Below are 113838 nucleotides of genomic sequence, written 5' to 3'. Positions count from 1 at the left end.
GCCGTCGACGACCCTCGTCGGCAGGATCTGCTGGTCGTTGCCGGACGGGCCGCGTACGACCTCGCCGCCGTTGAGCCGGAACGCGCTGCCGTGCCACGGGCAGACCACGCACGCGTGACCGTCGATCTCCCGCACCTCGCCCTCGCCGAGCGGCCCGCTCTGGTGCGGGCAGCGCTCCAGCATGACGGTCACGTCGTCGCCGTGTCGGTAGAGGATCACCGAGACGTCGTCGACCTCCCGGGTGACCATGCTGCGCTGCGGCAGTGCCGCCAGGTCCGCGACCGGGTGCCAGCCGTCGCTCATCCGGTGCAGTTCGGAAACGCTCTGGTTGACCTGGGCGCCCTGCTTGTACGCCAGGTGCCCGCCGACGTACGCCCCCATGCCGGCGGCGGAGAGCCCGAGGAAGCCGAGCGTGCGGCCGAGGGTGTGCCGACCGGTCATCCGGGCGGCCACCGAGCCGGCGTAGAACGCCAGGCCGACACTGTTGGAGGCGGCGTGCACCAGGCCGACCCGCCGCTGGTCGCGCGCCAGTGCCGCCCAGTCGTTCAGGCCGGCCACCGCCGCCGGCAGGGCGCTGACGGTGCCCACCACGCACAGGGTGGTGGCCGCCCGTCGCTGCCCCGGCATCAGGTCCAGCACCGCCGTGCTGATCCAGGCGCCGACCGGAAGCTGCACCATCGCCGGGTGCAGCGGGTGGCCCAGCCAGACGCCGTGCAGCAGGTCGCGGACCCGCCGTGGACGGAGGGTGGACAGGACGGCGCGCTGCAACCGGTCGCCGAACCGGTCCAGGCCGGACGCCTGCTCGATCTTCGTCAAGAGTGCTCGCACGCGTACCGACTTCCCGGCAGCGGCCAGCCCAAACCGGTCGGCGGTGACGAAAGGACGGCGGTACGCGACGAGGCCCCAGCCGCAGCGAAAACGGGACACCTCGGGGCGTGCCACCCGCACCGGCACCCCTGGCGCCCCGGGCACCGCCGGGGGCATGCTGTCCCGATGGGCGTACGCGTCGAACGTGCCGCGGCGGTGACCACGGTGATCCTGGACCGCCCGGCGGCCCGCAACGCGGTCGACGGGCCGACGGCCCGGGCGCTGGCCGACGCCTTCCGTGCCTTCGAGGCCGACCCGGACGCGGCGGTGGCCGTGCTCTGGGGGGCCGGCGGCACGTTCTGCGCCGGGGCGGACCTGAAGGCCATCGGCACCCCGAGCGGCAACCGGGTCGAGGCGCAGGGCGACGGCCCGATGGGTCCGACCCGGATGACGCTCAGCAAGCCGGTGATCGCCGCGATCTCCGGTCACGCGGTGGCCGGTGGGCTGGAGCTGGCGCTCTGGTGCGACCTGCGGGTCGCCGAGTCCGACGCGGTGCTCGGGGTGTTCTGCCGCCGCTGGGGGGTGCCGCTGATCGACGGGGGGACGGTCCGGTTGCCCCGGCTGATCGGCGAGAGCCGGGCGCTGGACCTGATCCTCACCGGGCGGGCGGTGCCGGCCGAGGAGGCGTACGGCATGGGCCTGGTCAACCGGCTGGTCGCGCCGGGTGGATCCCGGGCGGCGGCCGAGCGGCTGGCGGCCGAGATCGCCCGGCACCCGCAGGCCTGCCTGCGCAACGACCGGGCGGCGGTGCTCGCGGGCGCCGGGCTGCCGGAGCCGGCGGCGTTGGAGGCGGAGTTGGCGTACGGGATGGCATCGCTGGCCGTCGACGCGTTGGCCGGGGCGGCCCGGTTCGCCGCCGGCGAAGGCCGGCACGGCAGCGACCTGCCGGCTCCCGGGTGACGGCTTCCCGCTGTCGTCCCACCGTGCGGCGGCACCGTCAGGACAGGTCGCGCAACGCGTCCTCGATCGTCCGGTGGAAGGTCGGGTACGCGTAGATCATGTGCCGGAGTTGGGCGAGCGGCACCGCCGCGTGCACCGCCACCACCAGCCCGGAGAGCACCTCGCCACCGGCCGGCCCGACGGAGGTGGCACCGATCAGCACCCCCTGGTCGGCGTCCGCGACGAGCTTGACGAAGCCCTCGTTGCCGCTCTTGTGGATCCAGCCCCGCGCCGACGACGGCAGCGCGGCGAGGCCGACCTGCACGTTGACGCCCCGCTCGCGAGCCTGCCGCTCGGTGAGGCCGACCGCGCCCACCTCGGGGTCGGTGAAGGTCACCCGGGGCAGCGCCCGGTAGTCGGCGCGGGGCACGGAGCCGGCGGAGCCGCTCGACCCGGTCGTGCCGAGTGCGCTGACCGCGCCGGCCGCCCCGCCCAGCACGCTCGCGGTGCCGCTGGGGTCGGCCCCGCCGTCGGCGCGCCGGGCGTGGTCGAGCACGTCGGCGACGACGATTCCCGCCTGGTACATCGCGACGTGGGTGAACGCGCCCTCGCCGGTGACGTCGCCGACCGCCCAGATCCCCGCGGTGACGTGCAACCGGTCGTTGACGGGCAGGTAGCGTCGGCCGGCGTCCACCCCGACGGTGTCCAGACCAAGTTCGTCCAGGTGGGCCCGGCGACCGGTGACCACCAGCAGCCGCTCGGCGGTGAGCGTCGTCCCGCCCGTCGCGTGCAGGGTGAAGCCTTGCCCGTCGTGGCTCACCCGTTCCGCCCGCACCCCGGTGTGGATCTCCACGCCGTCGGCGCGCAGCGCGGCGGCGGCCACCTCGGACGCCTCCGGCTCCTCGACGGCGAGCACCCGGTCCAGGGCCTCGACCACGGTGACCCGGACGCCGAACCGGGCGAACACCTGCGCCAGCTCCAGCCCGATCGCCCCGCCACCCAGCACCAGCAGCGACTCGGGCAGTTCCTCGACCTCGATCGCCTGCCGATTGGTCCAGTACGGGGTGTCGGCCAGCCCGTCGATCGGCGGCACGGACGGCTTGGTGCCGGTGCCGAGCACGATCCCGTGCCGGGCCTGGAAGACCCGCTCGCCGACCCGGACCCGGCCGGGGCCGTCGAGCCGGGCGCTGCCCCGGACGAACCGCCCGCCCTTGCCGGTGAACCGTTCGACCGCGACGGTGTCGTCCCAGGTGTCGGTGGCCTCGTCGCGGATCCGCTTCGCTACCGGCGCCCAGTCGGGCCGGACCTGGGCGCTGCCGGCGAGTCCGTCGACCCGGCGGGCCTCGGCGATCGCGTTGGCCGCCCGGATCATCATCTTGCTCGGGATGCACCCCCAGTACGGGCACTCGCCGCCGACGAGGTCGCGTTCCACGCCGACGACGCTCAGCCCCGCCTCGGCGAGCCGCCCGGCCACCTCCTCGCCGCCGACCCCGAGCCCGACCACGACCACGTCCACCAGTTCCGCCTCCGCCATTCCGCCAGCATCGCGTACCACCCGACGGCCGGCCAGCCGGTCGGCCCGAAAATCCGCTGCCCACCCGGCGCGCCCGTCTCCTACGGTGGCCGGATGCGCGCACGCTTCTCCGCCGTCCACGACTGCTTCGCCGAGTTGCTCGCCGCCGGTCGGGAGACCGGGGCCGGGCTGGCGATCTGGTACGACGGCGAGCCGGTCGTCGATGTCTTCGGCGGCGAACGGTCACCGGGGCGGCCGTGGCGGCCGGACACGCTGGTGAACGTCTACTCCGTCGCCAAGCCGGTCGCCGCGCTCTGCCTGCTGGCGCTTGTCGACCGGGGCCGGCTCGACCTCGACGATCCGGTCGCCGGGTACTGGGCGGGCTTCCGTGCCCCGGCCACCGTCCGCCACGTGTTGGCGCACACGGCGGGGCTGCCGGCCTTCCCGGTGCCCCGGCCGGCCGCCGCCGTCGCCGACTGGGACCTGCTCTGCGCCGATCTCGCCGCCGCGGAGCCGGAGTGGCCGCCGGGGTCCGTCGCGGGCGAGCACGCCTGGACGTACGGGCATCTGGTGGGCGAGCTGGTGCGGCGGGTCGACGGGCGGTCGGTGGGCCGGTTCCTGGCCGAGGAGATCGCCGGGCCGTGGCGGCTGGACCTCGGCTTCGGCCTCGGCGAGGCGGATCAGCGGCGCTGCGCCGAGCTGCGGTACGGCGATGCGGGGTGGCCGGAGCGGGTGGCCGGTGAGCCGGGTTCGCTCTGGGCGCGGGCGCTGGACAACCCGCCCGGCGGCCTGGACGTGGCGGTGGTCAACGGCCCGCTCTGGCGGGGCGCCGAGGTGCCGGCCGTCAACCTGCACTCGACCGCGGGCGCCCTGGCCCGCCTCTACACTGGCCTGCTCGCCGGCGGCGTCCTCGACGGCGTACGGCTGTTCAGCCGGGATCTGGTGGCCGAGGCGACCCGGGTCCAGTACGACGGCGACGACCTGCTGCTGGGTCGGCGGACCCGGTGGACGCTCGGCATGCAGTCGGAGGAGGACGGCAGTTGGGGCATGGGCGGGATCGGCGGCAGCGCCGCCTGGGCCGATCCCGTACGCGGCTACACCTTCGCCTACGCCACCTCGCACCTGGCCGAGCACGACCGGGTCGACGCCCTGGTGGACGCCCTGCACTCCTGCCTCTGATCCGTCACGAGCGGCCGGGGGCGGTCGGGCGGGACCGGTCGTGGACCGTCGGGCCGGACTGGTCGTGGACGGGGCCGGACCGGTCGGCGGTCGTCGGGCGGGCCTGGTCGGGCACGGCCACCGGGCCGGGCAGCAGGGCGGGCCCGGGGATCACCACGGGCGTGCCAGCCGGGGTCAGCAGGGCACGGGCGGCCACCGCCAGCCGGCGGCGCTGCGGCACCAGCGCCCGGGCGACGAAGACGTCGTAGTCGCGCGCGGCCACCTCGTCGAGGATGCCGCCGTAGAGCGCGTACGCGGTGCGCATGCACGCCTGCGAGGCGGGCGTGAGCAGGGTGATCCCGGCGGCGGCGGCGGCGTAGTGCGCCTGGGCGCGGGCCACCTCGTACGCGACGAGTTCCCGGATGGCGGCGGTGCCGCGTCCGGCCGCCCGGGCGGCCAGCAGGTCCGCGCGGGTGACGCCGAAGCGCGCCAGGTCCTCGTCGGGCAGGTAGGTGCGCCCCCGGCCGAGGTCCTCGGCCACGTCCCGGATGAAGTTGGTGAGCTGGAAGGCGAAGCCGAGCTGGCGGGCCGGCTCCCGGGCCGCCGCCGGGTCCGAGCTGCCCAGGATCGGCAGCATCATGGTGCCGATCACCGCCGCCGAGCCCTCCATGTAGTCGAGCAGGTGGTCGTAGGTCCGGTACGAGGTGACTGTCAGGTCCATCGCCATGCTCTTGAGAAACGACGCGAAGTCGTCCCGGTCGAGATCGAAGACGGCGATGGTGTGCAGTACGGCGGGGAGCAGCGGGTCGTGCACCGGTTCGCCGTGCAGTCCGGCGACGAAGCGGCCGGCCCAGTCGTCGAGTCGGACGGCACGCTCGGCCGGTGGCAGTTCCTCGGTGCGGTCGACGATCTCGTCGGCGTAGCGCGTGAATCCGTACAGGGCGTGCACATGTCGCCGTTTCCAGGCGGGTAGGAGCCGGGTGGCGAGATAGTAGGTGCGGCCGTGCCGTTTGTGCAGCTCACGGCAGCGGTCATAGGCAGCGGTGAGATCGGTGTCCACCGGCCCTCCTCAACAATCGACGCACAAATCGACGCAACTCGTAGAGCCTAGGGTACGCTCGGGCGCATGGCCAACGACGCAGTTGCGGGTAATTCGCTCCGCGTGGCCCCCGCCGGCCGGGCCGCCCACGGGGACGACCCGGTCCGCGCGGTCCTGGCCGCGTACACGAAGGACCTGGTCACGGCGGTGGAGGAAACCCTCGCCGCCTTCCTGGCCGACGAGGTCGACGCACTTGCCGAGATCGACTCGGCGATGGGCGGATTCGCCGCGACGGCGCGCGACTGCGTGCTGGCCGGCGGCAAGCGCGTCCGGCCCACGTTCGCCTACTGGGGCTGGCGCGGCGCGGCCGGCGGCGCGGAGCCGCTGCCGGCGGTGCTGCCGGCGTTCGCCGCCCTGGAGCTGCTGCACACCTTCGCCCTCGTGCACGACGACGTGATGGACGCCTCCGCCACCCGGCGGGGCCGGCCGACCGCGCACGTGTCGCTGGCCGCCCGGCACGCCGCCGCCGGCCACCGGGGCGACCCGCATCGGTTCGGCGAGACGGTCGCGGTGCTGATCGGCGACCTCTGCATGGTCTGGGCCGACCGGCTCCTCGCGCGGGCCACGGTCCCCCCGGCCCGCCTGCTGCACGTGCGCCGCTGCTACGACCAGATGCGCGTCGAGACGATCGCCGGGCAGTACCTCGACGTGCTCGGCGAGAGCGACGCGGCCAACTGGTCCGTCGACCGGGCGCTGCGCGTCGCCCGCTACAAGACCGCGAGCTACACCGTGCAGCGACCGCTGCTCTTCGGCGCCCGCCTCGCCGGCGTCGGTGGCGACGCACCGCTGACCACCGCCTACACGCGCTACGGGCTCGCCGTCGGGGAGGCGTTCCAGCTCTGCGACGACCTGCTCGACGTCTACGGCGACCCGGCGACCACCGGCAAGCCGACCGGCGACGACCTGCGCACCGGCAAGCCGACCGTGCTGCTCACGCTGGCCCGGCAGCTCGCCACGCCGAGCCAGCGGCGGGCGCTGGGGCAGCTCGGCGTCGGCGCGGGGGACGCGCAGGTCGCCCGCCTCGCCGAGCTGGTCGCCGACACCGGGGCCGTCGACCGGGTCGAGCGCATGATCTCCGACCGGGTCGCCGAGGCGCTGGACGCGCTCGACACCGTGTCGATCGACGAGACCACGCGCACAGCGCTGACCGGTCTCGCCACCGCCGCCACCAACCGGCGGGCATGATGGGCAACTTCGCAACGAGGAGGTGGTCGCGTGCGCACCGTTGACGGGCGTACGGACCGGGTGGTCGTCGTCGGCGCCGGTCTGGGCGGGCTGGCCTGCGCGCTGCACCTGGCGGGCAGCGGTCGGCAGGTGACCGTGCTGGAACGCGAGCCGGTGCCGGGTGGCCGGGCCGGTCGGCTCAGCGTGGACGGCTACGAGTTCGACACCGGGCCCACCGTGCTCACCATGCCCGACCTGATCGCCGAGGCCCTCGCCGCGGTGGGCGAGGAGCTGGACGACTGGCTCGACCTCACCCCGCTCGACCCGGCATACCGGGCGTACTACCCGGACGGGTCGACGATGGACGTGATCACCGACACCACCCGGATGGCGGCCGAGATCGCCCGGGTCTGCGGCCCCCGCGAGGCAGACGGCTACCTGCGTTTCGTCGACTACGCGCGCAAGCTCTGGCAGTGGGAACGCGCCGACTTCATCGAGCGCAACCTCGACGCGCCCACCGACCTGCTCACCGGCAACCTGCTGAAGCTGCTGGCGGGCGGCGCCTTCCGCCGGCTCCAGACGAAGATCAACCAGTTCTTCCGGGACCCCCGCACCCAGCGGATCTTCTCGTTCCAGGCGATGTACGCCGGCCTCGCGCCGCACGACGCGCTGGCCATCTACGCGGTCATCGCGTACCTCGACTCGGTGGCCGGGGTCTACTTCCCGCGCGGCGGCATCCACGCGGTCTCCCGGGGCATGGCCGGCGCCGCCGAGAAGCACGGCGTCGAGATCCGGTACGACACCACGGTGACCCGGGTGGAGACCGCGAACGGCCGGGCCACCGGCGTGCTGACCGCCGACGGCGAGCTGATCCCGGCCGACGTGGTCGTGCTCAACCCCGACCTGCCGGTGGCCTACCGCGACCTGCTGCCGCCCGCCCGCGCGCGCCGGCTCACCTACTCCCCGTCCTGCGTGGTCCTGCACGTCGGGTCGACGCAGGAATATGGCAAGATCGCCCACCACAACATCCACTTCGGACGGTCCTGGAAGGGCACCTTCGATGAGGTCATCCGGCGGGGCGAGCTGATGAGCGACCCGTCCCTGCTGGTCACCAACCCGAGCCGGACCGACCCGTCGGTGGCGCCCGCCGGGCGGCACACCTACTACGTGCTCGCCCCCGTGCCCAACCTCGAACGGGCGCCGTTCGACTGGCGGGGCGACCTCACCGGCCGCTACACCGACCAGCTCGTCGCGACCCTCGAGGAGCGCGGCTACGTCGGCTTCGGTGCCGGCGTCGAGGTGCTGCGGGCCGTGACCCCGGCCGAGTGGGCGGAGCAGGGCATAGCCGCCGGCACCCCGTTCGCCGCCGCCCACAACCTCTTCCAGACCGGCCCGTTCCGCCCGTCCAACCTGCACCGGACGCTGTCGAACGTCGTCTTCGTCGGCTCCGGCACCCAACCCGGCGTCGGCGTGCCGATGGTGCTCATCTCCGGCAAGCTCGCCGCCGGCCGCATCACCGGGGGAGCCTGATGGCCCGCCCTCTCGGACCTGGGAGACACCTGCCGTGACCATCCGCGAGCACCATCTCGTCGAGCTCGTCGACGACACCGGTCGGCCGCGGGGCGAGACCACCGTCTCCGTCGCCCACCAGCCCCCGGGCCAGCTCCACCGCGCCTTCTCGGTGCTGCTCGTCGACCCCGACGGCCGGGTGCTGCTGCAACGGCGGGCCCCGGTGAAGACCCGCTTCCCGCTGCGCTGGGCCAACGCGTGCTGCGGCCACCCGCTTCCCGGCGAATCCCTGGACGACGCCGCCAACCGCCGGCTGCGCGAGGAGCTCGGCGCCGACCCGGTCGAGCTGACCGAGGTCGGGGTGTACGTCTACTACGCCGAGGACCCGGCCACCGGCCGGGTGGAGTTCGAGTACGACCACGTCCTGCGGGGCGAGTTCCGGCCCGGCACCCCGCTGCGACCCGACCCGGACGAGGTGGCCGAGCTGCGCTGGGTAGACCCCGCCGCGCTGGCCGCCGACCTGGACGCCGACCCGCGCGCGTACGCGCCGTGGCTGGGCGGGGTGGTGGACCGGCTGCTGCGCGCCGCCGGGCCCACCGCCGGCCAGCCGGGGCCCGCCGGCACCTCGTCCGGCCCGCCGGCGAACGACGCGTCGGAGCGGTCGGGTGGCCGATGAGGCGCTGAGCGCGGGAGCCGTCGCCCGGCGGCTCGGCGTCGCCGTCACCACCCTGCGCACCTGGCACCAACGCTACGGGCTCGGCCCCAGCGAGCACGTCCCCGGGCAGCACCGGCGCTACACGCCGGCCGACCTCGCGCGGCTGGAGATCATGCGACGGCTCACCGCCCAGGGCGTCACCCCGGCCGAGGCGGCCCGCTGGGCCCGCCGGGCACCGGACGCCCCGACCGCCGACGCCGGCGTACGCCCGCGGGTGCGGGCCGTCGGTGGTCGCGACGGCGGTGGGACCACCATCCCCGTCGGTCGGGCCGGACCCGCGGCCCGGGGCCTGGCCCGCGCCGCCGCCCGGCTGGACGCGCGGGCGATCGGGGAGACGATCGCCCACGCCGTCCAGGCGGGCGGCGTGATCGCCACCTGGGACGGGCTGCTGCGCCCGGTGCTCCTCGGCATCGGGGAACGGCACGCCGCCACCGGTGGCCTGGTCGAGGTCGAGCACCTGATGTCCCGCTGCGTGTCGGAGGCCTTCGCGGTGGCCTCCCGGGCCGGCGCGTCCGCCGGACCGGCGCGCATCCTGCTCTCCTGCGCCGACGAGGAGCAGCACACGCTGCCCCTGGAGGCGCTCGCCGCGGCGCTCGCCGAGGCGGGCGTCGGCTACCGGATGCTCGGGGCCCGGGTGCCGCTGCCGGCCCTGCTGGAGGCCGTCAGCCGGACCGGGCCGGCCGCCGTGGTGATCTGGTCACACACCCGGGTCACCGCCGACCCCGCCCAGCTCAACGCCCTGCTCGCCGCGCCCCGCCGGCCGCTGCTGGTGCTCGCCGCCGGGCCGGGGTGGCTGGCCGACTCGCTGCCCGCCGGGGTGGTGCGGCCGGTCGACCTCACGGAGGCGGTCTCGCTGGCGCTCGCCGTACGCGACTCGCTGGACCAGGCCACGGCGGACTGACCCGGCCGACGGGCGACCGGAGGCCGTGGTCGGCCGCACCCGACCGGCGGCGAACGGGCCCGTGGTCGGCCGCACCCGACCGGCGGCGAACGGGCCCGTGGTCGGCCGCACCCGACCGGCGGCGCCCCGGGGGCGGGGGCGTCGGGAGGGAACGGCTCCACTAGCGTCGGGTGTCCGTCGAACCCGACCCCCTCCGGGAGCGAACGATGCGCCCACGCGCCGTACTGGCCTGTGCCCTGCCGCTGCTGCTCCTCCTCGGCGGCTGCGGCGACGGCACCCCGGCCGACGGGCGGGCCGCCGGTCCCAGTCCCGTCGCCTCGGCACCGCTGCCGCCCGAGCCGACGCCGTCGGTCGGCCCACGACCGACTCCACCCGCCCTGGTCCGCCCGCTGCCGGCCAGGCTGCCGGCGGGGCTGCGGCGCAAGACCGGCGTACGGACGGTGGCGTTGACCTTCGACGACGGGCCGCACCCGACCTGGACGCCGCAGATCCTCGACCGCCTGCGGGCGGCCAAGGTCACCGCCACGTTCTGCGTGCTCGGCACCAAGGCCCGGCGGCACCCCGACCTGATCCGGCGGATCGTGCGGGAGGGGCACCAGCTCTGCAACCACAGCTGGCGTCACGACCTGGACCTCGCCCGGCGGCCGGTCGCCGAGATCCGGCGGGACCTCGACCGCACCAACGAGGCGATCCGGGAGGCGGTGCCGGGCGCGAAGGTGCCGTTCTACCGGCAGCCGGGCGGCCGGTGGACGCGCGAGGTGGTGACGGTCGCCCGGCAGCTCGGCATGCGGTCGCTGCACTGGGAGGTCGACCCGCGGGACTGGAGCAAGCCGACCGCCGCGACGATCACCAAACGGGTACGCGCCGCCGCCCGGCCCGGTTCGGTCGTGCTGCTGCACGACGGGGGCGGCGACCGGGCGGCCACGCTGGCCGCCAGCCCGCACCTGATCGCTGACCTGAAGCGCCGCTACGGCGTCGCCCCACCCCGATAACGGCCCTGACCTGCGGTTTCGTGGGTCCGAGCGGCCATCGGTCACACCGGTTTGGTCGTGGGGCCGATCATCACGTAAGCTATCCAAGCCTCCGGCGGGGCCGGATGGGAGCAAGTCCGCTTGAAGTTGCGAGTGTGCAATGATGGCGGGGCCGCCCTCATCGTCTAGCGGCCCAGGACGCCGCCCTTTCAAGGCGGTAGCACGGGTTCGAATCCCGTTGGGGGCACGGTCCGGCTTCGGCCGGAGGCAACAAAGCTAGGTCCTGTGGAGCAGTTGGAGTGCTCGCCGCCCTGTCAAGGCGGAGGTCGCGGGTTCAAGTCCCGTCAGGACCGCCAGCGCAGAATGCCGCGCCTCGCGCGGCATTCTGCGTATCGGGGCATGTGACCCTCCCGGCGGAGCACCCGTCGTGCGGGTAGCATGAGCCGAGCAACACGGCCAGGTAGCTCAGTTGGTACGAGCGTCCGACTGAAAATCGGAAGGTCGGCGGTTCGACCCCGCCCCTGGCCACATAGCCTTTCGCCGGGCTACTGAAGCGCCGATCAGCGGAAACGCCGGTCGGCGCTTCTGCATGCAGGAGCTGCCTCATCTAACACGGTGTGGCCGTGGCTGATCCTGGCCGGCGATTGCGGGAGCCGCCGGCATTGTGTTCGGCCCTTTCGGCTTACGCGCAGACACACCGCTCTTCTGCCGCGCGCTGGCAACCCTGGGAGTTCTCGGCGGGTCACTATGCGTCGCATTGCAAGTCGTCGAACTCGCCCCCTCCATCCTTGACTGATGCGCTACGCCCCAACCTGCTGCCACCCCGCCTGCCGGAGGGCAGCCACAGTGCGCTTTAGCGGTGATCTTCCGGCAGGTGGAACGACTCGTCGCGGGCCATCGCGTAGCCGCAGGTCCCTCAAGGGCCCTGGAGATCTCCAGGCTGAGAGGCGCAGGGCGTCCCGATGGGCGGTGCCCGAGCCCTGTGGTCGCCAGGCCGGCGCGCCCGTCCCCTGAATCGGGAGCGGGCGCGCGAGCCACCGGTCAGCAGCAGACTGCGGCAGTCCCCTCGGTGGCCGGCTGCTGCGTGGTCGCCGGGGTGCAGCAGCCGCTCTCGGTGACCTTCTGAAGCTGGTCGGAGTCGCCCTTGACGGTGTAGACCTCCCAGGGCTCGTTGCCGGGGCCGCGCACCCAGACCTTGTCCTGGAGGGCGTAGCAGCACTCGGTGCTGTTCTCCTCCAGGGTGATCAGGCCGGCGTCGGCGAGCCGGCTGGTGGCGGCGTTGACCTCGTCGGTGCTGGACACCTCGACGCCGAGGTGGTCCATGACGGTGGGCTGGCCGGCCTCGCCCTCCAGGAGCACGAGCTTCAGCGGCGGGTTCTCGACGGCGAAGTTGGCGTAGCCGGGGCGGCGCTTGGCCGGCTCGACGCCGAACAGCTTGGCGTAGAAGGCGACGGAGCCTTCGAGGTCGGAGACACGCAGGGCGAGCTGGACACGGGACATGCTTCCCCTCCTGGCGGGTTCAGCGAATGTGGTGGTGGGGACGGTGCGAGCAACGACCCCGCCTTACCTAGACGGATATCTAAGTAGCGACTCCACTCTTGCACCCTGTTTCGTTATCCGTCAACCTAGAGAAATGTCGAAACAAGCGCTGCCGGTGGTGGACCTCGACGCGGTCGCCTGCTGCTCCCCGATCGCGGCCCGCCCGATGGAGGCCGGTCAGGCGGCGGTGGTCGCGCCGATGTTCAAGGCCCTGGGCGAACCGGTCCGGCTGCGGCTGATGTCGATGATCGCCTCGGTGCCGGAGATCTGCGTCTGCGACCTGACCCCGGCGTTCGACCTCTCCGGGCCGACCATCTCCCACCACCTCAAGGTCCTGCGCGAGGCCGGTCTGGTCGACTCCGAGCGGCGCGGGACGTGGGTCTGGTACCGGGTCCGCCCGGAGGCGTTCCGGCAACTCGGCGAGCTGCTGCACATCGGCGGCTGAGTCCGGTTCACCTGGCGGTGGGGCAGCTGGCGGTGGTCGGGCCGGCTCGGGCCGAAGGGGTCAGCGCCGCTCCTGCCGATACTGGGTCACCCCACCCTGGATCGCCTCCCAGACGCTGCGCCCGGCCCGCTTCAGCGTCTCGCCCGCCTGCTCGGCGAGCTGGCTCGCGCTCGGCGTCCCCTCGGTGCCATCGTCCCGCCCCTCCGGGCCGCCGTCGGCCGGCGCGTCCGACGGCTGGCGTTGCCCGCCCTCCGACGCGGCAGCGCCACGATCCCCGCCGCCCGCACCGGGCCCACCGCTGCCCCCGGGCCCGCCGACCCGCTCGCCACCCGGCCGCTGCGCGCCCTGTTCCCGACGCCCCGGCCGCTGACCGCCCTCCACGTCACCGCCCGGCCGCTGACCGCCCGCTGCCTCACCGCCGGACCGCTGACCGCCCTCCGCTCCACCGCCCGGCCGCTGACCGCCGGATTCCGGGGTGCCCCGGCCGGGCTCCCGTTCCGTGGCGCCCGCGTCCGGCTCCCGGCGGGACGCCTCGTGCTCGGCCCGGTCGCGCCCCGCCGGCCCGGCGCCCGCCTGTTCGCGGGCGCGCTGCGCCCGGCCCTGTTCGCCACCGCCGCCCGACCCGCTGGCGAGGCCACCGCCCCCGTGGGCCCGCCCGGCCCCGGCCTGGGCCTCCCCGCCCCGCCCGGCCTGGGCCTCCGAGGCGCGCCCGACCCCGGGGCTCCGGCCCGGTCCGGGACCCGCCGGCTCCCGCCGGGGCTGGTCCGCGACCGCGCCGATCGCGCCAACCTGCTGGCCGAGGTCGTCGGTCGCGCCGCCGCTGCGCTCCACCGCGTCCGCGCGCTGCCCCACCGGGCCGCCGACCCACTGCGCCGCGCCGGTGGGCGGCCCGACCGGGCCGGCCACCTGCTGCGCCACCCGGTTCACGTCGTCGAGCCAGGCCGGCGCCGTACGCGACAGCGCATGGATGACCTGCGGGTTGCGGTCGATGGTGCTCAACGCCCGGTCGAGGATCTCCACCACCTTCTCCAGCCGCACCTTGAGCAGCGCCTCGGCGCGCACGCCGGCGAGGTCCAGGTCGACGCCCTCCAGGTGCACCCGGACCCCGGCATCGAGCTGGACGAGGTTGGCCACCCGGGCCCGCAGGGAGACGTCGGCGTCCAGCCCGTTCACGGCGAGCCGGATCGAATCGACCGACACCTGCGGAATGTCGAGCAGGACGTCCGGTTCGGCCTCCCCACCCCGGTGGGCAGCCGCAGCTTCCCTGTCCCGACGGGCGGGCTCCGCCTCCCCGTCGCGCCGGTTCGATCGACCGCCCGCCCGGTCCGGGTCCTGTTGCCGCGCGTTCTCGCTCATGATCCCCGCTCCGCATCCTCCGGCCGGCCGGCCGGGACCGTCCGGCGCGGGTACCCGCTATCCCCCGAATCATCCCGGCGCGGTGCGGCGCGTCGGCTCCGGCCGGGACGCCGCCGAGGACGCGCGGGAGGAGGTTTCCGCAGCGCGCGACGGAAGCTGCGCAGCCGGGCACCAGCCGGTATGGTCCGGACCCATGGGACAGGGGATGACCGACTCGGCCGGCTTCCGGCAGGAGTCCGAACAATTCTCGTTGCGCAGCGTCCTCCTCGTCCCCGCCTCCGCGCAGCGGGCGTTCGACGTGTTCACCGGCGCCCTGGCGCAGTGGTGGGTGGTGGAATACACCTGGTCCGGGCCGGAGCAGCTCGTCGACCTGGGGATGGAGCCACACGCCGGCGGCATGCTCTATGAGATCGGCCCGCACGGTTTCCGCTGTGACTGGGGGCGGGTGCTGACCTGGGAGCCCCCCGAGCGGCTGGTCTTCACCTGGCAGATCGGGGCGGACCGGGCACCGGTGCCGGATCCCGCGCAGGCGAGCGAGGTGGAGGTGCTCTTCCAGGCGGACGGGCCGGAACGCACCAGGGTGGCGGTCGAGCACCGGCACTTCGACCGGCACGGCGAAGCCGCGGAGGGCTACCGCCAGGCGCTGACAGCCGGCTGGCAGGAACTGCTCACCCGCTACGCCGCCAGGGTCTCCGACCGCGACGCCGGCTGACCGGCCCTCAACGGTCGATGCCGGGGCGTACGCCCGTCGTGGTGGTGACACCCCGACCGCCGAGGTCGGCGCGGTGGCCCGCCTCGGCACCCGAGCCGAACCCCCCGCCGGCCAGCCGACGCGGCGCGGCGGTACGCAACCGCGGGTACACCTCCGTGACGCGGTGCCGGACCCGGTCCGACCGGTCGGCCAGGACCAGCGCCACCGACGGGGCGCCCGCCTCGGCGACCGCCCCGGCCTCCGCCGCCCGCAGTCGCCCCCCGACCACCTGGGCGAAGCCGGCCAGCCAGGAGCGCCGGAAGGCGGCGACGTGCGCCCCGACCGGCACCCCGGCGCCGGCCAGCCCGTGCGCCGCCTGCACCAGCAGCGACGTGAAGAGCAACTCCACCCGTTCCAGGTCGCTGGCGAAGCCGAAGAGGTGCATGGCGAAGCCGGCGCCCGCCCGGCGGCGGACGCAGCGACAGCGCAGCGGATCGGCGACGGCGGCCAGCAGGCCGGCCTTGTCCCGGGCGTACGGGGCGACGACCTCGACCACCCGGTCGCCCACCGGGTCGGTTGCCGGGTCCCGGGCGGCCAGCAGCGCCCGGTCCACGCCGTAACGGGCGATCAACTCGGTCGCCTTGGCGGTGAAGGCGGCCGACTCGGCGGGGGTGCAGGCCGGGTCCTCGGCCTGGGCCAGCAGCTTGCGCACCTTGCTGAGCATGGCGTCGGACATGCCCGTCAGCCTGTCACGCCACGATGACCTCACGTCCACCCGCGCCCGGCGGGCGTAGGGGCGGTCAGCCGGCCCGGCTGCGCAGCGTCGCCACCGTCGAACCGGCGAGGGTGAGCAGGCACTCCGGCAGCAGCCCGTCGGCCGCCGCCGCCCCGAACAGTGCCTCGCCGGTGTCGACGTCGGCGTTGGCGTACGCGCTGACGAAACGGGCCACCCAGCGGGTGTCGTAGCCCGCCTCGTCGATGCCGGGGAAATCCAGGGCGCACGTGCCCGGGGGAGCCGGATCACCGACCATCGTCGCGGCGAGACACCAGGCCACGCCGTACGCTCCGGCCAGTCCCGACCGGTCGACGACCGTGTCGAAGGCCCCCGTCACCGCGTCGCCGTCCCCGGCCAGCGCCGAGCGGAGCACGGCGGTCGCGTCGTCGAACGTCTGCTGCGATGAGTCCGTCACGCAGAGCACGGTACGGGGGAGCGTCAAGCCGTCGACCCGGTGATGCCGTTTCGTGGTCAGCGCGGACGGGCTGCGGAATCGAGCGGCCACCGTGGTCCCGCCGCCCAGCCCGGCACGCTAATGTGCGCAGCGGACCTTCGCCGGAGGAAGGACGACCATGCTCAGATCACGCGCGTCGCGGGCGGCCACCCTGGCTGCCTGCGCGACGTTCCTGCTCGCCACGAGCGCCTGCGGGAACGACGAGCCCGAGGAGGCGGCCACCCGACAGGTGCACCTCTACGGTACCGACGGCACCATGCTGAACTCGTACCCCGCCGAGCTGAAGGACCGTGCCGGCCTGGTCGACGGGATGAAGGGCACCACGCCCCTCACCCCCCTGCCGGAGACGTTCAAGAACCGGCTCCGCTCCGTCGACCCGGAGCTGGCCGACTTCCTCTACGCCGCCGAGGCGTACGACGCGGTGGCCATCAGCGCGATCGCCGCCCAGCTCGCGGGCACCACGGACCCGGCCGCCATCGCGGCCCAGATCGTCGGGGTCACCAACGGCGGGCAGCGCTGCGAGACCGCGGCGAAGTGCCTGAGCCTGGCCCGGGCCGGCCAGGACGTGGAATACCGCAGCGTCTCGCTGACCAGAGCGGGTTTCACCGACACCGGCGAGCCCTCCACCGCCAGCTACGCGACCTTGCACTTCGACGGGCAGCAGCTCAACGACGGCAAGACGGAGTTCGTCGGGGCGGGGGACGAGTCGACGGCGAGCACGAAGGCCCCGCCGAAGGCGAGGAAGCAGGGCGACGCCGGCAGCAGCGACGCCCCCCTGGTCATCGGCGGCCTGCTGCCGCAGACCGGCGACCTGGCCCTCGCGTACCCGCCGATCTCCGCCGGCACCAAGCTGGCGCTCAGGGAGGTCAACGCGGCGGGCGGGGTGCTCGGCAAGCCGGTGGTCTGGATCGACGGTGACGACGGCACCAACCCGGCGATCGCCAAGGCCACGGTGGCCCGGCACGTCGCGCGCAAGGTCCACGTCATCATCGGCGCGGGCGCCTCCGGTATCTCCCGCGAGGTGCTGCCCGACGTGGTGGCGGCCGGAAAGGTGCTGTTCGCCCCGTCGAACACCGACGCCAGCCTGACCGAACTGGACGACAACGGCCTCTATTTCCGCACCGCCCCGCCGGACAGCCTCCAGGGCCGCGCGCTGGCCGACGTGATCCTCCGGGACGGGTCGCAGAAGATCGCCATCGTGGCCCGCGAGGACTCCTACGGCAAAGGCCTGCAGGGCGCCGTCCGGGCCGAGCTGGAACGCGCCGGCATCAGCGGCGACCGGCTCAAGCTGCTGACCTACGCCCCGCCGGCCGACGCCAAGGCCGACCCGGTGGACTTCACCGCCGGCGCGAAGGAGATCAAGGAGTTCGGTGCGGAGGCCGTGCTGATCATCGGCTTCGCCGAGTCCGCGCAGGTCATCCGTGCCCTCGCCGACGCCGGGGTGCAGACCCGACGCTGACCCACCTCCCGCCGACACGCGGCCGCACCGGTGACCGGTGCGGCCGTCGTCGTCCGGCGGCTCAGCGGGAGCTTCGCCGCTGGAGGAACTCCGTCATCCGCCGGTGCTTCTCCTCGTCCTCGAAGAGCACCGCCTGGCTGACCAGGTCGAGCTGCGGATGCGCGGCGGCCGGCGCGTCGACCGCCAGCTTGGTCAGCCGCAGCGCCAACGCCGACCCCTTCGCCATCTCGTCGAGCAGGCCGTTCGCGGTGGGCAGCAACTCGACGGGTTCGGCCACCACCCGGTTGACCAGGCCGATCCGCAGCGCCTCCTCGGCATCCACCCGGCGGCCCGTGAAGAGCAGTTCCTTGGCCCGGGCCTCCCCGATCAGCGCCGGCAGCCGGTGGGTCGCGCCGGCCCCGGCCAGGATCCCCAGCCGCACCTCCGGCTGGCCGAACACCGCCCGCGCCGTGCAGACCCGCAGATCGCAGGCGTACGCCAGCTCCGCGCCCCCACCCAGGGCGGGGCCGTCCACCGCAGCCACGGTCGGCATCGGCAGGGCCCGGATCCGGGCGAAGGCCGCCGAGTTGATGGCTGCGAGCGCGTCCAGCCGGCCCCGCTCGCGCAACTGGCCGATGTCGGCCCCACCGGCGAAGATGCCCTCGGTGCCGCCGGTGAGCAGCAGCAGCCGGGGCCGCGCCTCCAGCTCGGCGCAGACCTGGTGCAGCTCGGCGATCAGGTCGGCGTCGATGGCGTTGCGTTTCTCCGGCCGGTCCAGCGTCACCACGAGCCGGTCCGGGTGCTCCTCGACCCGCAGCCCGCTCATGAGCGGACGCCGCCTTCCCAGCGGTAGAAGCCCTGACCGGACTTCTTGCCCAGGTGGCCGGCGCCCACCATCTCCACCAGCAGCGGCGGCGGCGCGAACCGGTCACCGTAGGCGGCCTGGAGGGTGCGCGCGATGTCCAGCCGCACGTCCAGCCCCACGAGGTCGGTCAGTTCCAGCGGGCCGACCGGGTGCCGGTAGCCGAGCACCATCGCCTTGTCGATGTCGGCGGGGCTGGCCACCCCGTCCGCGACCATCCGGATCGCCTCCAACCCGAGGGTGACCCCGAGCCGGGAGGTGGCGAAGCCCGGCAGGTCGCGTACGACGACGGGGTCCTTGCCCAGCCGGCCGGCGAGCGCGACGGCCTCGGCGGTGGTCTCCTCGGCGGTGGCCGGGCCGACCACGACCTCCAGCAGGGCCATCGCCCAGACCGGGTTGAAGAAGTGCAGCCCGACGAAGCGTTCGGGCCGCGCCAGCCCTTCGGCCAGCGCCGCGATCGGGATGCTGGAGGTGTTGCTGCCCAGCAGCGCCGGCCGCAACGCCTCGGCCTCGCGCAGCACCGCCCGCTTCAGCTCCGGCCGCTCCGGTACGGCCTCCACCACCACGGCCGGTTCCCCGGCGACCTCGGCGAGCCCCGCCCGCAGCGCCACCCGCTGCCGGTTCGTGTCGGCCTGGTGGGCGCTGAGCTTGCCGCGCGTCACCGCCCGGTCCCACAGCTCGCCGAGCCGGTCCAGGGCCGCCGCGCCGCGGTCCCGGTCCACTTCGACCAGTTCGACGGCGTATCCGGCCCCGGCTGCCACGTACGCGATGCCGAGACCCATCGTGCCGGCCCCGACGACGACAAAGCGGTCGCTCATGACGCCTCCCAGTCTCCGGTGGCGGTACGGTGCTGGTCCGTGTCCCGCCGCCCGTTCCACTCGCTCATGGGGCCGACCCTATGCAGGGCCGTTCCCCCCGGTAGGCGTGGGGGCACGGCGGATCGGGTACCACGGGCACAACCGAGGGAAGGACGGGCCAGATGAGCCAGGCACCGGAGACCGCGCACACCACGGCAGCGGCGGAGACCGTGGAGACCCGTGGCGACGAGCGGGTCGACCTGCTGCGCGCCGACACGAACAACGACGGCCGCACCGACGTCTGGGTGGCCGACACCGACGGAGACGGCAAGCCCGACCTGTTCCAGTTCGACACCAACGGGGACGGCAAGGTGGACATCACCATGGTCGACCTCGACGAGGACGGCACCCCGGACGAGGTGGTCGACGGCGACGGCGGCCTGCCGCCCGAGCAGCTTCCCCCGACCGTCCAGGTCTGAGGGCCCCGGCCCGGGTCACCGCACCGGCGGGAACCCGGGCCGGCGCTTTCGCCGCCGCCCGCCGCGCCCCGGCGGGCCAGCGGCGTCGCACCCGCGTCGCGTCAGGCGGCCAGGCGCAGGGTGGCGAGATAGTACGGCGCGTCGGCGTCGTCCACGTCGGTCAGTCGCCAGCCGCTGCCCCGGACCAGTTCGGCGAGTTCGTCCGGGGAGCAGACCAGGTAGTCGAACCACTCGGTGCCCAGCTCGCGGTAGCGCAGTCGGAGCCGGAGCTGCCCGCCCAACCGTCCCCGGCGTCGGTTGCGCTCGTGGTAACCCGTGTGCACCGGGTCCCGGGTGCCGTACGGGTCGGTGCCCTGGGCGATGATCTGGGCCCCCGGCCGGGCCAGCGCGGCGAGCGCGGCCAGCAGGGCCGGTGCCCTCTCCCGCCCCTCCAGCAGGCCGACGTTGTTGCCGAGCAGCAGGAACGTGTCGTAGCGGTGGCCGTCGGCGACGTGCGCGTCGACAGTGGCGTGCACCAGGTCGCGTACGCCCCGGCGGCGGCACACGGCCAGCGCCCCGGCCGAGGTGTCCAGCCCGGTGACGGGCACGTCCCGTTCCTGGAGCAGCAGCGCGATCCGGCCGGCGCCGACCCCGACGTCCAGGGTGGCGCCCCGGACCCGGTCCACGGCCCGGTGGTCGTACGGCTGCCACTGCGCCGGCGGGTCCAGGTAGTGCGCGGCGGGTGCGCCGTTGATGAGCCCGTCGTCGCGTTCGATGATCTCGATGACGGGTCGCGGCAGCCGTCCGCCCGCCAGCGGCCGGGGGCCGACGCCGGTGGCCACGGCGTACGCGTCGCGCAGCATCTCCCCGAACACGTCGCCGATCTGTGGCTGTGCCGTCATCGCTTCACGCTATCCGTCCGGTCGGTCGTCCGCGCCGCCCGTATCCTTGCGGGGTGACCACCCTGGACCGCCTTGGCGCGGAGAAGTACGTCCTGCTGACGACGTTCCGCAAGGACGGGCGGGCGGTGCCCACCCCGGTCTGGACGGTGCGCGACGGTGACGCGCTGGCGGTCTGGTCGGCGGCGGACGCCGGCAAGGTGAAGCGGATCCGGCGCAGCGGCGAGGTCACCGTGGCGCCCTGCGACGTGCGGGGCCGGCCGCACGGCGAGGCGGTCCCCGCCCACGCGACCCTCTGCGATCCGGCCGAGACCCGGCGGGTACGCGATCTGATCAAGCGGAAGTACCGGCTGTTCGGGCGGCTCAGCCTGCTCGCCAGCCGCCTGCGTCGCGGCGAGGGCGGCACGATCGGCATCCGGGTCGTCCTGACGGACGGGCGGCCGACCGACGCCTGACCCGCGCGCACGGGTCCGGACATGACGGAGGGCGGCGGAACAGGTCCGCCGCCCTCCGTCCACTTCTTCCGACCGCCGGTGGTCAGTCCCCCTGACGCTGCTGGGGAATCTGCCCTTGCAGCAGAGCCCTGACCTCCGACTCGCGGTATCGACGGTGGCCACCCAGGGTGCGGATGGCGCTGAGCTTGCCCGCCTTGGCCCACCGGGTCACCGTCTTCGGGTCGACACGGAACATCGACGCCACCTCGGCCGGCGTGAGTAGCGGCTCTGGTTCGTGCGTTCGCGATGCCATCGGTCACTCCTCCACGTTTATAGACATCGGCCGGGGTCCCGCCGGTCGACGCGTCTCCCATGGTCCGGCTAGTCCCCGATGTCCGACATGGGCCGAACGGCCGGAGGTCCCTAGACGGACGGATGAACCATGCCCGATTTATGCGACTTTTACACGGCAGAAAGTACCTTATTCGGACTCATGATCACGGTTCGTGATGCGCCAACTACGAGCACGCTTCGAGTTGGGAGCGCTTCCTGGGCCGTTTTGGCCTCAGTTGCACCGTTCCAGTAGCTGCACGGCGCGCCAGCGCGCGACCAGCCGGTCGTACGCCGCCGAGGCCTCCTCCGCCTCGCCCTCGGAGAGGCCGGCGAGCCCTTTCGCCACCAACCCGGGCGAGTCGTCGGCGGCCAGCGTCTCGTCCGAGAGCAGGTCCACCAGGCCGCCGTAGTCCAGCTCCACCATCGACCGCGGGTGGAACTCCTCCAGCCAGCGGGCGGCCTCCTCGACGGCCTCGGTGATCGGCGCGTCGCCGATCGACTTGCGCAGCACCGCCAGGGCCAGGGCGCAGCGGCGCCGCGCCTTGGAGATCTCCGTGCGGTAGCGCAGAGCCCGCCGCTGCGGATGCGTCACGTGGTGGCGCTCCTCCGCGTCGAAGAGCACGAACCAGCGCAGCGGCACGCCCCACGTGGCGATCTGCTCGTGCACCCGCGGCACCCCGTGCTCCAGCACCCGGGCCCCGCTGCGCCAGTCCTCGACCACGGCCTTCGCCTGCCCGGCCAGCACCGGCGGGACGAAGGCGTCGGCAAGCACCGGCGGCACCCCGTCGCGCGCGCTCAGCGCCGCCTCGGCCACCCGGATGCGCAGGTTCCACGGGCACACCAGCAGGCTCTCGTCGGTCTCCAGGACGTACGCCTCGTCCGGCAGGTCGGGCAGCCTGGTCCAGCCGGCGCCGAGCGCCTCCAGCACCGACGTCCGTTGCCGGCCCGGCCCCTCCACCGGTGCCACCGCACGCCCCTGCTCGACGTAGCGCCGCCAGTACGACTGGCGGTCCCGGTCGAAGGCGGTCAGCGGCTCGTACACGCGCAGGTATGAAGCGAAGAGCGACGGCACGGCGCGATCCTCCCACGAATTGGAACTCGACCGTCGTCGGCGGCGCGATCGCGTGCGCCGTGAGCGGCCGGGCGGCGTCGGGGCCGATACTAGGCTCAGCGGCACCGGCACCATCCCGCCGGCGTCCACAGGTCGGCGCCCCACAAGGGCGCACCCCACAACAGGAGCGAGTCATGGGCGTATTCGCCACCAACGACGACGCTGGGTCCAGCGGTCACGAACAGGTCGTGTTCTGCCAGGACAAGCAGTCCGGCCTCAAGGCGATCATCGGCATCTACTCCACGGCGCTCGGCCCCGCGCTGGGTGGGACCCGGTTCTACCCGTACGCCACGGAGGAGGACGCCCTCGCCGACGTGCTGGACCTCTCCCGGGGCATGGCCTACAAGAACGCCCTGGCCGGGCTGGACCTGGGCGGCGGCAAGGCGGTCATCTGGGGTGACCCCGAGCGGATCAAGAGCGAGGCGCTGCTGCGCGCGTACGGCCGCTTCGTGGAGTCCCTCGCCGGGCGCTACTACACCGCCTGCGACGTCGGCACCTACGTCGCCGACATGGACGTGATCGCCCGCGAGACCTCGTACGTCACCGGCCGCAGCGTCGAGCACGGCGGCGCGGGCGACTCCTCGGTCCTCACCGCCTGGGGCGTGTTCCAGGGCATGCGGGCCGCGGCCGAGCACGTCTGGGGCGCACCGACCCTCGCCGGCCGGCGGGTCGGCGTGGCCGGCCTGGGCAAGGTGGGCAAGCACCTCGTCGGGCACCTGATCGACGACGGCGCCGAGGTGGTGGCGACCGACGTCAACCCGAAGACCCTGGACTGGGCGCGCACCGCGCACCCGCAGGTCGCGCTCGTCGACGACGCCACCGCGCTGGTGGCCGCCGACATCGACGTGTACGCGCCGTGCGCGCTGGGCGGCGCGCTCAACGACGACACGGTGCCGGCGCTGCGCGCGAAGGTGGTCGTGGGCGCGGCCAACAACCAGCTCGCGCACGGCGGCATCGAGAAGCTCCTCGCCGACCGGGGCGTCCTCTACGCCCCGGACTACGTGGTCAACGCCGGCGGCGTGATCCAGGTGGCGGACGAGATCCAGGGCTTCAACTTCGAGCGGGCCAAGCTGCGGGCGACCCGGATCTACGACACCACCCGGGAGATCCTGCGGCTGGCGGACGCCGAGGGCGTGCCGCCGGCGGTGGCGGCGGACCGGCTGGCGGAGCGGCGGATGGCCGACGTCGGGCGGCTGCGCACCATCCATCTGCGCTGAGCGCGACGCCGGGGCGGGGTGGAGGTTGGGCCCCCGACCCCGGCGCACGGCGCATCCCGTTAGGCTCGTTTCGCACGGCTTCGCCCGGTGTCACGGCCGGTCCCGCCACCACCCCTTACCGGGTACAATCGGTGACGGTCGGGTCACCGCGACGCGCGGCGCCGGTCGGCGGTAACCCGAGGTGCCGAACGCTGGCATCCCCATGTACCGTAAGAGCCACGAGAGATGCCTGACGTCATCGGGGCCCGCCTTCGGGCTGCCCCGCATTCTGTGCGAGGGGGTCGAGCCATGGGGCGCGGCCGTGCTAAGGCCAAGCAGACGAAGGTGGCCCGGGAGTTGAAGTACCACTCCCCGAACACCGACCTCACCGCCTTGCAGCGCGAACTGGCGAGTGCTGGTAAGTCTGAGCACAACTTCGACGACGACTACAAAGAGTATGTCGACGACGACGATGAGGATCATGCGGACGAAGACCCGGATCCCTGGGTACGTCCGACCCGCTGACCTCCGATAGCAAGCACGAGCACGCGGTCACGGCCCGCGTGCTCACGCATGTGCCCATCGAAGCAGCGCCTGGAACGCGATCAGGGACCTGCACCCGCCGGTGAATCCGCCGGCCGGCCCGGCAGGCCCCTGATCGCGTTCTTTCTCAGCGGGGCCGGTTGTTCCAGTTGTAGAACGTCGGGATGTTCTCGAAGTGGTTCCAGGCGCAGACCGCGTTGGCGCCGTCGCCGCCCGCCACCTCCGCCCGTAGCCGGCGCGCGGCCTCGGCCTCGCGCAGGAGTGTGGTGAGTCCCGGTGCGGCTTGCCGCACCCGATCGGCGACCTCGTCAGGGGCGCCCGCGCTCCGGTCGGGCCGCCGGTCACTGGTGGTCTCGGGCATGCTCCAACACTCCCTCCAGTAAGTGGATCTTGCTGTTGCGGCAGTGCGCGGTCTGCGTACCGTCGAAACGCCCCAGCTCGAAGTAGCGGTTGGCCGCGTGGCCGCCGCCGCAGAACCCGAAATAGGGGCAGGACGAACGGCACGCCTCGACACCGGCGAGGAACTCGCCGACCCAGGGCGTCCGACCCGCGTTGGCCAGGATCTCGGCCAGCGGGGCGGCCAGCACGTTGCCGCTGCTGAAATCGCCGTACCGGGCATCGGTGAAACCGGCCAGCTCGGGCGAGAGCACCGTCACCGAGCCGTCATGGGCGACGGTCGGGATCGGGTCAAGCCGCCGCGGGAGCAGGTCGTCGGCGCTGCCGTCCAGCACCGCGGCGGCGTACCGCAGCGACCACTCGACCTCGCGCAGGTGGATCCGCGGCTGCCGGCGCCAGGCCGCCACCAACTCCGCCCAGAAGGCGGTCACCAGGCGGGCGTCGTGGGAGTTGTCGCGGAGGTTGACCCCCTCGGTCTCCTCGATGTTGACACCGAGCACGTCGCAGCCGAGGTCGAGGAAGTAGTCGTACAACTCGGCGGCCAGGCCCGGTCCGGGCCGCGCCACCACCGCCAGCGCCGAGAACGGCAGGCCGTGCCGGCGCAGCGCCGCCACCCCGCGCACGATCCGGTCGTACGCCGGCCCGCCGCCCCGGGTGACCCGGTCGCCGTTGCGCTCCCGCGGGCCGTCGACGCTCACGCTCACCCGCACCCCGTGCTCGACGAAGAACGCGCACCAGGCGTCGTCGATCAACGTCGCGTTCGTCTGGACGTGGTGCTCCACGCCCGGCCCGAAGGGCGCGAGCAGCGCGGCCAGGTGCTCCCGGCCGGCCGCCAGCGGCTCGCCGCCGTGCCACACCACCGAGAAACGCCCCGCCGCCGCCCACGGGTTGACCGACTCGGCCACCGCCTCGGCCACCGGCACCGGCATCCGCCGGTCCAGCGCCCGCGACGGCAGGTAGCAGTAGGCGCAATCCAGGTTGCACAGGGTGGTGGGCTGCATGACCACGTACGAGGGGACGGCGGCCAGGCCGCGCATCCCACTGAACGAGCGTCCCCGAGCAGCCATTGCCCTCCTCACCTGAAGGGCTGCCGGGGAACCCGGGCGGGTCGCCCCGACAGCTTTGAGGGTGCCCTCAGGCTAGGCGGCGACGGCCACTCGGGTGAAGCCCTGATCAGGTGCCCGTACGATCACCGGGGGTACGATCAGCCCCGGGTGTGCTGGCCGACCATCTGCACGTGCCCGGAGCCCTCGATGATCTCGCCGGCCTGCCAGGCCTCGACGCCCCGGCCCGTCAGGGTGGCCAGTGCCCGGTCCGCGTCCTCGGCGGAGACGATCGCGAACATGCCGACGCCCATGTTGAAGGTCGCCTCCATCTCCGGGTCCTCGATCCGCCCCTTGGACTGGATCAGGTCGAAGATCGGCTGCGGCTTCCAGGTGGACCGGTTGACCACCGCGTCGACGTGCTCGGGAAGCACCCGGACCAGGTTGCCGGGGATGCCGCCGCCGGTCACGTGGGCGATGGAGCGCACCTCGGCCTCGGCGATCAGCTTCAGGCAGTCCTGCGCGTAGATCTTCGTCGGGGTGAGCAGTTCCTCGCCGAGGGTGCGCTGCCGGCCGAAGTCGTCGATCACCACGTCGAGCCGCATCCGGCCGGCGCCCAGCAACACGTGCCGCACCAGGGAGTAGCCGTTGGAGTGCAGGCCGGAGGAGCGCATCGCGATGACGACGTCGCCCACCTCGACCCGGTCCGGGCTGAGGATGTCGCTCTCCTCCACCACGCCGACGCCGGTGGCGGAGATGTCGTACTCGTCCGGGCGCAGCACGCCCGGGTGCTCGGCGGTCTCGCCGCCCAGCAGGGCGCAGCCGGCGTACCGGCAGCCGTCGGCGATCCCCGCGCCGATCTCGGCGACCCGGTCCGGCACGACCTCGCCGGTGGCGATGTAGTCGAGCAGGAAGAGCGGCTCCGCGCCGCAGGCCACCAGGTCGTCGACGACCATCGCGACCAGGTCGATGCCGACCGTGTCGTGGATGTCCATCTGCTGCGCGATCACCAGCTTGGTGCCGACGCCATCGGTGGAGGACGCCAGGATCGGGCTCTTGTATTTCTTCGTGTCCAGCCGGAACAGGCCGGCGAAGCCACCCAGGTCACCCATCACCTCGGGACGCCGGGTCTGCTTCACCTTCGACTTCAACAGCTCGACCGCGCGGTCACCCGCCTCGATCGAGACCCCGGCGTCCGCGTACGAGACCGAGCGTTTGCGCGCTTGACGGCCGGCGCCGGCCGTCCAGGGCTGGCGGTCACCGCCGGCGCCGGTCGGGCTGCTTCCTGCGCCGCTGCGCTCGGACACGTGCGTCACGGTTCTCCCCTTTGGTTCTGGCGCCGCGCCGGCGGTGACCGGCCCGTGCCGGGTGGTGCTACGGGCGGTGTGTGGTCACGCCGCCCGGAGTGGCGACGAGCGGGGCGGTGTGCTCCGGGGTGTCGGACGCCTCCGCGGCGACCCGTCGGCCCACCCCTTCGAGCACGTGCTTGCCGATCAGGTTGCCGGCGGGGAGCTCGATCGGGTATTCCCCGTCGAAGCACGCGCGGCACAGCCGGGTCTTCGGCTGCTCGGTGGCGGCGATCAGCCCCGGCAGCGACACGTAGCCGAGCGTGTCCGCACCGATGGAGCGCCGGATGCCGTCGTTGTCCAGCCCGTTGGCCAGCAGCTCGGCCCGGGTGGCGAAGTCGATGCCGTAGAAGCACGGCCAGCTGACCGGCGGCGAGGAGATGCGTACGTGCACCTCCAGCGCGCCGGCCTCGCGCAGCATCCGCACGATCGCCCGCTGGGTGTTGCCGCGCACGATCGAGTCGTCGACCACGACCAGCCGCTTGCCCCGCACGTTGGCCCGCAGCGGGTTGAGCTTGAGCCGGATGCCGAGCTGACGCAGGGTCTGCGACGGCTGGATGAAGGTGCGCCCGACGTACGTGTTCTTCATCAGGCCGGCGCCGTAGGTGATCCCGGACTGCTCGGCGTAGCCGATCGCGGCCGGGGTGCCCGACTCCGGCACCGGGATGACCAGGTCGGCCTCGACCGGGTGCTCCTTGGCGAGCTGGCGACCGATCTGCACCCGGGCGGAGTGCACGTTGCGGCCGGCGATGGTGGCGTCCGGCCGGGCGATGTAGACGTACTCGAAGAGGCAGCCCTTGGGCTCCGGCGCGGCGAACCGGCTCGAACGCAGCCCGTCCTCGTCGATCGCGATCAGCTCGCCGGGCTCGACCTCGCGGACCACGCTCGCGCCCACGATGTCCAGCGCGGCCGTCTCGCTGGCCACCACCCAGCCGCGCTCCAGCCGGCCCAGCACCAGCGGGCGTACGCCGTGCGGGTCGCGGGCCGCGTAGAGGGTCGACTCGTCCATGAACACGAAGCTGAACGCGCCGCGTAGCTGCGGCAGCACCTCCAGCGCCGCCGCCTCGACCGACAGGTCCGGGCGGCTGGCCAGCAGCATGGTCACCAGCGAGGTGTCGTTGGTCGAGCCGTCGGCGGTCAGCCCCCGCTGGGCGACGTCGCGCTGGAGCTCGGCGGTGTTGACCAGGTTGCCGTTGTGCGCCAGCGCGATCGTGGTGCCCGCCGTGGTGGACCGGATGGTCGGCTGGGCGTTCTCCCAGGTCGAGCCGCCGGTGGTGGAGTAACGGGCGTGCCCGATCGCCAGGTGCCCGCGCAGGCTCGCCAGGGTCGGCTCGTCGAAGACCTGGGAGACCAGGCCGAGATCCTTGTAGACCACCACGCCGGAGCCGTCGCTGACCGCGATGCCCGCGGCCTCCTGACCCCGGTGCTGCAGGGCGTAGAGCCCGAAGTAGGTGAGATTGGCGACCTCTTCCCCGGGCGCCCAGACGCCGAAGACGCCGCACGCGTCCTGGGGGCCGGGTCGTTGGGGGTCAAGGTCGTGGCTCAGCCGGCCGTCGCCTCGGGGCACCTGCGCTCCCTCATGCTGGTCTGGACCGGCCTTGCGGAATCACGCGGGGGCGGATCCGCACTCCCTCGGCCGGGACCACTGTCGTCGCCTGACAGTGTACGCGAATCGGTGTCGATACAGATAGTCACGATCTGGCTCCGCCGCGTCACTGATCTATCCGCATCACCGCAGCTAGAGCGGCAGGTACGTCGAGAGATCCGCTCGGATTCCGCTTACCCGTACGCGACCCTGGGTGATCGCGTCGGCCCAGCCGAGCCGTCCGGTGGCCACCGCCAGCCACGTCGCGGGCTCCATCTCCACGACGTTCGGCGGGGTGCCGCGGGTGTGTCGGGGACCCGGAACGCACTGAACTGCACCGTAAGGTGGGACGCGCACCTCCACCGATCGGCCGGGGGCGCGCTCCGCGAGGACAGCCAACAGGGCACGGACCGCCTCCCGGAGGACCGGCCGTTCGGGCGTACGCCCCTCGTCGAGCGCCGACAACGCCGCCGTAACCGCGGCGGACTTAATGTGCGGAGAGGACACGACGGGACGATACGGCTTCAGCACGCCGCGCCCGACGCTGGCCCTGGGTCGCGCTGATCCGGTCAGACAAGGCATAGTTGCCGACGGCGTATTCGTACCGTGATGATCCCCCCGGCCCGGCGCCCCGCCGGACAGAGGAAAGTCAGTCCCGGAAGGCGGTGGACGTGTCAACACACCGATGTGCCTGGAAGCAGCGGGCCGGTGTGGTCGTGGCGCTGGCTCTCGGCGCTCTGCTCGCCGCCCCCGCCACACCAGCCATGGCCGCGGACGTCAGCGTGTCGCCCGGCTCGGTCAACGTCAGCGCCGGCAGCGACGCCGTCGTGACCGCGCAGGTGACCCCCGGCGAGGACGACGAGAAGGTCCAGATCAGCCTCGCCGGCCTGCCGGGCGGCGTGACCTGCGGTGGCTGCGGAGAGATCCCCGGCGGCCGGCCGCAACTCCGACTGCTGCGCCTCAGGGCCAACGACAACGCCGGCGACGCGAACGTCACCGTGACGGTCGCGGTCGAGGGCGACAAGTCCGGGGCCGGGAAGACCGCCTCCTTCCAGCTCCGGGTCAAGGGCAAGGCGCAGCCGACCGAGCCCGCCCAGGTGCAGACCGTCAAGTCCGTCTCGGGCAAGGTGGTCGCCCAGGCGAACGGCAAGGCCGTGCCGAACGCCGTGGTCATGCTCCAGGACGGCGCCGGCAAGAAGATCGACACGATCAGCGACGACGGCGGCAACTTCCGTTTCAACGGCAGCAGCGAGAAGCCGATCGCGCCCGGGCGGCTCGCCGTGGGCGCCAGCGTCGGCACTGTCTACGCCACCAAGACCTTCGACGCGTCCGCCGGGCAGAGCATCAATGGCCAGCGCATCGCCCTGGCGGTCAAGGTCGAGACGACCCCGAGCCCCACCCCCTCGGTCAGCGAGGAGGCGCTCCCCACCGACGAGCCTGCCGAGGAGACGCCCGAGGCGACCGACGAGGCGACGCCGGCCGCGGCGACCAACGCCAGCAACGAGGACTCCGGCGGAATGCCGTGGCTGATCATCCTGCTGGGTGGGCTGCTCGTCGCCGCCGGTGTCGGCACCATGGTGCTGGTCCTGATGCGGCGCAAGGACGGCGGCGACGAGGCCGACGACGCCGCGGCGGGCGGCGCGACCCCGGCGGCGCGCGGAGCGTTCCGGGGCGCGGACGACCAGACCCGGGTGGTGAACCGGGTCGGCGTCACCCCGGACCCGACGATGGTCGGCGGCACCTCGCTCAGCGACGCCCCGACGATGATGCACCGGCCCGTGGTCGACGACGTGCCGCCGGACCCGTACGGCGCTCCCCCGCAGCCCTACGGCGCGGCGGGCCAGCAGGGCTGGGGCGGCGCGGGCTACGGCGACGAGCCGGCCGGCGCGGGTGGCTACGGCGCCGGCTACGGCAACGCGCCCGCCTCCGGCGGCGGCTACGGCAGCGGCGATGCCGGCTACGGCAACGCCCCGGCCTCCGGCAGCGGTTACGGCGCCAACGCCCCGGCCTCCGGCAGCGGTTACGGCGCCAACGCCCCGGCCTCGGGCAGCGGCTACGGCGGCAACGACTACGGCGCGGCGGGCGCGGCGGGTTACCCGCCGCAGGGCGGCGGCCGGGGCTACGGCGAGCGGTACGACGAGCCGACGGGCCGCTACACCGGCGACGCCACCCAGTACCCGGCCCCGGCCGACCCGTACGCGACCGGCGTCTACCAGCCGGAGCAGGGTCAGGGCTACGGTCAGCCCGAGCCCGGGGCGTACGGCCGGGGCGACGAGCCGGCCGGCGGCTACGACCCGCAGGGCGGCGGCTACGAGCGGGGCGGCTACGGCCAGGGCGGTGGCTACGGCCAGGAACCCGCGCCCCGCGGCGGCTACGGTCAGCCCGGCGGCTACGACCAGCCCACCTCGTACGACGACCAGGGCGGCTACGGCCAGTCGCCTCCCCCTCAGCGCGGCGGCTACGACGACCGTGGCGGCTACGGCCAGGGCGACTACGGCCAGCCAGGCGGCCACGACGATCCGGCGACCGGTCGGGGTCGTCCGGACGCCCCACCGCAGCAGGACCGGGCCGGCCGCCGGCTGGACTGGCTGGACGACTGACCGGCGACCTCGCCCGGCCCCGAACGACGAGAGCGGCTGCCCGATCCGGGCGGCCGCTCTCTCCGCTTCGACCCCCACCCGGCGAACTGAGCCCGCAACCTGGTCGACGGTGCCGGGCTCCGGCCGTCGCGGCGCTCAGGTAGCGGAGTAGACGCCCCGCCGCAGCACCGGGACGACCCCCGACACGCCCACCTGGACGGCCACCTCCACGTCGTCGGCGAACCCCCCCTCGGCGAGTTCCCGGCCGGAGACGCAGCCGCGCACGGCGGCCGGCACGTCCGGGGTGCTGGCCAGCGCGGCGAGCGCCATCGCCGCCTCCACCGACAGCCCGCCGGCGACGCCGGAGAGGGCATCGAGCACGTACGCCGCCCCGAGCTGGTCCTCCACGCACGGGCGCAGCGAGCCGTCCGGCCAGCGCTCTCCGGCGGCGACCACCCCGATGGGGGCGTCCACCGACCCGTACTCCCGGTCGGTCAGCCAACGCCCGACCGCGTGGGCGTTGCGTAGGCAGGCGGCGACCACCGGCAGGCCGGTGGCGCTGGCGGCGGCACTGATCGTCGAGCCGTTCGGTGACGGCAGCACCAGGTCGGCCACGCCCGGGGCGGTGCGCAGGGCCGCCGGGGAGAGCGACCACGGGTGCTCCGGGGTCGTCTGCCGGCGACCCACCGCGGCGACCGCGCCGACCCGGCGGGCGTACTCGGCCGCCTGCTCACCCCAGGGGAACGGGTGCACCCGCATGCCCCGGGCGACGGCCACCTCCACGGTGGTGGTGAACGAGAGCACGTCCACCACCACCAGCACCGCGCAGACCCGGCCGAGCTCGGCCGCGCCGGTCAGCCCCCAGTCGAACCGGGCGCCGGCGCCCGGTTGGACGTGGACGGCTGCGGCCAACGCCTCAGCGCTGACCCGGCTCGGTGTCACCCGGCTCGGGAGCCGACGCGGTGCCGGCCTCGGCCGGCTCGTCGGCGTTCTCGGTCGCCCCGGCCCGCGCCGGGACTGCCGCGCCCGTCTCCGCCGGAGCCGTCGGCACCGCTGCGGCGGCACCGCTCGGCGGGACCGGCGTGATCTGCTCGGGCCCGACGGCCGGCGGGCCAGCCTCCCCACGGCCCGTGGCCTCGACCGACGCGGCCTCGACCTCGGTCTGCACGACCTCGACCGGCACGGCCTCGACCGCGCCCGCCACGCCGGCGGCCGGGGCAGGCACCTCGACGACCCCCGCGCCCCCGAAGAGGCGCGGCAGCGTCTCGGTGTGCGCGGCGCGCAACTCGTCCAGGCCGATCCGGAACTGGCCGCGCACGTCCAGCGCGCCGCCGGCCGGGTCGGTCACACCGATCAGCTCGAACGGCACCCCGCGCTCCGCGCAGAGGGAGGTGAACGCCTTCTCGTGGCCGCGCGCGACCGACACCAGGACCCGCCCGGCGGACTCGCTGAACAGGTAGACGAACGGCATCGAGCCGCCGTCGAAGCGCTCCGGCACCGCGAGGCGGGCACCGACGCCGCGCCGCAGGCAGGACTCCACCAGGCTCTGCGCGAGGCCACCGTCGGAGAGGTCGTGCGCGGAGCTCAGGTGCCCGACCCGCGAAGCCTGCGCCAACAGGTCGGCCAGGAGCCGCTCGCGGGTCAGGTCGACCTGCGGGGGTACGCCACCGAGGTGCTGGTGGGTCACCCAGGCCCACTCCGAGCCGGAGAGTTCCACGTGCGTCTCGCCGAGCAGGAAGATCTGCTCGTGCTCGCCCTCCGGCCGCGGCACGAAGCCCATCGGCACCCGGTCGGCGACGTCGTCGAGCACGCCCAGCACGCCGACCACCGGGGTCGGGTGGATGGCCGCCGCGCCGGTCTGGTTGTAGAAGCTGACGTTGCCGCCGGTGACCGGGATGCCCAGCTCGGCGCAGCCGTCCGCCAGGCCGCGCACGGCCTCGGCGAACTGCCACATCACGCCCGGGTCCTCCGGCGAGCCGAAGTTGAGGCAGTTGGTGACGGCGATCGGCTTCGCGCCGGTGACGGCCACGTTCCGGTACGCCTCGGCCAGGGCGAGCTTCGTGCCGTGGTACGGGTCGAGGCGCGCGTACCGGCCGTTGCCGTCGACCGACAGCGCCACGCCGAGCCCGGTCCGCTCGTCGATGCGGATCACGCCGGAGTCCTCCGGCTGGGCCAGCACGGTGTTGCCCAGCACGTAACGGTCGTACTGCTCGGTGACCCAGGTCTTGTCGGCCAGGTTCGGCGACGCGATCATGCGCAGCACGGTCTCGCGCAGCGCCTCCGGGTCGGCCGGGCGGGGCAGCGTCTCCGCGCGGTCGGCCTGGAGCAGGATCAGGTCGGCCGGCTCGCGCATCGGGCGGGCGTAGACCGGGCCGTCGTCCACCAGCGAGCCCGGCGGCACGTCGACCACCAACTGGCCGCGCCACGTGACCAGCAGCCGGCCCGGCTGGCCGTCCGGCTCCGGCGGGGTCACCTCGCCGATCGCGGTGGCCCAGACGCCCCACTTCTCGGCGGTCTTCAGCACCGCGTCGAGCTTCTCCGGCTCGACCACCAGCAGCATCCGCTCCTGGGACTCGCTGGCCAGGATCTCGTGCGGCGTCATCGAGGGCTCACGCAGCGGCACCCGCTCCAGCCACACCCGCATGCCGGTGCCGGCCGCCGCGGCGGTCTCGGTCAGCGCGCAGGTCAGGCCGGCGCCGCCGAGATCCTGGATGCCGACGACCAGCCGGGCGTCGTAGAGCTCCAGGCACGCCTCGATGAGCAGCTTCTCCATGAACGGGTCGCCGACCTGCACCGACGGGCGGCGCTGCTCGCTGCCCTCGTCGAAGGAGGCACTGGCCAGCACCGACACGCCGCCGATGCCGTCGCGGCCCGTCCGGGCGCCCATCAGCACGACGACGTTGCCCGGGCCGGCGGCGGCCTTGTTCTGCAACCGGTCGACCGGCAGCACGCCGAGGCAGAGCGCGTTGACCAGCGGGTTGCCCTGGTAGCAGGGGTCGAAGACGACCTCGCCGCCGATGTTCGGCAGGCCCAGGCAGTTGCCGTAACCGCCCACACCGGCGACGACGCCGGGCAGCACCCGGGCGGTGTCGGGGTGGTCGGCGGCACCGAAGCGCAGCGGGTCCATCACCGCGATCGGGCGGGCACCCATCGCGAGGATGTCGCGGACGATGCCTCCGACGCCGGTGGCCGCGCCCTGGTAGGGCTCGACGAAGCTGGGGTGGTTGTGCGACTCGACCTTGAAGGTGACCGCCAGCTCGTCGGAGACCTGCACCACGCCGGCATTCTCGCCGATGCCGGCGAGCAGCCGGTCGCTCGGCGGGGCCTTCTCGCCGAACTGGCGCAGGTGCACCTTGCTCGACTTGTAGGAGCAGTGCTCGCTCCACATGATCGAGTACATCGCGAGCTCGGCCTGGGTGGGCCGCCGGTCGAGGATCTGCCGGATCCGCTCGTACTCGTCGTCGCGGAGCCCGAGCTCCGCGTACGGCTGGAGTTCGCCGGGGGTGTCACAGGCGTGCGGCACGGTGTCCAGGCCCTCGGCCCGGTCGGCGGTCGCCGAACCGGGACGCCCGGCGCGCGGCGCGACGGCGGCCGGACGCGGCTCCACCGGCTGCGCCGGGGCGGCCGGGAAGGCCTCCGGGTTCTCCCGTACCTCGTCCGGGTGGGTGGTCATGACCTCTCCTCGCTGCGCTCGCGTCCGCCCGGGGGGCGGGTGAGCCGACCGATGATGCCGCGCACGGTCACGCCGGCGCCCCCACCAGATGCTTGAGCACCGAGGTGAAGAAGCCGAGACCGTCCAGGGAGGGGCCCGTGAGCGCCTCCACCGCGTGCTCGGGATGCGGCATGATGCCGACCACGTTGCCGGCGGGGTTCGTGATCGCCGCGATGTCGCGCTGCGAACCGTTGGGGTTGCCGCCGACGTAACGGGCGACCACCCGGCCCTCGGCTTCGAGCTGGTCCAGCGTCGCGGTGTCGGCGACGTAGCGGCCCTCGCCGTTCTTGACCGGGATCAGCACCTCCTGGCCGGGCTGGAACGCGTTGGTCCAGGCGGTGCCGGCCGACTCGATGCGCAGGGCCTGGTCGCGGTTGCGGAAGTGCAGGTGCTGGTTGCGGGTGAGCGCGCCGGGCAGCAGGTGAGCCTCGCAGAGGATCTGGAAGCCGTTGCAGATGCCGAGCACGGGCAGGCCGCCCCGGGCCGCCTCCACGATCGTCCCCATCACCGGGGCGAACCGGGCGATGGCGCCGCAGCGCAGGTAGTCGCCGTAGGAGAAGCCGCCGGGCAGCACGATGGCGTCGACCCCGTGCAGGCGCGCGTCACCGTGCCATAGGCGGACCGGTTCGGCGCCCGCGATCCGGACGGCCCGGGCCGCGTCCCCGTCGTCGAGCGAGCCGGGGAAGGTGACCACACCGACCCGGGCGGTCACGAGCGGGCGTCCGCGGTCTCGTCGGCCTCGACCACGCGGACCGTGAAGTCCTCGATGACCGGGTTCGCGAGCAGCTTGTCGGCGATCTCCCGGGCCCGGTCCAGGTCCGGTTCACCGGTGAATTCGATCTCGATCCGCCTGCCGATCCGAACCGAGGCGACGTCGCTGACGCCGAGCCGGGGCAGCGCGTTTGCGACGGCCTGGCCCTGAGGATCAAGGATCTCGGGCTTGAGCATGACGTCGACGACGACGCGAGGCACTGGGCACTCCTGACTGTGTACGCAGTTGGGTGCCGACCCACAACGGGCGAGCGCAGCCAGCCTACCTGGCAGATATCGCCCCGGGCGCACCGGCCGGACGCGGTTCGGGCAGTGACCGGCATTCCCCGCGCGCACGACCGGGACCGATGCGGGTTCGTTGCGATCCCGATGCGCATCCGTTGCCGGCCGGCCCGTTTCGCCCCGCTCCGCCGCCGCGTCGGCGCCCGCCGGCCGGGGCCCGCGTCATACCGGCCCGCCCATCATTTTCGACCGAAACCTTGTGAACCACATCTCAGGAGCCCTACCGTACATCGTCGTACGTCGATTGGACGTGCCGACCGGCGCCCCACCCCACCCGCCGGCCGACAGCTGGTCCCGGTGAACCCGGGCCCCGCCCCCCGAAGGAGCCCCCATGCGCATCCGATCCATGATCGCGGTGCTGGCCACCGCAGCGGCCGGCCTGCTCGGCGCCAGCTCCGGCGCCCTCGCCGCCCCCGCCGAGCCGTTCATCATCGGCGGCAGCACCGTCTCGTCGGCGCCGTGGGTCGCCGCCGTGCTCAGCAACGGCTCGTTCACCTGCTCCGGCACCATCATCGCCCCGCAATGGGTCCTGACCGCCCGGCACTGCGTCAGCGGCACGATGTCCGTCCGGGTCGGCAGCGTCTACCGCTCCTCCGGCGGCCAGACCCGCACCGTCAGCGCCACCTACAGCCGGTACGACCTGGCGCTGATGCGCCTGTCCAGCTCCGTCAGCACCTCGTACGTGACGCTGGCCAGCAGCAACCCGCCCGTCAACTCCACCAACTCGATCTACGGCTGGGGCATGACCTGCTACAGCGGCTGCTCGGCGGCCACCCAGCTCAAGACCGCGTCGGTCCGGGTGACCAGCAACAGCGCCACCGACGCGTACGGCGGGCAGGCGATCCGGAGCACCCGGATCAACGGCAACGCCTGGCGGGGCGACTCGGGCGGCCCGCAGTTCTACAACGGCGCGCAGGTCGGCGTCGCCTCCACCGCCGACGGCCAGAGCATCCAGAACTACGGCAGCGTCGCGTACAACCGGGCCTGGATCACCCAGACGGCCGGTGTCTGACGGTTAGCGCCGCAGGCGGCGCGGATGGCCGGCCCCGCGCCGGCCGTCCGCGCCGCGCCGTTTTGCAGCATCCGATCAGGTGAACAGGGCCGCCGATCGGCGCCGGTCCGCCCTGACAGCATCGGAAGCGTGCTGGTCGTGACGACGGAGCAACTACCCGGGTACGAGATCCGCCAGATCCTCGGCGAAGTGGTGTCCTCGATGGCCAGGACCCGCAACCCGTACCGCGAGGGGGTCAAGAACCTGCGCGGCGGCGCGTACGACCCGATGGCCCCGGACAACCTGACCAGGTGGCGTACGGACTCGGTGGCCCGCCTCGGCGAGGAGGCCCGCCGCATCGGCGCGAACGCCGTGGTGGGCATGCGCTTCGACAGCCGCGACTGCGGCGAGATGTGGATGGAGATCTGCGCGTACGGCACGGCCGTGGTCGTGGCCGCCAAGACGCCCGACGTCATGCCCCCCGACCAGCCGCTGGTCGCCGCGGAGACCGCGAACGACCCCGCCATCACGGGGTCCCCGGGCGGCATCGCCGAACCGGCGAGCGCCCCCAACCTCCGCTCCGCCCCCGAAACCCCCACCCGACCTGATTGAGGCCGTTGATCATGAAGTTGTTGTCCGCATCCTCGGCGTGTCGCGACAACAACTTCATGATCAACCGGCGTGGTGGGTCAGAGGATGGGGGGTGGGGTGTAGGTGGCGGCTTGGGGGTGGGCCTGCACCACTGCGGCGACGCGGCGGGCGACCGCTGCCACCTGGGCCGGGGCGGCGCCGACGAAGGCGGTGCGGTCGGCGACCAGGGTGTCGATCTCGGCGCGGGTCAGGCCCAGGCGGTTGTCAGCCGCTAGGCGGTCGAAGAGGTCGTTCTCGGGGGCGCCCTTCTCGCGCATCGCCAGGGCCACCGCGACCGCGTGCTCCTTGATCACCTCGTGGGCGACCTCGCGGCCGACGCCGCGCCGGACCGCCGCGACCAGGATCTTCGTGGTGGCCAGGAACGGCAGGAAACGCTCCAGCTCGCGGTTGATCACCGCCGGGTACGCGCCGAACTCGTCAAGCACGGTGAGGAAGGTCTGGAACAGCCCGTCGGCGGCGAAGAACGCGTCCGGCAGGGCCACCCGGCGGACCACCGAGCAGGAGACGTCCCCCTCGTTCCACTGGTCGCCGGCCAGCTCGCCGACCATCGACAGGTAGCCCCGGATGATCACCGCGAAGCCGTTTACCCGCTCGCTGGAACGGGTGTTCATCTTGTGCGGCATCGCGCTGGAGCCGACCTGGCCCGGCTTGAAGCCCTCGGTCGCCAGCTCCTGGCCCACCATCAGCCGGATCGTGGTCGCCAGCGACGACGGCGCGGCGGCGACCTGCGCCAGCGTGGAGAGCACCGCCAGGTCGATCGAGCGCGGATAGACCTGGCCGACGCTGTCGAGCACCCGGCTGAAGCCGAGGTGCCCGGCGACCCGGCGCTCCAGCTCCGCCACCCGTTCGGCGTCGCCGTCGAAGAGGTCGAGCTGGTCGGCGGCGGTGCCGACCGGGCCCTTGATGCCCCGCAGCGGGTACCAGCCGATCAGGTCGTCCAGCCGCTCGTACGCGATGAGCAGCTCCTCCGCCGCCGACGCGAAGCGCTTGCCCAGCGTGGTGGCCTGCGCCGCGACGTTGTGCGAGCGACCCGTCATGACCAGGTCGGAGTGTTCGACGGCGAGCCGGGCGAGCCGGGCGAGGGTGGCGACCACCCGGTCGCGGATCAGCTCCAGCGAGCCGCGCACCTGGAGCTGCTCGACGTTCTCGGTGAGGTCCCGGGAGGTCATCCCCTTGTGCACGTGCTCGTGCCCGGCGAGCGCGCTGAACTCCTCGATCCGGGCCTTCACGTCGTGCCGGGTGACCCGCTCCCGCTCGGCGATCGACGCCAGGTCCACCTCGTTGAGCACCTGCTCGTACGCCTCGACCACACCGTCGGGCACGGGGATGCCGAGGTCCCGCTGGGCCCGGAGCACGGCGAGCCAGAGCCGCCGCTCCATCCGGATCTTCTCCTCCGGTGACCAGAGGGCGACCAGCTCGGGTGAGGCGTAGCGGTTGGCGAGCACGTTCGGGATCGTCACGTACCTCAGTCTGACACCACCCCGATCGGCCGGCCGTAGGTGGCCGGAGGTCACCTCACGCGGGCGCCGGGCCGGCGGCGCGGGCCCCGCGCCACCGTCAGCGCTCCAGGATCGCGGTCACTCCCTGGCCGCCTGCGGCGCAGATCGAGATGAGCCCGCGCCCGGAGCCCTTCTCCGCCAGCAGCTTCGCCAGGGTCGCCACGAGCCGGCCGCCGGTGGCCGCGAACGGGTGCCCGGCGGCCAGCGACGAGCCGTTGACGTTCAGCCTCTCCCGGTCGATCGCGCCGAGCGGGGCGTCCAACCCCAGCCGCTCCTTGCAGAACTCCGGGGACTCCCAGGCGGCCAGGGTCGCCAGCACCTGCGAGGCGAACGCCTCGTGGATCTCGTAGAAGTCGAAGTCCTGGAGGGTCAGCCCGGCCCGGGCCAGCAGCCGGGGCACCGCGTACGCGGGGGCCATCAGCAGCCCCTCGTCGCCGTGCACGAAGTCGACGGCGGCGGTCTCGGACCAGGAGAACCAGGCCAGCACGGGCAGGTTGTGCTCGCGGGCCCACTCCTCGCTGGCCAGCAGCACCGTCGAGGCCCCGTCGGTCAGCGGGGAGGAGTTGCCGGCCGTCATGGTCGCCCGGTCGGCGTCGGGCCCCTTCGCGCCGAAGGCGGGCCGCAGCGAGCCGAGCTTCTCCAGGGTGGTGTCGGGGCGCAGGTTCTGATCCCGGTTCAGTCCCAGGTACGGCGTCAGCAGGTCGTCGAAGAACCCCCGCTCGTACGCGGCGGCGAGGCGCTGGTGCGAGCGCAGCGCCAGCTCGTCCTGGGCCTGCCGCTCGATCTGCCAGCGCAGCGCCGTGCGGGCGGCGTGCTCCCCCATCGACAGCCCGGTACGCGGCTCCGCGTTGCGCGGGATCTCCGGCCGGAACGGCTGGGAGGGGCGCAGCTTCGCGGCGATCCTCAGCCGCTCGCCGAGGGTGCGGGCGGCGTTCAGCCGCAGCAGTGTGCGGCGCATCTCCTCGTTGACCGCGAGCGGCGCGTCGGAGGTGGTGTCCACGCCGCCGGCGATGCCGACGTCGAGCTGCCCGAGGGCGATCTTGTTGGCGACCAGGATGGCCGCCTCCAGCCCGGTGCCGCAGGCCTGCTGGATGTCGTACGCGGGGGTGTGCGGGTCGAGCTTCGAGCCGAGCACGACCTCGCGGGTCAGGTTGAAGTCCTTCGCGTGCTTGAGCACCGCGCCGGCCACCACCTCGCCGACGCGCTGCCCGGCCAGGCCGAACCGGGCGACGAGCCCGTCCAGCGCCGCGCCCAGCATGTCGGAGTTCGACGCGCTCGCGTACCGCGAGTTGGACCGCGCGAAGGGGATGCGATTGCCGCCGATGACCGCGACCCGCCGGATGCTCTGCACGATCCCGCCTCCTCGAAAGACTTGCCCTCAACCTACTCGCCAGTAGGCTACGCCTATGACCGACAGGTACGCGAGCTTCGTCCGATCGGGAGCCGGCCGGGCGCTGGTCAAGCGCCTCGGGCTGCCCGACCCACCGCGACTGCGCCGGCACACCCCCGGCGACCCCCTGGCCCCCGGGGCCGTCCTGCTCGGCGCCGCGACCGGCGGCCGGCTCGCCGAGCCGGTCGGCGGGTTCCTGACCGCCGCCGGGGTCGAGCTGCGCGAGCCCGACGCCGTGGAGCCCGCCGAGCGCTTCGCCGCCCTGGTGTACGACGCCACCGGCGTCACCGGCTCCACCGACCTGCGCCAGCTCTACGACTTCTTCCACCCGCAGGCCCGGTCGGTGCTGCCCAGCGGCCGGGTCGTCGTGCTCGGCACCCCGCCCGAGGAGTGCGCCTCCCCCCGCGAGGCGACCGCCCAGCGGGCCCTGGAGGGGCTGACCCGCAGCATCGGCAAGGAGTTCGGCCGGGGCGTCACCGCCCAGCTCGTGTACGTCACCAACCGTCCCGACGCCGGCACCTGGACCAGCCTGGAGGCGACCCTGCGGTTCCTGCTCTCGGGCCGCTCCGCGTACGTCTCGGGGCAGGTGGTGCGGGTCGGCGCCGGGGCGGCCGGGCCACCGGCCGACTGGGACCGCCCGCTGGACGGGCAGGTCGTCCTGGTCACCGGGGCGGCCCGGGGCATCGGCGCGGCGCTGGCCCGGGTGCTGGCCCGCGACGGCGCCCGGGTCGTCGCGCTGGACGTCCCGGCGGCCGGCGACGAGTTGGCGGCGGTCACGAACGAGATCGGCGGCACCGCCGTCCAGTTGGACCTGACCGCCCCCGACGCACCGACCCGGCTCGCCGAGCACCTGGCCGGGCGGCACGGGCGGGTCGACGTGGTCGTGCACAACGCCGGCATCACCCGCGACAAGACCCTCGGCCGGATGGACGCCGACCGCTGGGACTCGGTCATCGACGTCAACCTCTCCAGCCAGGAACGGATCAACGACGTGCTGCTGGAACGGGAACTGATCGGCGCCGGCGGCCGGATCGTCTCGGTCTCGTCGATCGCCGGCATCGCCGGCAACCGGGGCCAGACCAACTACGCCACCAGCAAGGCGGGCGTGGTCGGGCTGGTCGAGTCGCTCGCCCCGGTGCTGCGCGAGCGGCAGATCAGCGTCAACGCCGTCGCGCCCGGGTTCATCGAGACGCGGCTGACCGCCCGCGTCCCGCTGGTGATCCGCGAGGCCGGCCGGCGGATGAACAGCATGTCCCAGGGCGGGCTGCCGGTGGACGTCGCCGAGACCATCGGCTGGCTGGCCTGGCCGGCCTCCGGCGCGGTCAGCGGCAACGTCGTCCGGGTCTGCGGCCAGAGCCTGCTGGGGGCGTGATGACGACGGACGACACCCCCCGGCCCGCCCCGTCCGGCGAGGCCACCGGGCCCGGCCCGTCGGGCCAGGGCACGCACGAGCCCACCGAAGCCCGGGAGCGCGTCGAGCTGCCCCGGATGCCGGCGGCCGGGGCGCTCTACCGGCGGGCGCTGCGCGGCGCGCTGCCGGGCGGTCGGCGGCCCTCGACCGGCGTCCCGGCGGTCGAGCTGACCGTCGGCGGGATCACCGTCGACCTGGCGCACCTGGCCGACTACGACCGGGTCTGCGGGTTCCGGCTCGCCGACCGGCTGCCCGCCACGTTCCCGCACGTCATGGGCTTCCCGCTGGCCCTGCGCCTGATGACCCTGCCGGAGTTCCCCATCCCGCTGACCGGGGTGGTGCACGTCGGCAACCGGATCACCGTGCACCGCCCGATCGGCGCCGACGAGACCCTCGACTTCCGCGCGTACGCGGAGAACCTGCGCCCGCACGACCGGGGGCGGCAGGTCGACGTGGTGCTGGTCGGCTCGGTCGACGGGGCGGAGGTCTGGCGCGGCGTCTCGACGTACCTGGGCCGGGATGGCAAGCGGGGTGGCGGCGGGCGGCGCGACCGGGGCGGGTGGTCCCCGGCCCCGACCGGTCCGGCCCGCTGGCGGGTCGAACCCCGCGTCGGTACGGAGTACGCGCGGGTCTCCGGGGACCGCAACCCGATCCACACCTCCCGCCTCGGCGCCCGGCTGTTCGGCTTCGGCCGGCCCATCGCGCACGGGATGTGGAGCAAGGCCCGCTGCCTGGCCGCGCTGGAGAACCGGCTGCCGGACGCCTGCACGGTCGAGGTCGCCTTCAAGCTGCCCGTGCCGCTTCCCAGCACGGTGAGCTTCAGCCGGTTGCCCGGCGACGGGTTCGCCCTGCACGACCTGCGCGGCCGACCGCACCTGACGGGTCTCGTGCGCTGAGCGCCCCTGCCGAGCCCACCTGAGGGCTTGGCAGGGGCGGATCCGTGCGCTAGGTTGTTCTCACAACGAGATGTTCTCAGAATGAGAGAGACATGGTTGACGAGCAGGACTTCCTGGCCGCGTACGACCCCCGGGCCTACCCGTCCGTCGCCGTGACCGTCGACGTGGTGGCACTGACCATCCGGGACGGCGCACTGCACCTGCTGCTGATCCGGCGCGGCCAGCCGCCCTTCGAGGGGCACTGGGCACTGCCCGGCGGCTTCGTCCGCCCCGACGAGGACCTCACCAGCGGCGCCCGGCGGGAGCTGGCCGAGGAGACCGGGCTCGGCGGCGAACGGCTGCGCCGCGTACACCTGGAGCAGTTGGCCAGCTATGGCGCCCCCGGCCGCGACCCGCGGATGCGCGTCGTCTCGATCGCCCACCTCGCGTTCGCCCCCGACCTGCCGGACCCGGCCGCCGGCACCGACGCCGACGAGGCGATCTGGCTGCCGGTGACCGCGCTGGCCGGCCGGCAACTCGCCTTCGACCACGGCCGGATCATCGACGACGCGCTGGAGCGGGCCCGGTCCAAGCTGGAATACACCCCGCTCGCCACCCGCTTCCTGGCCGGCGAGTTCACGATCAGCGAGCTGCGCGCCGTCTACGAGACGGTCTGGGGCCAGCCGCTGCACGCCGGCAACTTCCACCGCAAGGTGCTCTCGGTGCCGGGCTTCGTGGCGGGCACGGGTGCCAGCACCGAGCGCGGCGGCGCCCGGGGTGGCCCCCGCGCCCGCCTCTACCGGGCCGGCGACGCCCGGCTGCTGCACCCGGCGCTGCTGCGCCCCGCCCGGGAGGAGCCGACACCGTGAGGACCGCAGAGGCAATCCGCCTGGTAGCGGCGGCCCGCACCGACGCCGACCTGTTCGGCACGGACCAGCCGGCCCGGCGTTACCGCGAGCTGGTCGCGGCCCTGCACCCCGACCGCCTGCCGGCCGACCCGGCGGTACGCGCCGAGGCCACCGACGCGTTCGTCCAGGTCACCACCCGGTGGCGGGCCCGGCAGGTGACCGTCCTCGGCGACTACCGCCTCGGGCGGCCGGCACACTCGGGTGACCTGGCCGATCTCTACGACGTCGGCGACGACCGGCTCCTCAAGCTGCCCCGCCGCCCCACCGACAACGACCTGATGGCCCGCGAAACCCACGCCCTGCGCACCATCGCCGAGCGCGGCGACCCGCGCTACCTGCCGTACGTGCCCCGGCTCGTCGACCAGTTCCGGCACCGGGACCAAGCGACCGGCGCCGAACGGCGGATCAACGTGCTCGCCACCGCGCCCGGCCTGCACGACCTCGACGAGGTCCGGCGCGCGTACCCGGACGGGCTGGACGCCCGCGACGTGGCCTGGATGTGGCGCCGACTGCTGGTGGCGCTCGGCCTCGCCCACCGGGCGGGCGTGGTGCACGGCGCGGTCCTGCCGCCGCACGTGCTGATCGAGCCGGACGGGCACGGCGTGGTGCTGGTCGACTGGTGCTTCTCCGCCCCCGTCGGCAGCACGGTCCCCGCGCTGGTGCCCGGCCACGACGCGAACTGGTACCCGGACGAGATCCCCCGGAAGAAGCCCTGCGGGCCGGGCACCGACATCGCGATGGCAAGCGTCTGCATGAGCTGGCTGATGGGGCCCCGCGCACCGCGCGAGCTGAACGACTTCGCGCAGGGCTGCCGGCAGCGGTCCCTGAGCGCCCGACCCGACGACGCCTGGCGTCTGCTGCGCGAACTGGACGAGGTGCTGGAACGGCTCTACGGCCCCCGCACCTTCCGACCCTTCACCCTCAACCCGTAAGGAGCTGTCATGGGCAGTGGAACCTGGTCCACCGACGTGTACGACGCCGCCGACCGTTACCGCCGCAAGACCGGCAAGAGCGCGTTCTCCTACAGCGACAGCGGGGCGCGCACCGTGCACCCCGCCCTCGACCCCCGCGACGCGACGCGCGAGAGCCGCGACTCCGACGAGCACCCCGAGACGACCGCCGTCGCGGTGCTGTTCGACGTGACCGGCTCCATGCGCAACGTGCCGCGCGCCCTGCAGACGAAGCTGCCGCAGCTGCTCGGGCTGCTGCAACGGCAGGGCTACGCCAGCGACCCGCAGATCATGTTCGGCGCGATCGGCGACGCCACCTGCGACCGGGTGCCGTTGCAGGTCGGCCAGTTCGAGTCGGACAACCGGATGGACGACGACCTCGGCCGGATCGTGCTGGAGGGCGGCGGCGGCGGACAGATGACCGAGTCGTACGAGCTGGCCATGTACTTCATGGCCCGGCACACCGTCACCGACTGCTGGGAGAAGCGCGGCCGGCGCGGCTACCTGTTCATCATCGGCGACGAGCTGGCGTACCCGCGGGTGAAGGCCGGGGAGGTCGCCAAGGTCATCGGCGCCGCCCCGGCCGAGGACGTGCCGCTGCGGCAGGTCGTCGACGAGGTGACCCGCCGCTGGGACACCTACTACCTGCTCCCCGCCGGCAGCCACTACTCCGGCAACGCGAAGGTGCTCGACTTCTGGCGGGACCTGCTCGGGCAGAACGCGGTCGTGCTGGACGATCTCGACGCGGTCTGCGAGACCATCGCGCTCACCATCGGCCTCGGCGAGCAGGCCATCGACCTGGACGCGGGCCTGCGCGACCTGGACCGTGCCGGCTCGGGTGCCACCGGCACCGTGTCGAAGGCGCTGGCCCGGCTCGGCCAGCGGCGGCGCGCCGAGGTCTCCACGCTGCCGGCCTTCCGCGACACCGGTGGTGAGGTGACCCGGCTGTGAGGCACCTGACGGTGGTCGACCCCGGTTCCGGCGAGGTGACCCGACGGTGAGGCATGTTTCGGTGGTCGACCTCGGCTACGGCGACGCCGGCAAGGGCACGGTGGTGGACTGGCTCTGCGCCACCCGGCCCGTGCACACGGTGGTCCGCTTCAACGGGGGCGCGCAGGCGGCACACAACGTCGTCCTGCGCGACGGGCGGCACCACACGTTCGCACAGTTCGGCGCCGGCACGTTCCACCCCGGGGTGCGCACGCACCTGTCCCGGCACGTGGTGGTGGACCCGCTGGCGCTGGCCGTCGAGGCCGACCACCTCGCCACGGTCGGCGTGCCCGACGCGCTCGACCGGTTGACCGTCGACGGGGAGGCCCTGCTCGCCACCCCGTACCACCGGGCCGCCAACCGGGCCCGGGAGATCGCCCGGGGAGCCGACCGGCACGGCTCCTGCGGGCTGGGGGTGGGCGAGACCGTCGCGTACGGCCTCGCCCACCCCGACGACGCGCCCCGGGTGGCCGACTGCCGCGACCCGGCGCTGCTGCGCCGCCGGCTCACCGCCCTGCGGGACCGGCTGACCGCCGAACTCGGCGATCTGGACGCCCCGCCCGTCGCCGACTGCCTGCCCGCGTTCACCGGCTTCGCCGGCCGGGTCGCGATCGTCGACCGGAGCTGGCTGGCCGGGAGCCTGCGCGCCGGGACCTGCGTCTTCGAGGGCGCGCAGGGGGTGCTGCTCGACGAGTGGCACGGCTTCCACCCGTACACGACGTGGAGCACCACCACCTTCGCCAACGTCGACACCCTGCTCGCCGAGGCGGGCCAGGCCGGCACGGCGACCCGGATCGGGGTGCTGCGGGTGGTCACCACCCGGCACGGGCCGGGGCCGCTGGTGACCGAGGATCCGGCCCTGCCGCTGACCGACCCGCACAACCCGACCAACCCCTGGCAGGGTCGCTTCCGGTTCGGCCACTTCGACGCGGTGGCCCACCGGTACGCCCTCGCCGCGGCCGGTGGCGTCGACGGCCTGGCCCTGACCCACCTCGACCTCGCCGGTCCGGGGCTGCGGCTCTGCCGCCGCTACGACACCACCGACCGGCTCGTCCCCGGCCCGCCCGGCGACCTGGACCGGCAGGCCGCGCTCACCGCCCGCCTGCTGCGCTCCCGCCCGGTGTACGACGATCCGCCCGCCGACTGGGCGGCGGCGGTGCGCGCGGAACTCGGGGTGCCGGTGGTACTCACCTCGCGTGGCCCCACCGCCGGGGACAAGACCCCGCACGGCCCGCTGCTCGTCCCGCCCGGAGCGCCGGCCCCGCACACCCTGCCGGCCCGGTCGGCGAGCGGCGGGTGATCCGGCGACTCGGCCACCCGGCCCGTCGCGCGCGGCGAGCATGGGAGGCATGGAGTCCGCGCTCGACCTGCTGCGGCAACTGGTCGCCTCGCCCTGGGTGTACCTGCTGATCTTCGGGCTCACCGCGGTCGACGCGTTCTTCCCGGCCGTACCCGGCGAGGCCGCCGTGATCACCGCCGCCGTGCTCGCCACCGGCGGCGACCCCAACCTGCTCACGGTGATCGTCGCCGCCGCGCTGGGCGCCTGCGTCGGCGACCACGTCTCGTACGCCATCGGGCGCGGCGGCGGGGCGAACCGGCTGGCCCGCCTGCCCCCGGACAGCCGGCGGCGGGCCAGCTCGGAATGGGCACGCCGGGCGTTGCAGCGGCGTGGCGGGCTGATCCTGACCACCTCCCGGTACATCCCCGGCGGTCGGACGGCGGTCACCCTCACCATGGGCGCGATCCGCTACCCGCGCCGCGCCTTCCTGCTCTTCGACGCCATCGCGGCGGTGAGCTGGGCGCTGTACTGCGCACTGCTCGGCTACTTCGGCGGGTTGGCCTTCGAACGCGACCCGATCAAGGGCATCCTCGCCGGCGTGGGCCTGTCGGTGGCGGTAACGCTGGTGCTGGAATCCGCCCGCTGGTTGCATCAGCGCAGGCGCCGCGCCCACCCTCGGCACCGCCCCTGACCTCCGCCGTGGCGCAACTGCCCCGCAACGCCACCGGCACGGTGCTGTCCGCGAACCGCCCCGCCACCACCGTGACGGGGCCACCCCCGTCAGCCGCCGCTCCGGGGTGCGCCGGGGAATCTCCCCGATGCTCCCGGACGGCGCCGGACGGCAGGCTCGAACTCATGCAGATCTCGAATAGCCGCACCGCTCTCGTCGCGACGGCGCTCGCCACCGCGCTGGCCGTCGTGGCCCCCGGCGCGGTTGCCGCAGCTTCACCGTCCCGTTCCACCGCCGACTGCCGCCCCGGCACCCTCGACCCCGGCCCCCTGCGGCAGGCGATCGCCGGCCTACCCGACGCCGACGCCACCAGCGCCCAGGTCCGGGTAACCACCCTGGACGGCTGCTGGACCGGCGTCACCGGCGTCCGGGACCTGCGCAGCCAGGCCCCGGTGCCGCAGCACGCACGGTTCCGCGTCGGCAGCATCACCAAGGTCTTCACCGCCGTACTGGTGCTGCAACTGGCCGCCGAGGGCCGCCTCGGCCTCGCCGATCCGGTGCAGCGTCACCTGCCGGGGCTGCTGCCCGCCGACTACCCGCCCGTCACCGTCCGCCAACTGCTCAATCACACCAGCGGCATCCCCAGCCCGACCATGCCGGCCGGCATCGAGTGGCAGCTCGCCCACCGGTACGACCGGTGGACCCCGGAGCAGATCGTGCGACTCGGCCTACGCAACCCCCGGGAGTTCGAACCCGGAACGAAGCAGCACTACAACAACATGGGCTACATCGTCGCCGGCCTGCTGGTGGAGAGGGTCACCGGCAACCCGTACGCGCGGGAACTGGACCGGCGGATCGTCCGGCCGCTCCGCCTGCGGAGCACGTACGCCCCCGGCGACGACCCGCGCATCCTCGGTCCGCACACCCACGGATACCAGTCCGTCGTGCGCGACGGGGCCACCGAGCTGGTGGACGTGACGACGTGGAGCCAGACCTTCACCCCGGCCGCCGGCAACGTCATCTCCAACCTCGCCGACCTGGACACGTTCATGACCGCGCTCTTCGCCGGCCGGGTCGTGCCGCCGGCCCAGCTGGCCGAGATGTTCACCCTGCCCGAGGTCACCGACGTCTCCGGCGGTCGGGCCCTGTACAGCGTCGGGCTCACCGCGTTCCCGCTGCCCGGCGGCGAACTCCTGTGGATCAAGACAGGCTCCCGGTTCGGCTACCTGGCCGGCGTGGCGTCCACGCGTGACGGTCGGTTCCGGATGCAGTACTCGATCACCGGGACCGACACCAGGAGTGCGGAGCTGGGCCGTACCACTCAGGCCGTCATCCGCGCCGCGCTCGGGATGCTCTGACGACGCTCCGTCGGGCGGGGATCTCCCTGCCCGACGGCGGGTCGCCTCGGGTCAGCCGGGAACCGGCGACCCCGCCCCTACCGCTCGGGTCGCCAGGTGGCGCCGAGGAGGAGCTGGCCGGCCCCCATCCAGGCCACGTTCATCATCCGGGTGGCCGTCTTCTCCGGGTCGGCCTCCGGGTGGTCGGCGAGCCAGTCCGCCAGGGACTCGGTCGCCCCCACCAGGGCGTACGCGACGACCTCCAGGTCGGTCTCGCCGATCTCGCGCCCCTCGGCGCGCAGCGCGTGGTCGAGCATCCCGGCGACGACCTCGACGAGCCGGGCCCGCATGCCGGCCAGTTCCCCGGCGAAGGGTTGCTCGCCCCGCGCCTGCCGGTAGAGCACCGCCCAGCCGTCGCGGTGTGCCCCGACGAAGCCGAAGAAGGCGCGCAGCCCGCGCCAGAGCCGCTCGTCGGCGGGCAGTTCGGGGGCGGCGGCCCCGGCGATGGCGTGCGTCATCCGGGTGCCCTCGCGGTGCAGGCAGGCGACGAAGAGTTCTTCCTTCGTGCCGAGGTACGCGTAGACCATGGGCTTGGAGATGCCGGCGTCCTCGGCGATCTCGTCCATGCTGGCGGCGTGAAAACCCCTGCGGGAGAACACTTTCACGGCCGCGTCGAGCATCTGTTGCTCGCGTACGGCGCGGGGGAGGCGCCGGAAGGCGGGTGCGGTGGACACCTTGCGAGCATACCTACCCGCCCGTAAGGTTACGCACGAGTAGCCAATTTGCGGAAGGTGCAGCCCCATGACTGACTTCGACCCGGCCAACTTCGCGAACGTCGGCCCCAAGGAGTTCGCCCAGCTGGTCAAGTCCACCCCGGACGACAAGATCGCCGAGGTGATGTCCGGCGACCTGCGCGACAAGGTCCTCCGCGAGGTCTTCGGCCGGATGCCGCAGCTCTTCCGCGCCGACCGGGCGGGCTCGACCAACGCCGTCATCCACTGGAACATCACCGGCCGTCCCGACGGTGGCACCGACACCTACGAGGTGGCCATCGCCGACGGCGCGTGCACCGTCAACGAGACCCCGCAGCACGACCCCAAGCTCAGCCTCACCATGGGCCCGGTCGAGTTCCTGAAGATCGTCTCCGGCGGCGCGAACCCGGTCATGATGTTCATGACCGGCAAGCTCAAGGCCAAGGGCGACCTGGGCCTGGCCGCCAACATCGCCAACCTGTTCGACATCCCGAAGGCCTGACATGGCCGAGTTCTCGCTAGACCTGAACGAGGAACAGCGGGATCTGCGCGACTGGGTGCACGGCTTCGCCGCCGAGGTCGTGCGCCCGGCCGCCGCCGAGTGGGACGCCCGGGAGGAGACCCCCTGGCCGATCATCCAGGAGGCGGCGAAGGTCGGCCTGTACGGCTTCGAGTTCCTCGCCACCTGCTGGGCCGACCCCACCGGCCTCTCCCTCCCGATCGCCAGCGAGGAACTCTTCTGGGGTGACGCCGGCATCGGGCTGGGCATCTTCGGCACCTCCCTCGCGGTGGCCGCCATCTACGGCGCCGGCACCCCCGACCAGCTCGTCGAATGGGTGCCGCAGTGCTTCGGCACGGTCGACGAGCCGGCCGTCGCCGCGTTCTGCACCAGCGAGCCCGAGGCCGGCTCCGACGTCGCCGCGATGCGCACCCGCGCGGTCTACGACGAGGCCACCGACGAGTGGGTGCTGAGCGGGCAGAAGGCGTACGCCACCAACGGCGGGATCGCCGGCGTGCACGTGGTCACCGCCTCGGTCGACCCGACGCTCGGCTCCCGCGGGCAGGCGGCGTTCGTCGTACCGCCGGGCACCGCCGGCCTGGCCGCGACCCGCAAGCTGCGCAAGCTGGGCCTGCGCGCGTCGCACACCGCCGACGTCTTCCTCGACGACGTACGCGTGCCGGGGCGCTGCCTGCTCGGCGGCCGGGACGCCCTGCTCGAACGGCTCGACCGCGCCCGCTCCGGCAGGCGCGCCTCGGGCCAGGCCGCGATGCGCACCTTCGAGCTCTCCCGGCCCACCGTCGGCGCGCAGGCGCTCGGCGTGGCCCGGGCCGCCTACGAGTACGCCCTGGACTACGCCAAGGGCCGGGTCCAGTTCGGCCGGCCGATCATTGAGAACCAGGCGGTCGCGTTCGCGCTGGCCGACATGAAGATGGAGATCGACGCCGCCCGGCTGCTGGTCTGGCGGGCGTCCTGGATGGGCCGCAACAACCGGCCCTTCACGGCCGGCGAGGGCTCGATGTCCAAGCTGAAGGCCGGCGAGGTGGCCGTCTCCGTCACCGACAAGGCCGTGCAACTGCTCGGCGGGGCCGGGTTCCTGCGGGACCACCCGGTCGAGCGTTGGTACCGGGACGCCAAGATCTACACCATCTTCGAGGGCACCTCCGAGATCCAGCGGCTGGTCATCTCGCGGGCCATCTCGGGCGTCCAGATCCGCTGACCGACCGCCGGCACCGAGAGGCTGCCGGCAGGGCCGAACGTGTCCCGCACCCCCGCACCACCCCGGCACATGATCTCCAGATCGTCCGCGCAGGGCCCCGGTCCCGGGGGCCCTCGCGGACCGCACGAGGAGCCCTCTCATGAACCTGCCGTTCACCGTCGCCACCCTCATCCGACGCGGACTGCTCACCCCCGGGCCTCCGCTCCGCGTCGCCGCCCAACTCCAGGCGCTGCACCGCTGGGGTTGGAACATCGCCGGCGAGCTGCGCCAGGCCGCCGCCCGCGACCCCGCCGACCGGACCGCCGAGCTTCCCGCCGACGTGCGGCGACTCGACGGGCCCGGCCGGGAGCAGCTCCTCGCCGGCGCGTCCCCCGGCGAGCTGCGTCCACCGCAACGCGACGGCCGGATCGTCGTGCTGACCTCCGGCACCACCGGCGCGCCGAAGGGCGCGCGGCGTCCCACGCCCAACGGCTTCGGCCCGCTGGTCTCGATCATCGGCCGCATCCCGCTGCGCACCCGGGACACCGTCATGATCGCCGCGCCGCTCTTCCACACCTGGGGGTACGCCGCCCTCCAGGTCTGCTTCGCCCTGCGTGCCACGATCGTGCTGCACCGCCGCTTCGACCCGGCCGACACGCTGGCCGCCCTGGCGCAACAGCGCTGCGATGCGCTCTTCGCCGTACCGGTGATGCTGCAACGACTGCTGGAGGTGCCGCCGCCGCACCCCCGTCCCCCGCTGAAGGCGGTCGCGGTCAGCGGGTCCGCGTTGCCGGGCGGGCTCCCCGCGAGGTTCATGGATGCCTACGGCGACGTGCTCTACAACCTCTACGGCTCCACCGAGGTCTCCTGGGCGTCCATCGCCGGCCCCGCCGACCTGCGCGCGGCGCCCACCACCGCCGGCCGGCCGCCGCACGGCACCCGGCTGAGGATCCTCGACGCGGCCGGCGAGCCGGTGCCGGCCGGCCAGGTCGGCCGGATCTTCGTCGGCAACGAGATGCTCTTCGAGGGCTACACCTCCGGCACCGGCCGGGAACGCCGCGACGGCCTGCTCGACACGGGCGATCTGGGACGGGTCGACGCGGGCGGGCTCCTCTTCGTCGACGGCCGGGCCGACGACATGATCGTCTCCGGTGGGGAGAACGTCTTCCCGTCCGAGGTGGAGGAGCTGCTCGCCCGGCTGCCGCAGGTACGCGAGGCCGCGGTGATCGGCGTACCCGACCCGGAGTACGGCCAGCGTCTCGCCGCGTTCCTCGCCCCGCAGCCCGGCGGGACGCTCGACCCGGAAGCGATCCGCGAGCACGTCCGGCAGCACCTGGCCCGGTTCTCCGTGCCCCGGGACGTGATCGTCGTGGAGCACCTACCCCGCAACGCCACCGGCAAGGTGCTGGCCCGCGAACTGCGCCGCCACTACGACTGACGTTCCCCGGCCGTTACCGCCGGGATGCCCGGCCGCCCCTACGCTGGCGACACCATGACGGGCTCCGGACCACGCCCCCGGCACCGGCCCCGGCGTCGGCGGCGTGCTCATCGCCGCGATCGGCCCCGGCTCGACGCTCTGGGTCACCGCCGCCGGCTTCGCGCTGGCCGTGGCGATGATCTCCGCCGTCCGGCTGCCCGGCGCCGGCCGCCCCGAACGCCCCCCGACCGGGCTGTGGCACGGCACCGCCGAGGGCCTGCGCTTCGTCTGGCGGGATCGGCTGCTGCGCACCATCGCGCTGCTCACGATGGTGCTGGCCGCGCTCTACCTGCCGGTCGAGGGCGTGCTGCTGCCGGCGTGGTTCGTCGGCCAGGGAGAGCCGGCGCGGCTCGGCGCGATCCTGATGGCGATGAGCGCCGGCGGAGTCGTCGGGGCACTCGCGTCCGGGGCGGCGGGTCGGCTGATCCGTCGCCGCACCCTCATGGTGATCGCCCTCGTCGTGATCGGGGTGGCCCTCGTCGGGTTGGCCACCCTGCCCCCGTTCCCCGCCATGATCGGCTTCGCCGTCGCGATCGGGCTCGCGTACGGGCCGGTCAACCCGCTGTCCAACTACGCCATGCAGACGCGCACGCCGGAACGGTTGCGGGGGCGCGTCGTCGGGGTGATGACCTCCTTCGCGTACGCCGCCGGCCCGGCGGGCTACCTGCTCGCCGGGCCGCTGGTGGAGTGGCTCGGGCTGCGTACCGCCTTCCTGGTGCTGGCCGGGGCGCTGCTGGTGGCCGCGCTGAGCGCCGCGCCGCTACCGGCGCTGCGGGCGCTGGACGAGCCGCCCCGCCACCCACCCGCCCCGCCCGGCGACCCGTCGGGTCGGCCGGCGGATCCCGCACCGCCCCGCGAACTGTCGCCACCCGTCACGCACCCGGACGTGCCCGTTCGGGGATGACCTTCCGGTCAGGGATAGAGCGTCAGCCCGGGCGTGGTGGCGATGGCCGCCAACTGCGCCACGGTGAGCACCGGTGGCGGACCGGAGCGGACCGTCGGCGTCGCGCCGCTCTCCGCGCCGACGATGTGGTGGTTGTCCGTCGTCACCGTCACGGTCGTACCGTCCGGCCGGCGCACCTGTGCCCAGCGTCGCTCGTGGCCCTCCCGGCCCGGTCCGGTGGCGCCGGTGGCGAGCGTGCCGCCGTCCGGCAGCTGGCTGCTGCCCGTGCAGGCACCAGGATCGGGGGTGGCGGCGCATCCGGCGGGCTCGTCCGGGGCCGTCGGAACCAGCGTCACCCTCAGGTCGTGGACCTGCCCGCCCCGGAGCAGCCGGGCGTGGGCGACGTAGTGCCAGTGGCTCTCCTCGTAGGTGAACTGCACCCGGTCGCAGCCCGGGATCGTGCCGTCGACCGCCAGCCCCGCCGGCACGACGGCCGCCAGCACCGGACGCAGCACGAGGGTCAGCCGGGCCACGCCGGCGTCGGGACGCTCGGTCGGCCGGTCGTACGACTGCCGGGACGCGGGGCCGCTGGGCTCCGGTCGTACCACCGGGCAGAGCGACGCGTCGGCGGACGGCGAGGCGGCAGCGGCCGGCAGGGTGAGCCCACCCGGTCCGGCAGCCGGGCCCGCGAGCAGCGCCGGGGTCACCCCGACCGCGGCGAGCACCGCAGTGACCCCGGCGCCCGCCATCGCCCACCCCCGATTGCGTCGGCGCCGCCGGTCGTCGGCGATCAGCCCGTCGACGTCGATGCGGGTGGGCGGCGACCACGCCACCGCGCTGCGCATCTGCTGGGCCATTTCATCCATCGGTGCGTGCCTCCTCGGCTCGGGCCGGCACGCTCACGAGGCGGCTGCGGAGCACCGCGATCGCCCGCGCCGACTGACTCTTGACGGTGCCGGTGGTACAGCCGAGTTCCCGGGCGGTCTCCTCCACGGACAGGTCGCAGAAGTAGCGCAGCACCAGGACCGCGCGACGGCGCGGCGGCAGCTCGGCCAGCAGGGCGAGAATGGTCAGCCGGTCCGCGGCACCATCGGTGGCGCAACGGGCGGCGGCGTCGGGCACCTCGGCCCAGGCCGCCTCGCGCCGCCACGGCCGCCGGCGCTCGTCCAGCCAGACCCGCAGCAGGGTACGCCGGACGTACGCGTCGGGACTGTCCATCATGGACACCCGTCGCCAGTGCCGCAGTAGCTTGACCAGCGCCGCCGACACCAGGTCGTCGGCCGTGTGCCAGTCACCACAGAGCAGGTACGCCGTGCGGCGCAACGGCTCCAGCCTCGCCCCGACGTACTCGCGGTAGCCCTCGATGTCGGCAGGCAATCCCGCCACCTCCTCGCCTCACCGCTCAAACGGAGACGAGGAGGGCGCGGGTTGCCCGACGGCCCGCACCAGTTTCCGGCCCGTCGCGCCGCCCCCGGCGCACGGCACCGCGCGGTCAGCGCACGGCACCGCGCGCGCGGTCAGGGCACGGCACGCGCGGTCAGGGCACGGCGCGCGGTCAGGGCACGGCACGGCGCGCGCGGTCAGCGCACGGCGCGGAACCGCGCGGTCAGGCCGGAATCGTGACGCGACCCTCGACGGCGGCGGAGGCGATGTCGGTGCGGTGCTGCGAACCGGCCAGCTCCACGCCGGCCACCAGCGCATACGCGGCGGCCCGGGCGGCGGGCAGGTCGGCACCGGTGGCGGTGGCGCAGAGCACCCGGCCACCGGCGGAGAGCAGCGCCCCGTCGGCGGCCCGTCGGGTGCCGGAGTGGATGATCCCCGGCCCCTGCGCCCCGGTGATCACGTCGCCGGTGCGTGGGGCGGCCGGGTAGCCCTCGGCGGCCACCACGACCGTGACGGCGGCGCCGTCGCGCCAGCGCAGCGGCGGGTGCCCGGCCAGCGTGCCGGTCGCGGCGGCGTGCAGCAGCCCGGCCAGCGGGGTCTCCAGCAGCGCGAGCACCACCTGGGTCTCCGGGTCACCGAAACGGGCGTTGAACTCGATCACCCGGGGGCCGTCGGCGGTGATCGCCAGCCCGACGTAGAGCAGGCCCGCGAACGGGGTGCCCCGCCGGGCCAGCTCCGCCAGGGTGGGGTGGACGACGTCGCGCATGACCTCGTCGACCAGGCCGGGCGGCGTCCAGGGCAGCGGCGCGTACGCTCCCATGCCGCCGGTGTTCGGGCCGGTGTCGCCGTCGCCGATCCGCTTGAAGTCCTGCGCCGGCAGCAGCGGCACCGCCGCCTCGCCGTCGGTGACCACGAAGAGGGAGACCTCCGGGCCGGCGAGGTATTCCTCGACGACGACCCGGCCGCACTCCTCGGCGTGCCGCAGCGCGGCGGCGCGGTCGTCGGTCACCACGACACCCTTGCCGGCGGCGAGCCCGTCGTTCTTCACCACGTACGGGGCACCGAACTCGTCCAGCGCCCGGCCGGTGCCCGCCGCGTCCGTGCAGGCGTACGCGCGGGCGGTCGGCACACCGGCGGCGGTCATCACGTCCTTGGCGAAGGCCTTCGAACCCTCCAGCCGGGCGGCCTCGGCGGACGGGCCGAACACGGCGATCCCCTTCGCGCGTACGGCATCGGCGACCCCGGCCACGAGCGGCGCCTCCGGCCCGATCACCACCAGGTCCGCGCCGCTGGCCACTGCCAGCGCGGTGACGGCCGCCGGATCACACGGATCGACGTCCCGCAGCGAGGCCAGCGAAGCGATGCCGGGATTCCCCGGCGCCGCGATCAGCTGCTCGACGGACGGATCACCGGCGAGGCCCAGCGCGAGCGCATGCTCCCGCCCCCCACCACCAAGAAGAAGAACCCGCACCCCCGCATCCTACTGACCCCCCACCCCCACCCCGTTGATCATGAAGTTGTTGTCACTGTCGCCGGCGTGTCGTGGCAATAACTTCATGATCAACAGGGCGAGGTGAGGGCTTTGTGGACGGTATGGGGGATGTAGTCGGGGTGGAGGGTGTCGGACCAGGTGAAGCGGAGGACGGTCCAGCCGGCGTTGACCAGACGGTTCTGTCTGCGCCGGTCGGCGAAGGCGGCCTCCGGGGTGCCGTGCGGGCCTCGGCCGTCGGCCTCGGCGATCAACCGGTGGGTGCGCCACCCCAGGTCGCCGATGCCGAGCAGGTAGCCGTCGCCGTCGCGCACCTCCACCTGGAGCGCGTCCGGCGGGACGTGGCCGTCGACACACCGCAGCCTGACGCGGGTCTCCAGCGGGGACTGCGCCCTGCCGTCCGCCTCGGCCAGGTGCCGGCGCGCCGCCACCGCGCCGCGACGGCCCCGGACGAGACGCGCGACGGACGACAGGTCGTCGTCGGCGACGAGCCCGCGGTTGAGCGCCGAGTCGAGGACGGCGACCGCCGCGTACCGGCCCTCCCGGAGGATGACGTCGGCAACCGTGCGAAGAGCTCCGGTGGCGGCGATGCCGTGCACCCGCACGAGTTGCCGGGGCGGGAGGACCAACTGGTGGACGATCACCTCCGGGTGGGCGAGCCGGGCCGGCCGGGCTGCCGGGCCGGGAACCGACAGATGGATCTCGTCCCCCACCCGGGAGCCCGCGATGCGGTGCAACTCGGCGGCCGTGCCGAGCACCGCGACCGCCGCCGGACCGAACGAGGCCACCGCCGCCCTGATCCGGGCCCGCCGGGGGACGCCGTCGTGCAGGTCGGCGTCGATGAGATAGCCGCCTCTCGCCACCGCCCGCCAGCGGCCCGCGCGGCACAGGCGGTGCACCTCGTGGACGGTGAGGCCGGCCGCCCGGGCCTGCCCCAACGTCACTATCCCGTCCCGCGCGACGGCGATCCGCCGAACAACAGCCAAAGCATCCACGCACCTGACTGTCCCCGACCCAGAAAGATCAGCTGCCCCCCTGTGGACAACTCCCGCCGCCCTGTGGAAAACCTCATCAGCCGTTGATCATGAAGTTATTGCCCGCCTCACCGGCGTGTCGCAGCAATAACTTCATGATCAACCAGCCGGGGGGTGAGGGGGTTAGGGGAGGAGGGGGTGGCGGAGGACGTTTTCTTCTCGGCCCGGGCCTACGCCCACGACGCTCACGCGGGTGGCGCAGAGTTCCTCGATGCGGGCTACGTAGCGCCTCGCGTTCTCCGGGAGTTCCGCTTCCGTCCTCGCCTTGGTGATGTCCTCCGACCAGCCGTCCAGCTCCTCGTAGATCGGAGTCGCGTGGTGGAAGTCGGTCTGGGTCATCGGCATGTCGTCGACGCGCTCGCCATTGATCTCGTACCCGACGCAGATCGGCACCTTCGGCAGGCCCGTGAGCACGTCCAGCTTGGTGATCACCAGGTCCGTGACGCCGTTGAGGCGGCAGGCGTACCGGGCCACGACGGCGTCGAACCAGCCGCAGCGGCGCTCCCGGCCGGTGGTGGTGCCGTACTCGTGGCCGACCTGGCGCAGGTGCTGCCCGTTGTCGTCGAAGAGCTCCGTCGGGAACGGCCCGGAACCGACCCGCGTCGTGTACGCCTTGCTGACCGCGATCACCTTGCTGATCGCGGTCGGCGGGATGCCGGCGCCCACGCAGGCCCCGCCGGCCGTCGGATTCGACGAGGTCACGAAGGGGTACGTGCCGTGGTCCATGTCGAGCATGGTGGCCTGGGCGCCCTCCAGCAGGACCGTCTCGCCGCGGTCCAGCGCGTCCCAGAGCATCACCCGGGTCTCGGCGATGTACGGCTTGAGCCGCTCCGCGTAGGCGAGGTATTCCTCGATCGTCGCGTCGACGTCGATGGCCTTGCGGTTGTAGATCTTGAACAGGAGCTGGTTCTTCTCGCGCAGCGCGAGTTCCAGCTTCTTGCGCAGGATGCCCGGGTCGAGCAGGTCCTGTAGCCGGATGCCCATCCGGGCGACCTTGTCGCCGTACGCCGGGCCGATGCCCCGGCCGGTGGTGCCGATCCGGGAGCTGCCGAGGTAGCGCTCGACGACCAGGTCCAGGGCCCGGTGGTGCGGCATGATCAGGTGCGCGTCGCCGGAGATCCGCAGCCGGCTGACGTCGACACCGCGCTCGGCCAGCCCGTCGATCTCGGCCAGCAGCACCTTCGGGTCGACCACCACGCCGTTGCCGATGACGATCATCGCGCTCGGTGAGAGCGCACCCGACGGCATCAGGTGCAGCGCGTACTTCTGCCCGTCCGGCGTGATCACCGTGTGGCCGGCGTTGTTGCCGCCGGAGTAGCGCACGACGTAGTCGACCCGCTCACCCAGCAGGTCGGTAACCTTGCCCTTGCCCTCGTCGCCCCACTGAGCGCCGAGGAGCACGATCGCTGGCATCTTCTCGCCTCCAGAAGGCTCGGGTGCCAGGTGGCGACCGGTCGGCGAGCCCGGGGTGTCAGGCTAACAAGTGTTGACGGCGTGGTCGGCAGGGGCCGCGTCGAGAGGCAGGAGGCCCTATCCGTGTACGACGTGGTGCTGCTCACCCTCGGCTCGGAGCGCGACGCGCCCGGCGGGGCCTGCGGCAGCGGCGGCGCCTGCTGCGGCGGCGCGACGACGCACGAGAGGGACGCCGGCAGCGCCGGGGAGCGCTGCGACACCCCACGGGTGCCGGTGCTGGCCTGCGCGGAGGCGCTCACCGCCCGGGGCGCCCGGGTCGAGATCGTGACCGCCCGTTCGGACGCCGAGATCGACGAGGTGCTGGCCCGGTTCGACGGCCCATCCCGCCCGGACGGCCTCACCTGGCCGGACCCGGACTCCAAGACCCGGCTCGTGGTCGCCACGGCCAGCGACGCCCAGTTGCGCGCAGTCGTGCGCCGGCTCGTCCGGCGGTACGCCCCACCGCCCAGCCGCCGCCCCGACGACCTGCCCGGCAACCGGACGGTGCCGGACCTGCCGCCGGTCGGCGTACTCCCGCTCGATCCGGCGCGCAGCACGACGCACCGTGACCTGGCGGCGCAGCTCGGGCTGCCCCGGGACCCGGCGGCGGTGGCCGCCGCGGTGCTGGACGGCAGGCCCCGCCGCCTCGACCTGCTGCGCAACGACGGCGGCTCGGTGACCCTGGACGGCGTGCTCGTCGGCGCCGCCGACGACAGCGGCCGACCGCTGCACTGGCGCGGCCGGGTGGAGGTGGACGACGCCGTGTTGTCGAACGGCGACGACCCGCTGGTGGCCTGCGCGATCGGCAACGCCGGCGGGTACGCCCGGCTCGACGACGTCGCCCTGCTCGACAGCCCCGACCCGACGGACGGGCTGGTCGAGGTGGCGGTCGCCGTTCCCGTGGTGACCCGCTCGACGTTGGGCAGGAAACGGGTCAGGCTGGAGGTACGCCGTGCCCGGGGGCGGGCCGTGGCCGTGCTGCCCCGCGAGGGGAGGCTCCCGTTCCTCGACGACGGCGCCGAGGGCGAGCTGACCCGCAAACGATCCTGGTGGACCGAACCGGGCGCCTGGGCGGTCTGGGCGGGCTGACCTCGACGTCCTCGACGCGACCGACCCGACGGGCCCACGACGGCCGGCCCGGCGCGGCCACTGGGCCTATCCTCGGCAGGAGGAATGGGGAGGAACCGTGGTGGACGAGAACGTCGACCGGGTCCACGTGCCCGGCCAGCAGCCGATTCCGGAGCGGGACATCGAACCACTCTGGCCACCGGACCAGATCGCCGGCAACGACGCGCCGCCCTGGGCGTCGACCGCCACGCCGCCGTCCTCCGTCCCGCCCCAGAGCCGGCCGGGTCACCCGCCCTCGCCGGCCGACTACCCGTCCCTAACCGGCGGGGTGCCGGCCCCGGCACCGGGCAGCGGCGGGGCGCCGGTCGACGGTCCGTCACCGAACGACGTCCCGATGCCGACACCCGGCCCGGGGGTGCCCGCGCCGCAGAACAACGGCGCCGGCTGGTCGCCGCCGTCCCTCGGCTGGGACCCGGCGGCCTCGGCCTGGGCGCCGCCGGCACCCGCCGCTCAGCCGCCGACCCCCGTGCCGCACACCACGACGGGCCCGGGACCGACGCCCCCGCCCGCCCCGGCGAACCCCGGACCTGCCGCCCCGCCCGCCCCGGCGAACCCCGGGCCGGCCGCCTCGGCAGGCCCGGGGGCGGCGGACCCGGGGGCGGCGGACCCGGGCGCACCTGTCCTGCGCCCCGGCGGCGACCGTACGACGGCCGGGAACCCGACGGGAGACGCCGCAGGCGGCGTACCCGGCCCCCGGCCTCCGCAGGCCGGTCCCGCCCGGGTCGACCTCAACCTGCCCTTCAGCCTCGACCAGCCGGCAGCGCCCGTCCCGGTCGCGGCGGCGCGGCCCCTGCCCATCGCCCGCACCGGCGAGGGGCCGGGAACGGAGTCCGCTGCGGGACAGCACGAGTCTCCACCGGCCACCGGCGCCGCCCCCTTGTCCGGTGACCGGCCGGCGCGCCCCGACCCCACCCCCGGCCCCGCGGTGGCCGCCGGGGACGGCGGCCCCCACCCGACCGGTGCTGCCCAGACGGCCGGAAACCCGACGGCGGGCGGGGCATCGTCGTCGGCCGACGACGGGACGACGGGCGGGGACGGGACGACGGGCGGGAGCCCGACGGGCAGGGACCAGACCGACGGCCCGACGAACGGCGGCCGGACGCACGGCGGCCCGGCGCACGGCGGCCCGGCGCACGGCGGCCCGGCGCACGGCGGCCCGGCGCACGGCGGCCCGGCGCACGGCGGCCCGGCGCACGGCAACCCGGGGAGCAGCGACCCGGCGCAGGGCAATCCGACGAGCAGCGCGGCGACGAACGGTGGCAGGGCGAACGGTGGGGTGCGGATGCCGGCGGAGTCGCCGTGGGCGCAGCCGCCGCAGCGGCCCACGCCGCCGGCTGCCGAGCCCGGGCCGGGGCACGGCGCCGCCGGCCCGGCGCCCCGACAGCACGATCCCGCCCGGCCGGGCCCGACCGACCACGGCCCACCCCAGCAGGAACCCTCGGAGCCGGTGCCGACTGACCTCGCCGCCGGCTCCGAGCCGGCCCGGGAGGCAGGTTCGGCGGCGGCCCAGGAATCCGCCGTCCCGCCCGGCCCCTACCCGACACAGCAGGCCGGCCCGTACCCGACGCAGCAGGCCGGGCCGTACCCACCGCAGCAGGCCAGCCCGTACCCACCGCAGCAGGCCGGGCCGTACCCGCCACCACAGGACGCGCCGTACCCACCGCAGCAGGCCGGGCCGTACCCGCAGCAGCAGGGTGCTGCGGCGCCGCCCGGGCCGTACCCGCCCGGCTGGTATCCGCCGCCCTGGCAGCAGGCGGTCCCGGGGGCGCCCGCCCCGGCTCCGCAGCAGGCGTACCAGCCGGCGGAGGGGGTCGTCGCGGTGCCGCCGGCGCAGCCCGACCCGAACTGGCACCCGGGGATCATGACCCCGCCGACGGCCGAGGACTTCGCCCGCCGCCGGCAGGTCCGGCCCGCCGACCCCGTGGCCGGGATGGGCGTACGGGCGGTGGCCAACCGGTTGGGGCTGCGGCTGCCGCCGGGGCGCCACGAGCAGGAGTTGCGCCGGGACATCGAGACGGTGCGCCGCAACTTCGGCGGGCTGCGCCAGGTCACCGTGGTGAACCCGAAGGGCGGCGCCGGCAAGACGGTGGCCATCCTGCTGCTGGCGATGACGTTCGGCCAGAAGCGCGGCGGCTACGTGCTGGCCTGGGACAACAACGAGACCCAGGGCACCCTCGGGATGCGCGCCCAGCAGGACTTCCACTCCCGTACGGTGCGGGACATGCTGCGGGACCTGGGCCAGTTCCAGGGCGCACACGGTCGGGTGGGTGACCTGTCGCAGTACGTCCGCTCGCAGGGCGAGGGGATGTTCGACGTCCTCGCCTCGGACGAGTCGGCCACCGGCGGCGAGATGCTCACCGCCGCGGCGTTCGCCGAGATCCGCGAGGTGGTCAGCCGGTTCTACAAGCTGATCTTCGTGGACACCGGCAACAACGTCCGGGCCCAGAACTGGCAGGCCGCGATGGACGCCACCGATCAGTTGCTGGTCACCATGTCGGCCCGGAACGACTCGGCGGAGACGGCGGCCCGGATGCTGGACCACCTGGAGCAGAGCGGCCGGCAGCGGCTGGTCCGGCAGGCGGTCACCGTGGTCTCCATGCCGCCGTCGCGCAAGGAGATCGACCTGCCGGCGATCCAGGAGCACTTCGCGGCCCGTACCCGGGCGGTGCTGCTCGCGCCCTACGAGCCCCTCATCGACACCGGCGAGCCGATCCGGTACGGGGGGCTCTCTTCAGCCACCCGGGACGCGTGGCTGAAGATCGCCGCCGCCGTCGCGGAGGGGTTGTAGGGCGTCGGGACGCCGCCCGGCACCACACGGGGTACGGGGCTCGACGAGCCGACGGCCGGACCGGACACCGGGCCGGTCGTCGGCTCGGACGTCAGTTGCTCGCCAGTGCGTCCGCGGCCGCCGGGTCGCAGTCGCGGAGGAACTGGGCGCAGCGGGCCGCCTCGTCGGCCTCGCCGATCTCGTCGGCGGCCCGGGTCAGCACGTAGAGGCAGCGCAGGAAGCCCCGGTTCGGCTCGTGCGACCACGGCACCGGACCGAACCCCTTCCAGCCGCTGCGGCGCAGCTGGTCCAGGCCACGGTGGTAGCCGGTGCGCGCGTACGCGTACGCCGGAACGACCTGGCCGGCGGCGAAGGCCCGCGCGGCCAGCGCACTCCAGCCGGCGCTGTAGGTCGGGAAGCGCGCCGCCACCTCGGCGTACGCCTCGTCACTGCCGGCCTGCTCGGCGGCGGCCAGGGCGGCGTCGGCCTCGTCGTGTGCGGGAAGGAGGGTGGCCGGTGGTTCAGGCAACAGGTTCTGCATCGCCCCATTCAACCCGCTTCGCACCGGGGCGCGCGAGGGGGGCGGCGAGCCGGCCGGCGCCACGCCCGGGAATCCGCCCACCGCCGCGGCCCGGGTCCCCGGCCGGCGCCTGCCCGGTCACGGCTCGACGGGGCCCGGCGGCGGGGCGCGGCGGGCTCGCAGGTTTGCGGTTGCCCCGGCGGGGCAGGATGGCCAGGTGCCGACCCCACCCCCCGCGGACGTCATCGAGCCGCACCCCTGCACCGAGATCGAGACGCGCGTCGAGTTCGACCGGCGGCTGAGCACCGGCAGCCTGGTCGGACTGACCGTGCAGGGGCTGCGCCTAGATCTCGAACCCGTCCCCGACTTCACCGCCGTCGAGGTCACCGGCACCCTGTTCGTGGGGTGCCGCTTCGCCTCCCGGGAGGTCGGCGCCGACCTGGTCCGGCGCGGCGCGAACGTGGTGCCGCCGTTCTCCGGGCTGCCCTACCCGACCCAACCGACGCACCTCTACACCCCGGAGGAGCTGGCCGCCGGCTTCGCCGAGGGCGGTTTCGCCGGGATGTACGACACCCGGGTCTACGGGCACTTCCGGGCGCACGGCGGGGCTCTGCCGGACGTCCGGGAGGCGCTCGGCCAGCGGCTGCACGACCACGGCGTGGACAACGCGCTGGCCGACGCCACCCGCGCCTGGCTGTCCACCCACGGGCCGCAGTCCGTGGTCGGCATCATGGGCGGGCACGCGGTGCGGCGCGGCAGCGTGTCGTACCGGATGGCGGCGGTGCTGGGTTGGGAGCTGGCCCGGGCCGACCGGTTGATCGTGACCGGCGGTGGTCCCGGGGTGATGGAGGCCGCCAACCTGGGCGCCTATCTCGCGCTGCGGCCGGTCGAGGACCTGGAGGCCGCGATCGACCTGCTCGCCGGGGCACCGGACTTCACCGACCACGACCGCTACACGGCGGCGGCGCTGCGGGTCCGGGAGCGCTACGGCCGGCCGGTGGCGGTGCCCCGCCCCCGGGCCGCCGACCCGGGCAGCGTGTTCAGCGTCGACGCGGCGGCACCGGCCGGGGGCGACGTGGACTGGGGCCGCGCCGGCGGGCTCGCCATCCCGACGTGGCTGTACGGCCACGAGCCGGCGAACCTCTTCGCCGGGCGGATCGCCAAGTACTTCTCGAACGCCATCCGGGAGGACACCATCCTGCGGCTGGCGCGCGGCGGCATCGTCTTCGCCCCCGGTCGGGCGGGCACGGTGCAGGAGGTGTTCCAGGCCGCCACCAAGACCTACTACGGCACCGACGGGGCCAGCGGCGCGTACGTCTTCCTGGACCGCGGCTACTGGACCGACGAGTTGCCGGTGGAGGCGCTGCTGCGCCCGCTGCTGGGTGCCTCGCCGTTCGGCGACCTGTCGGGCACCGTGCACCTCACCGACGACGTCCACGAGGCCGTCCGGGTGCTCACCGCGACGCCGTGAGCACCCGCGGAGTCGCCGACGGCCGGCCCCCGGGTGGGGAACCGGCCGTCGGCGGTACGGGTCAGCGTGTCACTTGTTCAGCGTGGTGCCGGTCGAGCGCAGGTGCTCGCAGGCCTCCGTGACGCGGGCGGCCATGCCGGCCTCGGCGGCCTTGCCCCAGGCCCGCGGGTCGTACAGCTTCTTGTTGCCGACCTCGCCGTCGACCTTCAGTACGCCGTCGTAGTTGCGGAGCATGTGGTCCGCGACCGGCCGGGTGAAGGTGTACTGGGTGTCGGTGTCGATGTTCATCTTCACCACGCCGTAGTCCAGCGCCTCGCGGATCTCCGACAGCAGCGAGCCGGAGCCGCCGTGGAAGACCAGGCTGAGCGGCTTCTCCCTGCCGTACTTGGCGCCGACCGCCTCCTGGATCTGGTTGAGGATCTCCGGGCGGAGCTTGACGTTGCCCGGCTTGTAGACGCCGTGCACGTTGCCGAAGGTCAGTGCCGCCATGTAGCGGCCCTTCTCGCCCAGGCCGAGCGCCTCGACCATGGCCAGGCCGTCCTCGACCGTGGTGTAGAGCTTGTCGTTGATGGCGTTCTCGACGCCGTCCTCCTCGCCGCCGACCACGCCGACCTCGATCTCGAGGACGATCTTGGCCTCGGCGGCCCGGTCGAGCAGCTCGGCCGCGATCCGCAGGTTCTCCGCCACCGGCACGGCGGAGCCGTCCCACATGTGCGACTGGAACAGCGGCTCCTGGCCGGCGGCCACCCGCTCCTTGGAGATCTGCATGAGCGGCCGGACGAACTTGTCCAGCTTCTCCTGCGGGCAGTGGTCGGTGTGCAGGGCGATGTTGACCGGGTAGTTCTTGGCCACCTCGTGCGCGTACGCCGCGAACGCCACCGAGCCGGCGACCATGTCCTTCACGGAGGGGCCGGAGAGGTATTCCGCGCCACCGGTCGAGACCTGGATGATGCCGTCGCTCTCCGCGTCGGCGAAGCCCTTGAGCGCCGCGTTCAGGGTCTGCGAGGAGGTCACGTTGATCGCGGGGTACGCGTACCGGCCGGCCTTGGCGCGGTCCAGCATCTCCGCGTAGGTCTCGGGGGAGGCGATGGGCATGTCAAACGCTCCTTACTTACCGCTGTCGACCGTCACCGGCCGCTGTTGTCCCTTGGTGCGCCGGACCGCGCTGTCCACCGTCGGCAGTATCCCGCAGAAGGGCGCGGCCGGCACAACCGGGCCGTGCGCGCCCGGTCACCGGTCGCCGCCTCACCGCCCGTCCCGCCGGTCGGGCACGACGACGCTGATCAGCCAGACCGCCACGGCCACCACGATGGCGCCCCAGAACGCCGCCCAGAACCCGTCCACCCGGAACGGCAGGTCCAGCGCTCGGGCGATCCGGTCGGTCAACAGGAACAGCAGGGCGTTGACGACCAACGCGAACAGGCCCAGGGTGAGCAGGTAGAAGACGCAGCCGAACACCTTGATGAGCGGCTTGAGCACCGCGTTCACCACACCGAAGATCAACGCCACGACGATGAGCGTGAGGGCGCTGGTGGTGCCGGACCGGCCGGTCACCTCCACCCCGGGCACGATCAGCGTGGTGATCCACAGTGCGACGGCGGTGATCGCCAACCGGAGCAGGAAACCCACGTTCCCATCCTCGCACCGGGGGCGGCGGCCGGTGGGTCGATTCGGTCGACTCGGCTTCCGAGCGGCGGGCGGGCGCAGCCCGTACGGTGTGTGGGGAACTGTCCGCCGAGATCCCGGGAGGGACTGATATGGGCCAGCCCGAAGAGGACTTCGCACCCGGCGACCACCTCAGCCCCGAGGAGCGCGACATGGAGGCGGAGCCGGCCGACGCCGTCGAGCAGGCCGCCGTGGTCGGCCCCGACGAGGCCGACGCCGAGCCGAGCCGCGGCCTGGAGGTCGACGACTGGGACGCGATGGAGCAGGCCCGGGTGGTCGGCGCCGACGAGGACGACTACCGCTGAGTCGTACGCGGGCCGGACGCCGCCGGACGACCCCGGCGGTGTCCGGCCCACGCGTCAGCGGATGCGGTTGACCCGGTCCGGATGCCGCGCCGCCCACTGCGCCAACCGGTCCTCCCGCAGTGCCGCGAGGAACGCCGGGGCGTGCTCCGGGTCCGGTGACAGCCGCCAGCCGAGGTCGTCCGGCGGCCCGACCGGGAGGCTGAGCCCGACCGGGTCGACGGACTTCAGATCCGCAAGCACCCTCAGCAGGTCCACGAGAGTCATGCTCCCGTCGTCCGTCATCAGGTGCGTGTCGACGATGTCGGCCAGGGTGAGGAGCCTGACGGGGTTGGTCAACAACCCCTGTTCACCTGCCTGCCGAATCAACCCGGCGGCGAAGAGCTGCGCGTGCCGGTCCCGGTCGAGCCCGCCCTCAGGCAGTCCCCGCCGCTGCCGCAGCAGGTCGAGGGAGGCGTCGCCGTCGAGCCGCTGGCAGCCGCTCGGGAAGACCCGCTTCGTGTGGGAGGAGCGCACCTCGCGCGGCAGGCAGACCTCCACGCCGCGCACCTCGTCGGTGAGCCGGCGCAGCACCGGGTAGGTGAGCACAGCTCCGGCGTGCACGCGTACGCCGGCCAGGTCGGCGACCACCCGGCGGGTCAGCTCGTAGCCGCGCCTCAGGTCGGGCCGGGGCTCGCCGGCGCCGTGCAGAAAGGCGGCGTTGAGCTTGTCGGTCCCGTGCCCGGGAATCGGCACGGCCAGGTCGCGGGGCAGGGAGATAAGGTACGGCCGGCTGCGGTCCGCCGGAATGTGCACCAGCAGGATCGTGTCCGCCATCCGGGCGGGGTCCTTCGCCGAGCCGTCCGCCCCGAGCAGCAGGAAGTTCAGCGCGTCCGTCGGTGCCGTTCCGGCGGGCTCGGCGAGCACGGTGGCGTCCCCGGCGGCCCGCTCGGACGCGAGCTGCGGCACTCCGATCCCCAGCACACCGAGCAGGGCCAACGCGGCACCGCCGGCCCGGAGCCGCAGCCGGCGACGGCGGCGGGCCGCCGCGCGCCGGTCGATGGCGGACCGCAGCGGGCCGACGGGCGGGGCCAGGGCTTCGTGCCGGGCGAAGGCGGCACGCAGGTCATCCTCGATCACGATCGGGCCTCCACATATTCGGCGCGCAGCGTGGCCAGGGCGCGGGAAATGGACGAACGTACGGTCCCGACGGCGCAGCCGAGAATGTCGGCGATCTCCGCGTCGGGCAGGTCCTCGTAGTAGCGCAGCACCAGCGTCGCCCGTTGCCGGCGTGGCAGACCGGACAGCCAGGACCAGACCTGGTCCCGGTCGACGGCGTGCTGGGCGTGGTCGGCCGGTGCGGGGACCGCGTCGTCGGGATCTGCGCGCAGCAGCACCCGACGCATCCAGGAGCCCCGTCGCCAGTCGACGTACTGGTTGGTCAGCATCCGGCGGACGTAACGCTCGGGTGAGTCGGCACGGGCCACCCGACGCCAGTTGAGCTGGACCCGCACCATGGTGTCCTGCACCAGGTCCTGCGCCTGGTGCGGGTCGCCGGTCAACATGACCGCGTACCGCAGCAGCGTGGCCAGCCGCGAGTCGGCGAACTCCTCGTATGTCACTGCACCTCCCGGACTCCTGCTCCTGATGACGGATACGGGCGGTCGGAACGTTGCGGTGGTCCTGTTCGGCCGTCGGTCGATGTTTGCCTGCCGGAGCCGACGAGCGCCGAAAACGGGACGACGCAAGATCGATGCGCCTGACACCATTGGCGGGTGCTGCTCACCCTGACCACCACGCACCGGCCGGCGACCGATCTCGGGCACCTGCTGGTCAAGCATCCGGACCGCGCGCACTCCTTCGACGTGCCGGTCGGGACCGCGCACGTGTTCTTCCCGGAGGCGGACGAGCAGCGTTGCACCGCCGCCCTGCTGCTGGACGTCGATCCGCTGCGGCTCGCCGGCGCGCGGGGCCGCGGCCGGCAGCAGGCCCCGGCCCCGGACAGCTTCACCCTCGGGCGGTACGTCAACGACCGGCCCTACGCGGCGTCCAGCCTGCTCTCCTCCGCGCTGTCCAAGGTGTACCGCTCGGCCCTGCGCGGCGAGTCCCGGGACCGCCCGGAGCTGGCCCGTACGCCGATTCCGCTCCAGGTGCGGGTGCCGGTGCTGCGCTGCCGGGGCGGCGCGGACGTGGCGGTGCGGGTGTTCGGCCCGCTCGGCTGGGCGGTGACCGCCACCCCGATCCCGCTCGACGAACGGCACCCGGAGTGGGGCGACAGCCGGTACGTCGACCTGACGCTGACCGGCACGCTGTGCGTCGCCGACGCGCTCAGCCACCTGTACGTCCTGCTGCCGGTGCTGGATGACGCGAAGCACTACTGGGTCGCTCCGGACGAGGTCGACAAGCTGCTGCGGGCCGGCGCGGGCTGGCTGGCCGACCACCCGGAACGGGATCTGATCACCCGCCGTTACCTGGCGCACCGGCGGGCGCTGGCCGGGCTGGCCCTGGCCCGCCTCGCCGAGCGGCAGCCGACCGACGAGCCGGCAGCCGACGAGCCGACCGAGGACGGGTCGACGGAGGACACTCCGATCGGCGGCGGGTCGACGGTGGCGGGCGGGTCGGACCCGGTCCGCCGGGCGTCGCTGGCCGCGCGGCGGCGCGAGGCGGTGCTCGGCGCGCTGGTCGAGGCGGGTGCGGGCCGAGTGCTGGACCTCGGCTGCGGCGGTGGCGCGCTGCTCGCCGCACTGGTGGGTGACCGCCGGTTCACCGAGATCGTCGGCACCGACGTCTCCGCGCACGCGCTGACCCTGGCCGCCCGGCGGCTGCGGCTGGAGCGGCTGCCCGAGCGGCAGCGGGACCGGATCCGGCTCTGGCAGTCCGCGCTGACCTACCGGGACGACCGGCTGCGCGGGTACGACGCTGCGGTGCTCATGGAGGTGATCGAGCACGTCGACCCGCCCCGGCTGCCGGCGCTGGAGGACGCCGTGTTCGGCCACGCCCGGCCGGCGACCGCCGTGGTGACCACGCCGAACTCGGAATACAACGTGCGCTACGAGGGGCTGGCCGCCGGGCGGTTCCGGCACGCCGACCACCGCTTCGAGTGGACCCGCGCCGAGTTCGGCGCCTGGGTCGACCGGGTGTGCGCCGCGTACGGCTACACCGCCGCCATCGGCGGGATCGGCGACGACGATCCCGAGGTCGGCAGCCCCACCCAGCTCGTCGTGCTGACCCGCAAGGAGAGCTCGTGACCACCCTCGACATCCCCGAGCTGGCCCTGGTCGCCCTGGTCGGCATCTCCGGCTCCGGTAAGTCCACCTTCGCCCGCCGGCACTTCGCCCCCAGCCAGGTGCTCTCCTCGGACATGTTCCGGGCGATGGTCGCCGACGACGAGAACGACCAGTCCGCCTCCGCCGACGCCTTCGAGGCGCTGCACCACGTCGCCGCCACGCGGCTGCGCCGGGGCCGGCTCACGGTGATCGACGCGACCAACCTCCAGCCGCACGCCCGCGCCGCCCTGGTGCGGGTGGCCCGCGAGCACGACGTGCTGCCGGTGGCCGTGGTGCTGGACGTGCCGGAGGCGCTGGCCTGGGAACGCACCGAGAGCCGCGCCGAGCGCGCCTTCGGCCGCCAGGTGCTCACCCGGATGCGGCGCGACCTGCGCCGCTCGTACGGGCAGTTGGCCCGCGAGGGTTTCCGCAAGGTGCACGTGCTGCGCGGCGTGGAGGAGATCGACGCCGCCGAGATCCGCTACGAGAAGATGTTCAACGACCGGCGCGAGCTGACCGGGCCGTTCGACATCGTCGGCGACGTGCACGGCTGCCGCGCCGAGTTGGAGGCGCTGCTCACCCGGCTCGGTTGGGCGCTGGTCCGCGACGAGCGGGGCCGGCCGGTGGACGCGACGCACCCGTCGGGGCGTACCGCCGTCTTCGTCGGTGACCTGGTGGACCGCGGCCCTGACTCCCCCGGCGTGCTCCGCCTGGTGATGGGCATGGTCGCCGCCGGGCACGCGATCTGCGTGCCCGGTAACCACGAGCAGAAGCTGCTGCGCCGGCTGCGGGGCCGCGAGGTGCGCCTCACCCACGGGCTGGCCGAGACGATGGCGCAGTTGGCGACGGAACCGGACGGCTTCGCGGCCGAGGTGGCCGGCTTCATCGACGGTCTGGTCAGCCACTTCGTGCTCGACGAGGGTCGGCTGGTGGTCGCGCACGCCGGGCTGAAGGAGGCCTACCAGGGCCGCGCGTCGGGCCGGGTGCGCTCCTTCGCGCTCTACGGCGAGACCACCGGCGAGACCGACGAGTACGGGCTGCCGGTGCGTTACCCGTGGGCGCGCGAATACCGTGGCGCGGCGATGGTGGTCTACGGCCACACCCCCACCCCCGTGCCGGAGTGGGTGAACAACACCCTCTGCGTCGACACCGGCTGCGTCTTCGGCGGCCGGCTCACCGCGCTGCGCTATCCGGAGAAGGAACTGGTCTCGGTGCCGGCGGAGCGCGAGTGGTACGCCCCGGTCCGCCCGCTGACCGCTTCTTCAGCCCGGCCGGACGAGGTGCTGGAACTGACCGACGTGGCCGGCCGGCGGCACATCGAGCACACGTACGGGTCGTTGACGGTGCCGGCGGAGAACGCCGCCGCCGCGCTGGAGGTGATGAGCCGTTTCGCGGTCGACCCGCGCCGGCTGGCCTGGTTGCCGCCGACGATGGCCCCCTGCTCGACGTCGACGGAGGGCGGTTTCCTGGAGCACCCGGCGCAGGCGTTCGCCGACTATCGCGCGGCGGGCGTGGACCGGGTGCTCTGCGAGGAGAAGCACATGGGTTCGCGGGCGGTGGTGCTCATCTGCCGCGACCCGGACGGCGGGCCCTTCGGGCCGGGCGGCGGCGTGGTGCACACCCGCACCGGCCGGCCGTTCTTCGGCGAGCCGCTCGACACGGAGCTACTGGACCGGGTGCGCGCGGCGGTCGGCGGGGCGGGCCTCTGGGCCGAGCTGGAGACGGACTGGCTGCTGCTCGACTGCGAGCTGCTGCCCTGGTCGGCGAAGGCGGGTGGCCTGATCCGGGAGCAGTACGCCGGGGTCGGCGCCGCCGGCCGGGCCGCCCTGCCGGCGGCGCTCGCCGCGTTGGAGGCGGCGGCCGGTCGGGGCCTGCCCGTGGCCGGGCTGCGCGACCGGATGGCCCGCCGCCGCGACGAGATCGTGGCCTACTCGGACGCCTACCGGGCGTACGTGGGGCCGACGGACGGGCTGCGCGGGGTGACCCTGGCCCCGTTCGCGGTGCTGGCCGGCGCGAAGGCCAGCTACGCCGACCGGGACCACGGCTGGCATCTCGGCCTGGCCGACCGGCTCTGCGCCGCCGACCCGGGGTTCTTCACGCCGACGCGGCGCCAGGTGGTGGACCTGGCCGACCCGGCCGCCGAGGCGGCGGCCACCGAGTGGTGGCTGGCGCTGACGGCCGCCGGGGGCGAGGGCATGGTGGTGAAGCCGTACGCCGGCCCGGCCGCCCGTACGGAGCGGGGTTCGCTGCTCCAGCCGGGCGTCAAGTGCCGGGGCAGGGAATACCTGCGGATCATCTACGGCCCGGGTTACGACGAGCCGGAGCAGCTCGCCGCGCTGCGCCGCCGGTCGCTGGGGCGCAAGCGGGGGCTGGCGCTGCGCGAGCACGGGTTGGGGCTGGCGGCGCTGGACGCGCTGGTCGCCGGTGCCCCGCTGTGGCGCCGGCACGCCCTGGTGTTCGCGATCCTGGCCTGCGAGTCGGAGCCGGTCGACCCCCGGCTGTAGGGGCGGGCTGTGACGTCGAGCACCGGCGCGGGCGGGTCCCACCTAGACTACGGACGTTCCGTCACCGACCGGCATACATCGGAGGTCGCCTCGTGCCGACGCCCACCACCACCCTGGCCCTGGGGCCGAGTTGGCTCGATCCAGAGGTGTTGATTTCCACATTCGGGCTGATCGGTATCCTGGTCATCGTCTTCGCCGAGTCCGGGCTGCTGATCGGGTTCTTCCTGCCGGGCGACTCGCTGCTGTTCACGGCGGGGCTGCTCACGGCCGACGGGAAATACATCACCCTCCCGCTGTGGCTGGTCTGCCTGCTCATCACCATCGCGGCGATCGCCGGCGACCAGGTCGGGTACGCGTTCGGCCGCAAGGTCGGCCCGGCGCTGTTCCGGCGGCCGAACTCGAAGCTCTTCAAGCAGGAGAACGTGCTCAAGGCGCACGACTTCTTCGAGAAGTACGGCCCGCGTTCGATCGTGCTGGCGCGCTTCGTGCCGATCGTGCGGACGTTCACGCCGATCGTGGCGGGGGTCAGCCGGATGAACTACCGCACGTTCGTGATCTACAACGTGATCGGCGGTGTCCTCTGGGGCACGGGCGTGACCGTGCTCGGCTATTTCCTCGGCCAGATCCCGTTCGTCAAGGCGAACATCGAGCTGATTCTGATCGGCATCGTGGGGATCTCGGTGATCCCGATCGCCGTCGAGTTGCTACGGGCGTGGCTCGCGGCCCGGCGTGGCACCACCGCGCAGGAGCGGGCCGCCGCCGAGGAGGCGATCCGGGAGACCCGGGAGCACTACGGCAAACACTGACCGCCCGGTCGTCCGGCGCCGTCCCTGGGCGGGGATGGCACCGGACGATCGGTGAAGGTCAGCGCGCCTTCTTGGTGGCGCGCTTACGCGGCGGGGTGAGCAGATCGGCGATCGTGGCGATCGCCGACGGCACCAGCCGGTAGTAGGCCCAGACACCGCGCTTCTCCCGTTCCAGCAAGCCGGCCTCGGTGAGGATACGCAGGTGGTGACTGACCGTCGGCTGCGAGAGGCCGAGAGGCGCGGTCAGGTCGCACACGCACGCCTCGCCCTCGGGAGCCGACTGGATCAGGCTGAGCAGCCGAAGTCGAGCGGGGTCGGCGAGGGCCTTGAGGACCCCCGCGAGACGCTCGGCATCGGCACGTTCGATCGGCTCGCCGGCAAGCGGCGAGATCTGAGGCATTGTCATTTCCGCCAACGCAGTTCCCACGAATTCCATCCTTCCACCAGCAGCATCGATCCGCCTACATATCGGCGGATCCGAATCGGCAGACTTTTACGCCACTAGGCCGAGGTCAGCCAACGTATAAGCTGCCCGATACGGCAATCCGGCGGCTCGCACCGCGTCGCCGGCGCCTCGATCAACAATAACCGCCACACCCACGATCTCGGCCCCTACCTCGCGAAGGGCCTCGACCGCCGTCAACACACTTCCCCCGGTGGTGGAGGTGTCCTCCACCGCCAGGACCTTCCGGCCAGCCACGTCCGGCCCCTCGACCCGACGCTGAAGCCCGTGCGCCTTGCCCGCCTTGCGGACCACGAACGCGTCCACCGGACGGTCCGTGCCCGACGCGGCGTGCACCATCGACAGTGCCACCGGGTCGGCGCCGAGGGTCAGCCCGCCCACCGCGTCGTACTGCCAGTCGGCGGTGAGGTCACGCATCACGCGCCCCACCAACGGAGCCGCCTGGTGATGGAGCGTGACGCGACGTAGATCGACGTACCAGTTGGCTTCGCGCCCCGAGGAGAGCACCACCCGGCCGTGGACCACCGCCAGGTCAGTGATGAATTTACGCAGGTCGTCGTGGTCCCCCATGCCGATAGAGGGTACTGCGCAAGTCTGTGAGCCGACTGTCGGGTCCACCCGCAACAGCCCCGGGGACGACCGATGGCTGGCGATGCCCGGCTACGCTGAGCGACCGCACAGCCCGGCACGGGCCCCGGTCGAGGGAAACCGACGGGCCGCACCGGCCCCGGTTCGGCGCTCAGCCGCCGTCGCGGCCGATCCGGCCGCGCGTGTCGCGGACCGCGGCCTCGACAAGCCGCCGGGGCGCGTGGCGCAGCGCGGCGACGGCGAGCTTGTACTTCCACGTGGGAACGCTGACCAGCCTGCCTTTGCGCAGGTCACGCAGGGCCTCGTCGACCACGTCGTCGGCCCGCAGCCACATCCACTCCGGTGTCTTCGACATGTTGATGCCGGCGCGGTCGTGGAATTCTGTGCGGGTGTAGCCGGGGCAGAGTGCCATCACGCGTACGCCGAAGGGCCGGGCGGACTGCCCGACGGACTCGCTGAAGTTGGTCACCCACGCCTTGCTGGCGGAGTATGTCGACCCCGGCATGACCACGCCGAAGCCCGCGACCGAAGAGACATTTATCACTGCCCCGCTCCGGCGGTCGGTCATCGTCCGCAGGGCCGCGAGGGTCAGCCGGAGCACGGCGTGCACGTTGAGCCGCAGCAGCCGCGCCTCGTCCTCGGCGGTCGAGCGCAGGAACGGGGTGTTCAGGCTGATGCCCGCGTTGTTGACGAGCAGCTCGACCGGCGGCCCCTCGGCCAGTCGCCGCTCGACACTCGCGCAGCCGTCGTCGGTGGACAGATCGGCCGGGATAGTCTCGACCTCGCCGCCGTGCCGCGCGGTCAGTTCAGCGGCCGTCACCGTCAGCCGGGCCGCGTCCCGGGCCACCAGCACCAGGTGCCAGCCGTCGGCGGCCAGCCGCCGGGCGAAGGCGGCGCCGATGCCGGCGGTCGCCCCGGTGATCAGGGCCCGCCGCTCGCTGGTCGGCTCCTCGATCGTCACGGGCTTTCCTCACCTCGGCGGGTACGGGGGCGCGGGCGGCTGGTGCGGGTGGAGTGGCGACGCCGGGGGCCGCTGCGGGAGGGGCGGCTCAGGCCGCCGACGGAACCAGCCCCGCGCTGCGGGCAGGGCCAGCAATACGGCTACCACAAGGTAACCGAGCACCTGGCCGACGGAAAGTCCCGTGCCCAGCGGGATCCACCAGGAGGGGTAGGAGCCGGCGAGCAGGTCGACCAGTTCCGCCGTCGCCCGGTCGTTCTCGTCCGGCCTCAGCGGGAGGGCGCGCTGGCCGACCACCAGCGTCAGAGCGCAGCAGCCGGCGATCAGCCCCAGCCCGGAGACCACCCAGGTCGCGGTGCGGGCGCCGTCCCGGCCGGCCCGCAGGCCGAGGGCCAGGGCGACGAGGAGCAGCCCCGCGAGCAGGCTCACCACCGCGGTCAGCACGGTGGCGGCTCCCAGCAGGGTGACCACGCGGTCGGTGTGGTCCTGGCGTGCCGAGATCCCGGCCGCGGCCGTGCGGAACCGGTCAACCGTGCCGCCGCGCGTCACCAACCCGGCGGCGGCGTACGCGAGGGCGGCGAGGGCCATCAGCGCCAGCACCGCCACGGCCGCCGTGACCACGGCCGGGCGGCGGGCCGGTGTCCACTGGGGGTACGACACGACGGGTCCCTCCGGTAGGCGTCGGCTTGCAACCTACTCGGAGGGACCGTCGGGCGTCGCTGTTGTCGGCCGTCAACTCACCGGCGGCGGGGTCGGGCCGGGACGGTCCGATCCGGGCTGCTCGCCACCGGGGGTCGATCCGGGCTGGCCCTGGTCCCCGCCGTACGGCGACTGACCACCCGGGGCCGGCTGGTCGGGCTGGCCCGGGGCCGGGTGACCCGGTGCCTGCTGCTGCTCCGGGCCATGCGGGTGACCCGGTGCCTGCGGATGGCCGGGCGCCTGCGGGTAGCCCTGGGACTGCGGGTAGCCGGGCGCCTGCGGGTAGCCGGGCTGGTTGGCCCCCTGGGGGTAGCCGGGGTATGACGCGCCCGGGACCGGCGGCTCCCACGCCTGCTTCGGCTTGCGGAAGAACTCGTTGGCCTTCGGCAGCGCCAGCAGGATCAGCGCGGCGAGCAGCGCCAGCACCCCGATCACGGCGAGCACCGTGCTGACCGGGGTGAGCCACGGCAGCGCGTCGTCCAGGCGGCGCTGGACCTCCTCCGGGCTCGGCGCGTTACCGGTCGTCTGACCGGTGCCCATGCCGCCACCCACGCCGCTGGCCAGCCCGCCGCCCGTGCAGCAGACCATGATGCCGCCGAGCACCCAGGTGGTGATCCGCGAGCCGTTGCTGCCCCGGTTGTTGAACACCCCGAGCACGGCCAGCACGACCGCGAGGAGGAGCAGGAACGCGGCGCTACCGATGGTGATCGCCATGGTGATGTCGGCGAGGTTCTGCACGCCGTTGGCGTCGGTGCCCCGGTAGGCGTCGTCGAGCACCTCCGAGATGGTGCCGACGGTGGCGAGCGTGACGATGAGCCCGATCACCTGGGTGAGCGCGAACAGCCACAGCAGGTACGTGGAAATCGTGACCACACCCGGTCGGGTGCGGGCCGGTGTGTCGTGGGATTCGACCATGATTCTCCTTTCCTGGATCGCGGTCACACCGTATCCAGGTCGGGCCAGTCGGGCACGTCGGAAGGACACCGACCCGCCGGGAGGGCGTCGGCCCGGCCGGGACGCCGACGGACGCGAGCCGGCAGCAGCCGGCAGGGCCGCCGCCGATCACGGCCGGGCCGGCGGACCTCAGGAATTCCGGGTCTTCACCAGGAACGAGTACCCGATCCGCTTCGAACCGTCCCAGTTGTACATGGGGTAGCACGCCTGCGGCGACGTCCACGACGAGACGTACGAGGGGCGGGCCGCGTTGCACGCCTTCAACGTCGAGTAGAGCGGGCTGTTGTAGTCCGCCTGCGCGGGCGCGGCCATCGTCAGCACGAGACCGCCGGCCACCGCGCCGACGGTCAGCAGGCCGCGGACGCGGGGGTGACGCAGGATGTTCGCCATGGTTCTCCCTACCTAGCAGCCCGATCTCCATGATCGGGCGACACCGGCAGTCTAGGGACGGCCTGCCACACCCACCCCCTGGCTAGTAGCCCCGCCACTCCGCGCGGGCGTACTCCAGCACCCGGGGGTGCAGCAGGGTGGAGGCCGGCACGGCCAACCGGCGGCGGTCGGCGGGGAAGGACCCCGCCGCCGCGAGCGTCGCCGCGTCGAGGAAGCGCAGCGCGGGCGCGTCCGGCGGCAGGGCCAGGGCTGGCGCGGTCGGGCCCGGGGCGGCCAGCAGGAAACCCCAGTTGCCGAAGGACGGCACGTCCACGTGGTACGGGCTGGTGGCGAAGCCCGCCGCACGCAACGAGGCCTCGATCGACCAGTACGAGCGGGGCGCGAAGTATGGCGAACCGGACTGCACGACCAGCCGGCCGCCCCCGGCGAGCACCGCCCGTACCAGCGCGTAGAACTCGACGGTGTAGAGCTTGGCGGTGGCCGTCTCGTCCGGGTCGGGCAGGTCCGCCACCACCGCGTCGAACCGGTCGGCGGCGGTACGCAGCCAGGCGAACGCGTCGGCGTGCACCACCCGCACCCGGGGGTCGTCGAGTGCCCCGCCGTTGAGCCGGCGTAGCTGCGGTTCGCTGCGGGCCAGCTCCACCACCGCCGGGTCCAGGTCCACCACCGTGATCCGCCGGACGTCGGGGTAGCGCAGCAGCTCGCGTACGGCGAGGCCGTCCCCGGCGCCCAGCACCAGCACCTCGCCGCGCGCGCCGTTCAGCACCGGATGCACCAGCGCCTCGTGGTAGCGGTACTCGTCGACCGAACTGAACTGGAGGTCGCCGTTGAGGAAGAGCCGCAGGTCGGTGCCGGCGCTGCCGGTCTCGGCGACCGAACGGGTCAGCACGATCTCCTGGTAGCGGCTGCGCTCGGCGTGCACCACCGGGTCCCGGTAGAGCTGCTGGCGGGCGGTCAGCTCGAAGTCGTGCGCGGTCACCCACGCGTACCCGAGGCCGAGGAAGACCACGACGGCGCCGGCGCCGAGCGCGACGCGCGACCGGCGGCCCAGCTCGCCCCGGAAGACCGTGCACACCAACGCGAGCCCGGCCACGGCGTTCACCGCCCCGACCACCAGCGAACCCTTGAGCAGACCGAAGACCGGCAGCAGCAGGAACGGGAACGCCAGCCCACCGAGCAGCGCGCCGACGTAGTCGGCGGCGAACAGGTCCGCCACCGCGCTGCCGGCGGACTGCTCGCGGATGCGTTGCAGCAGCACCATCAGCAGTGGAATCTCCGCGCCGATCAGCAGACCCAGCACGAAGGCGGTGGCGACGAGCGCCGGGCCGTAGAGGTCCAGCCACGCGAAGGCCGCGTAGAGGCCGAGCACGGAGAGCCCGCCGAGCAGGGCCAGGGCCAGCTCGATCACGGCGAACGCGACGGCGGAACGGGGCTGCAACGGCTTGGCGGCGAGCGCGCCGACGCCCATCGCGAACACCATCACGCCGAGCACGATCGACGTCTGCCCGACGGTGTCCCCGATCAGGTAGCTGCCGAGGGCGACCAGGGCCAGCTCGTAGACCAGGCCGCAGGCGGCGCAGACGAAGACCGCGACGAGCACCGCCGCCCGGGACAACCGCCACCGCGCGGGCGCCGGCCCGTCGGCGGTCACCGTCCTGGCGGCGGGCGCCGGCGCGTCGGCGGTCACCGCCCCTCCGGCGTACGCCCAGGGTCCTGCGCGACGGCCTGCCGGTCGGCCCTGGAGTCCTCCGTCCGCGCCTGCCGCTCGGCCTCCTTGCGGCGGTGCCGGTTGCGTTGCCGGAAGCCGATGGCGAGCATCAGCGCGCTGAACAACAGCAGGCCGGCGGTCGCGAGCAGGTAGCCCCAGCGGTCGCGCCAGAGGTCGTTACCGGCCTCGGGCAGCGGTGCCGGGGTGGCGGCCCCCGGTGCCGGGGTGGCGGCCGGCCCCACCAGGCCCGCCTCGGCGGCGAGCAGCGGCAGCGAGACGGCGGCCCGGGCGACGGCCCAGCCCGGCTCGTCCACGAAGGTGGCCTCGGTCAGCCCGAACCGGTCCAGCCCGCTCAGCATCTGGTCGCGGGCACTGTCGGGAATGTCCTCGGAGGCCTTCACAAGGATCGTGGCGTAGTCGTTGAACTCGCTGCTCTCCTCGGTGTATATGACCCGGGCGACCACCTGCACCCAGCGCGGGCACGCCGCGTTCTCCTCGACCCCCACCCCGTCGCCGAGGTTCGAGCCGACGCTGGTGCTCCCGTGTCTGACGTTGGTGTTGCTCATGGAGAAGTCGTATTCATCGAGCGACCAGCCGTAGCAGATGCCCTGGCTGGCGCTGGAGTGCTGAAGGATCGGCACGGTGTCGGCCCGTTCCTGCTTCGTCAGCGACGACACGTAGTCGCGGTTGGCGCTTCCGTCGGCGGTGAGCAGCACGAACGCGATAACGCCGCCGAGGAGCACGGCGCTGAGAAGCAACCCCAGCCACAGTTGCTTCCGGTTCTCCGTCGGCATCAGCTGATGGCGGCGGCGATTATCGCCCCGGTGGCGAGGTGCACGGTCGCGGAGACCCAGACCGCCGGGTGCGGCTGCGGGTCGACGAGCAACTCACCCAGCTTGCCGGGCGTGACCACGTCCAGCAGCACGAACGCCGCCGCCATGATGACCAGGCCGAGAATCCCGTACGCGGACGCGCCGATGATCCCCAGCACGAAGTCGTCGTCGCTGGCGACGATCGCGGCGACCACGATGATGCCGACGCCGGCCAGGTTGGAGGCGAGCAGCAGTGCCGCGTTGCGGTTGCGCTCGGTCCAGATCAACTGGTTGAGCTTGCCCGGGGTGGCGAGGTCCACCAGGACGTAGCCGACCCCCATGAGCAGGACGCCGACCACCCCGTAGGCGAGGGTGACCAGCAGATCGGTGACGAGGGTCTGCACAGGAGGCTCCAGGGTGAGGGGGATCGGGGCGTCACTTGCCGCTGCCGGGGCCGCCGCCCCGGACGGTGCTGCCACGGCCCCAGCCCCAGTAGGAGCCGACCGTGGAGTGGTAGCGGGGGTAGGCGGTGCTCATTCGCTCCAGCAGGATCACCGAGCCGGCGGCGATCGGCAGGATCACCACCGAGTCGTCGTCGTAGCGCAGGTAGACGCCGCTGCCGTCGACGTACTGGTCGGCGGGCTTCCACGCGTCGGTGACCTCCTTCGCCACCTGGCTGGGCGGGCGGGGCGAGGTGTAGGCGACGGCGTTCCCGGCGATGTCCCGGCTCGCCGCCCGGGTGTACCTGTCCTCGACGTAGCCGCGCGGGGAGAAGTTGCCGCTGAAGACGGCGAAGGCGGCGACCAGCGCACCGATGACGGCGAACGCCACCCCCACCACGAACCAGCGTCGGTACGTCATCGCAGTGCCACCACCGTCTCGGTCAGGACCAGCTCGTTGGTCTGGGGATAGGCGTGCCAGGTGCGCCAGGCGAGGGCGCCGGCCGGTGGGTCGGGTCGGACCGCCAGCGCAGTCACCGCGTCGGCGTCGCCGGGGAACACGCCCACCAGGGCGTACGGGTCGTCGGCCAGGTCGGCGCGCAGCGCGGCGACCTGTTCGCTGAGCCCGGTGCCGGCGGGGCGCAGCACCGTGGCGGTGAAGTGGTAGCCGCTCGCCTCGTCCCGCACGGCGGGCGGCAGCTCGGGCGGCCGGCCGGGCAGGCAGGCCACCGTCTCGGTCAGCGTGGTGCCGGGCGCGCGCAGGGCCACCTGGTGCGAGGCGCCGAGCAGTCGCAGCCGCAGCCGCACCCCGCCGGGCAGGTCCAGGTCGAGCACGTGCAGCGCGGGCCGCTCGACGTCGTCCAGCGCCAGGCTGAGGTCCGCCGCGCTGGTGTCGACGTACGGGGCGTCGAGGGTGACGAGCATCAGCTCGCTCCCGCCTGCGGGTAGATCATCACGTCGCCCCGGTGCAGCAGCTCGCCGAGCGCCACCTCCCAGCCGGCCTCGCCGTACGCCTCGAAGGAGAGCCTGGCCCCGCCGGGTGCCTGGTAGTCGTGGTACCGCATGGTGCCGGCCGGGTCGAGACCGGTGTTGCCGACGGCGGTGTAGCGGGCCTGGCCGGACTCCTTCCAGTCGTAGCGACGGCCGGCGAGCTCGATGGTCGGGGCGCCGGGGGTGACGGTGGCACCCTGCTCGGCCCCCCAGAGCACCAGCTCCAGCTCCGGGTCCTCCTCGACGGAGAGCCAACGTCGCATGCCGCCGGCGTCGTCCAGCAGGTGCTCGGCCCAGCTCCAGCCGCCCTCGACCAGCCGGATCGAGCCGCGCACCGCGTACGACACGCCCCGGATCTCGACGATGTCACCGGGCGCGAGGCGGCGCGGATCGCCGCGCAGCGCGTCGGCGTCGCGGTCGCGCAGCGGGTCGCCCGGCCCCTTGGCCGGTTGCTGCGGGCGGGACCGCGACCGGCGCAGGGCCACCGCGGCCACCACCACCCCGGCCACCCCGACCAGACAGCCCACCGCCGCCAGCAGGTACGCCATGGTTCCGTTCACACCGACCACCTCCCCAGGTATGTCGGCGAGGACGGTAACAACCCCGCGCACCAGGGGAAACTGCCTGGACAGGGAGTGAGTGCCCGGTTACGCCGCGCTTGGGGCGGGCGAGGGCGGTTCAGTCCTCCGTCTGCTCCGTCGCGCCGGTCTCCGCAGCGGGCGGTGGCGGCTGGTGCGCCGCGGGATCGGGGCAGATCAGGTAGCCGGGCGCGGCGTGGTAGCCGGGGCGCCCGGGCGACGACGGGTAGGCGACGGGGAAGACCGGAAAGCCGGCCGGCGGCATGGGCGCGGCGGTGCCCGCGGTCCTCGGCACGAACCACCGGTGGGCGGGCGGCAGCGCCAGCAGCAGCACCACCGCGAGAGTCAGCACCAGCACGGCCACCGCCCCGCCCCCGGCCAGGGGAAAGAACACCGCGTCGAACGGGTCGGACGTGGCGTAGAGGGTCTCGAAGAACTTCGACTCCGCCCAGATGTCGGCCGACGCGTCGGCGGGCGCCCCTTCGGGGTGTTCCCCCTCCGGGTACGGCTCGTCGTCGAAGCCGAAGGCGATCATGGGGAGCGCCAGCGCTCCCAGGAAGCTCGGGGCGCAGCAGGCGAGCAGTTGCAGGCCGCCGGCCACGAAGACCAGGATCCGCGCGGTGTTGCCGCCGCGGCGCACCGGCAGCGCCGTGGCCGCCAAGGAGGTCGCGAGCAGCAGAATGACCAGGCCGAAGACCACGGTCGTGCTGACGTTGCTCCAGCGCTCGCCACGTACCTCGTCGGGATCGGCGTCCGGGACCGCCCGCACCGCCCGGTCGATCTGGTTGTCCCACTGGATCGCCTCGATGGCCGCCAGGGCGACCAGCCCGAGCAGCACCAGCACGGTGACGAGCTGCAACCAGAAGGCGACAGTGACCGTGGCGGGTCGGGGTGGGCGTGCCGGGGCGTCGGCGGGCGGCGTCATGGCACGCAAGGTACGGCCCGCAGCCGGCTCCCGGCAGCCCCGATCGGGCGGCGTCGGGCCGGCGAACGGATCATGCTCCGGCGAGCCGCTCCGACGCGTACTCGCGCAGGGTGCTGCGGCCCATGACGCAGCCGGTGAAGGTGCCGAACTCGGCCGGGTCGTCGCGCAGCGCCGTCCAGGCGGCCCGCCCGGCCACCGGGTCGACGCCCTCCAGCAGCGTGGCGGCGTAGACCCGCCCGGCCGGTGTGCCCTCGTCGAGCAGCCGCTCCACCTGCGGCCGCAACTCCTCGCGGCCGTCGCCGAGCGCCGCCTCGACCCGCCGGTACGCCTCGGTCACGGGCAGCACCGTCCCCGCGATCCCCACCCCACCGAACGCCACCGTGTCGGCTCCCCGCAGCTCGTCCAGGGCCGCCGCGTTTTCCGGATCCCGCTTCCCACCACTCGCCACCATGCCCCGATCCTTCCCCCGCCGGCCCTTCTCCACCCTGTCGATCAAGAGGTTTGCGTCCTCGACCGGACGCTGCCGGGACGCAGACCTCCTGATCGACGCGGCACGCGTCCGGGATGTCAGGTTGTCGAGATGGTCAGGGTGTCCTTCCCCAGGTCGACCTTGACGGTGTCGCCGTCTCGGATCTGGGCCGACAGCAGGGCCTTCGCGAGCTGGTCGCCGATCGCCGTCTGCACCAGGCGGCGCAGCGGGCGGGCGCCGTAGATGGGGTCGTAGCCGTGCTCGGCCAGCCAGGTCCGGGCCGGTTCGGTGATCTCCAACCCGAGGCGGCGGTCGGCGAGGCGCCTGCGCAGCCGGTCGAGCTGGATGTCGACGATGGAACGCAGGTCGTCCCCGCGCAGCGCGGCGAAGACCACGATGTCGTCGAGCCGGTTGAGGAACTCCGGCTTGAAGTGCGACCGGACCACCGCGAGGACACCCTCCCGGCGCTGCTCGTCGGCCAGCGTCAGGTCGCCGATCACCGACGAGCCGAGGTTGGAGGTGAGGATCAGGATGGCGTTGCGGAAGTCGACCGTGCGGCCCTGCCCGTCGGTGAGCCGGCCGTCGTCGAGCACCTGGAGCAGGAGGTCGAAGACGTCCGGGTGGGCCTTCTCGACCTCGTCCAGCAGGATCACCGAGTATGGCCGGCGACGCACCGCCTCGGTGAGCTGGCCGCCCTCCTCGTAGCCGACGTAGCCGGGCGGCGCGCCGACCAGCCGGGCGACGGAGTGCTTCTCGCCGTACTCGCTCATGTCGATGCGGACCATGGCCCGCTCGTCGTCGAAGAGGAACTCGGCGAGCGCCTTGGCCAGCTCGGTCTTGCCGACACCGGTCGGGCCGAGGAAGAGGAAGCTGCCGGTGGGGCGGTCGGGGTCGGCGACGCCGGCCCGGGCGCGGCGGACCGCGTCGGAGACCGCACCGACCGCCTCGGCCTGACCGACCACGCGGGTGCCGAGCGACTCCTCCATCCGCAGCAGTTTCGCGGTCTCGCCTTCGAGCAGCCGGCCGGCGGGGATGCCGGTCCAGGAGGCGACCACTGTGGCGATGTCGTCCGCGCCGACCTCCTCCTTCAGCATCGCGCCCTCCGCCTGGAGGCGGGCCAGCTCCTCCTCGGCCTGCTTCAGTTCGACCTTGAGGGCGGGGATCCGGCCGTAGCGCAGCTCGGCGGCCCGTTCCAGCTCCCCGTCGCGCTCGGCCCGCTCGGCCTCGCCGCCGAGCCGTTCCAGCTCCTCCTTGGCCGTGGAGAGCTTGGTGATGTGGCTCTTCTCCAACTGCCAGCGCTCCGACAGGACGGTGAGCTGCTCGCGCTTGTCGGCCAGCTCCTTGCGCAGCCGCTCCAGCCGCTCGGCCGAGGCGGCGTCCGGCTCCTTGGCCAGCGCCATCTCCTCGATCTCCAGCCGGCGCACCGCCCGCTCGATCTCGTCCACCTCGACCGGCCGGGAGTCGATCTCCATGCGGAGCCGGGACGCGGACTCGTCGACCAGGTCGATCGCCTTGTCGGGCAGGAACCGGTCGGTGATGTAGCGGTCCGACAGGGCGGCGGCGGCGACCAGGGCCGCGTCGGTGATCCGTACGCCGTGGTGCACCTCGTAGCGTTCCTTGAGGCCGCGCAGGATGCCGATGGTGTCCTCGATGGTCGGCTCGCCGACCAGCACCGGCTGGAAGCGGCGCTCCAGGGCCGGATCCTTCTCGATGTGCTGGCGGTACTCGTCGAGCGTGGTCGCGCCGACCATCCGCAGCTCGCCGCGGGCCAGCATCGGCTTGAGCATGTTGCCGGCGTCCATCGAGCCCTCGCCCTTGCCGGCGCCGACGACTGTGTGCAGCTCGTCGAGGAAGGTGATGACCTGGCCGTCGGAGTTCTTGATCTCCTCCAGGACGGACTTCAGCCGCTCCTCGAACTGGCCCCGGTAGGACGCGCCGGCGACCATCGCGCCGAGGTCGAGCGAGACGAGCTTCTTGTCCCGCAGCGACTCCGGCACGTCGCCGGCGATGATCCGCTGGGCCAGGCCCTCCACGATGGCGGTCTTGCCGACGCCCGGCTCACCGATGAGGACCGGATTGTTCTTGGTGCGTCGGGACAGCACCTGGATCACCCTGCGGATCTCCGAGTCCCGGCCGATGACCGGGTCGATCTTGCCGTCGCGGGCGCTGGCGGTGAGGTCCACGCCGTACTTGGCCAGGGCCTGGTAGGTCTGCTCGGATTCGGCGCTGGTGACCCGCCGGTCCCCGCCGCGTACGGACGGGAACGCGGCGACGAGGGTCTCCTCGGTGGCCCCGGCCCCCTTCAGCGCCTGCGACACCGCGCCGCCCACCCGGGCCAGGCCGGCGAGCAGGTGCTCGGTGGAGGTGTATTCGTCGCCGAGCGGCCGGGCGATCTGCTCGGCGGCCCCGATGGCGTTGACGAACTCCCGGGCCAGGGTCGGCTCGGCGATGCTGGAACCCCGCGCGGCGGGCAGGGCGTCGACCGCGCGCTGGGCGCCCCGGCGCAGCTCGGCGGGGTCGGCCCCGACGGCGCGCAGCAGGCCGGCGGCGGTGGAGCCGTCGGTGTCGAGTAGCGACAGCAGCAGGTGCCAGGGCTCCACGGTGGCGTGTCCGCGCTGGTTCGCCAGCGCGACGGCACCGGTGATGGCCTCGCGGCTCTTGGTGGTGAGACGTTCCGTGTTCATGGGCTCCCCCGGATCGGCGTGTCCACTAGGACAGACACAACCAGAGTTGAGCCTATTCCGCTCAACCCTGACGAGGTGAGGTGGGTCACATCTGCCCCCCGCTGGCGCGCCAGCAACCATGCTTAGCACGCAAGGTGTTGGCCGACCGATCCCGCTCGTGGGAAGATCTTGGGGCCTACCAGGAGCGCCGTCACATGCCCCGAGTTTCCGACCGTCAACGCATCGCCCAGGACATCCGCGACAGGATCAGTTCAGGGGAGTACGCGCCCGGCCACAAGCTGCCGTCGCTGCGCGAGATGATCGCGCACTACGGGGTCTCGGCCGAGCCGGTGCGCTCCGCCCTCCTGATCCTGCAAGCCGAGGGCCTGATCGAGGGGCACCAAGGCAAGGGGAACTACGTCACGCCACGGTCCGCACCGCCGCAGCGGTGAACCGGCCACGACGCGCCTCTCCGTGACCGGGGAACGCTGGCTCAGTCACGAGGGGGAGCAGCCCCACCTGGGCGGAAGCCGCGCGAGACAGCGGGGAGTAGCCTGACCGCCGTGCGCGTACGTGTCGAACAGACCGCCCTGCCTGGCATCGGGGTCCGTCACGATCTGTTGACGGAATCCGGCCGCCGCCTCGGCGTCGTCTCCCACCGCAATGGCCGCCGTGACCTCGTCCTGTACGACCCGGACGATCCGGACTCATGTCAGCACGACATACCGCTGACCGACGACGAGGCGGAGGCGCTCGCTGACATTCTCGGCGCGTCGCTGATGCTCGGCCAGCTCGCCGGGCTGCGCGAGCAGGCCGCCGGGCTGCTCACCGAGCAGATCGCCATCTCGGCCGGGTCGAAGTACGTCAACCGGAGACTCGGTGACACACAGGCTCGTTCCCGCACCAGCGCGTCGATCGTCGCGGTGCTGCGCAACAGCGAGGTGATCGCCTCGCCGGACCCGTCCTTCCGCTTCTCCGCCGGTGACGTGGTGGTCGTCGTCGGGACCCGCAAGGGGCTCGACGGGGTGACAGCCATTCTCGCCGACAGCGACCCGGACGGCTGAGGCGCGGATGCACGAAACGACAACCCTGCTCGTCGAGGTCGGCGCGCTGCTGTTCCTGCTGGGCCTTCTCGGCCGGCTCAGCCGCAGGATCGGCCTCTCCCCCATCCCCCTCTACCTGCTCGCCGGGCTCGCCTTCGGCCACGGCGGCCTGCTGCCGCTCAACGCCAGCGAGGAGTTCTTCGGGGTCGGCGCCGAGATCGGCGTCATCCTGCTACTGGTGATGCTCGGCCTGGAATACTCGGCCAACGAGCTCGTCGGCAACCTGCGCGCCGCGGCCCCCGCCGGGCTGATCGACGCGCTGCTCAACGCCCTGCCCGGGGCGATCTTCGCGCTCCTGCTCGGCTGGGGCTGGGTCGCCGCCCTCGTGCTGGCCGGCATCACCTGGGTCTCGTCCTCGGGCGTGATCGCGAAGGTGCTCGCCGACCTGGGTCGCCTCGGTAACCGGGAGACGCCGGTGGTGCTCTCGGTCCTGGTGATCGAGGACCTGGCCATGGCGTTCTACCTGCCCCTCGTGACGGCGGTGCTCGCCGGCAGCGGCCTGCTCGGCGGCGGGATCGCGCTCGGCGTCGCGGTCGGCACCGTGCTGCTGGTGCTGGTGGTCGCCATCCGGTACGGCAACCTGATCTCCACGGCCATGTCGGCCAAGGACCCGGAGGCGCTGCTGCTCGGCGTACTCGGGATGACCCTGCTGGTGGCGGGCATCGCGGCGAAGCTGCAGGTGTCGGCGGCCGTCGGCGCGTTCCTGGTCGGCATCGCGCTCTCCGGGCCGGTGGCGCACCACGCCACGGAGCTACTCACGCCGCTGCGGGACCTCTTCGCGGCGGTCTTCTTCGTCTTCTTCGGTCTGGTCACCGACCCCCGGGACATCCCGCCGGTGCTGCTGCCGGCCCTCGCGCTGGCCGTCGTCACCATGGCGACGAAGACGCTCACCGGTTACCTGGCGGCCCGTCGCGTCGGCATCGCCGAACCCGGTCGGTGGCGGGCCGGCCTGACCCTCGTACCCCGGGGTGAGTTCTCCATCGTCATCGCCGGCCTCGCGGTGGCCGCCGGCAGCGTCGAACCGGAACTGGCGGCGCTCGCCACGGCGTACGTGCTGATCACAGTGGTCACCGGGCCGATGCTGGCGCGACTGCCGGACTTCGCCTGGTTCAAGCGCTGGCTGCGCCAGCGCGGCACCGTCCACCGGGCCCAACCGGCACCCGTACCGGACTGACCGACACCGTCGGCGGGGGCCGGCTCGACCACACGGCCGGCCCGGCCCCCGGCCGACGGATGTTGGAATTGCGCCACACGGGGTCTACCGCCGGTGCACGCCGCGGGTTACCGTTTCGGCCCAACAGCCAGAGGTCGCGGGCGGCCCACGCCCCCGCGGACGCGAGAGCGGAAGGTTGGCCGGTGAGCGTGCAGGAGTCGACGTTCCACGGCTTCGCCAATCCCGTCGACCCGGCCCCCGCCGAGTTGCGGGCCTGGGCCTACCAGCCCGATTCGGTACCCCTGGCCTCGATGCCGCCGGACTGGGATCTGCTGGTCTCCGGCGACCGGCTGGTGGCGGTCCTCTTCGAACTGGCGATGGACCCGGCCTGCCCCGCCCGCCGGTTCGCGCTGCACTGCCTCTACATCTACGCCGCCGACGGCATCCGGACGAACTTCCGCGCCCACCCCAAGCGACGCTTCCGCAAGCTGGTCGAGCAGGCCGAGCGCACCGGCGACGACCTGATGCGCACCTGGGCGCACAACGGCCGGGCGCTGCTGGCCCGGCCGGAACTCTTCGTCTACCGGGACTGGTGCGAGGGCGGCCTGGTCCGGGAGAACCGGCGCATCGCCTGAACGGCACCCGCGAGCGGCCCTGACCCCGCTGGGCACCCTCGGCTCTCCCGGCCCGCACGGCGTACGGGCCGGGACCCCCCGTGGGTCCCGGCCCGTACGGCGGCGGATCGTCAGTGTTCCGGTCCGCCCGGTGCGCGGCGGCTCGCCTCGTCGCGTCCCTGGCCGGCGCTGTGGTCGACCGGTTCGGCGAACCTGCCCTTTTTGATCTTGTCGGTGAAACTGCCCTCGGCGACCCGGGCGAAGCCCTCCCGGGCGTTCTTCGCCACCTTTTCGAGCCGATCCTCCGCCTGTTGCGCTGCTTTTCGCGCCGCTTCCGTCATGGCTCCCCCCGCCACTCGAGTCCGAATTAAGGGTGGTTGTGCCTGATTCGGAGGCTAGCGGATTCGGTGCCGTCACGCGGACAAACCGGTCAACCGCGCTCGGTGGAACATCACGGGCTCTCCCGCAGCCGGTGCCACCCGCGGTGTTCCACCGACAGCGGCCACCACGGCCTGCCGCCAGTTCGTGGCGCGCGGGCGGTGGGGCGGCGGCCGCCCGGAACGCCCCGCGTCAGAGACCCTGAAGCCAGGGCGGGGCGCGCCCGGCCGGGGGAGGGCGGCCGGGCGCGGTGGGGGGTCGTCAGCGGTCGGGGTTGCGCCGGGGACGCCAGACCACCAGGGCGGTGGAGGTGCGGTTGGTCGGCACCAGGTCGCTGCCGGGAAAGCGGGCGAGGGCCTCCAGCTCGGCGATCCGGCGGTACGCGGCGTCGAGTTCCGCCTCCAGCCGGGCCACCCGCTGCTGCGCCTGCTCGAGCAGGCCCTCCAGTCCTATGATCCGCTTGACCCCGGCCAGGTTGATCCCGTCGTCCTGGCTGAGCCGCTGCACCTCGCGCAGCAGCACCACGTCGCGGACGCTGTACCGGCGCCCGCCACCGGCGGCCCGGCCCGGCTGGACCAGGCCCAACCGGTCGTACTGGCGCAGGGTCTGCGGGTGCATTCCCGCCATCCGTGCCGCCACCGAGATCATCAGCACCTTGGCCTCGTAGGCAGGGTCACCCGAGCCGACAATCCCGTTCGACATCCCGCTCACCTCCGTGTGCGCTCCACCGAGCCGACTGAACTCCGGGTCAACTGAATCGACGTACCCGCGTCTCGAGATGTTCCCGAGCGGCCGGCGGGGTCTGCGCGGCGAAGGTCTCCAACGCCGCACGCGCCTCGTCGGACACCCGCGCGGGCACCACCACGTCAAGCGTCACCAGCAGGTCGCCCGCCTGACCGTCGCGGCGTACCACTCCCTTGCCACGGGCCCGCAGGATCCGGCCGCTCGGTGTGCCCGGCGGCACCCGCAGGGTCACGGCACCGTCCAGGGTGGGCACCCGCAGGTCCGTGCCGAGCACGGCCTCCGCGAACGTGAGCGGCACCGTCAGCGTGAGGTCGTCGCCGCTGCGCCCGAACAGCTCGTCGGGCCGCACCTTGACGTGTACGAAGAGATCGCCCGCCGGGCCGCCCCGCTCGCCGGGCTCGCCCCGCCCGGCCAGCCGGATCTTCTGGCCGTCGGCTACCCCAGCGGGGAAACGGACGTTCAGGGTGCGGGTCTTGGTCACCCCGCCGGTGCCCTGGCACTCGGGGCACTTCTCCTCCACGACCGTGCCTACGCCCTGACAGTTGCGGCACGGCTCGGAGAAGCTGAACGATCCCTGGTCGCGGTTGGTCACCCCGGCCCCGTGGCACACCGGGCAGGTGCGCGGTTGGGTGCCGGGCTTGGCCCCGTTGCCGTGGCAGGTGTCGCAGACCCCCGGGGCGCGCAGCGTCAGCGGAAGCGTCACCCCGCGTACGGCGTCGTCGAAGTCGAGGGCCACCTCGGCCTCGACGTCGCGTCCCCGGGCCGGGCCACGGGCCGCCGCCTGGCCGCCGGGACCACCGGCGCCACCGGAGAAGATCGAACTGAACAGGTCCTGGAAGCCGGCCCCGGCGAAGCGGCGGTCGCCGCCCCCACCGCCCGCGCCTCCGAACAGGTCGGAGACGTCGAACGGCGCGCCGCCGGGCTGGCCGCCGCCGTGGGCGCCGCGCCGGAACGCGCCCGAGCCGAACAGCGACCGCAGTTCGTCGTACTCGCGCCGCTTGGCGTCGTCGCCGAGCACGGCGTACGCCTCGGAGGCCGCCTTGAAACGCTCCTCGGCCTTCGGATCGCCGGGGTTGTGGTCCGGGTGTGAATCCCGGGCCACCTTCCGGTACGCCTTCTTGACGTCGTCGGCGGAGGCGGCCTTGTCCACGCCCAGCACGGCGTAGAAGTCCTTCTCGATCCAGTCCTTGGAACTCACCGGTCCACCCCCTTCCTAGCTGGGTACCGACCGTCCCGCCCGCCCTTCGCGGGCGGGCGGGACGGTCCGGTCGTCGTACCTTGGCACTACTCCGGGTCGGCGACCGCGACCATCGCGGGCCGCAGCAGCCGCTCACCGACCTGGTAGCCCCGGCGCATCACCTGCACGCAGGTGGGCTCGGTGACGTCGGCGGAGGTCTGGTGCGCCACCGCCTCGTGCCGGGTCGGGTCGAACGGGTCGCCCTGCTCACCGAACGCGGTGAGCCCGAACTTGCCGAGCGCCGCGGTGAGCTGTTCGGCCACCGTGCCGAACGGCCCGACCAGGTCGCCGTGTTCGCGGGCCCGGTCCAGGTCGTCGAGGATCGGCAGCAGCGCGGCGAGCACCGCGCCGGTCGCCTGCTCGGTGACCAGACCCTTGTCGCGGTCCACCCGCTTGCGATAGTTGGCGTACTCCGCCGTCACCCGCTGCAGGTCCCGGGTCCGCTCGTCGAGGTCCTTGCGCAGCGTGTCCAGTTCGGCGTCGTGCGTGGTGCCGCCGCCGTCGGCGGGCCGCGCCGGGGCGTCCACCACCGCCGGGCCGGCGACCTCGCTCGCCTCGACCTCGATCTCGTCGACCACGACCTCGGCCTCCTCGACCAGGCCTTCGGCCGGGCTGTCCGAGGCGGCGTCGGCGGCGGCCGGCTCGCTGGCCTCGCTGATCTTGCGGTTGTTCCGGATGACCACCCGCGGCCCGTCGCCGGCCTGCTCGGCGGGCGCGGAGCCACCCGGCTCCGACCCGGTGGTGTCCGGGTCGGAGGCTCGCGGCTTCTCCGTCATGGGGCTACCTCATCCCTCTGCCGTGGTTGCGTGTCGGGGGACGGAACGTCACTTCTTGTCCTTGTCCTCGTCCACGATCTCCGCGTCGACCACGTCGTCCGCGCCACCGGCCTGCTGACCGCCGGCCGCTCCGGCGCCCGCGGCGCCCGGCCCGGCACCCGCGGCGCCCGGCCCGGCCTCGCCGGGCTGCTCGCCCTGCTGGCTGTAGAGCAGCGAGCCGGCCTGCTGGGAGACCTGCGCCAGCCGCTCGTGGGCGGACTTGATCTTCTCGATGTCCTGACCGCCGAGGGCGCCGCGCAGCTCGCCGAGCGCCTCGTTGATCTGGTCACGGGACTCCGCCGGCAGCTTGTCGCCGCTCTCGGCCAGGAACTTCTCGGTCTGCCACTGCAGCGCCTCGGCCAGGTTGCGGGTCTCGGCCTCGTCGCGGCGACGCTTGTCGTCCTCGGCGTGCTCCTCGGCGTCGCGGCGCATGCGCTCGATGTCGTCCTTCGGCAGCGAGGAGCCGCCGGTGATCGTCATCTTCTGTTCCTTGCCGGTGCCGAGGTCCTTGGCGTGGACGTTGACGATGCCGTTGGCGTCGATGTCGAAGGTGACCTCGACCTGCGGCACGCCGCGCGGCGCCGGCGGGAGGCCGGTCAGCTCGAAGGTGCCGAGCTTCTTGTTGTAGGCCGCGATCTCACGCTCGCCCTGGAACACCTGGATCAGCACCGACGGCTGGTTGTCGTCCGCCGTGGTGAAGACCTCGGAGCGCTTGGTCGGGATGGTCGTGTTGCGCTCGATCAGCTTGGTGAAGATGCCGCCCTTGGTCTCGATGCCCAGGCTCAGCGGGGTCACGTCGAGCAGCAGGACGTCCTTGACCTCGCCCTTGAGGACACCGGCCTGCAGGGCGGCGCCGACGGCGACGACCTCGTCCGGGTTGACGCCCTTGTTGGGCTCCTTGCCGGTGAGCTGCTTGACCAGGTCGGTCACGGCCGGCATCCGGGTCGAACCGCCGACCAGGATGACGTGCTCGACGTCGGGGACCTTGATGCCGGCGTCCTTCACGGCCTGCTCGAACGGGCCCTTGCAGCGGTCCAGCAGGTCCTGCGTCATCCGCTGGAACTCGGCCCGGCTGAGCGTCACGTCCAGGTGCAGCGGGCCGGCCGCACCGGCGGTGATGTACGGCAGGTTGATGTTGGTGGTGGTGGCGGCGGACAGCTCGATCTTGGCCTTCTCGGCCGCCTCGCGGAGCCGCTGCAGGGCCATCTTGTCCTGGCCCAGGTCGATGCCGTGCTCGCCGCGGAAGGTCTTCACCAGGTGGTCGATGATCCGCTGGTCCCAGTCGTCGCCACCGAGCTGGTTGTCGCCGCTGGTCGACTTGACCTCCACGACGCCCTCGGCCAGCTCCAGCAGCGAGACGTCGAAGGTGCCGCCACCGAGGTCGAAGACCAGGACGGTCTGCTCCTTGGAGCCCTTGTCCAGCCCGTAGGCCAGGGCCGCCGCGGTCGGCTCGTTCACGATCCGCAGCACGTTGAAGCCGGCGATCTCGCCGGCCTCCTTGGTGGCCTGACGCTGGCTGTCGTTGAAGTACGCCGGGACGGTGATCACCGCGTCGCTGATCTGCTCGCCCAGGTAAGCCTCGGCGTCCCGCTTCAGCTTCATCAGCGTGCGGGCCGAGATCTCCTGCGGGGTGTACTTCTTGCCGTCGATGTCGACGGACCAGTTGGTGCCGACCTCCCGCTTGACCGAACGGATCGTCCGGTCCGGGTTGGTCACCGCCTGACGCTTGGCGACCTCGCCGACGAGCACCTCGCCGTTGCGGGCGAACGCGACGATCGACGGGGTCGTCCGCGAGCCCTCAGCGTTGGCGATGACGGTTGGCTCACCGCCCTCCAGAACGCTGACGCAGGAGTTCGTCGTGCCGAGGTCGATACCGACCGCACGTGCCATCTTCGCTTCCTCGCTTCATCACGTTGTGGGCAGCCGACGGATGGTGCCCGTCCGGCCTGCCCGGCGGGCGTCGCCCGCAGCGACCCCACCACAAGTTGAGTGAACTTGACTCAATAGTGCCACGCCCCGCGAAATCGTCAAGTCGAGGTTGAGTCAACCCCACGCAACCCCCGAGTTGGGGCAGGCCGGTTGTCTTCCCTTGCGTCGGTCGGGCACGCTTTAGCGGTGACGACGCACGGCGATCCCGCCATCCCGGCCGGCACGCCCACCGTCGCTGCCCGCACCGGCCCCACGGACGCCGGGGAGGACCGGCCCGCCACCACCGGGGACGACAACCTGCCCGCCGCGCTGGCCGGCCTGCGCGCCGCGATCGGGGCGGCCCGGTTCCCGCTCGCGCTGCCCTCCGCCGACGCCGCCCGGCGGACCGGCGGCAGCCTCACCGACCAGCTCGACGACTACCTGCTGCCCCGGCTGCGCCGGCTCGACGCGCCGCTGCTCGTGGTGGTCGGCGGTTCCACCGGCGCGGGCAAGTCCACCCTCGTCAACAGCCTCGTGCAGGCCCGGGTGAGCGCCGCCGGGGTGCTCCGCCCGACCACCCGCTCCCCGGTGCTGGTCTGTAACCCGGCCGACTCGGGCTGGTTCCGCCAGGGCGAGCTGCTGCCCGGCCTCACCCGCACCACCGAGCCCAGCGAGGATCCGCGAGCCCTGCAACTGGTCACGGCCCCGGCCCTGCCCGCCGGGCTGGCCTTCCTCGACGCCCCCGACATCGACTCGGTGGTCGACGCCAACCGGGCCCTGGCCGGCCAGCTCCTGGCCGCCGCCGACCTCTGGCTCTTCGTCACCACCGCCGCCCGCTACGCCGACGCCGTCCCCTGGGAGCTGCTGCGCAGCGCCCGCGCCCGGGGCGCGGTCATCGCCATGGTGCTGGACCGGGTGCCCCCGGAGGCGGCCGACGAGATCGCCGCCCACCTGTCGGAGATGCTCACCGCGCAGGACCTGGGCGCGGCCCCGCTCTTCGTGCTGCCCGAGACCTGGGTCGACGGGCAGGGCCTGCTGCCCGAACGCGTCACCGCGCCGCTCGCCGACTGGTTCGCCCGGCTCGCCGCCGACGCCGACGCCCGCGCCGCCGTGGTCCGGCAGACCCTCGACGGCGCGCTCGGCGCGCTGCACCCGGCGGTCGAGGCCCTCGCTGACGCCGCCGAGGAGCAGGTCGCCGCCGCCGACGCACTCGACGAACGGGTGCTGGCCGCGTACCGGGGGGCGCACCGGACCGTCCAGCAGGGGCTCAAGGACGGTCGGCTGCTCCGCGGCGAGGTGCTGGCCCGCTGGCAGGAGTTCGTCGGCACCGGCGAGCTCTTCCGCACCATGGAGGCCCGGATCGGGCGGCTACGCGATCGGGTGGTGGCGGCGGTCACCGGTCGGCCCGCGCCCGCGTCCGAGCTGCGGGACGCGATCGAGTCCCAGCTGGTGACCCTGCTGCGGGGCGTCGCCGCCGAGGCGGCCGAGAACGCGTACACCGGGTGGAAGGCCCATCCCGCCGGGGCGGCACTGCTCGAACCGCAGCTCGCCCATCACGCCGCCGACCTGCCCGTACGGGCCGAGCGGCTGGTGCGCGAGTGGCAGCGGGGGGTGCTGGAGCTGGTCCGCGTTGAGGGCGGCGACCGCCGCTTCGTGGCCCGCACGGCCGCGTACGCGGTGAACGCCACCGGGCTCGCCGTGATGATCGCGGTGTTCGCCTCGACGGCGTTCATCCCCACCGGGCTGGAGGTGGCCACGGGGGCCGGCACCACGGTCGCCGCGCAGACCGTACTCCAGGCGATCTTCGGCGACCAGGCCGTGCGTACGCTGGCCGCCAAGGCCCGCGCCGACCTGCTGGAGCGGGTGCGGGTCCTGCTCGACGAGGAGGCCGCGCGCTACCTGGACCGCACGGCACAGGCCCGGCCCCCCACGCACACCGCGACCGCCCTGCGCGGGGCCGCCGACCGGGTGGAGAATGCCCGGCACGGCAGCGGCCTCGCCGACGCGGGCCCGCCCGGCACCGGAGGTGGGGGGGCATGACGAACATCGTCGGTCGGATGCGCGAGGCGTTCCGCGGCGACCAGCGCGTCGACGCCGACGCGCTGGTCGCCCGCCTCGACGCCGTACGCAGGTTCCTCACCGCCGTCGACGGCCACCTGCCGGACGCGCGGCTCGTGCCGGCGCACACCCTGGTCGAGCGGGCCGGCACCCGGCTGGCGCTCTCCCGCGACCACACCGTGGTGGCCCTCGCGGGCGCGACCGGCAGCGGCAAGTCCAGCCTGTTCAACGCGCTCGCCCGGATGGAACTCTCCCCGGTCGGCGTGCGCCGCCCCACCACCGGCGTCACGCACGCCTGCGTCTGGGGGCCCCTCGACGGCGGCAACCGGCTGCTCGACTGGGTCGGTGTGCTGCCCCGGCACCGGTTCGTGCGGGAGAGCGTGCTGGACGCCGACGACGAGTCCGCGCTACGCGGGCTGATCCTGCTCGACCTGCCCGACTTCGACTCGGTGCAGCGCTCGCACCGCTCGGAGGTGGACCGGCTGCTCGGCCTCGTCGACCTCGTGGTGTGGGTGGTCGATCCGCAGAAGTACGCCGACCGCGTCATCCACACCAGCTACCTGCGCGAGTTCCACCGGCACCGGGACGTCACCCTGGTCGTGCTCAACCAGGCCGACCGGCTGCCGCCGGCCGAGCTGCCCCGGGTGCTGGCCGACCTGCGCCGGCTGCTCGACACCGACGGCCTGGACGGCGTACCGCTGCTGGCCACCACCGCCGTCGACCCGGCGGGCACGCGCGCGCTGCGGGAGGCGCTGGAACGCACGGTGGCCGAGCGGCAGGCCGCGCTGCGGCGGCTGCGCGGCGACGTGGACGCGGTGGTGGCGGGGCTCGACGAGCTGGTCGGGGACGCCGCGCCGGCCGGCGGGCCGGACGACGCCGCCGTCGACGCGCTGCACCGGGCGCTCGCCGGGGCGGCGGGGGTGCCGGCGGTCGCCGACGCGGTCGAGGGGGCGTACCGGCACCGGGGCGGCGCGGCCACCGGCTGGCCGCTGGTGCGCGGCTGGCGACGGCTGCGGCCCGACCCGCTACGCCGGCTGCACCTGCCCGGCCCGGCCGCCGGCCGCGACGACGGGCCGGCGGAGAGCCTGGTCGCCGCGACCTCGGTGCCCGACCCGACCGCCGCGCAGCGCTCGGCGCTCGGGCTGGCGATCCGGACGGCGGCCGAACGGGCCGGGGCGGACCTGCCCGCCGCCTGGCCGACCGCCGTGACCGCCGCCGCCCGGTCCCGCCTCGGCGACCTGCCGGACGCCCTGGACCGCGCGGTGGCCGGCACGGATCTCGGCATGGACCGCCGGCCGCTCTGGTGGCGGTTCGTCGGCGGCCTCCAGTGGCTGGTGACCCTCACCGCGCTGGCCGGGTTGGGCTGGCTGGCGCTCGGCTACGCGCTGCGTGCGCTGGGCCTGCCGGCGCCGGAGCACCCGATGGTCGGTGAGGTGCCGCTGCCCACCCTGCTGTTCCTCGGCGGCCTGCTCGCCGGGCTGCTGGTGGCCGCCCTGACCAGGCCGGTCGTCCGCTGGGCGGCCCGTCGGGCCCGCCGGCGGGCCGAACGGCGGCTCACGGCCGCGGTCGCGGCGGTCGGCGAGGAGCACGTGCTGAGCCCGGTCCGGGCGGTGCTCGTCTCCTACACCGAGGCCCGCTCCGCGCTGCGGGAGGCCGCCGGCCGCTGAGTCGGGCAGGGCATCCCACCGCGACCCCGGCTCGGCGGGTGCCCGCGCACCCGGGGTCGCTCGTAGGGTCCCGAGCGAGGCGGCGGGGCGTAGGGTCGGTGGATGGGAACGCCTCAGACCCCGTACGACGCGGTGCTGCACGCCGCCCGCGACGTGGCCAAGCTTGACAACGCCCTCGACGCGGAGATGCTCGGCGCGGCCCTGCTGGGCAGCGTCTACTCCATCGCCGATACCGAGCGGGACGCCGCCGTCCGGGACTTCGTGGCCGGTTTCCTGGCCGCCACCTCCCGTCGCCGCTCGGCCGCGGCGACCACAATCCGTTCCGTCTTCGCCACCCTGGTGCCCGACGCCGAGGGCGCCGGCCGCGTCCGGCTGGGCGCCGCCACCCCCGCCTGGGCCGCCCAGCTCGGCCGCGTGCGCCTGACCGGCTGCTGGTCCTACGGCGACGTGTACGGCGACCAGACCTCCTACCTGGCGACCTTCGCCTACGACGACCCGGCCGGCGGTCCGACGCACGCCGTGGTGACGCTGCTCGACCACAACGTGGGCATCACCAAGGACATCTTCGTCGGCGGGCCGCCGGAACGGATCCTCGACCAGGTCCGGCAGATGTGCGCCGGCGACGAGCTGACCTGGTTCCGCGACGAGGAGCCGGGCCGGATGCGCGCCGAGGTGACCCGCCACCTCGCGATCACCGACGGCCTGTCCGAGCTGCCCGGGGAGGGCGCCCTCGCCACCGACCGCGCCCTGCTCGGCGCCCGGCTGGCGCGGCTGCCCCGGGAGGCCGGCGTGGCCCGGCCGGCGGCCGACGAACCGCTCTCCGCCGCGGAGCGTACGAAGCTGGTCCGCCAGTTCCTCGCCGCACCGGAGGCGGCCCGGTTCGGCCTGGACAGCGTCGACGGGCCGGAGCTGGCGTCGTTGCACTTCTGCCTCAGCCTGCTGCTGGACCACTCGGCCAGCTTCCCCGACGCCGACCCGTTGCGGTGGAGCCCGGCGGTGGCGGGGCTGTTCCTGCTCGACTGGGTGCACCGGCGCGCGGTGCTGGACATGGACGACGCCGCGCTGCTGCCCCGGGTGCTGCGGGCCTGGGCGGCGTACGCCGCCCGTGAGCGCGGGCTGCCCGAGCAGGCGGCGGCGCAGACCGACACGGCCATCGAGGAGATGGTGCCGGAGTTCGCCCGCCTCTACAGCACGGGCGAACGGCGCAGCCCGGCGACCGCCGCCGTGGCGCAGTTGATGGCCGACGGCGTCGACCCGGACGACCCGGCCGCCCTGGACGCGTGGATCGAGGCCAACCGCCACCGCCTGGCCGACGAGGGCGCCTGACAGCGCCGGTGGCCGTGGCGCGGGTCGCGCAGACCGTCCGGCAGTCGCCTCCGGGGGTGCCAGGCGGTCCGGCAGTCGCCTCCGGGATGCCGGGCGGTCCGGCGCGGCGGGGGCGGTTCAGCGGAGGACGGCGAAGACGAGCCCGGCGATCAGGGCACCGAGCCCGCCACCGGCCACCACCTGGGCGACCGTTTGGTCGCGCAGGCGGACCCGGGACCAGCCGACGAGCGCGAGCAGCGGCACGGTCGCCAGCAGCCCGGCCCCGAACGTGAGCACGAGCACGACCACCGTGCCGGCGGCCACCGCCGAGTGGATCGACAGCTTCCACCAGTGGCTCACCGCCACGGCGACGACCAGGCCGACGAGCCCGGCGGCGGCGAGCGCCAGCACCGGGCGCGGCGCGCCGAGGACCGCGAGCAGGGCCAGCCCGGCGGCGACCGAGCAGAGACCGAACAGCAGGGGGACGCGGCGCTGCTCGCGGACGCCCACGTGGTGGTCGGTCAGCCGCCCCCGGCGCACCCCGCCGACGATGTACGCGAACGGGATGCCGCTGACGAAGAGCGTGGCGAGCAGCCCCCAGGCCAGCCCGTGTGCGCCGCGGGAGCTGTGCCAGCCCACGGCCAGCGTCAGCGCGGAGACCAGCACCGCGGGTGCGGTCAGCTCGGTGACGAACCGGGCGAGCCGGAGGGTCCGGCCGGGTGGCGGCACGGCGGCCGGACTGCTGCGGGGTTGCCCGCCCGTACCGCCCGCTCCGTTCAGCGCCCCGCCTCTGCCGCACCCCGGGCCGCCGCCGGGAACCGTCGTACGTCCGCTCGGCGCACCGACCGGGCCGGGCCGGCGTGGATCACCTGCCCTCGACCGTCACCGTACCCGTGGTCGCCCGCCCTGGCGTCCGGCCTGCCCTGGTTTGCCGGTTCGCGTCGGCGGGCGGGCCCCAGGCCGTGGACACGCCGGGCGCGGGGGTCGCCGTGGGCTCGGGGGTGGCCGTGGGCTCGGGGGCAGCGGTGGGCTCGGGGGCGGCTGTGGGCCCCGGCGGTGCGCCGGGCTCCCCCGGCGGCAGTGAGCGGGTGCTCGTCGGCTCCGCCGAGGTCGGCTCGCCGGTCGGCGTGGCCGTCGCACTCACACTCGCACTGGGGCTCGGCGTGGGATGCGGGCTCGGTGAGGGCTCCGGGGACGGGCGCGGTGACGGCTCCGGGGTGGGACGCGGGGTGGGTGACGGGCGCGGGGTCGGGCTCACCGGGGGCGGTGGGACCGGCCCACCGCGCCTGGGCGGGGGCGGCGGTTTCGGATGCGTCACCGTGCCGGGGTCCGGCGGCGTACGCGGGGCCGCCACGCTCCACCAGTCGCCGGGGGTCACCACGGCGGGGGACGGTTTCGACCCGACGACCGGCGGCCGGTCGGTCGCGGGCGCCGGGATCACCACCGGGCCGACCGAGGGGGTCGGCAGGAACGGGGTGCCGCTGTCCGGCAGGGCCGTGCTGCCGACGGTGGCGGAGCCGGTGCTGATCGCGGCGAGCAGCGGCATCGACGCGGTGCCGGCGAGCAACGCCACGGTGAACAGGTAGCCCCGGGACGGCCCGCCCGAGCCCGGGGCGCGGTGCGCGCCCACCACCGGGCGGTAGCCGCCAGCGCGGTGCCGACCCAGGAAGGGAACGGCATGGTCTCGGCCTGGCTCGGACATCCCGTGCTCCTCCTCGGTTGGCTCGTCGGTGGACGGGCGGCACGGCGACCGGCCGAGCGTTCGGGGACACCGTCCGCACCCCGGGCGGCAAACCACCTCCGACACGGACGATCCCGCGCCAATCAGCCTGGACCAGTGACGCTGGGTCAGCCAACCCCGCACAGCGTGTCGACATGGGTATGTGGCCGAACGGTGACGAATCATCGCCGGATCGGCCGCGCGTCGATGCACCGGACATCGGGCGTCGCATGCCACGAAGCGGACCACCGCCGGGCCGCGGGACGGGCAGAGTGTGGGCGCGCTCACGTGTGATGCGAACATGGACCATGACGGCAACGCAGCCACGACCCCCGCGCACCCTCGCGGCAGGCGCGGCTGGCGCCGGCGCTCCCGAACCGGGTTCGGCCAAGAATCCGGCTCACGCCGCGCGGCAACCCCCACCGGGGCTAGGCGCGGCCGCCAGGAACCCGTCCGGCAGCAGCCGGACAGGCGCACGAGTTGCGCGGCCGGGTCACCCCCGGTGCCGACGCAGACAGACAGGGAGAGACGGATGGCAAAGGGCGACCCCGGGGTCTCCAGCCGCGGCCGACGGGCCGCACCCCGGTCCAAGAAGGGTGCGACCGGCGACCCGCAGTTGGTGCAGTTGCTCACCGCGGAGGGTGAGCGGATCGAGAGCGCGACCGGCCCGGACGGGACCGAGTACCGCGTCGACTTCACCGACGAGGAATACCGCGGCCTCTACCGCGACCTCGTGCTGGTCCGCAAGCTCGACGCCGAGGCCACCGCGCTGCAACGCCAGGGCGAGCTGGGCCTGTGGGCCAGCCTGCTGGGCCAGGAGGCCGCGCAGGTGGGCTCGGGGCGCGCGCTGCGTACGCAGGACATGGCCTTCCCGACCTACCGGGAGCACGGCGTCCTCTACTGCCGGGGCATCGACCCGATCATGCCGCTCGGCCTGTTCCGGGGCGTCGACCAGGGCGGCTGGGACCCGAACGAGTTCAAGTTCAACATGTACACCATCGTGATCGGGGCGCAGACCCTGCACGCGACCGGGTACGCCATGGGCGTCCACATGGACGGCAGGACCGGGACCGAGGACGGCGAGGCGGTGATCGCCTACTTCGGCGACGGCGCCACCAGCCAGGGCGACGTCAACGAGGCGTTCGTCTGGGCCAGCGTCTTCAACACCCCGCTGGTGTTCTTCTGCCAGAACAACCAGTACGCCATCTCGGAGCCGCTGGAGCGGCAGACCCGGGTGCCGCTCTACCAGCGGGCGGGCGGCTTCGGCTTCCCCGGCGTCCGGGTCGACGGCAACGACGTGCTGGCCTCGTACGCGGTGACCCGGCACGCGCTGGACAGCGCCCGGCTCGGCCAGGGCCCCAGCCTGATCGAGGCCTACACCTACCGGATGGGCGCGCACACCACCTCCGACGACCCGACCCGCTACCGGATCGCCAGCGAGGTCGAGGCGTGGCAGGCGAAGGACCCGATCGCCCGGATGAAGGCGTTCCTGACCAAGCAGCAGATCGCCGACGCGGACTTCTTCGCGGACGTCGACGCGCAGGCGCGTACCGAGTCGGTGCACCTGCGCGAGCGGGTGCTCGCCATGCCCGACCCGGAGCCGGTGACGATGTTCGACCACGTCTACCCCCACGGGTCCCCCGAGCTCGACGAGCAGCGGGCGCGGTTCAGCAGCTACCTGGAGTCGTTCGAGGGGAGCGCACACTGATGGCGACGGAGACGCTCAGCATGGGCAAGGCCCTCAACACGGGCCTGCGCAGGGCCCTGGAGGCCGACCCGAAGGTCGTCATCATGGGCGAGGACGTCGGCAAGCTCGGCGGCGTCTTCCGGATCACCGACGGCCTGCAGAAGGACTTCGGCGACCAGCGGGTCATCGACACGCCGCTCGCCGAGTCCGGCATCATCGGCACCGCTGTCGGCCTGGCCATCCGCGGCTACCGGCCGGTCTGCGAGATCCAGTTCGACGGCTTCGTCTATCCCGCGTACGACCAGATCGTGTCGCAGGTGGCGAAGATGCACTACCGCTCGCAGGGCAAGGTCAGGATCCCGATGGTGATCCGGATCCCGTTCGGCGGCGGCATCGGCGCGGTCGAGCACCACTCGGAGTCGCCGGAGGCGTATTTCTCCCACACCGCCGGGCTGAAGGTGGTCTCCTGCGCCAACCCACAGGACGCCTACACGATGATCCAGCAGGCCATCGCCTCCGACGACCCGATCGTCTTCCTGGAGCCCAAGCGGCGCTACTGGGAGAAGGGTCCCGTCGACCTGGAGGCGCCGCTCTCCGGGGCGTACCCGCTGCACTCGGCCCGGGTCGTGCGGCCCGGCACGGACGCCACCGTGCTGGCGTACGGGCCGATGGTGCGGACGTGCCTGGACACGGCGACCGCCGCCGCCGAGGACGGCCGGGAGCTGGAGGTCATCGACCTGCGTTCGCTCTCCCCGCTGGACCTGGGCGCCGCGTACGAGTCGGTGCGGCGCACCGGGCGTTGCGTGGTCGTGCACGAGGCCCCGGGCAACCTGGGCCTGGGCTCGGAGATCGCGGCCCGGATCACCGAGGAGTGCTTCTACTCCCTGGAGTCCCCGGTGCTGCGGGTGACGGGCTTCGACACCCCCTACCCGGCCTCCCGGGTGGAGGAGGAGTACCTGCCCGACCTGGACCGGGTGCTCGACGCCGTCGACCGCACCTTCGGCTGGTGAGCGCCATGTCGCGGATCAAGGAGTTCAACCTGCCCGACCTGGGCGAGGGTCTGGCCGAGGGCGAGATCCTCGCCTGGCTGGTCAAGGTCGGTGACGTCATCGAGCTGAACCAGCCGATCGTCGAGGTGGAGACGGCCAAGGCGGCCGTCGAGATCCCGGCGAAGTGGGCCGGCCAGGTGCAGGCGATCTTCCATCCGGAGGGGAGCACGATCGAGGTCGGCACGCCGATCATCGCGATCGACACCGATCCGGGCGCCGGGCCGATCGAGGCGTCGACGACCGGTGCGCCGGCCTCCGCCCTGCCCACCCCGTCGGCGGCGTCGCTGGCCGCGGTCGAGGTGGCGCCGGCCGAGGGCGCGGTCGAGCCGGGCCTGATCGGCGGTCCCGCCCCGGGTGGGCGTACCGCCGTGCTGGTCGGCTACGGCCCGCGGACCGGGGCGGCCAAGCGGCGCCCACGCAAGGGCGGCACCCCGGTGCCGGCGCAGGCGACGGCCCCGGTCGCTGCCGCGACGGCCCCGGTCGCCCCGGCGCCGACGCCGGTCGCCGCCGCGCCGTCCGACGGCCACGGTCCGGGCGGTCACCCGGTGCTGGCCAAGCCGCCGGTACGCAAGCTCGCCCGGGACCTCGGCGTCGACCTGTCCACGCTGACCGGGTCGGGCCCGCTGGGCTCGATCACCCGGGAGGACGTGCAGCGGGCGGCGAGCGGGGCCACGGCGGCGGCCGAGCCGCTCGCGGTGTCGGCCCCGGCCACGGCGGTCGCCAGCTTCGGCGCGGACCGCGAGCAGCGCATCCCCGTCAAGGGGGTACGCAAGCTCACCGCCGAGAACATGTCCCGCTCGGCCTTCACCGCGCCGCACGTCACGGAGTTCCTCACCGTCGACGTGACCCGCTCGATGAAGGCCCTGGACCGGCTGCGCGGCCGGCGGGAGTGGCGCGACGTGCGGGTCTCGCCGCTGCTGCTGGTGGCCAAGGCGGTGCTGCTGGCGGTCCGGCGGCACCCGATGGTCAACTCGACGTGGGCCGGCGACGAGATCGTCGTCAAGGACTACGTCAACCTGGGCATCGCGGCGGCCACCGAGCGCGGCCTGATCGTGCCGAACATCAAGGACGCCGGCCGGCTCTCGCTGCGCGAGCTGGCGGACGCGATGACCAACCTGGTGCAGACGGCCAAGACCGGCAAGACCTCGCCGGCCGACATGTCGGGCGGCACCCTGACGATCACCAACGTCGGCGTGTTCGGGGTGGACACCGGTACGCCGATCCTGCCCCCGGGCGAGTCGGCGATCCTCGCCTTCGGCGCTGTCCGTGAGCTGCCGTGGGTGCACAAGGGCAAGGTCCGGCCGCGTCAGGTGACCACGCTGGGCCTGTCCTTCGACCACCGGATCATCGACGGCGAGCTGGGTTCGAAGTTCCTGCGCGACATCGGGGACTTCCTGGCGGATCCGGAGGCGGCGCTGCTCGCCTGGACCTGACCGGTCTCGACGCCAGCCACGGCCGGTGCGCACGGGCGGACGCCCCTGCGCACCGGCCGTCCCCGCAGGTGGGGGCGCCGAGACAACAAGGGCCGCCCCGCAGAAGAAACGTAGGCCGAAAGACCCTTTGGCCTTGGATCGTTCGGCTGGTGTCTCAGCTCACCTTCTAATCGATGGAAGTTCGGGCCGTTATGGAGTTCAATAGAGACATCACAAGGGGCTGACAACCGAATAGCCAGGAGGACACCCGTGAGCATGATCGAGCGATTCCGTACCCGCCGCGACGCCAACCGCCGCGCCCGTGCCATCGAGCACGCGCTGCGCTCCGCGAACTCGCCCGCGGTCCGCGAAGAGATCCTCGCCATCGCCCAGCGTCACGTGAGCTGATGCCCGGGAGTGCTTCTCACCTACTCCAGATCGACGACCCGCCCGGTCCGCCCGGGCGGGTCTTCCGTGTTTCACACCGGTTGACACCGGGATTCCACCTCGCCTCAGCGCCCGGTACGGTGGGCTTCGGTCGTCGCCCGCCGACCGGGAGCAGTCGAGTCGATAGAAGCCTCTCGACACCGTCCGGCCACGTGGAGTGACGACCGTGCTCCCCGAGCGCCCTTGGGCGGCCACCGGATACGGTGCGGGGAGCCGGCATGGCCGGTACACCGGCGACGCCGGCCACCCTGCCGGGCAGACCGATCGGCAGCGGCGGCCGACAGGTGATGGAGGAGGCGCACGCATGACGTCCGAGGGCACGCACCACCCCGGCCAGCAGCCGGACGAGGTGTCGCCGGGCGCCGGCGGACCGGCGCCGTACGGCGACCGCCCGGCACCGCAGGACCACGGCTACGGCGCCAACGCCCCCGACCTGGGCTGGGCACCTCCGCCGCCGTCGGGGCGACCGAACCCGCCCAACTGGGACGCCCAGGGTGAGCAGCAGGGGGCCCCCGCGTGGGCTGCCCCGGCACCGCAGCAGCCCGGCCCGGCCCAGCCCGGCCACTGGGGACCTGCCGGCGGCTCGCCGCAGTCGTCCTGGCCGGGCGCGCCGGAGCAGGCCGCTCCCGCCTGGGGCGTCGCCGCCCCGCAGGCCCCGCCCGCAGGGGCGCAGTCCCCGCACCCCACCCCGCAGCCACCACCCGCCGCCGAGCAGCCGCGCGCCGCCGCCGAGCAGCCCGGCTGGGGTCCGCCCGAGCAGGCCGCCCCCGCCTGGGCACCGTCCGAGCCCGCCGCCCGCGGCGCAGCCCGCGTACCGCAGAGCACCCCCGCCCCGCAGCAGTGGCCCGGGCAGGAGGATCCCGCCCGCTCCGACGGCTGGAACACCGGTTCCCCACCGGACGCCGCCGACGGTTGGGCACCGGCGGGCCAGGCCACGCCGGGCGCACCGGGTCATCCGGGTGCCGGGTCCGGACACCAGCAGGACGACCCCAACCGCTCCGGCGGCTGGACCAACGCCGAACAGCAGCAGGGCGAGCAGCCCGGCTGGGGCGCCGACGCGGAACAGCGGCCGAGTGAGCAGCCCGGCTGGGGCGCGGCCGAGCAGGCCGCCCCCGCCTGGGCACCGCCCGAGCCCGCCGCCCGCGGCGCAGCCCGCGTACCGCAGAGCACCCCCGCCCCGCAGAACGCGCCGGCCCCGCCGGCCTGGCCCGGGCAGGACGACCCCCACCGCTCCGGCGGCTGGACCAACGCCGAACAGCAGCAGGGCGAGCAGCCCGGCTGGGGCGGCGACGCGGAGCAACGCCCGGGCGAGCAGCCCGGCTGGGGCGCCGACCACGACGACGCTCCCCGGGGCGGCCAGCCGCAGGGCGACGATTGGCCGGCCCGCGACGAACGACCCCGGGGCGCCGCCGCGCCGCCCCAGCAGTCCGACGAGCGGGACGGGAGCGGCTGGGGCGCCGCAGCGCCCAGCGCCACCCCGCCCGGTCGGGCTTCCGTCGCGGTGCCCGGCGACGGCGGGCCGCCACCGTGGGGAGCCGCTTCGGAGCAGCCGCCGCAGTGGGCCGGCAGCGCCCCCGAGCGTCCGGCCGTACCGGATGTCGAGCCGTGGTCGGCGGACGAGGCGTGGGGCCAGGCCGAGACTGGCGGGCCCGCCCAGAGCCGGACCGGCAGCGGTTTCGAGCCGGAGCAGGCCGGGGAGCCACCGAGGTACCAGCCCGCGCCGGGGCCCGGCATCTCGCCAGCCAACGCGGTACCGCTGCCACCGCAGGAGCAGCGGGTGCCGGGCGCCAGCCTGACCGCCGCCCGCCCGGTCGACTACGACCCGCCGGCCCAGTTCGCCCCGCCGGCCCAGTTCCCTGCGCCGGCCCAACTCGCTGCGCCGGCACAGTTCGCTCCCGAGCAGTCCGGCCGCGACGCCGGTGTGCCGTCGTACGAGCAGGAGCAGCCGAGCTGGGCGCAGGCCGGCTCCCGGCACGACGAACCGCAGCCGTCCGCCGCTTCGGTGATCCCGGCACCGCGCACCTCGCCCGAGGCGGACGTACCCGCCTCGGCGGGCACCGGACCCGCCGCCGGCAGCGTCTCGGCGAGCGCCTCGGTGCCGCTGGCCAGCCGGGTGATGCCGCCGGCCGACCAGGCCCTGCGGCCCACCGGCGGGGCCACGCCGCAACCCCGCGTGTACGGCCGGCCGGCCCGCCCCGAGCCGGCGGACGAGCCGGAGCAGGACGGCCCGAGCGGGCACCAGCCGGAGGCGTCCCGGTTCGACCAGGCGCCGGACAACCGGTTCGACCAGAGCCCGGACAGCCGCTTCGGCCAGCGCCCCGACAACGGATTCGACCCGAGCCGGGACAACGGGTTCGACCAGGAGCCCCGCTTCGGCCAGGGGCCGGACAACCGGTTCGACCAGGAGCCCCGCCTCGGCCAGGGGCCGGAAGACCGGTTCGGCCACGCCCCGGACAACCGGTTCGACCAGGGCTCCGACGACCGGTTCGACCAGGGCCAGAGCAACCGCTCCGACCAGGGCGCGGAAAACCGGTTCGGCCACGCCCCGGACAACCGGTTCGACCAGGGCCCCGAGGCTCGCTTCGACGAATGGGACCGGGCACCGGGCGGCACGGCCGTCTTCGGCGCCGCCCCGGTGGCACCCGCCTCGCCGGACGCGCCGCCAGCCTTCCCGCCGGGCGTGCCGTCCTTCGTCGACGCGCCGGCCAACGACCGGCCCGTCAACGGGGTCCGGCCGCCCAGCGGCACGGACCGGCCCGCCGATCCCTTCGGTTCCCCGGCGGCCGGCGGCGCGCGGCCCGGCTACGGACCCAACCCGACAACCGAACACGCGCCCGGCGGCGCGTTCCCGTCGTCCCCGCAGCAGTCCGGGCCCGCCTGGAATCAGGGCGGCCCGGAGCAGGAGCAGAACCGGTTCGACTCGTTCAAGCCGGCTGCGGAGCCGAAGGCCGAGCCGCCCATTCCCAAGATCCGCAACGGCCGGGTGCTCGCCGCGGTGCTGGTCGCGGCCGTCCTCATCCTGGCTGTTCCGTTGGGCCTGCTCATGCTGCTCGGCAAGGTCAGCAACGACAACTCAGCGCCGGCCTTCGACCCGGCGGTCGGCAGCTGCGTCAAGAAGTCGGGCGAGGGCGCGACGGCGGCGGAGTGCGGCGATGCGGACGCCTTCACCGTGGTGTCCAGGGTGGACGCCAAGGAGAAGTGCGCCGACCTGACCCAGCCGCACGTGGTGCTCCAGGGCGGCGGGGCCAACCGGGTGCTCTGCCTCAAGCCGGCCGGTCAGTAACCAACAGCACGACGGCGGGGCCACGGGAGACCGTGGCCCCGCCGCGTTGGCCCCACCATACGGGCCCGACCATGCCCCGCCGCGCTGGCCTAGTCATGGGGACTGAACAGCCCACAGAGGGGCACTTCCGTACCAAGATCTCCGGTGCGCCTGTCGCGGCGACCACGCCGTCCCGGGGCACCCACCGAGGCGGGGCGCGGAATGAGGCGGCGGTCACGAAGGTCGGCCCGGTCACGGCGTCCGGCCCGGGCCCGCCCGGCATGGCAGGCTGGCGGGCATGGGAACGACACCGCGCGTACGAGCGCCGGAGCTACGCGGCCGGCAGTGGCTGAACACCGGCGGGCGAGAGCTTAAGCTGTCCGATCTGCGCGGCAAGATCGTAATCGCGGATTTCTGGACCTTCTGCTGCATCAACTGCCTGCACATACTCGACGAGCTGCGCCCGCTGGAGGAGAAGTACGGCGACGTGCTCGTCGTCATCGGCGTGCACTCGCCGAAGTTCGAGCACGAGAAGGACCCGGCCGCGCTCGCCGCCGCCGTGGAGCGGTACGGCGTGCACCACCCCGTGCTCGACGACGCCGAGCTGGACATGTGGCAGCAGTACGCGGCCCGCGCCTGGCCGACCCTGTCGGTGATCGATCCCGAGGGTTACGTGGTGGCCACGATGGCCGGCGAGGGTCACGCCGAGGGGCTCGCCCGTCTCCTCGACGAGCTGATCGACGTCCACGAAACCAAGGGCACCCTGCACCGGGGCGACGGCCCGTACGTCCCGCCGGCCGAGCCGGAGACCACGCTGCGCTTCCCCGGCAAGGCGGTGCTGCTGGAGAACGGCAACCTGCTGGTGTCGGATTCCGCCCGGCACTCGCTGGCGGAGCTGGCCGGCGACGGCGAGACGCTGCTGCGCCGGATCGGCGCGGGCACCCGGGGCCGGGCCGACGGTCCGGCCGGGGCGGCCACCTTCTCCGAGCCGCAGGGGCTGTGCCTGTTGCCGGCGCACACCGCCGAGGTGGCCGGCTACGACCTGGTCGTCGCCGACACCGTCAACCACCTGCTGCGCGGCGTACGGCTGGCGGACGGCGAGGTGGTGACGATCGCCGGCACCGGCCGGCAGTGGCGCTCCACGGTCGACGACCACCCGCACGACGCGCTCTCGGTCGACCTCTCCTCCCCGTGGGACCTGGCCTGGTACGACGACAGGGTGGTCGTCGCGATGGCCGGCATCCACCAGCTCTGGTGGTTCGACCCGGTGAAGCGCACCGCCGGCATGTACGCGGGCACCACCGTCGAGGCCCTGCGCGACGGCCCGCTGGCCGAGGCGTGGATGGCGCAGCCGTCCGGCCTGTCGGTCTCCGCCGACGGGCTCCGGCTCTGGGTCGCCGACAGCGAGACCAGTTCGGTCCGGTACGTCGAGGACGGCGTCCTGGGCACCGCCGTCGGGCAGGGGCTCTTCGACTTCGGGCACGTCGACGGGCCGGCGTCGCAGGCGCTGCTGCAGCACCCGCTGGGGGTGTGTGCGCTGCCGGACGGCTCGGCGCTGATCGCCGACACGTACAACGGTGCGGTCCGCCGCTTCGACCCGCGCAGCGACCGGGTCTCGACGGTCGCCGACGGGCTCGCCGAGCCGAGCGACCTGGTGCTCACCCCGGCGGGCGAGGTGCTGGTGGTGGAGTCCGCCGCACACCGGCTGACCCGGCTGGCGCCGGGTGCGCTCTCGGCGGCGGGCGCCAGCACGGTCGACGGCCCCCGGCACCGTACCGAGCGCAGACCCACCGACGTGGCGGCCGGCGAGGTGACCCTGGACGTGATCTTCACGCCCGCGCCGGGGCAGAAACTGGACGACACGTACGGTCCATCGACGCGGCTGGTGGTCTCCGCGTCGCCGCCGGAGCTGCTGGTGGAGGGGGCGGGGACGGGCACGGGACTGTCCCGCCGGCTGGTGGTCGACGGCACGGTGCCCGGCGGCGTACTCCAGGTGACCGCCCAGGCGGCCACCTGCGACGCGGACGTCGAGCACGCGGCCTGCCACCTGACCCGGCAGGACTGGGGCGTACCGGTCCGGGTCGTCGACGGTGCCGCCGCCCGGCTCCCACTGGTGCTCCGCGGCCTCGACGACGCCTGACGCCGGCCGGGCGGGTGCCCTCGGCGCCGAGGGCACCCGCCCGGTCAGGCGAACGGGGCGAGCGTGATGCCCGCGTCGACGAGGGCGGCACGCACCAGCTCGGCGCAGCGGACCGCGCCGGGGGTGTCGCCGTGCAGGCAGATCGACTCGACGGGGCACGGGACGACGGTGCCGTCGATCGCGACGACGGTCCGCTCGGTGGCCATCCGTACCGCCCGGGCGGCCATCTCCTCCGGGTCGGTCACCAGCGCGTCCGGGGCGGTGCGGGGGACCAACGAGCCGTTGGGCAGGTAACCCCGGTCGGCGAAGCCCTCGGCGACGACCCGCAGCCCGGCCCCGGCGGCGAGCTGGGCGAGCACCGAGCCGGGCGGGCAGAGCAGCGGCAGTTGGTCGTCGTACCCGTCGACGGCCGCGACCAGCGCCGCCGCCTGGGCCTCGTCGGTCGCGGCGGCGTGGTAGAGCGCCCCGTGCGGCTTCAGGTAGCGGACCCGGGTGCGGAACAGCCGGCAGAACGCGTCCAGGGCACCGAGCTGGTAGGTGACCTCGTCGCGCAGTTCCGCGTAGTCGTACGCGATGTGTCGCCGGCCGAAACCGGCGAGGTCCCGGTAGCCGACCTGGGCGCCGACGGCGACTCCGCGCTCGGCGGCGCCCTCGCAGACCCGGCGCATGGTGGACGCGTCGCCGGCGTGGAAACCGCAGGCGACGTTGGCGGAGGTGACGAGGTCCAGCAGGGCCGCGTCGTCGCCGAGCCGCCAGGTGCCGAATCCCTCGCCGAGATCAGCGTTGAGGTCCATGGAACCTGACCGTAGTCCCTGGCCGGGCCTGCGCGAGCAGGGTCACGTCGTCCACCACCCCGACGACGGGGTACCCGCCGGTGGTCGGGTGGTCGGCGAGGAAGATCAGCGGCTGGCCGTCCGCCGGCACCTGTACCGCGCCGAGCACGATGCCCTCGCTGGGCAGTTCCCCGGCGACCGCGCGGGGCAGGGCCGCGCCGGTGAGTCGCGCGCCGACCCGGTTGCCCACCGGACTCACCGTGTACGCGGTACCGAACAGCCGTTGCAGCGCGGCCGTCGTGAACCAGTCGTCGCGGGGGCCGAGCCGCAGCGTCAGCCGCAGTTCGGTCGGGGCGGGCGCCACGACTGTGCCGTCCACCGGGGCGGGCGGCCCGGTCGGCGCGCCCAGGGGCAGCCGGTCGCCGTCGCGCAGGGGCGGCGGGCCGAGCCCGGAGAGCGTGTCGGTGGCGCGGCTGCCGAGCACCGGCTCGACGGCGATCCCGCCGCCGACCGCGAGCCAGTTGCGCAGGCCGTCGGGGGGTGGGGCGATCCGCAGCACGGCGCCCGCCGGCACCGACAGGGGCCGGCCCACGTCACCTGGCCGGTCGCCGATCCGGACGGCGGCTGCGACCCCGGTCACCGCGACCGTCGCGGCGCGTGGGAACCGCAGCTCGCAGCCCGTCATCGTGATCTCCAGGCCGGCGGCGGACTCCGGGTTGCCGACGAGCCGGTTCGCCAGCCGCAGCGCCGCCGGGTCGAGCGCGCCGGACCGGGGTACGCCGAGGTGCGCCCAGCCGGGCCGGCCCTGGTCCTGGACGGTGGTCAGCGCCCCGGCGCGCAGCACCTCGACCGTCCCGCTCACGCGGGCACCAGGCGTACCCGGGTGCCCGGGGCGAGCCGGGCCGGCGGGTCGGCGCGCACGTCGAAGAGGACCAGGTCGGTGTGCCCGACCAGCAACCAGCCGCCGGGCGAGGCCGCCGGATAGATCCCGGCGTACGGGCCGGCCAGCGCGACGGAACCGGCCGGCACCCGGGGACGCGGGCTCGGCAGTCGGGGCACCGCCAGTTCGGCGGGGAGCCCGGTGAGGTACGCGAATCCGGGGGCGAAGCCGCAGAAGGCCACCTGGAACGGGGTCCGTCCCAGCCGGTCGACCACCGTCGGCACGTCGACGCCCCAGTGGGACGCGACGACCGGCAGGTCGGCACCGTCGAACGTCACGGGCACCTCGACGGTGCCGCCAACGGCCGGTACGTCCTCGCCGCCACCCGTCCCGCCCGCGGCGGCCCCGCCCGCCGCAACCGCCTGGCCCGTGACGGTGCCCTGGCCCGGGACGGTGGCCTTCTCGCCGGTCGGCGTGGGGGTGGGCGGTCCGGGTGTCCAGGCGGCGATCCGCGCGGCGGTCTCCACCGGGTCGGGCAGGCCGTCGAGCAGGACGGTGGTGGCCGCCGGCACGATCTCGACGGCGGTCAGCTCGCCGTGTTCGCGCCGCCGCCACAGCTCGGCCCACCACGCCTGCACCTGGTCGGCGTCCGCGCAGTCGATCAGCAGGGCGTGCGCCCCGACGGGCCGGATTCGCATTCCGCCATACTCCCCGAACCCGCGAGGCGCCAGTGTCGGCCGGCCGGGCATCCGGTTACCGATCGCACTACTTGAAAGTAACCTACGGTGCCGTAACCTGGTGGGGTGACCACCTCCGCACCGCTTCGACTCAAGCCTGTCGACATCGGTAAGCCCCGGATGCGCGGCTGGCTGCACACGTACGCGTTCTTCGTCGCGGGCGCCGGCGGCATCGTGCTCAGCTCGATCGCCGCCTCCCGACCGGGTTGGGCCCCCCTGGTCAGTTGCCTCATCTACAGCCTCACCGTCTGTGGGCTCTTCGGCACCAGCGCGCTCTACCACCGCCGGGTGTGGTCCGAGCGCGGCTACCAGATCATGCGCCGGATGGACCACTCGATGATCTTCGTATTCATCGCCGGCACCTACACACCGTTCTGCGTACTGCTGCTGGAGCCCCGGCCGGCCACGATCATGCTGACGGTGGTGTGGGGTGGGGCGCTCGCGGGGGTGGCGCTCAAACTGGTCTGGCCGCACGCCCCGCGCTGGGTCTCCGCACCGCTCTACCTGGCGCTCGGCTGGGTCTCGGTCGCGATAGTGCCCGACGTCCTGCACCGGGGTGGTGTCACCGCCCTGGTGCTGCTCGTGGTGGGCGGCGCGATCTACAGCGTCGGCGCGGTCTTCTACGCGCTCCGCCGGCCCAACCCCTGGCCCACCGTCTTCGGCCACCACGAGTTCTTCCACGCCTGCACCCTCGTGGCCGCGCTCTGCCACCACATCGCCATCTACTTCGCCCTCTTCGCCTGAGAAACGCGCGTCGGGGCCCCG

At 73.9% G+C, this 113838-nt stretch carries 106 protein-coding genes, 3 tRNA genes and 3 pseudogenes (1 of these 112 running past the window's edge); 54 read left to right on the top strand and 58 right to left on the bottom strand.

The annotated features are described in order from the left end of the window. Positions 1-828: the 5' portion of a Rieske 2Fe-2S domain-containing protein gene (locus ACQ452_RS01100; RefSeq protein WP_433389149.1), read on the bottom strand. Its footprint begins 24 nt before the window's first position; 828 of the gene's 852 nt are visible here — the first part of the coding sequence; its start codon is at positions 826-828; the stop codon falls past the left edge of the window. Between the two features lie 165 nt (positions 829-993). On the opposite strand from ACQ452_RS01100, the gene ACQ452_RS01095 reads away from it, so the two are divergent. After that, a complete protein-coding gene (locus tag ACQ452_RS01095; protein WP_433389148.1) occupies positions 994-1767 on the top strand; it encodes a crotonase/enoyl-CoA hydratase family protein in 774 nt (257 codons plus the stop codon). Positions 1768-1804: 37 nt separating this feature from the next. Here ACQ452_RS01095 and ACQ452_RS01090 read toward each other — a convergent pair whose 3' ends face one another. Next, complete coding sequence (locus ACQ452_RS01090; RefSeq protein WP_433389147.1) at positions 1805-3280, bottom strand: dihydrolipoyl dehydrogenase family protein; 1476 nt, start codon at positions 3278-3280, stop codon at positions 1805-1807. A 93-nt stretch (positions 3281-3373) separates the two neighbouring features. On the opposite strand from ACQ452_RS01090, the gene ACQ452_RS01085 reads away from it, so the two are divergent. After that, entirely contained in the window at positions 3374-4438 is a 1065-nt protein-coding gene (locus ACQ452_RS01085) for a serine hydrolase domain-containing protein (RefSeq protein WP_433389146.1), read from the top strand. Positions 4439-4571: 133 nt separating this feature from the next. Here ACQ452_RS01085 and ACQ452_RS01080 read toward each other — a convergent pair. Beyond that, positions 4572-5477, bottom strand: a pseudogene (locus ACQ452_RS01080) (phytoene/squalene synthase family protein); the annotation flags it as partial. Between the two features lie 66 nt (positions 5478-5543). On the opposite strand from ACQ452_RS01080, the gene ACQ452_RS01075 reads away from it, so the two are divergent. From ACQ452_RS01075 to ACQ452_RS01040, 8 genes are all read left to right on the top strand, one after another. After that, positions 5544-6701 carry a polyprenyl synthetase family protein gene (locus ACQ452_RS01075; RefSeq protein ID WP_433389145.1) on the top strand — a complete coding sequence of 386 codons (1158 nt, stop codon included), beginning with the start codon at positions 5544-5546 and terminating at the stop codon, positions 6699-6701. Between the two features lie 30 nt (positions 6702-6731). Next, positions 6732-8210 (top strand): phytoene desaturase family protein, encoded by a 1479-nt coding sequence (crtI, locus tag ACQ452_RS01070; protein WP_433389144.1) that lies wholly within the window; start codon positions 6732-6734, stop codon positions 8208-8210. 34 nt (positions 8211-8244) lie between these two features. Beyond that, positions 8245-8865, top strand: coding sequence for an isopentenyl-diphosphate Delta-isomerase (idi, locus tag ACQ452_RS01065; RefSeq protein ID WP_433389143.1), 621 nt, complete (start codon positions 8245-8247; stop codon positions 8863-8865). Beyond that, positions 8855-9805 carry a MerR family transcriptional regulator gene (locus ACQ452_RS01060; RefSeq protein ID WP_433389142.1) on the top strand — a complete coding sequence of 317 codons (951 nt, stop codon included), beginning with the start codon at positions 8855-8857 and terminating at the stop codon, positions 9803-9805. The genes idi and ACQ452_RS01060 overlap by 11 nt, the downstream gene beginning before the upstream one ends. A 206-nt stretch (positions 9806-10011) precedes the next feature. Further along, positions 10012-10797, top strand: coding sequence for a polysaccharide deacetylase family protein (locus tag ACQ452_RS01055; RefSeq protein WP_433389141.1), 786 nt, complete (start codon positions 10012-10014; stop codon positions 10795-10797). A 153-nt stretch (positions 10798-10950) separates the two neighbouring features. Further along, a tRNA-Glu gene (locus ACQ452_RS01050) sits at positions 10951-11023 on the top strand. A 32-nt stretch (positions 11024-11055) separates the two neighbouring features. Next, positions 11056-11132 (top strand) — tRNA-Asp (locus ACQ452_RS01045). Positions 11133-11230: 98 nt separating this feature from the next. Then, positions 11231-11304: transfer RNA gene (locus ACQ452_RS01040), tRNA-Phe, on the top strand. A gap of 513 nt (positions 11305-11817) precedes the next feature. Here ACQ452_RS01040 and ACQ452_RS01035 read toward each other — a convergent pair. Next, complete coding sequence (locus ACQ452_RS01035) at positions 11818-12276, bottom strand: ArsI/CadI family heavy metal resistance metalloenzyme (protein ID WP_433389140.1); 459 nt, start codon at positions 12274-12276, stop codon at positions 11818-11820. A 133-nt stretch (positions 12277-12409) separates the two neighbouring features. On the opposite strand from ACQ452_RS01035, the gene ACQ452_RS01030 reads away from it, so the two are divergent. Then, positions 12410-12760, top strand: a complete 351-nt coding sequence (locus ACQ452_RS01030; RefSeq protein ID WP_433389139.1) for an ArsR/SmtB family transcription factor — start codon at positions 12410-12412, stop codon at positions 12758-12760. A gap of 60 nt (positions 12761-12820) precedes the next feature. On the opposite strand, the gene ACQ452_RS01025 is transcribed toward ACQ452_RS01030, so the two are convergent. Continuing rightward, entirely contained in the window at positions 12821-14116 is a 1296-nt protein-coding gene (locus ACQ452_RS01025) for a hypothetical protein (protein WP_433389138.1), read from the bottom strand. 193 nt (positions 14117-14309) lie between these two features. On the opposite strand from ACQ452_RS01025, the gene ACQ452_RS01020 reads away from it, so the two are divergent. After that, on the top strand, positions 14310-14828 hold the full coding sequence (locus ACQ452_RS01020; RefSeq protein WP_433389137.1) for an SRPBCC family protein: 519 nt from the start codon (positions 14310-14312) through the stop codon (positions 14826-14828). A 7-nt stretch (positions 14829-14835) separates the two neighbouring features. Here the strand turns inward: ACQ452_RS01020 and ACQ452_RS01015 are convergent, their stop codons facing one another. Next, positions 14836-15543, bottom strand: coding sequence for a DUF2786 domain-containing protein (locus tag ACQ452_RS01015; RefSeq protein ID WP_433389136.1), 708 nt, complete (start codon positions 15541-15543; stop codon positions 14836-14838). A gap of 64 nt (positions 15544-15607) precedes the next feature. Then, positions 15608-15997 carry a hypothetical protein gene (locus tag ACQ452_RS01010; protein WP_433389135.1) on the bottom strand — a complete coding sequence of 130 codons (390 nt, stop codon included), beginning with the start codon at positions 15995-15997 and terminating at the stop codon, positions 15608-15610. A 157-nt stretch (positions 15998-16154) separates the two neighbouring features. Here ACQ452_RS01010 and ACQ452_RS01005 point away from each other — a divergent pair, with 157 nt between their 5' ends. Beyond that, entirely contained in the window at positions 16155-17495 is a 1341-nt protein-coding gene (locus ACQ452_RS01005) for an ABC transporter substrate-binding protein (protein WP_433389134.1), read from the top strand. Positions 17496-17556: 61 nt separating this feature from the next. Here the strand turns inward: ACQ452_RS01005 and ACQ452_RS01000 are convergent, their stop codons facing one another. Continuing rightward, on the bottom strand, positions 17557-18300 hold the full coding sequence (locus tag ACQ452_RS01000; RefSeq protein WP_433389133.1) for an enoyl-CoA hydratase/isomerase family protein: 744 nt from the start codon (positions 18298-18300) through the stop codon (positions 17557-17559). Then, complete coding sequence (locus ACQ452_RS00995) at positions 18297-19154, bottom strand: 3-hydroxyacyl-CoA dehydrogenase family protein (protein ID WP_433389132.1); 858 nt, start codon at positions 19152-19154, stop codon at positions 18297-18299. The genes ACQ452_RS01000 and ACQ452_RS00995 overlap by 4 nt, the downstream gene beginning before the upstream one ends. Positions 19155-19315: 161 nt before the next feature. Between ACQ452_RS00995 and ACQ452_RS00990 the strand changes: the two genes are divergently transcribed. Continuing rightward, positions 19316-19612, top strand: coding sequence for a hypothetical protein (locus ACQ452_RS00990; protein ID WP_433389131.1), 297 nt, complete (start codon positions 19316-19318; stop codon positions 19610-19612). 101 nt (positions 19613-19713) lie between these two features. On the opposite strand, the gene ACQ452_RS00985 is transcribed toward ACQ452_RS00990, so the two are convergent. Continuing rightward, the gene (locus ACQ452_RS00985) at positions 19714-20493 is read right to left on the bottom strand and encodes a class I SAM-dependent methyltransferase (protein ID WP_433389130.1); all 780 of its coding nucleotides are present in this window, start codon (positions 20491-20493) and stop codon (positions 19714-19716) included. Between the two features lie 53 nt (positions 20494-20546). On the opposite strand from ACQ452_RS00985, the gene ACQ452_RS00980 reads away from it, so the two are divergent. Further along, positions 20547-20945: a PPOX class F420-dependent oxidoreductase gene (locus ACQ452_RS00980; RefSeq protein ID WP_433389129.1), complete on the top strand. Its 399-nt coding sequence runs from the start codon at positions 20547-20549 to the stop codon at positions 20943-20945. An 82-nt stretch (positions 20946-21027) separates the two neighbouring features. On the opposite strand, the gene ACQ452_RS00975 is transcribed toward ACQ452_RS00980, so the two are convergent. Continuing rightward, on the bottom strand, positions 21028-21237 hold the full coding sequence (locus ACQ452_RS00975) for a BldC family transcriptional regulator (protein ID WP_007073996.1): 210 nt from the start codon (positions 21235-21237) through the stop codon (positions 21028-21030). Positions 21238-21489: 252 nt separating this feature from the next. Continuing rightward, positions 21490-22329, bottom strand: coding sequence for a hypothetical protein (locus tag ACQ452_RS00970; RefSeq protein WP_433389128.1), 840 nt, complete (start codon positions 22327-22329; stop codon positions 21490-21492). A 173-nt stretch (positions 22330-22502) separates the two neighbouring features. Between ACQ452_RS00970 and ACQ452_RS00965 the strand changes: the two genes are divergently transcribed. Both ACQ452_RS00965 and ACQ452_RS00960 read left to right on the top strand, forming a co-directional pair. Beyond that, a complete protein-coding gene (locus tag ACQ452_RS00965; protein ID WP_433389127.1) occupies positions 22503-23585 on the top strand; it encodes a Glu/Leu/Phe/Val family dehydrogenase in 1083 nt (360 codons plus the stop codon). Positions 23586-23873: 288 nt separating this feature from the next. Next, on the top strand, positions 23874-24089 hold the full coding sequence (locus ACQ452_RS00960) for a DUF3073 domain-containing protein (protein WP_433389126.1): 216 nt from the start codon (positions 23874-23876) through the stop codon (positions 24087-24089). Positions 24090-24234: 145 nt separating this feature from the next. Here ACQ452_RS00960 and amcA read toward each other — a convergent pair whose 3' ends face one another. From amcA to ACQ452_RS00935, 5 genes are all read right to left on the bottom strand, one after another. Beyond that, positions 24235-24468 carry a multiple cyclophane-containing RiPP AmcA gene (gene amcA / locus ACQ452_RS00955; protein WP_433389125.1) on the bottom strand — a complete coding sequence of 78 codons (234 nt, stop codon included), beginning with the start codon at positions 24466-24468 and terminating at the stop codon, positions 24235-24237. After that, a complete protein-coding gene (gene amcB / locus ACQ452_RS00950; RefSeq protein WP_433393920.1) occupies positions 24449-25540 on the bottom strand; it encodes a cyclophane-forming radical SAM peptide maturase AmcB in 1092 nt (363 codons plus the stop codon). Before amcB ends, amcA begins: the two co-directional genes overlap by 20 nt. 167 nt (positions 25541-25707) lie before the next feature. Continuing rightward, entirely contained in the window at positions 25708-26862 is a 1155-nt protein-coding gene (gene purM, locus ACQ452_RS00945; RefSeq protein WP_433389124.1) for a phosphoribosylformylglycinamidine cyclo-ligase, read from the bottom strand. Positions 26863-26920: 58 nt separating this feature from the next. Further along, positions 26921-28459: an amidophosphoribosyltransferase gene (gene purF, locus ACQ452_RS00940; RefSeq protein ID WP_433389123.1), complete on the bottom strand. Its 1539-nt coding sequence runs from the start codon at positions 28457-28459 to the stop codon at positions 26921-26923. A gap of 171 nt (positions 28460-28630) precedes the next feature. Further along, positions 28631-28984, bottom strand: a complete 354-nt coding sequence (locus ACQ452_RS00935) for a sterol carrier family protein (protein ID WP_433389122.1) — start codon at positions 28982-28984, stop codon at positions 28631-28633. Positions 28985-29148: 164 nt separating this feature from the next. On the opposite strand from ACQ452_RS00935, the gene ACQ452_RS00930 reads away from it, so the two are divergent. Beyond that, the gene (locus ACQ452_RS00930) at positions 29149-31077 is read left to right on the top strand and encodes a hypothetical protein (RefSeq protein ID WP_433389121.1); all 1929 of its coding nucleotides are present in this window, start codon (positions 29149-29151) and stop codon (positions 31075-31077) included. A gap of 135 nt (positions 31078-31212) precedes the next feature. On the opposite strand, the gene ACQ452_RS00925 is transcribed toward ACQ452_RS00930, so the two are convergent. The 4 genes from ACQ452_RS00925 to purS all read right to left on the bottom strand — a co-directional run bounded on the left by ACQ452_RS00925 (position 31213) and on the right by purS (position 35740). Continuing rightward, positions 31213-31968 carry a 2-phosphosulfolactate phosphatase gene (locus ACQ452_RS00925; RefSeq protein WP_433393918.1) on the bottom strand — a complete coding sequence of 252 codons (756 nt, stop codon included), beginning with the start codon at positions 31966-31968 and terminating at the stop codon, positions 31213-31215. A 4-nt stretch (positions 31969-31972) separates the two neighbouring features. Continuing rightward, positions 31973-34729: a phosphoribosylformylglycinamidine synthase subunit PurL gene (gene purL / locus ACQ452_RS00920; RefSeq protein ID WP_433389120.1), complete on the bottom strand. Its 2757-nt coding sequence runs from the start codon at positions 34727-34729 to the stop codon at positions 31973-31975. A 67-nt stretch (positions 34730-34796) separates the two neighbouring features. Continuing rightward, positions 34797-35480: a phosphoribosylformylglycinamidine synthase subunit PurQ gene (gene purQ / locus ACQ452_RS00915; protein ID WP_433389119.1), complete on the bottom strand. Its 684-nt coding sequence runs from the start codon at positions 35478-35480 to the stop codon at positions 34797-34799. Then, positions 35477-35740, bottom strand: coding sequence for a phosphoribosylformylglycinamidine synthase subunit PurS (gene purS / locus ACQ452_RS00910; RefSeq protein WP_091624745.1), 264 nt, complete (start codon positions 35738-35740; stop codon positions 35477-35479). The genes purQ and purS overlap by 4 nt, the downstream gene beginning before the upstream one ends. Positions 35741-36152: 412 nt before the next feature. Between purS and ACQ452_RS00905 the strand changes: the two genes are divergently transcribed. Continuing rightward, complete coding sequence (locus ACQ452_RS00905) at positions 36153-36833, top strand: S1 family peptidase (protein ID WP_433389118.1); 681 nt, start codon at positions 36153-36155, stop codon at positions 36831-36833. Positions 36834-36857: 24 nt separating this feature from the next. Next, positions 36858-37424 (top strand): YbjQ family protein, encoded by a 567-nt coding sequence (locus tag ACQ452_RS00900; RefSeq protein ID WP_433389117.1) that lies wholly within the window; start codon positions 36858-36860, stop codon positions 37422-37424. Between the two features lie 77 nt (positions 37425-37501). Here ACQ452_RS00900 and purB read toward each other — a convergent pair whose 3' ends face one another. Together purB and ACQ452_RS00890 are read right to left on the bottom strand one after the other, a co-directional pair. Further along, positions 37502-38923, bottom strand: coding sequence for an adenylosuccinate lyase (gene purB / locus ACQ452_RS00895; protein WP_433389116.1), 1422 nt, complete (start codon positions 38921-38923; stop codon positions 37502-37504). A 97-nt stretch (positions 38924-39020) separates the two neighbouring features. Beyond that, positions 39021-40313 (bottom strand): acetyl-CoA C-acetyltransferase, encoded by a 1293-nt coding sequence (locus ACQ452_RS00890; RefSeq protein ID WP_433389115.1) that lies wholly within the window; start codon positions 40311-40313, stop codon positions 39021-39023. 55 nt (positions 40314-40368) lie between these two features. Between ACQ452_RS00890 and ACQ452_RS00885 the strand changes: the two genes are divergently transcribed. From ACQ452_RS00885 to ACQ452_RS00850, 8 genes are all read left to right on the top strand, one after another. Further along, entirely contained in the window at positions 40369-41724 is a 1356-nt protein-coding gene (locus tag ACQ452_RS00885) for a 3-oxoacyl-ACP reductase (protein ID WP_433389114.1), read from the top strand. After that, a complete protein-coding gene (locus ACQ452_RS00880; RefSeq protein WP_433389113.1) occupies positions 41724-42659 on the top strand; it encodes a MaoC family dehydratase in 936 nt (311 codons plus the stop codon). The genes ACQ452_RS00885 and ACQ452_RS00880 overlap by 1 nt, the downstream gene beginning before the upstream one ends. Before the next feature lie 92 nt (positions 42660-42751). Further along, entirely contained in the window at positions 42752-43507 is a 756-nt protein-coding gene (locus tag ACQ452_RS00875) for an NUDIX hydrolase (protein WP_433389112.1), read from the top strand. Then, entirely contained in the window at positions 43504-44478 is a 975-nt protein-coding gene (locus ACQ452_RS00870) for a serine/threonine protein kinase (protein ID WP_433389111.1), read from the top strand. Before ACQ452_RS00875 ends, ACQ452_RS00870 begins: the two co-directional genes overlap by 4 nt. Positions 44479-44487: 9 nt before the next feature. Then, positions 44488-45447 (top strand): hypothetical protein, encoded by a 960-nt coding sequence (locus ACQ452_RS00865; RefSeq protein WP_433389110.1) that lies wholly within the window; start codon positions 44488-44490, stop codon positions 45445-45447. A gap of 46 nt (positions 45448-45493) precedes the next feature. Continuing rightward, positions 45494-46786 carry an adenylosuccinate synthetase gene (locus ACQ452_RS00860; protein ID WP_433389109.1) on the top strand — a complete coding sequence of 431 codons (1293 nt, stop codon included), beginning with the start codon at positions 45494-45496 and terminating at the stop codon, positions 46784-46786. Between the two features lie 49 nt (positions 46787-46835). Beyond that, positions 46836-47456, top strand: coding sequence for a DedA family protein (locus ACQ452_RS00855; protein ID WP_433389108.1), 621 nt, complete (start codon positions 46836-46838; stop codon positions 47454-47456). Between the two features lie 164 nt (positions 47457-47620). Then, positions 47621-48793: a serine hydrolase domain-containing protein gene (locus ACQ452_RS00850; RefSeq protein WP_433389107.1), complete on the top strand. Its 1173-nt coding sequence runs from the start codon at positions 47621-47623 to the stop codon at positions 48791-48793. Between the two features lie 77 nt (positions 48794-48870). On the opposite strand, the gene ACQ452_RS00845 is transcribed toward ACQ452_RS00850, so the two are convergent. After that, positions 48871-49506 (bottom strand): TetR/AcrR family transcriptional regulator, encoded by a 636-nt coding sequence (locus tag ACQ452_RS00845; protein ID WP_433389106.1) that lies wholly within the window; start codon positions 49504-49506, stop codon positions 48871-48873. 67 nt (positions 49507-49573) lie between these two features. On the opposite strand from ACQ452_RS00845, the gene ACQ452_RS00840 reads away from it, so the two are divergent. The 4 genes and pseudogenes from ACQ452_RS00840 to ACQ452_RS00825 form a co-directional block, all read left to right on the top strand. Then, entirely contained in the window at positions 49574-50026 is a 453-nt protein-coding gene (locus ACQ452_RS00840; RefSeq protein WP_433389105.1) for an SCP2 sterol-binding domain-containing protein, read from the top strand. A 1-nt stretch (position 50027) separates the two neighbouring features. Beyond that, the gene (locus tag ACQ452_RS00835; protein ID WP_433389104.1) at positions 50028-51242 is read left to right on the top strand and encodes an acyl-CoA dehydrogenase family protein; all 1215 of its coding nucleotides are present in this window, start codon (positions 50028-50030) and stop codon (positions 51240-51242) included. A gap of 139 nt (positions 51243-51381) precedes the next feature. After that, positions 51382-52659 carry an AMP-binding protein gene (locus tag ACQ452_RS00830; protein ID WP_433389103.1) on the top strand — a complete coding sequence of 426 codons (1278 nt, stop codon included), beginning with the start codon at positions 51382-51384 and terminating at the stop codon, positions 52657-52659. A gap of 85 nt (positions 52660-52744) precedes the next feature. After that, a pseudogene (locus tag ACQ452_RS00825) lies at positions 52745-53602 on the top strand (MFS transporter); the annotation flags it as partial. Positions 53603-53610: 8 nt separating this feature from the next. On the opposite strand, the gene ACQ452_RS00820 reads toward ACQ452_RS00825, so the two are convergent. The 5 genes from ACQ452_RS00820 to ACQ452_RS00800 form a co-directional block, all read right to left on the bottom strand. Then, a complete protein-coding gene (locus tag ACQ452_RS00820; protein ID WP_433389102.1) occupies positions 53611-54447 on the bottom strand; it encodes a hypothetical protein in 837 nt (278 codons plus the stop codon). Continuing rightward, a complete protein-coding gene (locus tag ACQ452_RS00815) occupies positions 54440-54967 on the bottom strand; it encodes a SigE family RNA polymerase sigma factor (protein WP_433389101.1) in 528 nt (175 codons plus the stop codon). Before ACQ452_RS00815 ends, ACQ452_RS00820 begins: the two co-directional genes overlap by 8 nt. Positions 54968-55187: 220 nt before the next feature. Beyond that, positions 55188-56435, bottom strand: coding sequence for a phosphoribosylamine--glycine ligase (gene purD, locus ACQ452_RS00810; RefSeq protein WP_433389100.1), 1248 nt, complete (start codon positions 56433-56435; stop codon positions 55188-55190). A gap of 89 nt (positions 56436-56524) precedes the next feature. After that, a complete protein-coding gene (locus ACQ452_RS00805; RefSeq protein ID WP_433389099.1) occupies positions 56525-57397 on the bottom strand; it encodes a DUF559 domain-containing protein in 873 nt (290 codons plus the stop codon). Between the two features lie 213 nt (positions 57398-57610). Further along, entirely contained in the window at positions 57611-58900 is a 1290-nt protein-coding gene (locus ACQ452_RS00800) for an adenylosuccinate synthase (RefSeq protein ID WP_433389098.1), read from the bottom strand. Positions 58901-59023: 123 nt separating this feature from the next. On the opposite strand from ACQ452_RS00800, the gene ACQ452_RS00795 reads away from it, so the two are divergent. Continuing rightward, on the top strand, positions 59024-60028 hold the full coding sequence (locus ACQ452_RS00795) for a hypothetical protein (protein WP_433389097.1): 1005 nt from the start codon (positions 59024-59026) through the stop codon (positions 60026-60028). A gap of 872 nt (positions 60029-60900) precedes the next feature. Next, positions 60901-62855: pseudogene (locus tag ACQ452_RS00790) on the top strand (chromosome partitioning protein). A 91-nt stretch (positions 62856-62946) separates the two neighbouring features. On the opposite strand, the gene ACQ452_RS00785 reads toward ACQ452_RS00790, so the two are convergent. Next, positions 62947-63375, bottom strand: a complete 429-nt coding sequence (locus ACQ452_RS00785) for a DUF3151 domain-containing protein (protein WP_433389096.1) — start codon at positions 63373-63375, stop codon at positions 62947-62949. A gap of 196 nt (positions 63376-63571) precedes the next feature. On the opposite strand from ACQ452_RS00785, the gene ACQ452_RS00780 reads away from it, so the two are divergent. Beyond that, entirely contained in the window at positions 63572-64825 is a 1254-nt protein-coding gene (locus ACQ452_RS00780) for a hypothetical protein (protein ID WP_433389095.1), read from the top strand. Between the two features lie 69 nt (positions 64826-64894). Here ACQ452_RS00780 and fbaA read toward each other — a convergent pair whose 3' ends face one another. Next, a complete protein-coding gene (gene fbaA, locus ACQ452_RS00775; protein ID WP_433389094.1) occupies positions 64895-65920 on the bottom strand; it encodes a class II fructose-bisphosphate aldolase in 1026 nt (341 codons plus the stop codon). 150 nt (positions 65921-66070) lie between these two features. Further along, a complete protein-coding gene (locus ACQ452_RS00770) occupies positions 66071-66454 on the bottom strand; it encodes a phage holin family protein (RefSeq protein WP_433389093.1) in 384 nt (127 codons plus the stop codon). A 128-nt stretch (positions 66455-66582) separates the two neighbouring features. On the opposite strand from ACQ452_RS00770, the gene ACQ452_RS00765 reads away from it, so the two are divergent. After that, entirely contained in the window at positions 66583-66795 is a 213-nt protein-coding gene (locus tag ACQ452_RS00765; protein WP_433389092.1) for a hypothetical protein, read from the top strand. A gap of 54 nt (positions 66796-66849) precedes the next feature. On the opposite strand, the gene ACQ452_RS00760 is transcribed toward ACQ452_RS00765, so the two are convergent. After that, on the bottom strand, positions 66850-67911 hold the full coding sequence (locus ACQ452_RS00760; RefSeq protein WP_433389091.1) for an LCP family protein: 1062 nt from the start codon (positions 67909-67911) through the stop codon (positions 66850-66852). Beyond that, positions 67908-68393 (bottom strand): SigE family RNA polymerase sigma factor, encoded by a 486-nt coding sequence (locus ACQ452_RS00755; protein WP_433389090.1) that lies wholly within the window; start codon positions 68391-68393, stop codon positions 67908-67910. The genes ACQ452_RS00760 and ACQ452_RS00755 overlap by 4 nt, the downstream gene beginning before the upstream one ends. Positions 68394-68546: 153 nt before the next feature. On the opposite strand from ACQ452_RS00755, the gene ACQ452_RS00750 reads away from it, so the two are divergent. From ACQ452_RS00750 to ACQ452_RS00740, 3 genes are all read left to right on the top strand, one after another. Next, a complete protein-coding gene (locus ACQ452_RS00750) occupies positions 68547-70019 on the top strand; it encodes a 3' terminal RNA ribose 2'-O-methyltransferase Hen1 (protein WP_433389089.1) in 1473 nt (490 codons plus the stop codon). Next, positions 70016-72541 carry a polynucleotide kinase-phosphatase gene (locus ACQ452_RS00745; RefSeq protein ID WP_433389088.1) on the top strand — a complete coding sequence of 842 codons (2526 nt, stop codon included), beginning with the start codon at positions 70016-70018 and terminating at the stop codon, positions 72539-72541. The genes ACQ452_RS00750 and ACQ452_RS00745 overlap by 4 nt, the downstream gene beginning before the upstream one ends. A gap of 92 nt (positions 72542-72633) precedes the next feature. Then, complete coding sequence (locus ACQ452_RS00740; RefSeq protein WP_433389087.1) at positions 72634-73347, top strand: DedA family protein; 714 nt, start codon at positions 72634-72636, stop codon at positions 73345-73347. Between the two features lie 58 nt (positions 73348-73405). Here the strand turns inward: ACQ452_RS00740 and ACQ452_RS00735 are convergent, their stop codons facing one another. The 15 genes from ACQ452_RS00735 to clpB form a co-directional block, all read right to left on the bottom strand. Next, positions 73406-73783 (bottom strand): ArsR/SmtB family transcription factor, encoded by a 378-nt coding sequence (locus tag ACQ452_RS00735; RefSeq protein ID WP_088969178.1) that lies wholly within the window; start codon positions 73781-73783, stop codon positions 73406-73408. Between the two features lie 57 nt (positions 73784-73840). After that, positions 73841-74380, bottom strand: coding sequence for an orotate phosphoribosyltransferase (locus ACQ452_RS00730; protein ID WP_433389086.1), 540 nt, complete (start codon positions 74378-74380; stop codon positions 73841-73843). Between the two features lie 169 nt (positions 74381-74549). Further along, a complete protein-coding gene (locus ACQ452_RS00725) occupies positions 74550-75359 on the bottom strand; it encodes an SDR family NAD(P)-dependent oxidoreductase (RefSeq protein ID WP_433389085.1) in 810 nt (269 codons plus the stop codon). A gap of 9 nt (positions 75360-75368) precedes the next feature. Next, on the bottom strand, positions 75369-76016 hold the full coding sequence (locus ACQ452_RS00720; RefSeq protein ID WP_433389084.1) for a hypothetical protein: 648 nt from the start codon (positions 76014-76016) through the stop codon (positions 75369-75371). 72 nt (positions 76017-76088) lie between these two features. Next, a complete protein-coding gene (locus ACQ452_RS00715) occupies positions 76089-76970 on the bottom strand; it encodes a hypothetical protein (protein ID WP_433389083.1) in 882 nt (293 codons plus the stop codon). Between the two features lie 168 nt (positions 76971-77138). Next, positions 77139-77399 carry a hypothetical protein gene (locus ACQ452_RS00710; RefSeq protein ID WP_433389082.1) on the bottom strand — a complete coding sequence of 87 codons (261 nt, stop codon included), beginning with the start codon at positions 77397-77399 and terminating at the stop codon, positions 77139-77141. Between the two features lie 82 nt (positions 77400-77481). Further along, positions 77482-79050, bottom strand: coding sequence for a polyamine aminopropyltransferase (locus ACQ452_RS00705; protein ID WP_433393916.1), 1569 nt, complete (start codon positions 79048-79050; stop codon positions 77482-77484). A 32-nt stretch (positions 79051-79082) separates the two neighbouring features. Next, positions 79083-79901 carry a hypothetical protein gene (locus ACQ452_RS00700; RefSeq protein ID WP_433389081.1) on the bottom strand — a complete coding sequence of 273 codons (819 nt, stop codon included), beginning with the start codon at positions 79899-79901 and terminating at the stop codon, positions 79083-79085. After that, positions 79901-80323, bottom strand: a complete 423-nt coding sequence (locus ACQ452_RS00695) for a DUF350 domain-containing protein (protein ID WP_433389080.1) — start codon at positions 80321-80323, stop codon at positions 79901-79903. Before ACQ452_RS00695 ends, ACQ452_RS00700 begins: the two co-directional genes overlap by 1 nt. Before the next feature lie 31 nt (positions 80324-80354). Then, positions 80355-80780: a DUF4247 domain-containing protein gene (locus ACQ452_RS00690; protein WP_433389079.1), complete on the bottom strand. Its 426-nt coding sequence runs from the start codon at positions 80778-80780 to the stop codon at positions 80355-80357. Further along, positions 80777-81283 (bottom strand): DUF2617 family protein, encoded by a 507-nt coding sequence (locus ACQ452_RS00685; protein ID WP_433389078.1) that lies wholly within the window; start codon positions 81281-81283, stop codon positions 80777-80779. Before ACQ452_RS00685 ends, ACQ452_RS00690 begins: the two co-directional genes overlap by 4 nt. Beyond that, positions 81283-81909, bottom strand: a complete 627-nt coding sequence (locus tag ACQ452_RS00680) for a DUF4178 domain-containing protein (protein ID WP_433389077.1) — start codon at positions 81907-81909, stop codon at positions 81283-81285. Before ACQ452_RS00680 ends, ACQ452_RS00685 begins: the two co-directional genes overlap by 1 nt. 118 nt (positions 81910-82027) lie before the next feature. Continuing rightward, positions 82028-82852, bottom strand: a complete 825-nt coding sequence (locus ACQ452_RS00675) for a hypothetical protein (protein WP_433389076.1) — start codon at positions 82850-82852, stop codon at positions 82028-82030. Between the two features lie 70 nt (positions 82853-82922). Further along, positions 82923-83303: a hypothetical protein gene (locus ACQ452_RS00670; RefSeq protein WP_433389075.1), complete on the bottom strand. Its 381-nt coding sequence runs from the start codon at positions 83301-83303 to the stop codon at positions 82923-82925. Between the two features lie 116 nt (positions 83304-83419). Beyond that, positions 83420-86005 (bottom strand): ATP-dependent chaperone ClpB, encoded by a 2586-nt coding sequence (gene clpB / locus ACQ452_RS00665; RefSeq protein ID WP_433389074.1) that lies wholly within the window; start codon positions 86003-86005, stop codon positions 83420-83422. Between the two features lie 194 nt (positions 86006-86199). Here clpB and ACQ452_RS00660 point away from each other — a divergent pair, with 194 nt between their 5' ends. The 4 genes from ACQ452_RS00660 (at position 86200) to ACQ452_RS00645 (ending at position 88875) form a co-directional block, all read left to right on the top strand. Further along, positions 86200-86436: a winged helix-turn-helix domain-containing protein gene (locus tag ACQ452_RS00660; protein WP_433389073.1), complete on the top strand. Its 237-nt coding sequence runs from the start codon at positions 86200-86202 to the stop codon at positions 86434-86436. 111 nt (positions 86437-86547) lie between these two features. Beyond that, entirely contained in the window at positions 86548-87048 is a 501-nt protein-coding gene (locus ACQ452_RS00655; RefSeq protein ID WP_433389072.1) for a cation:proton antiporter regulatory subunit, read from the top strand. 7 nt (positions 87049-87055) lie between these two features. Then, a complete protein-coding gene (locus ACQ452_RS00650) occupies positions 87056-88261 on the top strand; it encodes a cation:proton antiporter (protein WP_433389071.1) in 1206 nt (401 codons plus the stop codon). A gap of 182 nt (positions 88262-88443) precedes the next feature. Continuing rightward, the gene (locus tag ACQ452_RS00645; RefSeq protein ID WP_433389070.1) at positions 88444-88875 is read left to right on the top strand and encodes a hypothetical protein; all 432 of its coding nucleotides are present in this window, start codon (positions 88444-88446) and stop codon (positions 88873-88875) included. Positions 88876-88985: 110 nt separating this feature from the next. Here ACQ452_RS00645 and ACQ452_RS00640 read toward each other — a convergent pair whose 3' ends face one another. The 5 genes from ACQ452_RS00640 to dnaK all read right to left on the bottom strand — a co-directional run bounded on the left by ACQ452_RS00640 (position 88986) and on the right by dnaK (position 93918). Beyond that, a complete protein-coding gene (locus ACQ452_RS00640) occupies positions 88986-89195 on the bottom strand; it encodes a hypothetical protein (RefSeq protein ID WP_433389069.1) in 210 nt (69 codons plus the stop codon). A 298-nt stretch (positions 89196-89493) separates the two neighbouring features. Continuing rightward, the gene (locus ACQ452_RS00635; protein WP_433389068.1) at positions 89494-89934 is read right to left on the bottom strand and encodes a heat shock protein transcriptional repressor HspR; all 441 of its coding nucleotides are present in this window, start codon (positions 89932-89934) and stop codon (positions 89494-89496) included. A gap of 46 nt (positions 89935-89980) precedes the next feature. Further along, a complete protein-coding gene (gene dnaJ / locus ACQ452_RS00630; protein ID WP_433389067.1) occupies positions 89981-91174 on the bottom strand; it encodes a molecular chaperone DnaJ in 1194 nt (397 codons plus the stop codon). Between the two features lie 86 nt (positions 91175-91260). After that, positions 91261-91989 carry a nucleotide exchange factor GrpE gene (grpE, locus tag ACQ452_RS00625; RefSeq protein ID WP_433389066.1) on the bottom strand — a complete coding sequence of 243 codons (729 nt, stop codon included), beginning with the start codon at positions 91987-91989 and terminating at the stop codon, positions 91261-91263. 48 nt (positions 91990-92037) lie between these two features. Continuing rightward, complete coding sequence (gene dnaK, locus ACQ452_RS00620; protein ID WP_433389065.1) at positions 92038-93918, bottom strand: molecular chaperone DnaK; 1881 nt, start codon at positions 93916-93918, stop codon at positions 92038-92040. A gap of 225 nt (positions 93919-94143) precedes the next feature. Here dnaK and ACQ452_RS00615 point away from each other — a divergent pair, with 225 nt between their 5' ends. The 3 genes from ACQ452_RS00615 to ACQ452_RS00605 all read left to right on the top strand — a co-directional run bounded on the left by ACQ452_RS00615 (position 94144) and on the right by ACQ452_RS00605 (position 98987). Then, complete coding sequence (locus ACQ452_RS00615; RefSeq protein ID WP_433389064.1) at positions 94144-95976, top strand: ABC transporter; 1833 nt, start codon at positions 94144-94146, stop codon at positions 95974-95976. Then, positions 95973-97661: a GTPase gene (locus ACQ452_RS00610; RefSeq protein ID WP_433389063.1), complete on the top strand. Its 1689-nt coding sequence runs from the start codon at positions 95973-95975 to the stop codon at positions 97659-97661. The genes ACQ452_RS00615 and ACQ452_RS00610 overlap by 4 nt, the downstream gene beginning before the upstream one ends. Positions 97662-97763: 102 nt before the next feature. Beyond that, positions 97764-98987, top strand: coding sequence for a hypothetical protein (locus ACQ452_RS00605; protein ID WP_433389062.1), 1224 nt, complete (start codon positions 97764-97766; stop codon positions 98985-98987). A 117-nt stretch (positions 98988-99104) separates the two neighbouring features. On the opposite strand, the gene ACQ452_RS00600 is transcribed toward ACQ452_RS00605, so the two are convergent. Next, positions 99105-99695: a phosphoesterase PA-phosphatase gene (locus ACQ452_RS00600; RefSeq protein ID WP_433389061.1), complete on the bottom strand. Its 591-nt coding sequence runs from the start codon at positions 99693-99695 to the stop codon at positions 99105-99107. Positions 99696-100009: 314 nt separating this feature from the next. On the opposite strand from ACQ452_RS00600, the gene ACQ452_RS00595 reads away from it, so the two are divergent. From ACQ452_RS00595 to ACQ452_RS00565, 7 genes are all read left to right on the top strand, one after another. Continuing rightward, the gene (locus ACQ452_RS00595; RefSeq protein ID WP_433389060.1) at positions 100010-100552 is read left to right on the top strand and encodes a hypothetical protein; all 543 of its coding nucleotides are present in this window, start codon (positions 100010-100012) and stop codon (positions 100550-100552) included. Between the two features lie 666 nt (positions 100553-101218). Further along, positions 101219-102394 (top strand): pyruvate dehydrogenase (acetyl-transferring) E1 component subunit alpha, encoded by a 1176-nt coding sequence (pdhA, locus tag ACQ452_RS00590; RefSeq protein ID WP_433389059.1) that lies wholly within the window; start codon positions 101219-101221, stop codon positions 102392-102394. Continuing rightward, complete coding sequence (locus ACQ452_RS00585) at positions 102394-103383, top strand: alpha-ketoacid dehydrogenase subunit beta (RefSeq protein ID WP_433389058.1); 990 nt, start codon at positions 102394-102396, stop codon at positions 103381-103383. The genes pdhA and ACQ452_RS00585 overlap by 1 nt, the downstream gene beginning before the upstream one ends. A gap of 5 nt (positions 103384-103388) precedes the next feature. Then, positions 103389-104855: a dihydrolipoamide acetyltransferase family protein gene (locus ACQ452_RS00580; RefSeq protein WP_433393914.1), complete on the top strand. Its 1467-nt coding sequence runs from the start codon at positions 103389-103391 to the stop codon at positions 104853-104855. Between the two features lie 249 nt (positions 104856-105104). Further along, positions 105105-105242 (top strand): hypothetical protein, encoded by a 138-nt coding sequence (locus ACQ452_RS00575; protein WP_433389057.1) that lies wholly within the window; start codon positions 105105-105107, stop codon positions 105240-105242. 343 nt (positions 105243-105585) lie between these two features. Beyond that, positions 105586-108564: an LppU/SCO3897 family protein gene (locus tag ACQ452_RS00570; RefSeq protein WP_433389056.1), complete on the top strand. Its 2979-nt coding sequence runs from the start codon at positions 105586-105588 to the stop codon at positions 108562-108564. A gap of 277 nt (positions 108565-108841) precedes the next feature. Continuing rightward, positions 108842-110683, top strand: coding sequence for an NHL domain-containing thioredoxin family protein (locus ACQ452_RS00565; RefSeq protein ID WP_433389055.1), 1842 nt, complete (start codon positions 108842-108844; stop codon positions 110681-110683). 44 nt (positions 110684-110727) lie between these two features. Here the strand turns inward: ACQ452_RS00565 and ACQ452_RS00560 are convergent, their stop codons facing one another. The 3 genes from ACQ452_RS00560 to ACQ452_RS00550 are packed head-to-tail and all read right to left on the bottom strand — an operon-like array spanning position 110728 to position 113034. Then, on the bottom strand, positions 110728-111477 hold the full coding sequence (locus ACQ452_RS00560; protein WP_433389054.1) for a LamB/YcsF family protein: 750 nt from the start codon (positions 111475-111477) through the stop codon (positions 110728-110730). Continuing rightward, complete coding sequence (locus ACQ452_RS00555) at positions 111461-112318, bottom strand: biotin-dependent carboxyltransferase family protein (protein WP_433389053.1); 858 nt, start codon at positions 112316-112318, stop codon at positions 111461-111463. The genes ACQ452_RS00560 and ACQ452_RS00555 overlap by 17 nt, the downstream gene beginning before the upstream one ends. Further along, positions 112315-113034 (bottom strand): 5-oxoprolinase subunit B family protein, encoded by a 720-nt coding sequence (locus tag ACQ452_RS00550; RefSeq protein WP_433389052.1) that lies wholly within the window; start codon positions 113032-113034, stop codon positions 112315-112317. Before ACQ452_RS00550 ends, ACQ452_RS00555 begins: the two co-directional genes overlap by 4 nt. Before the next feature lie 105 nt (positions 113035-113139). Between ACQ452_RS00550 and trhA the strand changes: the two genes are divergently transcribed. After that, on the top strand, positions 113140-113817 hold the full coding sequence (trhA, locus tag ACQ452_RS00545; RefSeq protein WP_433389051.1) for a PAQR family membrane homeostasis protein TrhA: 678 nt from the start codon (positions 113140-113142) through the stop codon (positions 113815-113817). Positions 113818-113838: the final 21 nt, after the last annotated feature.

Origin of the sequence: Micromonospora sp. KLBMP9576 (genome assembly GCF_050941805.1) — a bacterium.
GTDB lineage: Bacteria > Actinomycetota > Actinomycetes > Mycobacteriales > Micromonosporaceae > Micromonospora.
The sequence above is the reverse complement of the archived record's forward strand: the minus strand, read 5'-3'. Positions and strand labels throughout refer to the sequence as shown.

Bases quoted from the DNA above. Each gene is read 5' to 3' on its own strand.
- ACQ452_RS00800 (WP_433389098.1), bottom strand. From the start codon at position 58,900: ATGCCAGCGATCGTGCTCCTCGGCGCTCAGTGGGGCGACGAGGGCAAG.
- amcB (WP_433393920.1), bottom strand. From the start codon at position 25,540: ATGCGCGGCCTGGCCGCCGTCCCCTCGTACGTGGTCATGCAGCCCACC.
- ACQ452_RS00710 (WP_433389082.1), bottom strand. From the start codon at position 77,399: ATGGCGAACATCCTGCGTCACCCCCGCGTCCGCGGCCTGCTGACCGTC.
- amcA (WP_433389125.1), bottom strand. From the start codon at position 24,468: ATGCCCGAGACCACCAGTGACCGGCGGCCCGACCGGAGCGCGGGCGCC.
- ACQ452_RS01030 (WP_433389139.1), top strand. From the start codon at position 12,410: ATGTCGAAACAAGCGCTGCCGGTGGTGGACCTCGACGCGGTCGCCTGC.
- ACQ452_RS00785 (WP_433389096.1), bottom strand. From the start codon at position 63,375: ATGCAGAACCTGTTGCCTGAACCACCGGCCACCCTCCTTCCCGCACAC.
- ACQ452_RS00985 (WP_433389130.1), bottom strand. From the start codon at position 20,493: ATGACGGCACAGCCACAGATCGGCGACGTGTTCGGGGAGATGCTGCGC.
- ACQ452_RS00830 (WP_433389103.1), top strand. From the start codon at position 51,382: ATGAACCTGCCGTTCACCGTCGCCACCCTCATCCGACGCGGACTGCTC.
- ACQ452_RS00765 (WP_433389092.1), top strand. From the start codon at position 66,583: ATGGGCCAGCCCGAAGAGGACTTCGCACCCGGCGACCACCTCAGCCCC.
- clpB (WP_433389074.1), bottom strand. From the start codon at position 86,005: ATGAACACGGAACGTCTCACCACCAAGAGCCGCGAGGCCATCACCGGT.
- ACQ452_RS00640 (WP_433389069.1), bottom strand. From the start codon at position 89,195: ATGACGGAAGCGGCGCGAAAAGCAGCGCAACAGGCGGAGGATCGGCTC.
- ACQ452_RS00660 (WP_433389073.1), top strand. From the start codon at position 86,200: ATGCCCCGAGTTTCCGACCGTCAACGCATCGCCCAGGACATCCGCGAC.
- ACQ452_RS00820 (WP_433389102.1), bottom strand. From the start codon at position 54,447: ATGGATGAAATGGCCCAGCAGATGCGCAGCGCGGTGGCGTGGTCGCCG.
- dnaK (WP_433389065.1), bottom strand. From the start codon at position 93,918: ATGGCACGTGCGGTCGGTATCGACCTCGGCACGACGAACTCCTGCGTC.
- ACQ452_RS01095 (WP_433389148.1), top strand. From the start codon at position 994: ATGGGCGTACGCGTCGAACGTGCCGCGGCGGTGACCACGGTGATCCTG.
- ACQ452_RS01025 (WP_433389138.1), bottom strand. From the start codon at position 14,116: ATGAGCGAGAACGCGCGGCAACAGGACCCGGACCGGGCGGGCGGTCGA.
- ACQ452_RS01035 (WP_433389140.1), bottom strand. From the start codon at position 12,276: ATGTCCCGTGTCCAGCTCGCCCTGCGTGTCTCCGACCTCGAAGGCTCC.
- ACQ452_RS01005 (WP_433389134.1), top strand. From the start codon at position 16,155: ATGCTCAGATCACGCGCGTCGCGGGCGGCCACCCTGGCTGCCTGCGCG.
- ACQ452_RS00855 (WP_433389108.1), top strand. From the start codon at position 46,836: ATGGAGTCCGCGCTCGACCTGCTGCGGCAACTGGTCGCCTCGCCCTGG.
- fbaA (WP_433389094.1), bottom strand. From the start codon at position 65,920: ATGCCCATCGCCTCCCCCGAGACCTACGCGGAGATGCTGGACCGCGCC.
- ACQ452_RS00650 (WP_433389071.1), top strand. From the start codon at position 87,056: ATGCACGAAACGACAACCCTGCTCGTCGAGGTCGGCGCGCTGCTGTTC.
- ACQ452_RS00995 (WP_433389132.1), bottom strand. From the start codon at position 19,154: ATGAGCGACCGCTTTGTCGTCGTCGGGGCCGGCACGATGGGTCTCGGC.
- ACQ452_RS00670 (WP_433389075.1), bottom strand. From the start codon at position 83,303: ATGGTGGCGAGTGGTGGGAAGCGGGATCCGGAAAACGCGGCGGCCCTG.
- ACQ452_RS00990 (WP_433389131.1), top strand. From the start codon at position 19,316: ATGAGCCAGGCACCGGAGACCGCGCACACCACGGCAGCGGCGGAGACC.
- ACQ452_RS01075 (WP_433389145.1), top strand. From the start codon at position 5,544: ATGGCCAACGACGCAGTTGCGGGTAATTCGCTCCGCGTGGCCCCCGCC.
- ACQ452_RS01015 (WP_433389136.1), bottom strand. From the start codon at position 15,543: ATGTCCGACGCCATGCTCAGCAAGGTGCGCAAGCTGCTGGCCCAGGCC.
- ACQ452_RS01090 (WP_433389147.1), bottom strand. From the start codon at position 3,280: ATGGCGGAGGCGGAACTGGTGGACGTGGTCGTGGTCGGGCTCGGGGTC.
- ACQ452_RS00730 (WP_433389086.1), bottom strand. From the start codon at position 74,380: ATGGGGGACCACGACGACCTGCGTAAATTCATCACTGACCTGGCGGTG.
- ACQ452_RS00580 (WP_433393914.1), top strand. From the start codon at position 103,389: ATGTCGCGGATCAAGGAGTTCAACCTGCCCGACCTGGGCGAGGGTCTG.
- ACQ452_RS00905 (WP_433389118.1), top strand. From the start codon at position 36,153: ATGCGCATCCGATCCATGATCGCGGTGCTGGCCACCGCAGCGGCCGGC.
- ACQ452_RS00880 (WP_433389113.1), top strand. From the start codon at position 41,724: ATGACGACGGACGACACCCCCCGGCCCGCCCCGTCCGGCGAGGCCACC.
- ACQ452_RS00690 (WP_433389079.1), bottom strand. From the start codon at position 80,780: ATGACGTACCGACGCTGGTTCGTGGTGGGGGTGGCGTTCGCCGTCATC.
- ACQ452_RS00560 (WP_433389054.1), bottom strand. From the start codon at position 111,477: ATGGACCTCAACGCTGATCTCGGCGAGGGATTCGGCACCTGGCGGCTC.
- ACQ452_RS00735 (WP_088969178.1), bottom strand. From the start codon at position 73,783: ATGGAATTCGTGGGAACTGCGTTGGCGGAAATGACAATGCCTCAGATC.
- ACQ452_RS01055 (WP_433389141.1), top strand. From the start codon at position 10,012: ATGCGCCCACGCGCCGTACTGGCCTGTGCCCTGCCGCTGCTGCTCCTC.
- purL (WP_433389120.1), bottom strand. From the start codon at position 34,729: ATGACCACCCACCCGGACGAGGTACGGGAGAACCCGGAGGCCTTCCCG.
- ACQ452_RS00675 (WP_433389076.1), bottom strand. From the start codon at position 82,852: ATGACGCCGCCCGCCGACGCCCCGGCACGCCCACCCCGACCCGCCACG.
- ACQ452_RS00565 (WP_433389055.1), top strand. From the start codon at position 108,842: ATGGGAACGACACCGCGCGTACGAGCGCCGGAGCTACGCGGCCGGCAG.
- ACQ452_RS00965 (WP_433389127.1), top strand. From the start codon at position 22,503: ATGGGCGTATTCGCCACCAACGACGACGCTGGGTCCAGCGGTCACGAA.
- ACQ452_RS00550 (WP_433389052.1), bottom strand. From the start codon at position 113,034: ATGCGAATCCGGCCCGTCGGGGCGCACGCCCTGCTGATCGACTGCGCG.
- ACQ452_RS00900 (WP_433389117.1), top strand. From the start codon at position 36,858: ATGGCCGGCCCCGCGCCGGCCGTCCGCGCCGCGCCGTTTTGCAGCATC.
- grpE (WP_433389066.1), bottom strand. From the start codon at position 91,989: ATGACGGAGAAGCCGCGAGCCTCCGACCCGGACACCACCGGGTCGGAG.
- ACQ452_RS00610 (WP_433389063.1), top strand. From the start codon at position 95,973: ATGACGAACATCGTCGGTCGGATGCGCGAGGCGTTCCGCGGCGACCAG.
- ACQ452_RS01020 (WP_433389137.1), top strand. From the start codon at position 14,310: ATGGGACAGGGGATGACCGACTCGGCCGGCTTCCGGCAGGAGTCCGAA.
- ACQ452_RS01085 (WP_433389146.1), top strand. From the start codon at position 3,374: ATGCGCGCACGCTTCTCCGCCGTCCACGACTGCTTCGCCGAGTTGCTC.
- ACQ452_RS00570 (WP_433389056.1), top strand. From the start codon at position 105,586: ATGACGTCCGAGGGCACGCACCACCCCGGCCAGCAGCCGGACGAGGTG.
- ACQ452_RS00585 (WP_433389058.1), top strand. From the start codon at position 102,394: ATGGCGACGGAGACGCTCAGCATGGGCAAGGCCCTCAACACGGGCCTG.
- ACQ452_RS00605 (WP_433389062.1), top strand. From the start codon at position 97,764: ATGGGAACGCCTCAGACCCCGTACGACGCGGTGCTGCACGCCGCCCGC.
- pdhA (WP_433389059.1), top strand. From the start codon at position 101,219: ATGGCAAAGGGCGACCCCGGGGTCTCCAGCCGCGGCCGACGGGCCGCA.
- ACQ452_RS00685 (WP_433389078.1), bottom strand. From the start codon at position 81,283: ATGCTCGTCACCCTCGACGCCCCGTACGTCGACACCAGCGCGGCGGAC.
- ACQ452_RS00850 (WP_433389107.1), top strand. From the start codon at position 47,621: ATGCAGATCTCGAATAGCCGCACCGCTCTCGTCGCGACGGCGCTCGCC.
- ACQ452_RS00885 (WP_433389114.1), top strand. From the start codon at position 40,369: ATGACCGACAGGTACGCGAGCTTCGTCCGATCGGGAGCCGGCCGGGCG.
- ACQ452_RS00975 (WP_007073996.1), bottom strand. From the start codon at position 21,237: ATGGCATCGCGAACGCACGAACCAGAGCCGCTACTCACGCCGGCCGAG.
- ACQ452_RS00960 (WP_433389126.1), top strand. From the start codon at position 23,874: ATGGGGCGCGGCCGTGCTAAGGCCAAGCAGACGAAGGTGGCCCGGGAG.
- ACQ452_RS00715 (WP_433389083.1), bottom strand. From the start codon at position 76,970: ATGGTCGAATCCCACGACACACCGGCCCGCACCCGACCGGGTGTGGTC.
- ACQ452_RS00635 (WP_433389068.1), bottom strand. From the start codon at position 89,934: ATGTCGAACGGGATTGTCGGCTCGGGTGACCCTGCCTACGAGGCCAAG.
- ACQ452_RS00865 (WP_433389110.1), top strand. From the start codon at position 44,488: ATGGGCAGTGGAACCTGGTCCACCGACGTGTACGACGCCGCCGACCGT.
- ACQ452_RS00840 (WP_433389105.1), top strand. From the start codon at position 49,574: ATGACTGACTTCGACCCGGCCAACTTCGCGAACGTCGGCCCCAAGGAG.
- ACQ452_RS00700 (WP_433389081.1), bottom strand. From the start codon at position 79,901: ATGCCGACGGAGAACCGGAAGCAACTGTGGCTGGGGTTGCTTCTCAGC.
- ACQ452_RS00875 (WP_433389112.1), top strand. From the start codon at position 42,752: ATGGTTGACGAGCAGGACTTCCTGGCCGCGTACGACCCCCGGGCCTAC.
- ACQ452_RS01000 (WP_433389133.1), bottom strand. From the start codon at position 18,300: ATGAGCGGGCTGCGGGTCGAGGAGCACCCGGACCGGCTCGTGGTGACG.
- ACQ452_RS00835 (WP_433389104.1), top strand. From the start codon at position 50,028: ATGGCCGAGTTCTCGCTAGACCTGAACGAGGAACAGCGGGATCTGCGC.